Consider the following 115,343-nt stretch of genomic DNA (forward strand, 5'->3'; position numbering starts at 1 on the left):
GCGATCAGGCCGGGACCGTGGTCCGGTCCCGGCCTGCCGCGCGCGTGAGGGTCCACCCCAGCACGACGACGACCGGGACGGCCGCTGCCAGGCCGAGGCCCGCGTAGCCCAGCAGGACGAGCGCCGGCCCGGCGAGGGCGCCGCCCAGGGCGCCTGCGAGGTTCATGACGAGATCCGACGAGCCCTGCACCGGCGCGCGCTCCGTGATGTCGACGGCACCTGCGAGGAGCGCCGACGCAGAGACGACACAGGCGGACCAGCCGAGGCCGAGCAGCACCAGGCTCGCGGTCACCCACGCCTCGGAACCGGAGCCCTGCCACGCGGTCAGCAGCGCTGCGAGCAGCAGGACCTGGCCGCAGAGGATGCCGCGGGTGTGCCCGGCCCGGTCGGCGATCCAGCCGAAGACCGGCGAGAGGGCGTACATCCCGGCCACGTGGAGGCTGATGGTCAGTCCCACGACCGTCAGCCCGGCACCGTGGTCGTGCAGGTGCACCGGCGTCATGGACATGAGGGAGACCATGGCAGCGTGGCTCACGGCGATGCTGACCACCGCATACCGCGCGGAGGGATTCCGGGCGAGGACGCCGAGCCCCCGCCGTCGCCCCGGGGGTGCGCTCCCCGCCGGGCGGTCGGCGGCCTGGCGGCGCAGCGCGGTCAGGAGTGGATCCGGACGCAGCCCCAGCGAGTAGACGGCGGCTGCGGCGCCCTGCGCCGCGGCGGAGAAGACGAAGCCCCCACTGAGCGGGGGTATGCCCAGGACGCCCGCCACGGCCTCCCCGGGTTCGAAGAGGTTCGGCCCGAGGACGGCTCCGATGGTCGTGGACCACACCACGACGGCGAGGCTGCGGCCGCGCGTCGCGTCGGTCGCGAGGTCGGTGGCGGCGAAGCGGGCCTGCAGTCCCGTGGCCGACCCGGAACCGAGGAGCACGAGTGCCACGAGCAGCAGCGGGAACAGGGAGAGCGACGCCGCCGTGATGGCGAGCAGCGCACCGGCACCGGCGACGACGGCGCCCGTCGAGAGGGACACACGGCGCCCCCTGCGCTGGGCGAGGGATGCGAGGGGCACGGCTGCGGCCGCCGCACCGAGCGTTGCCATGGTGGACGCCATCCCGGACCAGGCGCTGGACCCCGAGGTCTCCGCGGCGAGCAGCGCACCGAGGGACAGCGTCGCCCCGGCGCCCACGCCGCCCAGGACCTGCGCGACGACGAGGACGCGGATGACGCGACGCTGCTCGTCGTGCTGCTGCTCCCGTTCCTGATCCATCCGGCCCGTCCCTCCTGGTCGCTGACCGGAGCAGTCTACTGGCGGGGAGCCGTCCCGTCGGGCTCTAGGCGTTCGCGGCCTCCGCCTCCTTCACGGGCACTCCCGTTCCGGCGACCGGGAAGCCGTCCGATTCGGCGTCGGGCACCTGGGCCGTCGCCTCGGCGTCGTGTTTCGACGGCGCCGTGTGCGTGCTCGGCTCGAACCGGACGATGATCTGCTTCGACGTGGGGGTGTTGCTGCCCTGTGCCACCTCCTCGAGGGGCACCAGCACGTTCGCCTCGGGATAGTACGACGCCGCGCAACCGCGGGCGGTCGGGTACGAGACGACGCGGTAGGCGCGGAGCACGCGCTGCACGCCGTCGTCGTACACGCCGTGGATGTCCACGTTCTGGCCGTCCTTGAGGCCGAGTTCGGCGATGTCCTCGGGATTGATGAACACCACGTGCCGGCCCTTCTTGACGCCGCGGTAGCGGTCGTTGTTGCCGTAGATGGTGGTGTTCCACTGGTCGTGTGCGCGCAGGGACTGCAGGATCAGCGTCCCCTCGGGTCGCTCGAGATACTCGAGGTCGTTGACGGTGAGGACGGCCTTGCCCGTGGGGGTGTTGAACGTGCGCGAGTCGCGCGGACCGTTCGCCAGGATGAAGCCGCCGTCCTGCCGGATCTTCCGGTTGTAGTCCTCGCAGCCCTCGACCACGTGCGCGATGTGCTCGCGGATGAGGTCGTAGTCCTTCTCGAAGCCCTCCCAGTCGGCGTCGATCTTCCCGTCGATCGTCGCGCGGGCGAGACGGCTGATGATGGCGGGCTCGGAGAGCAGGTTCTCCGAGACGGGCTCCACGCTGCCCCAGGAGGGGTGCACCGCGCACACGGTGTCCTCGACCGAGACGAACTGGACGCCCGTGGCCTGGCGGTCGATCTCGGTGCGGCCCCTGCACGGCAGGATCAGCGCCTCCTTGCCCGTGACGAGGTGCGAGCGGTTGAGTTTGATCGAGATCTGCACGGTCATGTCGGTGTTCTCGAACGCCTTCTCGGCCACCTGCGTGTCCGAGATGGCCGCGACGAGGTTCCCGCCGAGCGCCACGAGCACCTTGACCTTGCCGTCGCGCATGCGCCGGATCGACTCCACGGCGTCGGCGCCGTGTTCCCGGGGCGGCTCGAAGCCGAACTCCTTGCCGAGCGCGTCCATGAACACCGGCGGCATCTGCTCCCAGATGCCCATGGTGCGGTCGCCCTGCACGTTGCTGTGGCCGCGGATGGGGGAGGCGCCCGCACCCGGCTTGCCCATGTTGCCGCGCAGCAGCAGGAGGTTGATCATCTCCTTGATGGTGGCGACGCCCTTCTTCTGCTGGGTGATGCCCATGGCCCAGGTGATGATGACCTTGTCGGCGGCGATGTACCGGGCGGCGAGCTCGTCGATCTCCTCCGTGCGCAGGCCCGTGGCTTCGAGGACGGTGGCCTCGTCGAGGGTCAGCAGGTACTCGCGCAGCTCGTCCAGGCCCTCGCAGTGCTCCTCGAGGAAGGCGTGGTCCAGGACCGAGCCGGGGTTCTTCGCCTCGGCCTCGAAGACGCGCTTGGACACGGCCTGCAGGAGTGCCATGTCGCCGCCGAGGCGGATCTGGAGGAACTGGTCCGCGATCTCGGTGCCCTTGCCGATGACGCCCCGGACCAGCTGCGGGTTCTTGTAGCGCTTGAGCGATGCCTCGGGAAGGGGGTTGACGGCGACGATCTGCCCGCCGCTGCGCTTGCAGGCCTCCAGTTCGGTCAGCATGCGCGGGTGGTTGGTGCCCGGGTTCTGCCCCATGACGATGATGAGGTCCGCGTCCGCGTAGTCGTCGAACGTGACGGTCGCCTTGCCGATGCCGATGGTCTGGCCCATGGCCCAGCCGGAGGACTCGTGGCACATGTTGGAGCAGTCGGGGAGGTTGTTGGTGCCGTAGGCGCGGGCGAACAGCTGGTACAGGAACGCCGCCTCGTTCGAGGTGCGGCCACTGGTGTAGAAGGCCGCCTCGTCGGGGGAGTCGAGGCTCTTCAGCTTGTTCCCGACGATCTCGAAGGCCTCGTCCCAGCTGACCGGGCGGTAGCGGTCCTCGCCGGCAGGCTTGTAGACGGGCTCGACGAGGCGTCCCTGCATGCCCAGCCAGTAGTCGGAATGCGAACGCAGGTCGCTGAGGGAGTGCTCGGACCAGAAGTCGGAGGAGATGACGACGGGCGTCGCTTCCCAGGTGACGGCCTTGGCGCCGTTCTCGCAGAATTCGAAGGTCTTGCGCTTGTGCGGATCCGGCCAGGCGCAGCTCGGGCAGTCGAACCCGTCCTTGTGGTTCATTTTGAGGACGGTCTTCAGGGTGCGCTCCACGCCCATGTGCTCCAGAGCGGGCTTCATGGAGTGGTAGACGCCGGGAATACCGGCCGCCCACTCCTTCGGCCGCTTCTCGACCCGCAGCTCGCTCTCGTCGACTTCTTCTACACGGGGTTCCTTGCGCGTCATGGCGAACGTCCTCTTCCGTGGCCCGGGGGCGGGCACTCCTCGACAGGTGGTCCGGCCTGCCCTTGTGTATCAGGCCTAACAGGGCGTGAGCCGGGACCGCAAGTATCCGGCGCATTCGGCCGGCCTCCTTGACGCGGCGTCGTCCGCAGATCCGGCCGGCTGCGGGACGGGCAGACCCACCGCTGCACAGTATGCGACGACGGTGGACGCGCGGTCCACCGGTTCCAGGGACGGAAAGGAGGTTGAAGGCGACGGACCGGGAGGTGTTTATTTAGTTGACCTAACGAAACGGCAGGCGTACAGTTACTTAGAGCAACGAAGTATATGAGGCCAGGAGTTCCACATGTCGGTAGCGCAGCACACGGCCGCAGAGCTGGTGCACAACATCTTCGACCTGCAGCGCGCGCTGCGGGGAGTGACGGCTGCCGCCATGAAGTACTCCGAGCTGGGGCCGGCCCACACCGGCGTCCTGTTCTTCATCGGGGAGGGTGGCCCGATGCGCGCCTCGGCGCTCGCGGGCAGGCTCGGTATCGGGCCATCCGCGCTGAGCAGGCAGCTCGCGGACCTCGAGCAGTTCGGCTTCGTGATCCGGACCCCGGACCCGCTGGACGGGCGGGCCTGCCTGCTCTCGCTGTCGGGCGAGGGCCGGACGTACCTCGCCGAGACCTACGAGCACAGGGCCGAGGCACTGCGGGAGATCCTCTCCGACTGGACCGAGAGTGAAGCCGAGGCGGCGTCGTCGTCCGTGCGGCACCTCACGGCCGCCCTCCGCTCCGCAGCCTCGCACCCTGGCGGGCCGGCACACCCCGTCCCTCAGGATCCACTCCGCACCACCGCACACCGCACGGGCAACGACGGCCGTCACCACCTGGACCCCTCGTCCGAGACTCCGAAGGAAGAACTCTGATGGCCACCCATCCCACCGAGGCGAAGGTCGCCGAAGCCGCTGCACGGCAGCCGGCCGACGCCGCCCACCACCGCAGCAGCGAGCCCATGAGCCACAAGCAGATCCTGCAGGCCCTCACGGGCCTGCTCGCCGGCCTGTTCACGGCGATCCTGAGCAGCACCATCGTCGCGAACGCGCTGCCCACGATCATGAGCGACCTCAACGGCTCCCAGACGGACTTCGCCTGGGTCATCACCGCCGCGCTGCTCGCCAACGCAGCGACCACCCCGATCTGGGGCAAGTTCTCGGACCTGTTCGACAAGAAGGTCCTGGTGCAGGTCAGCATCGTCATCTTCGTCGCAGGCTCGGTGCTCGCGGGATTCGCCCACACCATCCCGCTGCTCCTCACCGCCCGCGTCATCCAGGGCATCGCCATGGGTGGCCTCACCGCCCTCGCGCAGGCCATCATCGGCACCATCATCGCGCCGCGTGAGCGCGGCCGGTACTCCGGCTACATGGGTGGCGTCATGGCCGTCGCGACCGCCGGCGGACCGCTGCTCGGCGGCTTCATCGTGGACTCGCCGCTCGGCTGGCGCTGGACGTTCTTCGTCTGCGTCCCGCTCGCGATCATCGCCCTGGTGCTGCTGCAGGTCACCCTGAAGCTCCCCGACACGCGCCGCAAGGCACGGATCGACTGGCTCGGTTCCATCCTGCTGACCGCCGGTGTGAGCCTGCTCCTCATCTGGGTCTCCTTCGCCGGCAAGGAGGGCTACTACGAGTGGTTCTCCCGCGAGAGCGCCCTGATGGTGGGTGGCAGCGTGATCCTGCTGGCCCTCCTGCTCGTCGTCGAGGCGAAGGTGGCCGAGCCCATCATCCCGCTCACGATCATCTCTGAGCGCACCACGGCCCTGGCGATCATCGCCTCGATCGCGGTCGGCATCGCCCTGTTCGCCAGCTCGAGCTACCTGGGCCAGTACTACCAGGTGGCCCGCGGCGCCACGCCCACCGAGGCCGGCCTGCTCACGCTCCCGATGATCGCCGGAAACCTGATCGGTTCCATCGGTGCGGGACAGCTCGTCACCAAGTACGGCAAGTGGAAGAGGTACCTCATCGCGGGCGCCCTGTTCCTCATCGCGGGCCTGGGCCTCGCCGGCACCATCGACCACCTGACGGAACTGTGGCTCGTCGGCATCTACACCTTCGTGTTCGGCCTCGGCCTGGGGCTCATGCTGCAGAACCTCGTCCTCGCGGTCCAGAACACCGTGGCGGTCAAGGACATCGGCTCCGCGAGCGCCTCCGTGGCCTTCTTCCGCTCGATGGGCGGAGCGGCGGGCGTCGCGGTACTGGGCGCGATCCTCGGCACCCAGGTGGAGGACAAGACCACCGAGGGCCTCGCCGCGGCCGGCATCCCCGTCACCGGCGGAGCCGCAGGCGGATCACTCGACCTCGTCGACCTCCCTGCCCCTATCGCCGACATCGTGCGGGCCGCCTACGGGGACAGCACGGCCATGATCTTCCTGATCACGGCGGTCATCGCGGTCCTCGGGCTCGTCTGCGTACTCTTCATCAGGGAGACGCCGCTGCGCCGCACGGTCGACTTCGCCCAGGCCGCTCCCGCCGGTCCTGCCGCGTCGATGTCACCTGCGGCAACAGGCACCACGCCGGCCGTCGCCGGTGCGCCGGCAGAAGGAGACGCGGCTGGAGCGCAGGCCGGAGCCGGCTCCGGGGTCGCTTCCCGTCGGGGCGGGGATCCCGTACGGCAGGGCGCGGCGGGGGAGTCCGAGGTCGTCGCGGTGCAGCCGTCCCACGGGCGGCACAGTGCCGGGCCGGTCGAGATCCTCAAGGTCGACCTCGACCGCGTGGCCCGGGAGCTGTCCGAACTGGACATCGAACTGCCGGACGCCGCCGGAGCGCGCCGCTGATCCGGCACACACCCGACAGCATCGACGGAACAGGCCATCGGGATTCCCCGGTGGCCTGTTCCCGTTTCGCGCCGGACACCTTTGTTCCCTTCTTCGACAAACCCCTTGTCGGGAGCAGGAATGTGACGTAGCGTACTGGCAACCGGTCGTCGAAACGTTTAGACGACCGGCAGCCGGAGGATCTGCTCCGGCCCGCGCACCAGCAGACATCGGAGTCGGCATGGCCAATATCCACGACGTCGCCCGCGTCGCCGGTGTGTCCATCAGTACCGTCTCCTACGCGCTGAGCGGCAAGCGGCCCATCGGCGAGAAGACCCGCCGGCGCATCGACGAGGCGGTGCGGGAACTCGACTACATGCCCAATGCCGCCGGTCGGATGCTGGCCGGGACGAGGACGCGCATCTTCGCCCTCACGGCACCCCTGAGGAGCGACACCTACGCGCCGGCGCACATGGCATTCGTGCTGGCAGTGGCGACGGCGGCGAGGAAGTACGACTACGACGTCCTCCTCCTGACCGAGGACGAAGCGACCGACGGCCTCCACCGGGTCTCCTCGAGCAGGCTCGTGGACGGGATCATCGTCCTGGACGTCTCCCTCCATGACGAGCGTGCGGACCTCGTGCGTTCACTCGGTGTCCCGGCAGCCCTCATCGGCGTGCCGGCGGACACGCAGGGGCTCGTCTGCGTGGACCTCGACTTCGAGGCCGCCGCAGCACTGGCGGTGGACCGGCTGGTCGACGCCGGGCACAGGTCGCTGGCCCTGCTCGGCCATCCCCCGATGGTCTACGAACGTGGGTCCAACTTCCCGATGCGGTTCCGCGACGGCTTCCTGCGCAGGGCGGCGGAACGGGGCGTCCGTGCATCCTTCTCGATGGTGGAGAAGGATGCGCCCCACGTCCGGACCGCGCTGACCGGCGTCCTGGACGCTGATCCGGCACCCACCGGTGTCGTCGTGCACGCCGACGAGGGCGTCCACAAGGCGGTCCTCGAGGCCATCGCGGCGCGCGGGCTGTCCGTCCCGGACGATCTCTCGGTCATAGCGGGGGTGCCCACCTTCGATACGTCCGGCTTCACGCCACCGCTGGACGCCATCCCGCTGATCCCGGCGGATTCCTGTACCCGTGCGGTCGAGCTGGCGGTCCAGCAGCTCGACGGCACCGTCGAACCGCGCGTCGAACTCGTCGCGCCGAAATACCGCGACCACGGTTCGGTCGCGGCACCCCGCCCGGGCAGCTAGCGCCGGCGCCATCCACCTATCGGTTCCACCCGACGCGGCACTCCATGGCCGTTCGTCGAAACGTTTCGACAAGATCCGCCCGTCCCCGTGACGGACGACCACTACAAGGGAGTAGGCATGAACAAGAGCAGATTGATCCTGGGGGCCGCCTTCACGGCCGCCGCACTCACCCTGTCGGGATGCTCCGGCTCCGGCTCGGACACCGGATCCGGCGGGGAGGGCGACACCCTCAAGCTGTGGCATTTCGAGAGCGAGACCAGCGCCATGGGAATCGCCTGGACCGAGGCCATCAAGATCTTCGAGGAGGAGACCGGCGCGACGGTCGAGTTCGAGGAGCGCAGCTTCGAGCAGATCCGTTCGACGGCGAGCCAGGTGCTCAACTCGGACGAGGCCCCGGACCTCCTCGAGTACAACAAGGGCAACGCCACAGCAGGCCTGCTGTCCAGCCAGGGCCTGCTGAGCAACCTCGACGACGCCGTGGAGGAGTACGGCTGGGACGACAAGCTCGCCCCGTCCCTGCAGACCACGGCGAAGTACGACGAGCAGGGCATCATGGGTTCGGGCAGCTGGTTCGGCGTCCCGAACTACGGCGAGTTCGTCGAGGTCTACTACAACAAGGACATGTTCGCCGAGGCCGGTCTGGAGGTCCCCACCACGCTCGACGAGTTCGAGGACGTGATGCAGGCGTTCACCGACCAGGGCGTCACGCCCATGGCGGAGTCGGCGGCCGAGTACCCGCTCGGCCAGCTCTGGTACCAGCTCGCCCTCACGCAGGCCGACCGCGGCTGGGTCGAGGACTACCAGCTCTACACGAACCCGGTGGACTGGCAGGGCGAGGAGGTGTCCTTCGCCACGGAGACGGTCAAGGACTGGACGGACAAGGGCTACATCTCCACCAACGCCACGGGCTCGACGGCGGAGGACGCCGGAACGGCGTTCATCAACGGCACGAACCCGATCTTCTTCTCGGGCAGCTGGTGGCACAACCGGTTCACCACCGAGGCCACGGGCTTCGAGTGGGGCACGTTCCTCTTCCCCGAGGCGGAGCTCGCGCCGGGATCCGCGGGCAACATGTGGGCCGTGCCGGAGAACGCCGCGAACAAGGAGCTCGCCTACGAGTTCATCGACATCACCATGCGACCCGAGATCCAGAACCTCATCGGCAACAACGGCGGCGTCCCCGTCGCCGCCGACCCGGCCGACATCACGGACGAGAAGAGCTCGGAACTCATCGCGAACTTCAACCAGCTCACCGAGAAGGACGGCATCGCCTTCTATCCCGACTGGCCCACGCCCACCTTCTACGACGAGCTGAACGCAGGCCTCCAGGAGCTCCTGAACGGCACGATCTCGCCGGAGGAGTTCCAGGAGCAGGTCGGCGGGCAGTACCAGAGCGGCGTCGACGACATCGTCGGCTAGTTCCCCGCATCCGTCCGTGCCGCCGGTCCCCGTTCCCGGACCGGCGGCGCGGACGGCACCCCGCCTGTCCCCGCCCTCGGAAGGTGCAACCCCATGGCGATCGCAACCCGGTCGAAGGAGCGCGCCCAGCGCTCCACCGCCACCCCCAGCCTCATCCCCGGCTCCCGTAGCAGTTCCTTCTGGTTCTACCTGCTGCCCGGCCTCGCCCTGCTCACGCTCATCATCGTGGTCCCGCTGCTGTGGAACGTCTACCTGACCTTCACCTCGTACCGCGGTATCCGCCCGCCGGAGTTCATCGGCCTCGAGAACTGGGTGGAGCTCTTCGGCGACACCACGTTCTGGACCTCGTTCCGCAACTCCGTCGCCATGATCGTCGCGATGGTGGTGGTGCCCACGCTGCTGGGCCTCGTCCTCGCCGCGATGCTGTTCGACCTGATCGGCCGGAAGTTCGGCGGCCGCGTGGCGAGTTTCCTCCGCGCCACCTACTACCTGCCGCAGATCCTGCCCGGTGTCATCGCGGCCATCGTGATCGGCTGGATCCTCCGGCCCGAGAACGGCGCCCTCAACCAGGTGCTCGCCGCCGTCGGGCTGGGCGGCCTGCAGAGCAACTGGCTGGGCAGCCCCGAGACGGCACTCCCCAGCATCATGGTGATCATGGTCTGGGTGCAGCTGGGCTACCCGGTGGTGATCTTCATGGCGGCGCTGCAGCGCGTGGACCCGGAACTGTACGAGGCCGCGGAGCTCGACGGCGCGAACTGGTTCCAGCGCTTCCGGGCCATCACCGTCAGCATCATCCGGCCCGAGATCTTCGTGGTCACCCTCACGTGCGCCATCGCCGCACTGAAAGTGTTCGGTCCCATCTACGCGCTGACCGGCGGAGGACCCGGCAGCTCGACGATCGTCCCCGCCTACTACGCCTACAGCGAGTTCTTCCAGTCCCAGCAGGTGGGCTACGGCGCCACGATCGCCACCGCGCTGACGGTCGTCATCGCCGTCGTCAGCATTCTCTTCGTCCTCGTGCAGACGAGGCTCGAACGCAGCGAGGAGGCACGCTGATGGCCATCACCGAGACCACAGCAGAGAAGACCGCACGTGAAGCGGTCCAGGAACCGCCGCGGCAGCGACGACGCAGCGGGCGGGCACGCAAGACCGCCGGCGACTGGGTGATCCTCGCGGTGGCCGTGCTGATCGGGCTGCTCATCGCCGTCCCGTTCCTGCTCATCCTCGCCAATTCGTTCAAGTCACCCACGGACTACGCCTCCGGCGGGCCGCTCTCGCTCCCGTCGTCGCTCTACTTCGACGGCATCACCGCGTTCTGGGAGCGCGTCGACTTCCCGCGCAAGCTCTGGAACAGCTTCTTCATCAGTTCCGTGGTGGCGGTGCTCGCCGTCGGGATCTCCATGTTCAACGCCTTCGCCCTGGGCATCGGACGCGTGCGGGGCCGGACCTGGCTGGTGCTGCTGATCCTGCTCGCCAACATGCTGCCGCAGGAGGTGCTGCTGTACCCGCTGTACTTTCTGTTCCGGCAGGTGGGCCTCTACGACAGCCAGTGGGCCGTGATCATCATCTTCACCGTCATCCAGAGCGCGTTCGGCACCTATCTCCTGGCCTCGGTGTACGGCACCTTCCCGAAGGAGCTGCTGGAGGCGGCGTCACTCGACGGCGCGAGCCGCTGGCAGATCCTGTGGCGTGTGATCTTCCCGATCTCGCGGCCGACCCTGAGCGTGCTGCTGATCTTCTTCTTCATCTGGACCTGGAACGAGTTCCTGATCCCGCTGACGTTCCTCGTGGGCAACGACAACCAGACCGTCCCCGTGGCGATCACGGTCCTGCAGGGCGACCGCCTCATGGACGTCACCACCACCAGCGCCTCCGCCCTCCTCGGGCTCCTTCCCACCCTGATCTTCTTCCTCATCTTCCAGCGCACCCTCACCCGGGGCATCACGGCAGGAGCAGTCAAGTAACCATGAAATTCACCGACGGATTCTGGCATGTCCGCCCCGGCGTCGATGCACAGTACGCGCAGGAGGCCTACGACATCGAGGTGGTGGACGGCCGGCGCCTCGTGGTCTCGGCCCCCACCAAGGTCATCGAGCGGCGCGGCGACACGCTCAACCGGGCGCTGCTGACGGTCACGCTCAGCAGCCCGCTCGACGGGATCATCGGCGTGCGCATCGAGAACCACCGCGGCGACAGCCCGCACCGCGGCTTCGATCTCGTCGGTGCGCACGGGGGGACCACCACGGCCACGGCCGCGACGGACGACGGCGGCGGCACCCTGGTGGCGGGTCCGCTGACGGCACGGATCCCCCACGGAGCCCCGTGGGACCTGTCCTTTGAGGCCGACGGCCGGACGCTCACCTCGAGCGGGCACAAGTCCGTGGGACGCATGGGCCTCGCACCCGATGCACCCGTCACCACCGAACCGGTGGGCGTCGCGGGCGTCGCGCCCACGGGACGCGCGCCCTCGCCGTCGTACCTGCACGCGCAGCTCTCCCTCGGTGTGGGCGAGCTGGTCTACGGGCTGGGGGAGCGCTTCGGTCCCCTCGTGAAGAACGGGCAGACGGTGGACATCTGGAACGCCGACGGCGGCACCTCCAGCGAGCAGTCCTACAAGAACGTACCGTTCTACCTGACCAACCGCGGCTACGGCGTCCTCGTGAACCACCCCGAGCACGTCTCCTTCGAGGTGGGCTCCGAGTCCGTCGAGCGCGTGCAGTTCTCGGTCCCGGGGGAGGTGCTCGAGTACTTCGTGATCTACGGGCCGACGCCGGCGGACATCCTCGAGCGCTACACGCGCCTGACCGGTCGCCCCGCACTGGTGCCCGCCTGGTCCTACGGCCTGTGGCTGTCCACGAGCTTCACCACCGACTACGACGAGGCGACGGTGACGAGCTTCGTCGACGGCATGGCGGAGCGCGACCTCCCGCTGAGCGTCTTCCACTTCGACTGCTTCTGGATGCGGGAGTTCAACTGGACCGACTTCGAGTGGGATCCGCGGGTCTTCCCCGACCCGGTGGGCATGCTGAAGCGGCTGCACGACAAGGAGCTGCGGGTCAGCGCCTGGCTCAACCCGTACATCTCCCAGCGGTCGAAGCTGTTCGACGAGGCGGCCCAGGAGGGCTACCTCGTGCGGCGCGAGGACGGCACGGTGTGGCAGTGGGACATGTGGCAGGCGGGCATGGGCCTCGTGGACTTCACGAATCCCGGTGCGACGGCGTGGTTCCAGGACAAGGTGCGCACCCTGCTCGGCCAGGGCGTCGATGCGATCAAGACCGACTTCGGTGAGCGCATCCCGCTGGGGGTGCAGTGGCATGACGGCACCCCCGCGGAGACCATGCACAACCTCTATCCCCAGCTCTACAACCGCGCCGTCTTCGACGTTCTCGAGGAGGTCCGCGGGCAGGGCGAGGCGGTCCTGTTCGCCCGCTCCGCCACCGCCGGCGGGCAGCAGATGCCCGTGCACTGGGGAGGCGACAACTCGTCGTCGTTCGAGTCCATGGCGGAGACGCTGCGCGGCGGGCTCTCCCTCGCGCTCAGCGGCTTCGGGTACTGGAGCCACGACATCGGCGGGTTCGAGGGCTCACCCGATCCCGCGGTGTTCAAGCGGTGGGTCGCCTTCGGCCTGCTCTCGAGCCATTCACGCCTGCACGGCTCCACGAGCTACCGCGTCCCGTGGGCCTTCGACACCGGCGACGAGCCAGAGGGCCAGAGCGCCGTCGAGGTCACACGGGCCTTCGCGCGGCTGAAGCTGTCCCTCATGCCCTACCTCTACGCCGTCGGCGCCCAGGCCCATGCGACGGGCACGCCGTTCATGCGACCCATGCAGCTCGCCTTCCCGGAGGACCCCGCCGTCGCGCACCTGGACCGGCAGTACATGCTCGGCCCCGACCTGCTCGTGGCTCCCGTGTTCTCGGCGGACGGCGCGGTCGAGTACTACCTCCCCGCGGGGACCTGGACGCACCTGCTCACGGGCGAGGTGGTCGCGGGAGGAGGCTGGCGGCGTGAGACCCACGCATTCGACAGCCTGCCGCTCTGGGTGCGGGAGGGGGCGGTCCTCGTCACCGGCAGCACCGATCACCGACCCGACTACGACTACCTCGACGACCCGCTCGTCACCGTGTACCCCGGTGCCGCCGACGGCAGCACGGCGCGCGTGGTCACGCCCGCGGGGGTCGAGGGCGGGTTCCGTGTGTCCCGCTCCGCGTCCGGCTACCGCGTCACGGGCCCTGACGGTGTCCCCTTCCGGGCACGCCTGGCCGGAGGAGCACAAGCACGGTCCGACGGCGGAACCGTGGAGCTCGGGGCCAGTAGCATCGGAGGGTGAAACCGTTTCTCCTGCTGGCCACGCGTGCCGAGAACTACGCGGCCGACGCCGAATACGCGAGCTTCCTGCGCTACGGCGGCCTCGCCGGGAAGGACCTGAGGCGCATCCGCCTCGAAGCCGGGCCCCTGCCCGAGCTGGACCTCGCCGACTACTCCGGCATCTTCCTCGGGGGCAGTCCCTTCAACTCGTCGGATCCCGAGGAGTCGAAGAGTGCCGTGCAGCTGCGGGTGGAACGCGAGCTCGGGGGGCTGCTCGACCGCGTGGTCGCGGCGGACTTCCCCTTCTTCGGTGCGTGCTACGGCGTCGGCACCCTCGGCAGGCACCAGGGAGCCGTCATCGACTCCACCTACGCGGAGCCGATCGGTGCCATCGAGGTCACGCTGACCGCGGACGGCGCGGCCGACCCCCTGCTGGCAGGTCTGCCGACGTCGTTCGCCGCCTACGTGGGACACAAGGAGGCGTGCAGGACGCTGCCGGAATCGGCGGTGCTGCTGGCGTCGTCGGACACGTGCCCCGTGCAGATGTTCCGCGTGCGGGAGAACGTCTTCGCGACCCAGTTCCATCCGGAACTGGACGTCGAGGCGCTCGTGGGCCGCATCAGCACCTACCGCCACGCCGGATACTTCCCCCCGGACCAGGCGGACGAGTACATGGAGCGGGCGCGCGCCTCGGTGGTGGACCAGCCGGAGGCCATCCTCCGTGCCTTCGTGACGCGGTACGCGCGGGACTGAACCGCGGCGGGGAGTGCCCGTGCGTCGTCGGCCGCCGCCTCACGATGCCGGACGGCTCCGCGGGGCGGCCCGGCCACGACCGGGCAGCTCGATGCGAGCCGGCTGTGCGGCGATCCTGCCCCAATACTGAGGGTCGTCGCCCACCCTGCCGACCTACGATCGGAGGGTGGGGGATCAACGATGATGAAGGCGGCGGGTCGTGCGTGGGATGCGCAGGACGCGCGGCAGGACCGGGCGCAGCCGGCGGCGGAATCCGCCGAGCTGTTGCGCCAGGAGCTGAGGCGGGCGCGGATCGACCTCGAGCTCTTCGACCGCAACCGGTCCCGGAGCGAGGCGGCATCTCCTCCTCCGGTGAGTGTGCCGGCGCGCCGGCGGTTCCCCGGTGCCCCCGGTCCGACGCGTGGCGTCGGCGTCGGTCTCTGGCTCATCACGTTCTACCTGCTGCTCGTCGCGCTCGCCCACGGCAGCCCGGACGCGGCCCCCGGCCCCGACTCCTCGAGGGCATCCACCTCGGTGGTGCGCGCCTGGCAGCTGGACGGCTGACCCCGGACCGGTGCTCCCTGTCGTGCGTCGGTGCCGCGGAGTACTGTCGGAGGACATGCCGCGCACGGCGAACAGAAGAGGTAGCTGCCATCGGTTCCAGCACGAGCACCCGACCGGCACGATCCACGGTCCCGGTCGTCCCCGCTCCCGGCGAGAAACGCCACCACCAGGTGCTCATCATCGGTGGAGGCAACGCCGGCGTGTCCCTGGCCGGGCGCCTGAACCGCTACCGGGTGAAGGACATCGCGGTGGTCGAGCCGAGGAGCCGCCACCTCTACCAGCCGCTCTTCTCGCACATCGCCGGCGGCACGGCGGATGCCTTCGACGCCGTGCGGCTGCAGTCCGCCGTGATGCCCATGGGCGTCACCTGGATCCAGGACAAAGCCACCGACGTCAGCACGGGAACGAAGACCGTCCTGCTGGAATCCGGTTCGGCCGTCACCTACGACCACCTCGTCGTCTGCCCCGGGATCCAGAACGACTGGGCGGCCATCCCCGGGCTGAAGGACGCCATGGAGGGCCCGTACGGGGGATCGAACTACGAGTACGAGCTCGCTCCGAAGGCCTGGAAGCTCTTCCGGGAACTGACGAGCGGCACCGTGGTCTTCACCCAGCCGCCGGGACCCGCCTCCTGCGACGGTGCCGCCCAGAAGCCCATGTACCTCGCGTGCGACTACTGGCGGCGCACGGGCGTCCTGAAGGACATCCGGGTGGTCCTCGTGGTGTCCACGCCGACGATCTTCGGCATGGACATCATCGACGAGGAACTCACCCGGAAGATCGACGAGTACGGGATCGAGGTCCGGTACAGCACCGAACTCGCGTCCGTGGACCCGGAGGCCCGGACAGTGGTCCTCCGGCCTTCTCCCGACGGCTCGACCGGCGCTCCTGGCTCCACGGGCGGCTCCATCGGCACGCCCACGGGCACTCCCACCGGCAGTCCCATCGAGACGATCCGCTACGACGTCCTCCATGCCGTGCCGCCGCAGTCCGCGCCGGAGTGGCTCAAGACCACGGACCTGCCGGCGCCCGGCAGTCGCGGAGGCTTCGTCGAGGTGGACCCGGTGATCCTGCGGCATCCGCGCTTCCCCGACATCTGGTCCCTCGGGGACGCGGCGTCGACGCTCAACTCGAAGTCCGGAGCGGCCCTGCGGATGCAGACGAAGGTCCTTGCCAAGAACCTCAAGGCCGTGCTCAGGGGCCGCAAGCCCACCATGCAGTACAACCACTACTCGGCGTGCCCCTTCGTGGTCAGCCGCAACACCGTGGTGTTCTCCGAGTTCGACGACAAGTACTCGCCGATGCCCACGGTGCCCGGCTGGGACAACCTCGCCCGCGAGCGGCGGCTGACCTACATCCTCGAGCGGGTCGTGCTGCCGCAGGTCTACTGGAAGCTCATCCTGAAGGGGCGTGCCTGAGCCGAGGCCGGAGGGCATCATTGGACGGCGCCGGTGGACGGCGCCGGTGGACGGCGCCGGTGGACGGCGCCGCCGGTCCCGGCCGGGCAGGACGTTCCACCGTGCTCTGGACAGGGGTGCCCGCGTCGATGAGGATCGGTGCATGGACCTCACACCCCAGGAGACCGTGCGGCGGTTCGTCCGCGCATTCCAGGAGCAGGACCGGGCCGCGGCGGAGTCGCTGATGGCGGACGGCTTCGACTTCACCAGCCCGCAGGACGACCACCTCGACAAGGACGCCTGGCTGGAGCGGTGCTTCCCGTCGGCGGATCATTTCGACAGGCCGGCGGTGACCCTCCAGCTCACCGAGGTCGGCGGCGTCGTCCTGCACCGGTACGAGTACGACGTCGACGGCCGCACCTACCGCAACGTCGAGGCGAGCCGTGTGCGCGACGGCCTGGTGCACGAGGTGGAGGTGTACTTCGGGGGAGCCGTCCGGCGCTCCGACATCGCCCCGGGTTGAGCCCGCGCTTCGGCGCTCCGGCACCACCCCGGGCTGAGTCCGCGCTTCGGCGCTCCGGCACCACCCCGGGCTGAGTCCGCGCTTCGGCGATCGGGACCTCTCCGGCTGAGCCCGCGCTTCGGCGATCGGGGCCTTCCCCGGGGCGGGTGTCACAAAGCAGCGGTGGCCGGTGTCTTGTCGGTGTCAGCAATTCCTGAGGAAGCGAGGCATCATGTCCGGGACGGTACGTGCAGTGGTGGTCGGCGGCGGCTATGCGGGGGTGATGGCGGCGAACCGGCTGGCGGGGAGCAGGCGGGCACACACCCCCCTCGAGGTGACCCTGGTCGACCCCGCACCCGGGTTCACGGAGCGGATCCGGCTGCACCAGCTCGGTGCCGGCCGGCGGGCATCGGCGGACGTGCCCTGGACGGACGTGCTGAACCCCCGGGTACGCCACCTGCCGGCCCGGGCGCTCCGCATCGACGCCGACCGACGCAGCATCGGGCTGGCGGGCCGGGAGCCCCTGAGTTTCGACTGGCTGGTGTACGCGGTGGGCAGCGGCGAGACATCGACGTCCCTGTTGTCGGTGACCAATCCCGAGGCGGCACGCGCCACCCGCACGGCGATCGGCGAGCTCCGTCCGGGATCAGCCGTCACGGTGGCCGGGGCCGGTCCGACGGGCGTCGAGGTGGCCTGCGCGGTCGCACTGGCGAGGCCCGACCTGCACATCACCATCGTGTCGCCGTCGGGTCCGGTGCATCCGCTCGCGGGACATCCCGCCGTGGGTCGCCGCCTCCGGCGCCTGGGCATCGCCGTCGAGAGCGGGACGGTCGACCGGATGACGGGAGCGATCACCACGGGGGAGGGAAGCCGCCCGGCGGCCCCCGCCACGATCTGGACGGCCGGGTTCGCCGTACCGTCCCTCGCCGCCGACAGCCGGCTGCCCGTGGCCGGCGACGGACGACTGCTGGTCGACGGGACCCTCACGGTGCCCGGGCACGAGCGCATCCTGGGGGCCGGTGACGCCGTCTCCGTGGCAGGACCGGCCGCTGCGCACCTGCGGGCCTCGTGCGCGACGGCCCTCCCGCTCGGCGCCCATGCCGCGGACACCGTGCTCGCCCGCCTCGGCGGCCGCGAACCGTCGGCGATCGACCTGGGGTACGTCCTCCAATGCCTCGACCTCGGGTCGGGGCAGGGGCACGTGCGCTTCGTGCGTCCTGACGACTCGCCCCGCCCCTGGGCGCTGGCGGGACGGGCCGGCGGGTGGACCAAGGAGCAGATCTGCAGGATGACCGTGGCCTGGCTTGCGGGGGAGGCTTCGACACCGGGTTCCTACCGGTGGCAGGCGGGCCCGCGCCTGCCCGTAGGCTGAGGGACGTGGCCCCTTCGACGGAGCAGGACGAGCTGTTCACGACGCACCGGTCGATGGTCTTCGCCATCGCCTACGAGATCCTCGGCACGCGTGCCGATGCCGACGACGTCGTCCAGGAGACCTACCTGCGCTGGGCGGGGGTGGACCTGGACGGGATCCGGTCACCGAAGGCGTACCTCGCGACGATCGCCGGGAGGACCGCCCTCAATGCGCTGCGGACGGTGGCCCGGCGCCGGGAGGACTACCCCGGGCCCTGGCTGCCCGAGCCCCTGGTGACCGACGGCGAGGGTCCGGAGCAGCGACTCCTGATGAAGGAGCAGCTGACCTATGCGCTGTCCGTACTGCTCCAGCAGGCCACACCGGAGCAGCGGGCGGTCTTCCTGCTCCGGGACGTCTTCGGGCTGCCCTATGCTGCCATCGCCGAGGCGGTCGGCAAGACCCAGGCGGCGGTCCGGCAGATCGCCCTCCGGGCCCGGACGCGGCTCACGGCCGGCGACCGAACGCCGACCGTCGCCGAGGACACCGCCCTGGCGCTCACCGCCTTCCTCGACGCCGTCGCGACGGGCGACCTCCAGGCGTTGATGGACGTCCTGGCTCCGGACGCCGTGCTGCTGTCCGACGGCGGCGGGAAGGTCGTCGCGGCCCGCAAGCCGATCGTGGGAGCAGGGGCCATCGCGGCATTCCTGCTGAGGATCGCGCTCACGCCGACGCCGGACCTGACCGTGGTCATCGGTCCGCTCAACGGTGGCCCGGGGATCCTCATCCGTTCCGGTACCCGCCTGGAGCTGACCGTCGGCGTGGCGGTGGACGGCCGGGGCAGGATCACGGGTGTCTACCTCGTGCGCAATCCCGACAAGCTGCGCGAGCCGGCGATGCCCGAGCCGGTGGGACGTCCATCACCTCTCCCGCGCTAGTCTCGAGGTGGGCGGCGGCTGTCCGGCCGCGGCTCGTGCAGACGGTCGACGCCGGGCGGCGAGCGCCGGCGGCCGTCGGGACCGGAACCCGTGGCCGGGGCCGTCCGGCCGAAGGAATCCTCGGGGAAGGAACACGACCATGGCGGGACCGCTTCTCGACGCCAAGCTGCGCGTCCCCCTCCGACGTCGCGGCGTGACGGAGCGTCCGAGGGTAGACGGGCTCCTGGAGCGTGGCACGGAGTGCACGCTCACGCTCGTGTCGGCTCCGGCAGGGTTCGGCAAGACGACGCTGCTGGCCGGCTGGCTCGAGTCCCTCGCCGCCGCCGGCTGGTCGACGGCGTGGCTCTCGCTCGACCAGGGCGACAACGATCCCGCACGGTTCTGGACCTACCTCGTCACTGCGCTGGAGACGGCATCCAGCGGCGTCGGCGCCGTCGCGCTCTCGCTGCTCGGATCGGCGCAGCCACCCACCGACGTCGTGCTGGGCACCCTCCTCAACGACCTCCGCGCCGTCTCCGGTGACGTCGTCCTGGTCCTCGACGACTACCACGTCATCGAGGCCCGGGAGATCCAGGAGGGCATCGCCTTCCTGGTGGCCCACCTGCCTCCGCACGTGCACCTCGTCCTCGGCGGGCGGGCCGATCCGGTGCTGCCCCTGGCGAGGCTGCGGGCACGGGGCGAGCTGCTCGAGCTCCGCGCCGCCGACCTCCGCTTCACCGGGAGCGAGGCCGCGTCGTACCTCAACGGGTCCATGGGCCTCGGGTTGGGCGTCGAGGACGTGGCAGCCCTGGGAGCCCGTACCGAGGGGTGGGTCGCGGCACTCCAGCTCGCCGCACTGTCGATGCAGGGCCGGGAGGACCCCACCGCGTTCATCGCCGATTTCGCCGGGGACGACCGCTACATCGTCGATTTCCTGACCGAGGAGGTCCTGCAGAACCAACCCGACGACGTCCGGGACTTCCTGCTCCGGACCTCCGTCCTGGAACGGCTGAACGGACCTCTGTGCGACGCCGTCACGGGGCAGGACGACGGCAGGCTCCGCCTGGCCGCGCTGGAACGGGCGAACCTGTTCCTGGTGCCGCTGGACAACCACCGCCAGTCGTACCGCTATCACCAGCTCTTCGCGGATGTCCTGCAGGCGCGCCTTGTCGAGGAGCGCGGTGAGGAGCTCCCGGGCCTGCATCGGCGGGCGAGTACCTGGTACGAGCAGAACGGGGCGGCGGCCGACGCGATCCGCCATGCCCTGGCAGCCGGAGATGTCGAACGGGCCGCGGACCTGATCGAACGGGCGGTCCCCGCGATCCGGCAGGACCGGCAGGAGGCCCTGCTGCGCGCCTGGTCGACGGTGCTTCCCGACGACGTGGTCCGCTGCAGGCCGGTGCTCGGCGTGGGCCTGGCCGGTGCGCTGCTCGTCGGTGGTGAGATCGGGGGAGTTGAGGCCCGGCTGCAGGACGTCGAGCGCCGGCTGGATCCGTCGGCCACTGCCGCGGCCGACGGCGGGCCCGCGATGGTCGTCGTCGATCCCGAGCAGTTCCGCCGCCTCCCGGAGACGATCGCGGTGTACCGTGCGGCGCTGGCACTCGGTGTAGGCGACATCGCCGGGACGATCGGGCATGCCCGGCATGCGCTCGACCTCGCGCCGACGGACGACCACCTGAGCCGTGCCGCCGCACGCGGATTGCTGGGACTCGCCTACTGGGGGACCGGGCAGCTCGAGGCGGCCCACGGCGTGTACGCGGACAGCATGGCCGGCCTGTACCGCGCCGGCCATGTCGCGGACACCTTCGGATGCGCGATCGCGCTGGCGGACATCCGGCTCGCCCAGGGTCGCCTCGACGACGCGATGCGCACCTACGAACAGGCCCTGGCGAACGCTGCCACCGGGCGTGACCCGGTGCTCCGTGGAACCGCCGACATGCACGTGGGCCTGAGCGGGATCTGCCGGGAGCGCGGCGACCTGCAGGGAGCGGCCCGGCACCTGGCGCGCAGCCAGGAGCTGGGCGCCGGCAGCGAGCTGCCGCAGAACCTGTACCGCCGCCGCGTCGCGATGGCACGGATCCGGGAAGCGGAAGGAGACCTCGCCGGCGCGTTCGACCTGCTCGACACGGCGGAGCGGCTCTACGTTGGCGACTACTTCCCCGACGTGCGGCCGGTCGCGGCGCTCAAGGCGCGGATCCGGGTAGCGCAGGGACGGGTGGGCGATGCGCTCGGGTGGGCGCGGGACCGCGGTCTGTCGCCGGACGACGAGCTCAGCTACATCCGCGAGTTCGAGCACATCACCCTCGCCCGGGTACTGCTGGCCCGATCCACGGCGGAGGGCTCGGTACACCCCCTCGACGAGGCCACCCGACTGCTGGGGCGGCTCCTCGACGCGGCGGAGGATGGTGGGCGGACCGGCAGCATCATCGAGATCCTCGTGCTGCAGGCATCCGCGGAGCACCTGCGGGGTGACCTTGCCGCCGCGCTCGCACCACTGCAGCGGGCCCTGACGCTGGCCGGGCCGGAGGGTCACGTCCGGGTCTTCCTCGACGAGGGCGCCCCGATGGCCTCCCTGCTCAGGGCTGCCGCGAAGCAGCAGCCGTCGTTGGTCCAGCTCCGCCGCCTGCTCGCGAGCGGGGACGACGTCGACCAGGCCGCCCCCGGGAACCCGGGGTTGATCGAACCCCTGAGCGATCGGGAACTGGAGGTCCTCCGGCTGCTCGGAACGGACCTCGACGGTCCGGACATCGCCCGGGAACTCATGGTGTCCCTGAATACCCTGCGGACCCACACACGGCACATCTACACCAAGCTGGGCGTGACCAATCGCCGTGCAGCGGTCCGCCGGGCGAGAGAGCTCGACCTGATCGTGCACTCCACCGGCCGCTAGCCGGCCCCGCCCACGTTGGCGCGGCCCACGCGGGCGCTGCCCATGCGCCTCCGGCCCACGCGCCTCCGGCCTACGCGGGCGCTGCCACGCGCCTCCGGCCCACGCGGCGACGAGGAAATCATCACGGCTCTCACCACATGTGGTGACGCGCGCTCATCAGGTCTCCCCCTACCGTTCGAGAAGGACGACGGACCATGCCGAGGCCGGTCCGGTCACACGATGCGGAGGGAATGCCATGAGCGAGGAATCCACGGGACGGCACGACGGCTCCGGATGCTTCGAGATCCGGCTCGCCGGGCATCTGGCCCCCCGCTGGATCGCCTGGTTCGACGTCGTCGCGCTGACCAACGAGGACGACGGCACCGCCGTCCTCCGCAGTCCGCCGACCGACCAGGCCGGCCTGCACGGCCTGCTCCGGAAAGTACGCGACACCGGGTTGCCGCTGGTGTCCGTCGTCCGGATCCGGTCCGCGGGGTCGGCTTCCCAGGCCGACGCCTCCACCCCACCCGGACAACCGACTCAGGAGAACACGCCATGACCACCCACCAGCCCGGAACAACTGCGCGACGAGCGCCACTGAGCTCCCTGCGCAAGACCTCGCTCACCGCGGGGGTGCTCTATCTGATCACGTTCGTCTCGATCCCGACGCTCGCCCTCTACGGCCCGGTGCGATCGGACCCCGGCTACATCGCCGGCCCCGGCCCGGACACCTCCGTGATCGTCGGCGGCGTCCTCGAGATCATCGTCGCCCTCGCCTGCATCGGCACAGGCGTCGCCCTGTACCCGGTAATCAGGCGGCAGAACGAAGGGGTCGCGCTCGGGTTCGTCGCCGTGCGGGTACTGGAGGCCGCGACGATCTTCGCCGGCGTCGTCGCGCTCCTCGCCATCGTCAGCCTCCGGCAGGCCGGGGCGGGAGACGACGCGCTGGTCACAGGCCAGGCCTTGCTCGCCCTCCACACTTGGACCACAGCCCTCGGACAGGGTTTCCTGCCGGCCGTGAACGCCCTGCTGCTGGGGTCGCTGATGTACCGTTCGAGGCTCGTGCCCCGCATCCTCCCGGTACTCGGATTCCTCGGAGCACCGCTGCTGGTGGCGTCCGTGGCAGGGCTGCTGTTCGGGCTCTGGGGGCCGGTGTCCCTGCTGTCCGGGCTCGGCGCACTCCTGCTCGCGCTCTGGGAGTTCTCCCTGGGCCTGTGGCTGATCACCAGGGGCTTCCGCTCCACGCCGATCACGCAGGACCTGGCGCTCGCCGTTCCGGCGCCGGTCCGCAGGGGTGCCGCGACTGTCCCGCCGGCTCTGTAGGAGCTGCACCCGGCAGGCCGTCCGGGCGGGTGATGACGACGGCATCCTCCGGCAGCAGAAGCCTTGTGGACGGCAGGGCCCGGTCCTACACTGGTGTAATCAACTAGATGGTTGATCAACGAGGAGGTGGATCATGGAGGACGACACCCTCGATGCCGCCTTCTCGGCGCTCGCGGATCCGGCCCGAAGGGCCATCATCGCGCGACTGTCGCGCAGTTCCGCCACCGTCAACGAACTGGCGGAGCCGTTCGCGATCACCAAGCAGGCCGTCTCGAAGCACATCCAGGTGCTCGAGCAGGCCGGCCTCATCACCCGCACGCGGGACGGCCAACGCCGTCCCTGCCACCTCGATCCGGCCGCACTCGAAGCGCTGACGGGCTGGATCGACACCTATCGCCTGGAGGCCGAGCGGCAGTACCGACGGCTCGACGGCGTCCTCTCGACCCTGAAGGACCAGCACAGCAAGGAACGATCATGAGCAATCCAACCTCCATCGCCGCGCAACCGGACCAGCCGTTCGTCGACATCGTCCGCGAGTTCGACGCCCCGCGGGACCTCGTCTTCCGGGCGTTCACCGAGCCGGACCTCGTGCGGCAGTGGCTCGGCCCGCACCGCATCACCACGGAGATCGTGGACTTCGACGCCGTGACAGGCGGCATCTATGCCTACACACATCGCGACGGTGAAGGCAACGCCTACGGCTTCCGCGGCATCTTCCACACCGTGATCGCGCCGGAACGGATCATCCAGACGTTCGAGTTCGACGGCGCGCCGCACCATGTCAGCCTCGAGAGCATGACGTTCGAGGACCTCGGCGACGGGCGGACGAGATGCTCCGGGCGTTCCGTGTTCCTCGCTGTGGAGGCGCGTGACGCGATGATCAGCAGCGGCATGGAGACCGGCGTCAACGAAGGCTACGAGCGCCTCGACGACTTGCTCTCCTCCCTCTCCGTCGCGAGGTGACCCGGCCGGCCGTGGGGTGGTCCCGGCCCTTGTCCGGGCAGGGGCCGCCCCGTAGCATCCGGTCATGGAGATCATCGAGTACCACCCTCGGCGGGACCAGCTCGTGTATACGTTCGGTGGCAGCGCACCCGTGCTGACCGTCCGGCCCGGCACCGCACTCCGACTGTGGTCCGAGGACGCCTTCAACAATGCGCTGACCTCTGTCGACGACGTGTCCGGCGAGAAGGTGGACCTCAACTTCATCAATCCGCAGACCGGCCCGTTCCACGTGGAGGGCGCCGAACCCGGTGACACCCTCGCGCTGCACATCGTGGACCTCACGCCGGCCCGCTCGTACGGTGCCTCGGCCACCATCCCGTTCTTCGGAGGGCTGACCAGTACCGACCGCACCGCCACCCTGCAGGAGCCGTTGCCGGACATCACGTGGATCTACCAGGTGGACACCGAGCGCCGGACGGTCGGCTTCCAGTCGCGGCTCGGGGACTTCGAGGTGGCGCTCCCGCTCGAGCCGATGCTCGGCACCGTCGGCGTCGCGCCGCCCGGGGGTGAGGTGCGCTCCTCGCTCGTACCGGAGCGGTTCGGCGGCAACATGGACGTGCCGGACGTCAAGCCCGGCACCACGGTCTACCTCGGTGTAAATGTCGAGGGTGCGCTGTTCTCCATCGGCGACGGACACTATCGCCAGGGCGAGGGGGAGGCCTGCGGCACCGCCGTCGAGGGCGCCATGCACTCGACGATCATCGTGGAACTCATCAAGGGCGGTGCGCCGTCCTGGCCGCGGCTCGAAACCGACTACCACTGGATGGCCGTCGGGTCCTCCCGCCCCATGGAGGATTCGTGGCGTATCGGCCAACTCGAGATGGTGCGGTGGTTCGGCGACCTCTTCGGGCTGCACCACCTCGACGCCTACCAGCTCCTGACGCAGACCGCGCTCGCCCCGATCGCCAACGCGGTCGACGCCAACTACAGCGTCGTCGTGAAGGCACCCAAGGCGCTCTTCCCCGCCGTCGACGCATATGGCGGACTCCATGCCCACCTCCGGCGGCAGGCCGCCGAGCTCCGCTGACCCCGATTCGCCCGATCGACGGGGTCGCGCGGAACCGTTCCACAATCGGCGTCCGGAGACACTGCGGGCGCCGGTCCGAGGCCCGGCGCCCGCAGTGCCGTGGGGTTACTTGGCGAGGAAGCGGAGCAGGACCTCGTTGATCTCGGCGCCGTGGGTCCAGAGCATGCCGTGCGGTGCATCCTCGATCTCGACGTACTCGGCGGAGGGGAGGCGCTTGGTGAATTCGCGCCCCGTCGCGTCGATCGGCAGGATGCGGTCATCGGTGCCGTGCACGATCAGCGCAGGCACGGTGACCTTCTCGACGTCGGAGCGGAAGTCGGTGAGCCAGGAGTCGACGACGGCGAACGACGCGTACCAGGACGACCCCGAGGCGACGTTCCACGCGTTGCGCAGTGCTTCCTCGCTGAGGCGGTTGCCGAGGAAGTTGTCGGTGTTGAAGAAGTCGTCGTAGAAGTTCGTGAACCAGGCGTAGCGGTCCTCGATGGCCGCGCTGCGGATGCCGTCGAAGACGGTCGAAGGGACACCGGTCGGGTTGTCGTCGGTCTGGAGGAGGAACGGTTCGAGCGAGGCGAGGAAGACCGCCTTCGCGACCCTCGACTCCCCATAGGTGCCGATGTAGCGACCGACCTCCCCGGTCCCCATCGAGAAGCCGACGAGGACGGCGTCGTGCAGGTCGAGCGTCTCGAGCACGGTGTTGAGATCGGCTGCGAACGTGTCGTAGTCGTAGCCGGTGGTGGGCTTGCTCGACTTCCCGAAGCCGCGGCGGTCGTACGTGATGACGCGGTATCCGGCGGTCAGGAGGGCGGCGGTCTGCTTCTCCCACGAGCCGCCGTCGAGGGGATAGCCGTGGATCAGGACGACGGGCTGGCCCGTGCCGTGGTCCTCGTAGTAGAGCTCGATGTCCGTGGTGTTCTCGGTGCCGACCTTGATGAAGCCCATGTTCCTGGTCCTTGTCTCGAGCGGAGAGAACGTTCGTTCTCTCTCGGTGATCACATCGTATAGAACGATCGTTCTCCATTCAAGTAGAATGGCTTCATGAATATTTTCGAGGCCCGCACACGGATCGTGGCGAGCGCCGACGAGCTCTACAACGCGCGGGGGATCCAGGCCGTCGGCATGGACGAACTGCGTGCGGCGGCGGGTGTCTCGCTCAAGAAGCTCTACCAGGAGTTCCCCTCCAAGGGGAGCATCGTCATGGCCGTCCTCGAGCGCCGGCACCGGTCCTGGGCCGAAGGGCTGGACGCGAAGGTGCGGCAGGCTCCGACGCCGCGCGCCCGCCTGCTCGCGATCTTCGACTATCTCGCGCAGTGGTTCGGCGAGGACTCCTTCCGGGGCTGCGGCTTCGTGAACAGCTTCGCCGAACTCGGCGCCGTGAGTCCTGACGTCGCCGATTACGCACGGCAGCACAAGGAGTCGTTCCAGGAGTACGTGGGGAAGCTGGCCGAGGACGCGGGCGCACCGCCCTACCTCGGACCACAACTGTCGATCCTCGCCGAAGGCGCACAGACGACGGCGGCGATCGCCGGCACCGTCGACGCGGCGGTCCAGGCGCGGCAGGCGGCCGAGGTGCTGATCGATGTGGCGCTGGGCCATGAGGTCCGAGGTGCGGCCTAGTCCGGGAGAACCCGCCTGCGCACGCCGGGACGGACGGAAGCTCCGGGGGGTCAGCCGACGAGGTCCTGGTACTCGGGATGGTCGGCGATGAAGGCCGCGACGAACTCGCACCTCGGCACCACCGTGAGGTGCTGGATGCGGGCGTCGTCGAGCGCGTACCGGACCAGGGTGCTGCCCACTCCGTGGCCCTCGACGTCCTCGTCCACGACGGTGTGCGTGAAGACGATGGTGTCGCCGGAGCGTTCGTAGACGGCGACGCCCGCCGGTTCCCCGTCGAGGCTCGCCGTGTAGCGGCTCTCGTCCTCGTCGTTGCTGACCTGGATCTCGTTGTTTCCGGTACTCATGTTTGTCACTGTGGCACCCGGCCTGCAGGGCGGTCAACGCCCAGGGGTGCGTTGTGCCGCCCGGCGCAGCACGCGCGCGACACCGCTGTCCATGGCTGCCGTTCCGCGATGTGGGAAGGATGTCCTGCGACGGATCCGGACGCCGTCGTGCCGTGGATCCGGTGCGTCGTCGTGCCGTGGCGCTGCGCGCCCGTCGTGTCCTGGTCGCGTGGGGCCGGCGTGCCGTGGCGCTGCGCGCCCGTCGTGTCCTGGTCGCGTGGGGCCGGCGTGCCGTGGCGCTGCGCGCCCGACGTGTCCTAGTCGCGTGGGGCCGGCGTGAGACCCTGCCGGACGGAGCTCCCGTTGAGCAGCCAGGCCACCGCGTCCGCCTCGGAGGTGAAGAAGCGCGTGTCGGTGGGGGAGCGGTGGGAGAAGCCGGACATCACCTCGTCGACGGCGTCCTCACCCACGAGTGCCACTCTCGAGAAGCCGCGGTAGGCGGCCATGCCGACGCGTGCCTCGGGGGTGATGCCGGTGATGCCGTGCATGTGCACCAGGAGCGGCAGTGTTGCCGGGCCGTGGAACTCGGCCAGGGCGCGAGCGGCGGCGACAGCGTGAGGATGGGTGATCTCGACACCGCGCCTCCACCGCAGCCACAGGATCCCCTTGTCGAGGTGGGCGCTGAATGGGTCCATCGTGGTCCTTACCGGAGGAACAGGGGCAATGGTGTGTCAGCGTAGCAAGGTGCACCCCCGAAGTCGGCTGCGCGTCCACGGTATGGTTCTCGTTCCGGGCCCCTAGGCAGCGGGTAGCGTCTCGTTCATGACACTGAGCATTCTGGTGACGGGAGCAAGTCGCGGTATCGGTGCGGCGATCGCGCACGAGCTCGCCGGCAGGGGACATCGCGTATGCGTGCACGCCGGTCGCGATCTGCAGGCCGCCGAGGCCGTCCGGGAGGCGTTGCCGGGTACGGGACACGCCGTCGCGATCGGGGACGTCGCTGATCCCCAGGCATGCCGGCAGCTCGTCGATGCTGCCACCCGGGACCTCGGCGGAATCGATGTGCTCGTGAACAATGCGGGCATCTTCGAGGCACATCCTGTCGACACGGTGTCCTTCGAGGACTGGCAGCGAGCATGGCGCCGGACGCTCGACGTCAATCTGGTGGGGCCGGCGAACCTGGCCTGGCTGGTGGCGCGCCGGCTGCTGGACCGGCAGTCGGGGCCGAACGGCGGACGGCTCATCAGTGTCGGATCTCGAGGCGCCTACCGTGGTGAGCCCGCCACGCCGGCCTACGGTGCGAGCAAGGCGGCCCTGCACTCGATGACGCAGTCCCTCGCCGTCGCGCTCGCGCCGCACGGCATCCTCGCTGCAGCGGTGGCGCCCGGCTTCGTCGAGACGGACATGGGACGGACCGTGCTCGACGGCCCCGGGGGAGATGCCGTGCGTGCCCAGAGTCCGTTCGATCGCGTGGCGGCCGCGGAGGAGGTGGCGCAGGCCGTGGCCTGGCTCGCCACCGATGCGCCGCTGTGGGTCAGCGGCACCGTCGTGGATGCCAACGGGGCGTCCTACCTGCGCTGACATCGCGCTGCGTGGAATCGCGGGTTTCGAGCGTCGAGCCAGGGACCGCGATCCGGGACCGAGGACGGCTGTGCGAGGCCCACCCTGATGAAACGACGACGCACGGTTCCGGCGCCGGGTTCCACCGTGCGCCAGGGAAGGCATGCTGATCGTGACGCTCTGTGACAGGTGCGTCTGGACGGTGATGCAGGCGGGCCTCTACGCTCGTCAGCAGAATCAAGAGTTCCAACGCAAAACCCTGGTTTGTTGGACGGCAACCCTCTCGCTGTAGTGGGGTGCCCCAGGTGAGGATTCGGCCCGGGCTGCACCAGCCGGGCAAGTATGGCGCTTCCCCACGGCAGTGCCCCGACGTGAGGACCTCCATGCCCGCATCACCGCGCCGTATCCGCTTCAACGCCTTCGACATGAACTGCGTGGGCCACCAGTCACCCGGTCTCTGGCGCCATCCGGAGGACCAGTCGTGGCGCTACAAGGACCTGCGCTACTGGGCCGATCTGGCGAAGACGCTGGAGAAGGGCCTGTTCGACGGCATCTTCATCGCCGACGTCCTGGGCACCTACGACGTCTATGGCGGATCCAACGAAGCGACCCTGCGGCAGGGTACGCAGACCCCGGTCAACGATCCGTTCCTGCTCGTGTCCGCCATGGCACTCGTTACCGAACACCTCGGGTTCGGCGTCACCGCCGGCACCGCCTACGAGCACCCGTATCCGTTCGCGCGCAGGCTCTCCACACTGGACCACCTCACCAACGGCAGGGTCGGCTGGAACGTGGTGACCGGCTACCTGCCCTCCGCTGCGCGCAACATGGGCAACGAGGACCAGCTCGAGCACGACGAGCGCTACAACCACGCGGATGAATACCTCGAGGTCCTCTACAAGCTGCTCGAGGGATCCTGGGAGGACGACGCCGTCGTGCGTGACCGCGAAACCGGTGTCTTCACGGACCCGGCCAAGGTGCACGACATCAACCACGACGGCACCTACTTCACCGTCCCGGGCATCCACCTCAGCGAGCCCTCGCCGCAGCGCACCCCCGTCATCTTCCAGGCCGGAGCGTCCTCGCGAGGGATCGCCTTCGCGGCGGGCAACGCCGAGGCGGTCTTCGTGGGTGCACCGACCAAGGAGATCCTGAAGGACGTGGTGAAGAAGATCCGCGACGCCGTCGAGGCCGAGGGTCGCGACCGCTACTCGGTGCGGATCTACACGCTGCTCACCGTGATCACGGACGAGACGGAGGAGAAGGCCCAGGCGAAGCACGCCGAATACCAGAAGTACGTCAGCTACGAGGGAGCGCTCGTGCTCGTCTCCGGCTGGTTCGGTGTGGACCTGTCCGTCTACGGCCCCGACGAACCTCTTGGCGCCGTGAAGTCGAACGCCATCCACTCCGCTGTGGCCACCTTCCAGAAGGTGAACGACGACGGCGCACCGTGGACCGTGCGGGACATCGCCGAGTGGGCGGGAATCGGTGGACTGGGCCCGCGGATCGTGGGATCGGGCAAGCAGGTCGCCGACGAGCTCCAGGCGTGGGTGGAGGAGACCGACGTGGACGGATTCAACCTCGCATACGCGATCACACCCGGATCCTTCGAGGACGTCATCACGCATGTGGTCCCGGAGCTGCAGAAGCGCGGAGCGTATCCGACGGAATATGCCGAGGGGACGCTGCGCCAGAAGCTGTTCGGCAAGGGCGACCGGTTGCCTGAGGAGCACCGCGGCGCGAGCTTCCGCCTTCAGCCCGTCCGTCCCTGACGCACCGCGTAACCGCGCCGTCGGGGTTCGTTCTTCGACTGAGTACAAGCTGGGCCGGCATCTGCCCGGCATCTCAGGCGGCAGCCGGGAATAGGCGTGCGCTGGGGGCTGAACACCTTCGTATGGGTGGCCAGCCCCCACGACCGGGGACTAGCGTCGGAACCAAGACATCCGACGACCAGAAGGAGTTCCCATGTCACGCGTAGCCATCATCGGTGGGCACGGAAAAGTAGCGCTGCACCTCACGAAGATCCTCACGGGCCAGGGCCATCAGGTCAGTTCGATCTTCCGCACCCAGGACCATGCTTCCGACGTCGAGCAGGCGGGCGGCACGCCCGTGGTGGCCGACGTGTCCGAGCTGTCGGTGGCGCAGATGGCCGACGTCTTCCGCGGGCACGACGCCGTCGTGTGGTCTGCTGGTGCCGGTGGCAGCAGCCCCGAGGCCACGTACGCCGTGGACCGGGATGCAGCGATCCGCTCGATGGATGCAGCACAGGAAGCCTCGGTCGGACGGTACGTCATGGTGTCCTACCTCGGCGCGAGCAAGGATCACGGTGTGCCCGAGGACAACGGGTTCTTCCACTATGCGGAGGCGAAGGCTGCTGCGGACGAGCACCTGCGCAACTCCGAACTCGCCTGGACGATCCTCGGCCCCGGTGCCCTCACCACTGATCCTGGTACGGGGAAGATCGAGGTCTCGGACAAGCCACAACAGGACTCAGTGCCGCGTGAGGACGTTGCGCATGTTGCCGCAGTCGTCCTCGGCAACCTCGGCACGGTGGACAAGACCATCCAGTTCAACAGCGGCGAGACGCCGATCGCGGACGCCATCGAGGCTGCTCTCTAGGGCTGTGCCGGCACTATGCGGACGGCCCGCGGGGTAAGCGCGCCGTCCGCAGGGTATTCCTGTGCTGTTCAATACCGCTGCCCAGTACTGCTGGGTCAGTGCCGCCGTGTTGGGCCGGTGATTCAGCGCCGCGGGTCCGGGTCGGTGTGGGTTTAGCTGATTGTCTGGTCCGGTCGCTTGTCGTAAAGCATTCTTCCGGCTTGCCGGTAGGTGTTCTGTCGGGGCGTGCCCGCCCGGCCGGGGTTGCCAGGGGCGTGGAACCAGGGGATGCCGTTGCGCGGTTCGACGGTCCAGAGGCCCTGGTGGATGACGTGGTGGTGCCGGGTGCACAGCAGGACGCCGTTGTTGATATTGGTCTCTCCGCCACGGGACCACGGCGTGATGTGGTGTGCTTCGCACCAGCTGGCGGGTATGGTGCAGTCCGGGAAGGCGCAGCCCTTGTCCCGGGCGACCAGGGCCCGTCGAAGGTGGGGTGGAAAGAGCCGTTGAGCTCGTCCGATGTCGAGGACCTGGCCACTGCTCCCCAGGACGAGAGGGATGAGGTCGGCATCGCACGCCAATGTCCTGATGGTCCTGGCGCTGATTTGTTCGCTGAACACTCCATAACCGGCATGACCGATATGGCCCGCACGACCAACACGACCCGAATGACCTGCGTGACCGGCCTGACTGATCTGACCCGCATGACCTGCGTGACCGGCCTGACTTGAATCACCGGCCTGACTTGAATCACCGGCATGGCTTGAATCACCGGCATGGCTTGAATCACCGGCATGGCTTGAATCACCGGCATGGCCTGAATCACCGGCATGGCCTGGGCGATTTACGTGCTGGAGGTCGCCGATCAGGTCTTTGTAGTCGATGGTGACCATGACCTGAGCACGGTGTCCGCCGGTCGCGGGGAGTCCCGTGGTGGTGAGGGCGATCTTGCAGGCCGTGACGAGCCCATCGAGAAGTGCCTGGGCCCTCGTCGGTCCGCCGAGACGACCGTGCAAACCGGCACCAGGATCCGAGCCGTGATCCGAGCCGGAATCGGCACCAGGATCGGAGGCTGGACTGGCATTCGGGCCAGGTCTGCCTCCGGCACATGTGCCGTCCGCTGCACCGGTAGATCCGGTGACTCCTGCGTCACCGCTCTGGCCCTGGAGCACCCGCGGATTGGTGGTGGTGTTCATGACGGTGGAGAGGTGTTCGTATTGTTCGTCCGTGGCGCCGATCTCGAGCACGTGCAGTCCGTGGCGTCGGCCTTTGAGGAAGACGCCCTGGCGTGCGTGCAGTACTTTGTCCGAGGGTTCTGATCCGTCCTGGTCGAGCGTGTCCTCCCAGCGGCGTGCCAGGACGCGGAGGATGTCCTCGTCGGATTCGATGGCCTGCTGGGTGAGGTGGTGTTCCATCGCGTCGAGCTGGTGGGGTGCTGCGAACGATTCCACCCGCTGCAGTGCCTGGCAGACGATCGTGGCGGCCCCGGCGCTGACCAGGCACGCACCTGTGGCGGCGCCCACGGTCTCCCGACGGGGTGGCAGTGGCGCTCCGGTCGGGGAGATCCCGGGAAGCAGTACCTCGGCCAACCAGAGCCGGCGTCGGGCTTCGGCGCGGCTGATCCCGAGGGTCGCGCGCAGGAAGTCCGCGCAATTGCGGAACCCACCGTCCATGATCGCAGCCCACCCGGCACCCCTCGAGCCGACCGGCGCTGCACCGGAAAGCGACGCTGCACCGGAGGACGCGGTGGTGGGCAAAGCTTCACGGGCCGACTCGGCCACGGACGAAGCGTCACCCGGCGACGTCGTGTCGAAGGAGCGGGCATCCGAGGGGGGCGTATCGGCCCACGGGGGAGAGCCGGTATCCATCCGGACGGCCTGGTCCGCACGCGCCAGCAGGGACGCCGTCCCGGACGAGGGGTGGGACGAGGGGTGGGATTCGAACTCCGCGGCTGCGGCGTAGTGTTCACCTGCCAGGCGGGCGGCAAGGATCTGCAGATGGTCCACGACCCGTGAGGCGTGCTCGACGTCGATGATGACCTGCAGCGCTTCCGGCCCGGACAAGACCCGGTCGTGTAGGTCCAGGTCACGGGCCCAGTCGGTGAGCGCTGCGCAGGCCGAGTCCGCCGGACGGGGGGTCCGCGCAAAGTGCTCGATCGGGGCGATGGCCATACCCCAATTTTATCGAACGTGCGTACTATTCATGGTGGCTGGGAGCGATTGTGGAGGAATGGTCGACCCGCGTTATCCACATAGATCTTGTTGGTGCTCCGTCTCCTATGAGGAGATGCGGCACCCGACAAATCCGGCGGGGCCCGAGGAGCAATAGCCGGATTCGCGGAGCTTGGCCTCCCGTCCGAGCCCCCGCCGGAGCGAACACTCGTCGGATCCGGCGGAGCCTGAGCTCCTGTCCGGGCATTCGCCTGCCGCACCTAATGGAGCCTGAGCTCCCGCCCGAGCGAACAATCGCCGAATCCGGCGGAGCCTGAGCCCCGGCCGAGCCTGAGCTCCCGCCCGAGCGAACAATCGCCGGACCCGGCGGAGCCTGAGCTCCTGTCCGGGCATTCGCCTGCCGCACCTGATGGAGCCTGAGCGCCCGCCCGAGCGAACAATCGCCGAATCCAACGGAGCCCGAGCCCCGCCCGAGCCTCGCCCAAGCACCCACCCTCTAAATCTGGAGAGCCCGGGCGCCGCCGCTGCGTCCGGCCGGCCTAGCCGATGGGCTCGGGCATCGGCACGACGTCGTAGTCCACGCCGATGGTGAGGCCGGTGACCGGATCGGCCATCTCGACGCGCCAGGCCGCGGCGAACTGGTCGATCCCGTGGATCATGGGGACGGTGCCCGAGATGAGGACCGTCCCGGAGTCGCGCAAGCCCATGTCCGCCAGGACCTCGAGCCAGTAGTCGGGTGACAGCAGCGCACCGAGCGAGCTGTCCTGGATGAGCTCCTCGCCGGACTCGGTGCGTACCCAGGCACGCAGGGTGATGTCGTCGAGGTGGTCGCGGACGTCGTCGAGCCGCCACGCGGTACGTCCCAGTACGTCCGGGCTCGCGTTCTTGCTCCAGGCCACGCCGTGGACCTCGAGGGCTCGGTCGGTGTGGTCGCATGCGACGGTGAGGAGGACGCCGTCGTCGGTGATGACGAGGGCCCACTCCGCTTCACCGGAGGTCTTGCCGTGCTGCACGCTCACCTCCCGCGTCTGCTGCGCCAGGTAGGGGGAGACGGGGTAGAGCGCGGGCGTCGTCGTCGGACCCGGAACGCCGAGCTCGGCCAGTTCGGCGATGTGCGCCTGCACCTCGTCCTGCTCGCGTCCCGCATAGCCCGCATTGAGCAGCCGGGTCACCTCGACGTCCTGCAGGGTGCCGTCCGGCAGCTCGAAAGAGAGGGTGGTCATGGTGGTTCCTTCCGTCGGGGCGAACAAGCTTTTACATTCCGGAAACCGAAGTGGTCGCTAATCTACAACATGTATGCGTAATGTATACATTTATCGCCGGTGTGGCGGGCATCACCTCTAGTCTGGAGAATCTCGATGGCACACAGTCCTGGATCGGCAGGCGCAGGCGCGCCCGACGCCGGTACGCCCCCTCGTCCGCCCGGCCTCTACAAGGCCTTCGCCGCCAGCCTCACCGGCACCGCCCTGGAGTGGTACGACTTCGCCGTCTACTCGGCGGCGGCAGCAGTGGTCTTCCCGATCATCTTCTTCCCGGCCTCCGATCCGCTGACCGGGACCATCCTCGCGTTCTCCACCTACGCCGTCGGTTACATCTCGCGGCCGGTGGGCGGGATCGTCTTCGGACGGCTCGGCGACAGGATCGGACGCAAGAAGATCCTGGTCATCACCCTCATGATCATCGGCATAGCGACGGTCCTGATCGGCGTCCTGCCGGGCTACGCCAGCATCGGCATCGCAGCTCCGATCATCCTGGTGCTCCTCCGCTTCGCGCAGGGCGTCGGCGTCGGCGGCGAATGGGGCGGTGCCGTGCTGCTGTCCAGCGAGTACGGGGATCCGAAGAAGCGCGGCTTCTGGGCCTCCGCGGCCCAGGTCGGCCCGCCGGCCGGCAACCTGCTCGCCAACGGCGCCCTCGCACTCCTGACGGTGCTGCTCTCGGAGGAGCAGTTCCTCGACTTCGGCTGGCGCATCGCCTTCCTCGCGTCCGCGCTCCTCGTCGGGTTCGGCCTGTGGATCCGGTTGAGGCTGGAGGACACCCCGATCTTCAAGGCCATCGAGGCGCACGGGGAACGGCCTGCCGCACCCATCAAGGAGGTCTTCGCCAACGAACTCCGCCCACTGATCGCAGCGATCCTCTCCCGGGTGGGGCCGGACGTGCTCTACGCGCTGTTCACCGTGTTCACCCTCACCTACGGCATCCAGGTGCTCGGGTTCGAACGCAACGAGGTACTCACCGCGGTGCTCATCGGCTCGGGCTTCCAGCTCTTCCTGATCCCACTGGCCGGTGCGGTGTCCGACCGCGTCAACCGACGCCTGGTGTACGGGATCGCAGCCATCCTCGGGGCGCTGTGGACCTTCACGTTCTTCGCGCTGCTGGACGGCGACAACCAGCTGCTGCTCATCATCGGGATCGTCCTGGGTCTCGCCTGCCACTCGTTCATGTACGGGCCGCAGGCGGCATTCATCGTCGAGCAGTTCTCGCCCCGCCTCCGCGCGACGGGCAGCTCCCTCGCCTACACCTTCGCCGGCGTGATCGGCGGCGCCATCGCACCCCTGATGTTCACGGTCCTGCTGAGCAACTTCGACAGCTGGGTGCCGGTCGCCGTCTACGTCGCGGTCGCGGGGATCGTCACGCTGATCGGCCTGTCGCTCGGACGCAATCCGCACGCCACCGAGGACGACGAGTACCGCCTGCTGCTCGAGGGCTCGAAGGTCTGACGTGCGTGCCGCTCCGCGCCGGCGCGCGGAGCGGCGTACCCGGACAGTCCTAGGTGCGCAGCAGGATGTTGCGCGTCACGGCGAGGTGGTCGTGGATGGCGGCCTCGGCGTCGCCCTCCGCGAGGGCGTCGATGATGCGTTGGTGCTCGTCGCAGACCTGCCGGCGCCGGCCGTCCACCTTGATCAGCGCTTCGACGCCGACGAGGACCTGGCGGACTTGCAGCTTCCGGTAGGTCTGCGACATGAGCTCATTCCCCACGGCGTCCACGAGGTGCTGATGGAACAGGGCGTCGAGCCGGATGAACTCCTTCACCGATGCGCCGGTGAGCGGTTCGGGAAGGGCGGCCTGCTGGCCGAGGATGTCCTGCATACCTGCGACGGGTGGGGAACCGGTCCCGATCGTCACCCGCGCGGCGTGACTCTCGAGGACGCCGCGGAGGTCCATCAGGTCCGAGATCTGTCGGGCCGTCACAATGGGGATGTAGGCTCCGCGCTGCGGGATGAGCTCGACGAGGCCATCGGCGACCAGGAGGAGGAATGCCTCCCGGACGGGAGTGCGCGAGACACCGATCCGCTCCGCCAGCTCCTGCTCGTTCAGGAACCGGCCCTGCATCGATCCGTCCGTGAGGACGTTCTCCCGCAGGTACGAGTACGCCCTGTCGCGACCCGAGACCGCTGCGCCGACTGTTCTTCCCATACATTAGGTATACAACGAAAAGGAGCTCCCCATGCGCGTAGCCGTCGCACAGATGACCAGTGGATCCGATCCGGTGGCGAACCTCGCACTCGTCGAGCAACTCGCCGGCGAGGCAGCGGAGGGCGGAGCCGACCTCGTGGTCTTCCCCGAAGCGACAATGTGCGCCTTCGGCAACGACCTCTCCGCCGTCGTCGAGCCCCTGGACGGGCCGTGGGCGTCGCAGGTCCGGACGATCGCCGAGCGCCTGAAGATCGTGGTGGTCGCCGGGATGTTCACGCCCGGCAGCGAGGGACGTGTCCGCAACACGCTGCTCGCCGTCGGGCCCGGCGTCGACACCAGCTACGACAAGGTGCACCTGTTCGACGCCTTCGGGTACCGGGAATCGGAGAGCGTGGAGCCGGGCACCCGGCCCGTGGTCTTCACGCTCGACGACGTCACGGTGGGCCTCGCGACCTGCTACGACATCCGCTTCCCCGCTCTGTTCACCGCGACGGCAGCGGAAGGCGCCCGGGTGAACATCGTGTGCGCCTCCTGGGGCGCCGGGGAGGGCAAGATCGACCAGTGGTCGCTGCTGGCCCGGGCACGAGCCCTGGACAGCACCACCTTCGTGGTGGCGTGCGGCCAGGCCGACCCCGCCAGCAGCGGTGTGCCGCTGACCGGGACGGCCCCGACGGGAGTGGGGCACAGCGCCGTGGTCTCCCCGCTCGGCCGTGTCCTCGTGGAGTTCGGCCCCGAGCCGGCACTCGAGTTCGTCGACATCGACCCGGCGGAGGTCGACGACGCCCGCGGCAAGCTGCCCGTCCTCGCCAACGCGCGTCGCTTCTAGGTCCAGACCGCGCGTTGCGTCGCGGCGCCTGCCGAGGGGCAGGCGCCGTCGTGTGCCCTAGGCGCCCGCCGACGTCGTCCCCGGGGCGTCGCCCGCCGACGTCGTCCCCGGGGCGTCGCCCGCCCGCCACACGAACTCCGGCACCGTCCCGTTGATCTCCCAGTCGCCGACGATGCGCGACTTGTAGATCACGGGGTTGTGCGACGAGATGGTGCGGGCGTTGCGCCAGTGCCGGTCGAGCTGGAGGCCCTTGCGGGTCGACGATGCGCCGAGAGCATTGAAGATCGTCGACGCGGCACGCTGGACCTGCTCCGTCACCACGATCTGCGCCTGCGAGGACGCGAATTCCACCGCTACTGCGGCGGCGTCCGCCTCGTCGCGCGAAAGGTCGAGGTGGGCCTCGCAGGCTTCCTGCACCAGCTCGGCCACCCGGAGTGCAGCAGCCTCCGACGCGAAGGCGAGCGCCGACACCTCACCGACCACCTGCTGCACCTGGATGTCCTCGCTGGGTCTCGTGCCGTTCCCGTGGCTGAAGGTGCGGGTCCTCCCGCGCACCTCCGCAGCGACGTCCCGGACGGCTGCGCGGGCGATTCCCGCCAGCGTCGCGACATGGATGAGCTGGTAGACCCCCGTGTCGTACGGCGGGTGGTCCGCCTCGACGAGAACGTCCTCGGCCGGCACGAGGACGTTCCGGAACACGGATGTGCCGCTCGCGGTCAGGCGCTGGCCGAACCCGTCCCAGTCATCGACCACCTCGACGCCGGTCGCATCCCGCCGCACGAGGGCGATCACGTCCACGCCGTCGTCCGTGCGCGCACCCGTCTGGATCCAGTCGGCGTAGAGGCTGCCTGTCGTGTAGTACTTGGTGCCGTCGACGCGGTAGTCGTCGCCGTCGCGCGTGATGGTGGTGCTGACACCACCGACGGCGACGGGTCCCGTCTCGGTCCACGCGTTGCCCAGCACCGCTCCTTCGGCGACGCGACGCAGCCAGACGGAGTCGTTCGCGTAGAGCCGGTCCTCGACGAACGCGATGTGGGACCGGAGGGCCTGCGCGAGATTGGACTCCGCGGCGGCGAGCTCGATGAGCAGCCGGAAGAACTGCGGGGCGCTGATGCCGCCACCGCCGAGCTCGACGGGTACGCGCAGCGCGGTGAAGCCGGCATCGGCGAGCTGGCGCACCTGGCGGTGCAGCAGGATCCGCTCGTCCTCGCGCTCGGCGGCGCCGGCGGCAATCTCCTCGAACAGCGGACGGAAACGTTGTGCGAGCCCTCCGTAGGTGACGGGTGCGGTGACGGTCTCGGCGGTCATCGGTCGGCTCCTGCCGGGTTGTGTGCGGACGGGGTGGCACCGGGGACGACGGCGGGCCGGCGCTCGGGCATGTCCGGCACGGCGTCGAGCAGCGCCCGCGTGTAGCCCGTGGTCGGAGCGGTGAAGATCGCCTCGGCACTGCCCGACTCGATCACGCGGCCGTCCTTGAGGACCAGGACATCGTCGCTGACGTGGTGGATGACGCCGAGGTCGTGGCTGATGAACAGATAGCTCAGCCCGAGCTGCTCCTGGAGGTCCGCGAGGAGGTCGAGGACCTGCGCCTGGATCGAGACGTCGAGAGCTGAGACGGGCTCGTCGAGCAGCAGGACACGGGGCTGGAGCGCGAGGGCACGGGCGATCGCGACGCGCTGGCGCTGCCCGCCCGAGAGGGTGAGCGGCCGCCGCTCGAGAAGGTCGAGCGGCAGGCCCACCTGACCGAGGAGTTCCGCTGCACGGTCCCGCCGCTCGCCCGGCGCGCCGACGGAGCCGGCGTCCAGGGCGTCGGTGATGACCCGGCCGACGCTGAAACGGGGATCGAAGGAACTCAGCGGATCCTGGTTGACGAGCTGGATGTCGGGCCGGTGCGGACGGCGGAGATCCTCCGTGACGGCGGTCGGACCGCCGGTGCGGGTCGCGCCGCGTCGGCGGAAGCCGGAGCGGCCACGGTCGGAACCACCGTCCTCGGTGGAATCCGCCTCCGTGAGCGCGGCCCTCGAGGTGCCGGTCCCGGCCCCGTACCGCTCGCCCCCGGATCGCTCGCCCTCGGACCGCCCGGCGGCGGGCGCCGCACCTCCTACCCAGGGCAGCCCCCCGAGGGTGACCGTCCCGGCGTCGGGCTCGGTGAGGCCGAGTGCGATGCGCGCCGTCGTCGACTTCCCCGATCCCGATTCGCCGACGATGCCGAGCGTCTTTCCTGCCGCGAGCGTGAAGGAGACGTCGTCGACCACCGTGCGGCGCGTGCCGTCCGGGGAGGCGTAGGTCTTCACGAGGTTGCGGGCCGCCAGCGCCGGCGCGTCCTCGGAGAAGGCCGAGAGCCGCGTGGGCCGCGAGGTCACGGAGACCCGCGGGACAGCCGAGAGCCGGGTGCCCTTGCCCGCCGCGGAGGGCACGGCGTCGATCAGCTGGCGCGTGTACTCGTGGCGCGGGTTGCCCAGGACCTCGTCGGCCCGCCCTGATTCGACGATGCGCCCGTGCTGCATGACGGCGATCTCGTCGGCGAGGTGGCTGACGACGGCGAGGTCGTGCGAGATGAAGATGAGCCCGCGGCCCTGCTCCTTCAGGCCGGCCAGCAGCTCGAGGATCTGGGCCTGCACCGTGGCGTCGAGGGCCGTGGTGGGCTCGTCGGCGATCACGAGCTGCGGATCGAGCACCGTGGCCTGGGCGATCAGCGCACGCTGGCGGAGGCCGCCGGACAGTTCGCCGGAGCGCTGCCGCGCACGGACCTCGGGATCGGGGATCCCTGCGTCGCGCAGGGCGGCGTACACCCGCTCCTGCCGCTCCGCCCGGCCGCGGATACCGTGGGCGCGGAGGGCCTCGTCGATCTCCTGGCCGACGGTGCGCAGGGGATCGAGGGACACGAGCGCGTCCTGCAGCACGTAGCCGATGTCCTTGCCGCGCAGTCTCCTCCACTGCCGTTCCGACAGGCGGGTCGCGTCGTTGCCGAGGACGTCGAGGCGGCCGGCGGACACTCGGGCGTTGGAGGCGTTGAGGCCCACGAGCGTGCGGGCCGTGACGGTCTTGCCGGAGCCGGATTCACCCACCAGGGCGAGCGCCTTGCCGGGTGCGAGGGCCAGCGAGACGTCGCGGACGACGTCGACGACGCCGCGCGGGGTGCTGAAGGAGACGTTGAGGTTGTCGATGGCGAGCAGGGGCTGCTGCACGGGGTTGGTTCCGGTGGTGTTCGTCATGGTCAGACCTCTGCTTCGAGTCGGCGCTGCAGGTGGTGGCCCACCACGGTGGTGGTCAGTGCGGCGAGGGTGATGAAGATGCCGGGGAAGGCCGCGATCCACCAGGCGACCTGGAGGTAGTTGCGTCCGTCGGCGAGCATGGCGCCCCACTCGGCGGCGGGCGGCTGGGCGCCGAGGCCGAGGAAACTCAGCGACGAGGCCCAGACGATGGCCTGGCCGATCCCGAGCGTCACGAGGACGAAGAGGGGCCGTGCGACGTTGGGGACGATCGTGTGCCAGAGGATGTGCGACGTCGAGCGGCCGAGCGCGAGGGCTGTTTCCACATACGGGGCCGCGACCACCTGCAGGGTCTGGGTGCGGAGCATCCTTGCATAACCAGGGGCCGAACCGACCCCGACGGCGATGGCGGCGGTGACGACGCCGGTGCCGGACACCGCGATGACGATCAGGGCGAGGAGCAGGCCCGGGAAGGCGAACAGGATCTCCACGAAACGGCAGATCGCCGAGTCCAGCCACCTGCCGGATACACCGGCGGTGATGCCGAGGGCGCCGCCGAGGATCAGCCCGATGGCGGTGGCGGCGAGGCCGAGCAGCAGGGACTGGCCCGTGCCGGCGATCACGCGGGAGAAGACATCACGGCCGTTCTGGTCCGTGCCGAACAGATGGAGGCCATCGGGTGACTGGAAGGCGTTGGCGGGGTCGATCTCGAAGGGGTCCTGCCGCAGGAAGACCGACGGCGCGATGGCAGCGAGCACCAGGAAGGCGAGGAGCGCGGCGGCGATCCAGACGCCGATGGGCGTGTTGCGGACGAGGCGTCCGGCACGGGAGGGAGCAGGGGCCGGTGACGAGGGAGCTGCGCTGCCGCCCTCCGCCGTCGTGGTGGGGTCGAGGGTGAGGCTCATGCTGCGGATCCCTTCGGGTTCGTGCGGGGGTCGACCACGCGGTAGAGGACGTCCACCACGAGGTTCACGAGGATGTAGACCGCGGCGATGAGAAACACCACGGCGAGGGTGATGGGCAGGTCGCGGTTCACGATGGCGTCGACGAGGGACCGGCCGAGGCCGGGTCGGGCGAAGATGATCTCGGCGACGACGGCCGAGCTGACGAGCGAGCCGACGGCCCAGGCGGAGAGCGTCAGGCCGGGGAGGATCGCGTGGCGCAGGGCGTGGGTGATCCGGACGGCGGTGTCGCTGAGGCCGCGGGCACGGGCGCTCAGGACGAAGGGCTGGGCGAGGGCGTCCTCGAAGGAGGACCGCGTGACCTGGGCGATGAACCCGGCGAGCGGGACCGCCAGGGAGAGTGCCGGCAGGACGAGCGACCGGAAGCCGTCGTTGCCCGCGACCGGGAACCAGCCGAGGGTCACCGCGAAGACCACGGCCAGCATGATGCCCACCCAGAACTGGGGGAGGGAGGCGAAGAACACCTCGACAGCACGCCCGGCGCCGTCGAGCACACGCCCGCGGCCCACCGTCAGGAGGGTGAACGCCAGGGCGATCACCCAGGCGAACACGAGGGCGAGCCCGGCCAGCTGCAGCGTGGGCAGGATCTGTGGGCCGATGATCTCCAGGACGGGGACCTTGAAGATGTAGGACACCCCGAAGTCGCCGGTGAGGAGGTTGCCGAGGTAGGAGAGGTACTGGACGAGGACGGGCTGGTCGAGCCCGTACTCTGCCCGCACGGCGGCGACGGTCTCGGGTGACGGCGAGGATCCCGCCCCGCCGAGGATCGCGGTGATCGGGTCACCGGGCGTGAGGCGGAGGACGAAGAACGTGAGGGTCACGGCCGCCCAGAGGACGAAGAGGCTGCCGGCCGCACGCTTCGCGATGACCTTGCCGGCGGTACCGGCCGTCGCCGTCGTGCGGGGTGCTGCGCTGAGGGAATCGAGGGAAGAGGTGCTCATTCTGAATCCACCGCCGTGACGTCGTAGAGGTAGGGGAGGGACAGGCTCGGTTCGAGGGTGAGGTTGCCGTAGCGGTCGCTCCGCAGGGCCACCTGGCTGGCCTGGTTGTAGAGCGGCAGCTGCAGGGCGTTGTCGCTCACGATCTGCTGCGCCTCGTAGTAGAGGCGCTCACGCTCGGCGGGATCGTCCGTGGCCAGGGCGTCGTTGAGGATGCCGTCGAGCTCGGGGTTGCGGAAGCCCGAGCCGTTCGGGACGAAGCCCGCCGATTCGGTGTACTCCGAGGAGAAGACGATCCGCAGCACGTCCGCGGTGTTGGTGTTCCAGTAGTCGGCGCGAAGGTCGTACGCGAAGTTGTTGCCGAGCTCGCTGACGGTCGCGCCGTCGCCGTTCTCGATCAGCACCTCGAAGCCGGCCTTCTTCGCCGTCGCCTGGATCTGCGTGACGAGCGCCTGGTGCGCGGTGGGCCACGCGCCGGGCGTGTAGGGGAAGTGCACGGTCAGGCGCTCGCCGTCCTTCACGCGGTAGCCCTCGTCGTCGCGCTCGGTCCAGCCCGCCTCATCGAGCAGGCGGGCCGCCTCGTCGGGATCCGGGTCGTAAACGTGCTCGAAGTCGGGGGAGTAGAAGCCCGTGGTGGAACTCAAGGGGCCGCCGGCCCGGGTGACGGTGCCGAAGTACACGCTGTTGATGCCCGCATCGACGTAGGCGCTGTGCAGGAAGGCCTTGCGCACGTCCACGTCGTCGAACGGTGCCCGGGTGGTGTTGAGGATCAGGTTGGTCGGGTTGCCGGGCCGGTCCTGCAGGATCAGTTCGACGTTCGGGTCCGCCTCGGCCTCGCCGAAGTGCACCGACGGCATGAGGTCGAGGGCGTCCACCTGGCCCGCCCGCAGGAGGCCGTAGCGGGTGGAGTCCTCGGGGACGATGCGCCACTCGATCTTCTCGATGTGCGCCGGCCCCTCGTGCTGCGCATACGGCGGAGCGGAGTTGTAGTCCTCGTTGCGCACCAGGCTGACCTTGGACTGCGGAACGTAGTCGACGATCTTGTACGGCCCGGTACCCACGGGGGCGTTGCAGTTCTCGGCCTGCGGCCGTTTGAGCGCCTCGGGCGATTCGATGCCGAGGAACGGCTGGGCGAGCACCTCGAGGAACGCGGCGTAGGGGCGGTTGAGGGTGACGACGGCGGTGGTCTCGTCCACGACCTCGGTGCCCACGTAGGGCTTGAGGTAGCCGCCGGCCGTGCCGGACTGCGTGTCGGGGTCGATCATGTGGTCGAGGTTGGCCTTAACCGCCTCCGCGGTGAGCTTCGTCCCGTCGGTGAACCAGACGTCGTCGCGCACCGTGAAGGTGTAGCTGAGGCCGTCGTCGGACACGGACCAGTCCGTGGCGAGCCACGGGTGGATGGCCCCTTCGCTGTCCTGGGACACGAGGGAGTCGAGGTAGTTCGCCGCGATGGACGCCTGCGGCATGTCCCCGTTGACGTGGGGGTCGAGGCAGGAGATGTCCTTGCCGGTGGCGAAGACGAAGGTGTCGTCCTCGCTCGCGGCTGCTGATCCTCCGCAGCCGCTCGTGGTGAGCACCAGGCCCGCCGCGACGGCGAGCAGGGCGAGGGTGCGGGGTGGACGGGGAGTGCTGGGGCTTGCTGTTCTCACGCGTGGCTCCTGAATCATCGCCCGATGGAGGGTGATACAGGTCAGCCAGTAGTCGCCCCGGGCGTGCCGGAGCACGGAAGGGCAGACCAACGAAAGCGTGTAGCTTCTCCATCGGTCCTGGCAGTAGCACCGTTCCCCGTTGCTACACGGGGAGGGTTGCTGCGGCGTCGTCGATCCAGGTCTCTCGGCCGCTCGGGATGGTTATGGCTACAGCTAAGCGCACCGGAGGGCGGGGGCGCCAGTGGTGCCCGTCATATTCGGTCACGCGGCGATCCGGGACGGCTTCCCCCGACGCCCGACAGCTGCACCAGGAGTTCTACCTTGCGGCCGAGCGCGAAGCCGCTGAGGTCCGGCAGCCGCACCAGGTACTCGTCCTCGACCAGCAGGTTCAGGAGCCGGTAGGTGGTGGCCTTCGGCAGCCCGAGGTTGCGGCTCACCTCCAGCCCCGTGACCCCGGGTCCGCACCGCGCAACCTCCTCGAGCACCGCGAGGGCGCTCCGCACCGCTTTGGGCTGGCGGGCCCGCAGGCCGACGTCGTCGGGCCGGTCCGTGGTCATGGGGCATCGCCCGCGGCAGTGTTCCGACCACCTCCGAGCACGGCGTCCTGCGTGGGCACGTCGTAGAGCCCGAGAACGGGGTCCGCCGACCGGTGACGGCGGTGCCACAGGAACCAGAGCAGCGCGGTGGCCAGCAGGATGCAGAAGATCCAGCCGCTCGCGCTACGGCCCGCACCCGCGAGGGTGATCCGATAGGCGACGAGTGCACCCGCGAGGGCCACCGAGGTGAGCCCGGCCGCGAGCGCCGGCCGGAGGGTCAGCTCGCCGATGCGCCGCAGGAAGACCGGCGCTGCACAGCACGCCAGCAGATAAGCGGTGACGTAGGCGGTGGCTGCGGTGCCGAGGAGCTTGTTCATCGCCTCGCCCGTTCCGAGGCCGAGCAGGATCAGCATCGCCGGAACGACCGTCACCACGGGCATGGCAGCCAGGACGGCGTGGACGGGCGTCCGGAACCGGAGGTGGGCGTGCCCGAGCCAGGCGGGCAGGACATCCTCCCGGCCCATGGTCAGCAGCACCCGGGCCAGTGCGGTGGCGCACGCGAGCGTGCACGCGAAGAAGGACAGCGCGGCGCCGGCGTCGAGCAGGGGGATCAGCCACGGGAGGCCTGCAGCCCGCATCGCGGGACCGAAGACCTGCGACCCGTCGTCGTCCAGCGGGAGCACGGATTGCAGCAGGACCCGTTGGGCCAGGGCTGCCACGACGTACAGCACACCCCCGCCGGCGGCACTCCAGAGCAGCACTCGGGGAATGGTCCGCAGCGGCCTGCGCGTCTCGGCACCCAGGACGGTGGCGCTCTCGAAGCCCACGAAGGCCATCAGGGCCAGGACGGCGCCCGTCGCCAGGCCGCTGAAGCCCGGGTCCGGCACGGCGGCCCGGACGTCGACGTCGGGCAGGGCCTCGCGTGGGACCGCGAGGAACACGAGGACGATCGGCACCACGAGGACCACGAGCGCCGCTCCTTCGGCCATGAGCATGGCGAGGGAGGACAGGCGGAGACCCCGGATGAGCAGCCACGTGCAGGTCCCGCCGACCGCGAGGATGACGCCGGCCATCACCGGATCGGCGAACTGCGGCCGGCCGAACGACGCGATGAGGTCCGAGGCGTGCAGTGCGAAGCCGATCAGCGCGAACATCGCGATGCAGGCGTAACCGATGATCAGCGAGCAGCCCGTCGCGAGGGCTACCAGGGGTCGCCACGTGCCCGTGCTGCCCAGGGCCTGGGCCACGTAGCTGTACAGCGAGCCGGCAGCTCCCATGCGCCGCGCGTACTGGCCGAGCGTGTAGCCGATCAGCAGGACCAGGACCGTCGCGCAGAGGATCGACGTAACCGCGTGGCGGCCTGCGGCGGCGGTGACCATCGCGGGCATGGTCACGGCCGCGGCAACCGGTGCCATCGCTGAGACCGATTGCGCGAGGGCGTCCACGGGGCCGAGGCTCCGCCGGGCCAGGCCGTGGAGCGGAGAGATGTCCGCCAGCCCGGTCACGCGAGGAGGGCTGGCGACGGCGTCCTGCAGTGGCTTCATGATCTGCCTTTCCCCCGCGAACAGTAGGTGCGCCGTGTTGCCCTGATGTTTCACGACGCCTGTATGACGCAGCAGGCCCGACGACGTCGCAGGTGGGGCTCCGGGCACGCCGCACGGGAGTCTCATTTGGAACGACGGCAGCTTTTACCGGGCGATGATCGGGCGGAAACGGTCCGTTGGAAGCATCGCTGCATGGCTATCTCCCCCACAGGCACGGCGTCCGCATCCGCCGTCGGCTCCCAGCGCCTCACCGGCACCCTGGGCGCCGGATCCATCGTGTTCATGGTCGTCGCGGCGGCATCGCCGCTGACCGTCATCGGCGGCGCCGCGCCGCTCGGAATCCTGCTGGGCAACGGGCCGGGGTATCCCAGCATGTACGCCGTCGCAGGGCTCATCCTCCTCCTGTTCTCCGTGGGCCTGAGCGCGATGAGCCGGGTGGTACCGAGGCCCGGGGCGTTCTTCACCTACGTGGGCTACGGGCTCGGCAGGAAGCAGGGTCTGGGAGCGGCGTTCCTCGCCCTCCTCACCTACACGACCATCCAGGTCGCGGTGTACGGCTACCTCGGCTTCAGCCTGAACCTCGCACTGACCAACCTCGGACTGCCGGAGCTGCCGTGGTGGCTCTACGCGCTCGCCATGATCGCGTTCGTCGGCGTCCTCGGCTACCGGCACATCGAACTGAGCTCGAAGGTGCTCGGTGTCCTGCTGGTCGCCGAGATCGGCATCGTCCTGGTGCTCGCAGCGGTCGTCGTGGCCACCGGCGGCGCGGAGGGCCTCTCCGCGGCTCCCTTCACGCCGGTCAACATCTTCTCGGGCGCACCGGGCGTGGGCCTCATGATGGCGATCGCCGGATTCATCGGCTTCGAGGCCACCGCGATCTTCCGCGACGAGGCCAAGGACCCCGAGAAGACCATCCCGCGCGCCACCTATGCCGCCGTCCTCCTCATCGGCCTGTTCTACACGTTCGGTGGCTGGGCCCTGGTCATGGCCTGGGGTCCGTCCCAGGTGGTGCAGGCCGCAGCGGAGGATCCGGGAGCGATGATCGTGGTCACCGCCGCCAACTACCTCGGCAGCGCGGGCGCCATCGCCATCAACGTGCTGCTCCTGACGAGCCTGTTCGCCTGCGTGCTGTCCTTCCACAACGTCATCACCCGCTACCAGCACTCGATGGCCGCCGCCGGCACCATGCCCCAGCTCCTGGCCGACGTGCACCCCCGTCACCTCTCGCCCCACAAGTCGTCGCTCGCGCAGACGATCACCGCCACCGTCCTCATCGTGGCGTTCGCCCTGCTGCGCATGGATCCCGTGCTGCAGGTCTTCACCTGGCTCTCGGGCATCGCCACCCTCGCGATCGTGGTGCTCATGGCCCAGACATGCCTGGCGGTCGTGGCCTACTTCGGCCGCCACTCCGAGCTCACCGGGGGTCCCTGGCGGACACGGATCGCACCGGTCCTGGCCCTGGTTGGCCTCCTCGCCGCAGGCGCCGTGATCGTCGCGTACTTCCCGATGCTCGTGGGCGGCGGTTGGGGCCTGAGCCTGGCCCTGATGGCCACCATCCCGCTCACCATGGCGGCCGGCCTGCTGCGCGGCCGCTACCTCGAACGCCAGGACGGCGCCGCCTACGCACGCATCACGGACGCCATCGCCGGCTAGGACCGGATGACGGCGCGACCCGCCACGCCCACGGCGCAGCCCGCACACCCACCGACCCTCCTGTTATCCCACCGTTAGGACCCGAAGACATGACAGTTGTAGATGACACCACCGCACCGGCTCCCGTCGCGACGGACGCCCTCGGGCGCGTCGACGTCCTGGCCGGACTCGACGGCGCCGAGATCACGAGGGTCCAGGCCCTCGTCCACGCGGCGGGCGGTACCGACGCGGACACCCGCTTCGTCTACGTGGGACTCGTCGAACCCGCGAAGTCCGAGGTGCTCGCCTACGAGGACGGCGCCGGACCCCTGCCCGAGCGCATCGCCCGCGTGATGCTGCTGAACCTGGGCAGCGGAGAGGCACGTGACCTGCGTGTCTCCCTGACGTCCGACGTCGTCCTCCGGACCACGATCGTGGACGGATCGACCGGCCAGCTGCCGATCCTGGAAGCCGAGTTCGAGATCATCGACCCGATCCTGCAGGCCGACACAGCGTGGCGCGACGCCATCGAGGCCCGCGGACTCGACCCGATGAAGGTCATCTCGGCCCCGCTCTCACCCGGCTACTACGAGAACGAGGGGGAGAGCGGGCACCGGATCATCCGCTGCTTCGGCTTCTACCGCGAGAACGTGGAGGACAACATCTGGGCCCGCCCCATCGACGGCCTCTGCGCCTACGTCGACCCGATCGCCCGGACCGTGCTCGACGTCGTCGACTACAAGACGTTCGACCTGCCACCCGAGGTCGGGAACTTCCACCTGGCGGACTACCGCGGCCCCGAGCTCACCACCCTGAAGCCGATCGAGATCACGCAGCCCGAGGGCCCGTCCTTCAGCGTGGACGGCTCGAGGATCGAGTGGGCCAGCTGGAAGCTCGGCGTGAGCTTCGATGCCCGCGAAGGGCTCATCCTGCGCCAGCTGAGCTTCCAGGACCAGGACGTGGACCGCCCGGTGATGTACCGCGGGTCGATCGCGGAGATGGTGGTCCCCTACGCCGATCCGTCGCCCACGCGCTACTGGCAGAACTACTTCGACACCGGGGAGTACCTGTTCGGCCGTTTCGCGAACGAACTGCAGCTGGGCTGCGACTGCCTCGGCGAGATCCACTACTTCGACGCGACCATCGCCGACGAGTCGGGGAGCCCCAAGACCATCAAGAACGCGATCTGCATGCACGAGGAGGACTACGGCACCCTCTGGAAGCACAACGACCTGTTCACCGGATCCTCCGACGTCCGCCGCCAGCGCCGGCTCGTCATCAGCTTCTTCACCACCGTGGGCAACTACGACTACGGCTTCTACTGGTACCTCTACCTCGACGGCACCATCGAGTGCGAGGCCAAGCTGACCGGGATCCTCTTCCCGTCCGCCTACCCCGGCGGCGACTATCCCTACGCCTCCGAGGTGGCCCCCGGGGTCGGTGCGCCGTACCACCAGCACCTGTTCTCCGCGCGTCTGGACATGACGGTCGACGGCGTGAACAACACCGTGGTGGAGGTCGACGCGCAGCGCCTTCCGATGGGACCCGGAAACCCGTACGGTAACGCCCTCACCAACAAGGCCACGCCCATCACGTCCGAGGCCGACGGCGGCCGCATCGCCGATGCGAGTGTCGGCCGGACCTGGCACATCACCAATCCCGGGAAGAAGAACCGGCTGGGGAAGCCCACCGGGTACGTGCTCTACCCGGAGCAGACGCCCACGCTCCTCGCCGATCCTGCCGCAGGCATCACGTCCCGTGCCACGTACACCACCAAGCACCTCTGGGTCTCCGCCTACGACCAGGAGGAGCGCTATCCGGCGGGGGACCTCGTGAACCAGAACCCGGGCGGGGACGGCCTGCCCCGGTACATGGCCGCGGACCGGAACCTGGAGAACACCGACGTCGTGCTGTGGCACACCTTCGGGCTCACCCACTTCCCGCGACCGGAGGACTGGCCCGTCATGCCCGTGGACTACGCCAAATTCACCCTGAAGCCGCACGGCTTCTTCGGCGGCAACCCGGTGCTCAACGTCCCGGCCGGCACCAGTGGTCACTGCGCCATGGGCACGGATGACGGTGGCACCACCGGGTCCTGCCACTGACGCGGCTCGCCTGACCCGGTTCGCCTGGTCCGGTTCGCCTGGTCCGGTTCGCCTGATCCGGCTTGCTTGATTCGGCTCGCCTGGGGCATTCCGTCCACCGCGCCGGGCCGGTCGCGATCCCCATCCGCCGTCGTCCCCGTCCGCCGTCCCCATCCGGCCGCCCCTTCGTCCGCCGTCCCCACAGGAGCAGTCCGATGAACACCTCGCTCAGCGCGATCATGCTGCTGTCAGCAGCAGCGGGATTCGCCGTCTGCGCGAGGGGACTGGTTCCCCGGGGGCGGCGTCGGCTTGCCGGAGCCCTAGCTGGGCCGGTCGGCGGGGCGACCACGGGAATCCGCGACGGATGGTCGCCCGGGAAACCATCCGTCGTCGGGCGTACCCCAGCAAGCGCCGTCGTCGGCATGGCCGTCATGCTCGTCGCCATGGCGGATATGGCCTTCGACCCCGTGTACCTGCTGCCCGGCGTCGTCTGGGGTGTGGTGCTGCTGCTGGCCGGGCCCCTCCTGCTGGTGGGCGGCCGCAGTTCGGCCGGGCCGGCGCACTGCGGTTTCGGCATGCACCGCTCGCTGTCCATGATCGCGATGGCTGCCCTGACGATCACCGGAGGGCACGGGGACGGCGCAGGCCCCGGTGTTACCGCCGATCCCGGGCACGCGCACGGTGGCCCGACCCTCCTGCCGGTCCTGCTGGCCGCGGGCGTCGCAGCCCTCCTCGCCTACACCGTGGTGCTGGTCGTGGCACACCGTCGTACACATCGGGACGATGCACGAGGGGGCTCAAGGTTCCTGCCGAGAGCAGGCGTCGAATCCTGCCTGGCAGCCGTTAGCGTTGCTTCGATGGCGGCGTCGATGGTCGCGTGAGCGGGTAACCGGAATTTGGCGTCGCACGTGAGCGCGAAGCCGCTGAGGTCCGGCAGCCGCACGAGGTACCCGTCCTCGAGGAGCAGGTCCAGGAGCCGGTAGGTGCCGCGGTTACAAGCCGTCGGCGGCGTGGAAGGTGCGCAGCGCCTCGACCACGAGCTTGTGGTCCTCCAGCTGCGGCAGGCCGGACACCGTCACGGTGGCCACAGGACCCACACCCCTGATGTACAGCGGGAAGGAACCGCCGTGGGCGGCGTGGGTCGACGTGTCGAACATCGGGTTGTCCTCGGCGCGGCCGCCGTTGCGCCGGGCACGCAGGCCGACGAGCAGGGACGGCACGTGGTAGCGGGCTGCCGTGCGGCTCTTCGCATCGAGCCAGTAGTCGTTGTCGGGGGTGGCGCCGTCGAGCGCGGCCCGGAACAGGATGTGGTTCGGCTTGCAGATACTGACCGCGATCGGCAGGTTGCGACCCACGCCCAGCTGGACGAGCAGCTGCCCGAGCGCCACGGCGTCGTCGTTCGTGAAGCGCGTGAACTGGAGTTCGGCGACCTCGGTCTCGATCTTCGCGATGAGCGCCTCGAGCGCTTCGGCAGGCTGGTCGTTCCCGCTGTCGGGATCGAACGGGCGGAGGACTGTCGAGGCAGCATCATTGCTCATTGGATAAATCTACGTGTTCCATCCCGTAGGACGGAATGTAGCTCGGTGTGTAGCGAATGATTTCCGGACGTACCATCACCGGGCGTGGAGACCGTAGCTGGCGTCGCACCTCGGGTATCCGGCCGGTCTACGGCAGGGCCACGGTAGGGGCGCCGGGGCGAAGCGGCACCGCACTCGCCGAGGGGACCGCCGTCGGAGACGCCCCGAGCACCGCAGGGCGCGACGGCGGTCCGGGCACCACCGAGCACGACGACGACGGCGTCCGACCGTCGATCGGGGACGACGACATCCCCGCGGACCACGTCGACCTCGGCACACCGCCCGAGGGAGCGAAGCCTCACAGGGTCGGGGCGTTCGTCGCGTCGCTGCCGCTGCTCGTACCGCTGCTGCTCATCATCCTGAACATCGTCAGCGGTGCGATCGACCAGAGCAACCAGGGCGTCGTCGGTACCGGTGAGTACGAGCCGTCCGCATGGGCCGTGCCACTCGCGTTCGTGGGCAACCCTGTAGTGGCCCTGGTCATCGGTGTGATCCTCGCCGTCTACACCCTGTTGCCCCGGTGGACTCCGCGCACCAAGGTGCAGGGCTGGTTCGCGGACGCGGCGGCGTCGGCGGGCCTCATCCTGCTGATCACCGGAGCGGGCGGCGCACTCGGCCAGGTACTCCGAAGCTCGGGCGTCGGGGACGCGCTCGCGGAGGCCATCGCGGCAACGCCCCTGCCGGCGTTCCTCGTCCCGTTCCTGATCGCGACACTCGTACGCATCGCCCAGGGTTCGGGGACGGTCGCCATGATCACCGCGGCCTCCGTGACCGCGCCGCTGGTCGGCTCGCTCGGCATCGACCCGATCGTCGCGGCGATGGCCTGCACGGCCGGATCCATGGTGTTCAGCTACTTCAACGACTCCTACTTCTGGGTGGTCACGCGATTCGCCGGGCTGGAGGGGACCGCGGCGCTGCGTGGCTGGTCGGGTATCACGACGGCGGTGTGGGCCGGGTCCATCCCGCTGCTGTTCATCGCCAACGCAGTCCTGGGCTGAGGCCAACGTATGGCAGGGGGCCGTCGCTGCAGGTGCGGTGGCGGCCTCCCGTCGTCTGGTGCTGCGAGATGTCGCGGCGCCGGACGTCGGTGCCGGGGCGTGTCCTGCCCGGGCGCCACTCGGGGCTCGTCCTCGTCCCGGCGGTGCCGCCCATCCGCAGCACCTATTTCTTGGTGCGTCGGCTCCCGCCGTGCCAGTCCTCCTGCAGGCCGGCTTCGCCGTCGTCCACCCCGAAGCTGCGCAGCTGCGGACGTTCCCGCAGGCTCCGCTTGAGTTCGGCGAACCCGGGGAAGCGTGCCAGCCCCACGACGTGGTCCCACAGCTCCACGGCCTCGTCCGGTCCCGGCAGGCGGCTGATGACGGGGCCGAAGAACGCGACGCCGTCCGGCGGGTCGAAGTGGATGATCGGGGTGCCGACGTCCTTGCCCGTCAGCGACAGCGCTTCATCGGTCTCGGCCTGGAGGGCGGCGTCGCGCGAGCTGTCCTCCAGGGCGTCGGCGAGTGCCGCGGGCAGTCCGACCTCGGCGAGGATGGGCAGCAGGAACTCGGCGGTACCCCGGTGGCCGCCGTCGGAGTCGTCCTTGCGCGTGTCGAAGATGTGGGTGCCGAGCCGCTCGTACAGGCGGCCGACGGCGTCGGGCCCGTACTCCTCGCGGGTGCGCGCGGCGACGCGGAGCAGGCGGAGCCCCGCGCTGTGGCCGGCTTCGTAGCCGGCGGGGAAGTGGGTGTCGTAGTCGACCGAGCTGTTGAGCAGGCGCAGCGAGATGAAGCGCCACTCCACGGCGTAGGCGCGTTGCTGCGCCACCGCTCGCACCCACTTGCTGGTCATCCACGCGAACGGGCACACGGGGTCGAAGTAGAACCTGATGTCGGGGGAGGTCATGGTTTCACGCTAGGGACCGCACGGCGGAGGGGTCAAGGCTACAGTTCGGGCACGCAGGGTCCGGTGCCGAGGAGTGCGAGGCCGGCGCGGTCACCCTCACCGAACGAGATCGAGCCGACGTTCTTCTCGTACAGGAGCTCGTTGGGATCGTCGACGTGGTCAAGGCCGACGACGTGCGCGAGTTCGTGCATGATGATCGCCTTCAGGTAGGCGCGGCCGCCCGGGTAGAGGAGGGTGTCGGCGGCATCGGGGGCGTCGAGCTGCACCTGTCCGCCCACGTACACGAGCGGGTGCCCCGGCGTCTGCGCGTAGTCGCTGCCACCGAGTCCGGCGACATCGCCCGCGAGACCCGGCACCTCTGCAGCGCTCGACCACGTGACCAGCACCGGCACCCAGGTCTTCCCGTAAAGCTCCGGCTGGTACAGGTCGCGTTCGTCCGAGGGCGCCTCCGTGGTGATGCCGTCGTCGACGAACTGCAGTCCCGTCGCGGCGGAGACCTCGGCGACGGCCTCCTGGATCAGGCCCTCCGATCCCGCCGGCGCGTTGTCGGGCCGGACCACGTAGTGCACGGGCCGGCAGGGATCGTAGGCCACCCATTCCTGGTCCTCCACGGGCGACTCGAAGAGCTTGTACGCCGTCGACGCCGGGGCGGGCGGCGGCATGCCGAGCGGGACGTCGTTGGCCTCGACGCCGCGCGGCGGCACATCTGCGCCGGGCAGGTACGGGAGGGCGGCGGGCAGCACGAAGCGGTCGAACAACGACGGCGTCAGGTACAGGAACGCGACGAGTGCCAGCACACCGGCGGTCCCGAGCCGCAGCCGGACGGCTGATCTGCTCCGCCTGCGTCTCGTCCTCGCCGGCGCGGCACGCCAGGGCGGGGGAGCGGACGGGCGTCCGACGGCTTCGTCGAGCGCCCACTGCGGGACCCTTCCCGACGGCGACCGCCGCACGCCGTCTGCCGTGGTCCGCCGCTCGTGGTCCGCCGCTCGTGGTACCACTCGCGATCCATCGCCCCCATGCGCCCTGCTCTTCCCCCTGCGGATGTTCCTCATCCATCCTGCTGCACGAGCGGAGGCGGGTTGCCCGGTTCGGGTGGTCCTTGGGCAATGCTGCGCGAAGGCTGATGTCGGGTGGGATTCAGGCGCAGCTACGGGCGGGATCAGGCCGGGAACGACGACGGCCCCGCCCGGTGCCGGGGAGCGGCAGCAGGCGGGGCCGGAAGGAGGTCGAGGGCTACGAGGTCTCGATGTCCTTGGTGTCGTAGTCGAAGCGGAACGTCACGGTGGTGTCCGAGAGCAGGTGCAGCTCGTGGTTCTCGCCGTCGCGCACGCCGAACCGGCCGTAGTTCTCGTCCCACGAGCCGTTGACGAGGATCTTGAACTGGTAGTTGCCGGCAGGGAGCTGGAGGGACAGCTTCCAGGTGTTCTCCGTCGGCTCCCAGGCGAACTGCAGTTCACGGAGGTCCGTGCTCCAGTGGCCGGCCTCACCGAACAGCGGGTCGAAGTCGCCGGAGAGGGCGACCGACTGCGGCTGGTCCTGCCACGCCTCGTCGGCGGGGGTGTCGGTCGGCGCGTGCTCGGGCGCGGTGTCGGTCACCTCGAGGGTCACCGGAACCTCCGGGGGAGTGGGATCCTCGGCGGCAGGGGACTCGACCAGCTTCGCCATCGACTCGTCCGGGTCGGAATCGCCCGCCGGCGCGGCCTGCGCCTCCTCGCCGAGCTGTTCGGGCGCCTGCGGCGCGTGGGCGGGTGCTTCGGAAGCCCGCTCGGGCACGGGCGCGCCGCTGAGCATGGCGTTCGCGAACTGGTCAGCGTCGCTGAACACCTCGACGGCGCGGACGCCCTCGTCGGTCGCGGTCCAGCCGCTGCGGCCCTTGACGAGCCAGCCGGCCTTCACGAGCTTGGAGGTCGCGGTCGTCAACGCCTTGTAGCCGCGGGGTACGCCGCCGGCGAGGAGCTCGGCTTCCTTCTCGTCGAAGGGGACCTCGGCCACGGCCTGGGACATCAGCTCGCTGGGCGCGACGATCGTCCCTGACTTCTGGCGGTCGGCCAGCAGGGCGAGGGTGGTGCGGAGTCGGACGTTGGTGCTGTTCCGGGGGGCGATGGCGGTCTCCTTCGTGGACGTCGGACGGCGTTCGCCGTCCATCATGATCGAGCTATCAGGGACTTGGGAAGTATTCTCCGGGACACGGATTCCTACCCAGGCGGGGTTTCACAGTGCTAGGGCTGCGGACGACAGCACCCTGATTTTATCGGAGGGCACGCCGTTCCGGTGCCAGGCTTCGCCGCATGACGAAGCTGGAACCGGGGCGGATCAGCGGGCGGATCGGCGGTCACGACCGGAAGGGTGCTCGCGGTAGCAGCAGCTGCCGCGGCGGCACGCGCGGTGCACACGCAGCCGCGATCACAAACTTCTTCATGGCTGTCTCCCCATTTCACCGACGGCTGCCCGTCGTGGCCACCCCGCGAAGACGGTTCCCTGCAACAGTAGGAGAGGTGGAGGGAATCCATTCTGGAGCCGGATACCCGTTTCTCCTCACCCATTACCTGTTCGCGCATGATCCGGACGGGAACGTCCGGGGTGACGTCTCTCGCCGGACTTCTTCGGAACCACCTGCCGCGGTCCGACCCGGGTCCGTCACACGATCGGCGGGATGACGTTGTCGGCAGCCAGTTCGTCGAAGAGCTCGAGGAACCTGTCCTCGGTGTCGAGGCAGTCGGCGAACCCGTGCTGCCGGGCCTTGATGGTGGACGTGACGTTGTCGAACTCCGAGCGGAAGAGGAAGTCGCCGAAGGACCAGCCGGCCAGGTCCTCGTAGGGGGTCGGGACGAGGCCGTATTTCGTCACCATCCGCTGCCAGAGGTCCTGGTGCTGGGGCATCGCCTCGGCGAGCGGGACGGGCTGCGGCTCGGCATAGTCCATCCGGAAGTGGCGGGCGAACACCGGCCACAGGTGGCGCCACCGGATCTGGTCCCCGTTCGTGATGTTGTAGACCTCCCCGCCTGCGCGTGGTTCCGTGCCTGCCCAGACCGTGGCGCGGGCCAGCAGGGACGCGTCGGTCACCTGGTAGAGCGCGTCGTAGGCGGCGTGCGTACCCGGGAAGCGCAACGGCTGGCCCAGCTCGCGGCAGATGCTCGCGTAGACGGCGATGACCATGAGGATGTTCATCGGATTGCCGACCGCGTAGCCCACCACACCTTCCGGGCGCAGCATCGTGGCCTGGAAGCCGTGCCTCGCCGCGGCCGCGCGGAGGATGTCCTCCTGGTCGTAGTAGAAGTTGGGCTGGATCAGCCGCGGATCGCGTTCCTTCGCGGGGGTGTTGAAGTATCCGAGGTGCGCTCCGTATGCCTTACCGCCCTGATAGAGGGTGACATGGCGAAGAGGCGCACCGGCGTCCTCGAGGCCCTGCAGGGCATGGGTCAGCAGGGCGGAGTTGACCTCGATCTGTTCCTCGGTCGTGGGCCGCTCGATGTAGGCGCCGAACACCAGGTGGGTGGTGTCGCGGGCGCCGTCCAGCCCGGTGCGGGCCGCTTCCCGGTCGAGCAGGTCCACGGGCAGGTGCTCCCACCGCGCTCCGGTGACAGGCCGGCGGCTCAGCCCGCGAACCGGCGTCCCGCGACGAAGGTATTCGTCCGCCACATGCCGGCCGATGACCCCGCCGGCGCCGGCAACCAGGACGACCTGCGGCTCCTTGCCTGCCCCTGGAGGCGCTGCAGGGGTCGGTTCTCTGCCGTCATCGGTCACACTGGGCTCCTGGCGCGTCGGGGATCGGTGCCGAGGTCAGCGACTGGCTGAGCCCGGCCTTTGTGGTCGACGTCAACGATAGCCAGAGGCGGTCGTTCAGTGGAGCGTGCAGCGCCACCTGGAGGAGGAGTGTCGTCCGCGGGGATGGTGGTGTATCGGACTCGTCAGAACGGGCGGTGCTCCCGACGGTCCATGCGTCCGTGGCGAGGAAGGACAGAGTGCGACGGCGGCTACTGCGCTCCGGCGATCGGGTGGAGGTCCGTCGCGTCGAGCATCAGAGACTCGATGCTCGCCGTCAGGGCGCCGTCCGCCTCGGAGGCCGCCTTCGCATCGATCCACCGCTGGTCTGCGCCGAACGCCGCCCAGTTCGCCTTCGGATCGCCCTCGTGGCGCAGCAGGTAGACCAGGACATCCGGGACCCCGACCGGCGTCCAGTAGCCGAGGCTCGTCATGTTGTGTTCGACGAAGAGGTCGATGGTGCTGTCCCGGAAACGTGCCATCAGGGCGTCCAGCTTGCCGGGGGTTGCGGTGTAGGTGCGCAGTTCGTAGGTCATGGTTCTCCTTGTGCTGGCGACGGCGGTTGTCGGTTCCAGCCTAGGCGTGCGGGCCGCATCATCGTCCGCAGGTGTGCTGCTGTACCGGTCCGACCAGGCAGTCCCCGGGCGCCGACGCTCATCCTCTGACGGGGAGCCAGGCGGAGAGCTACGCGAAGAGCTCCGGACGCCGGCAGGTCATGTAGGTGTTGAGCTCCCGGGCGCGGAGCACCTCCGCGTGGTCGACCTCGGCGACCAGCAGTTCCTCCCCGTCGGCCGCGAGCCCGAGGAACGTCCCGTACGGGCTCGCGATGCTGCTCAGCCCGGTGAAGTCGGGCGCGGTGTGGTTGGCATAGGCGATGTAGACGCCGTTCTCGAGGGCGCGGGCGGGCACCAGCAGGGTCGAGATGCGCTCCGCGTTGTAGGTGTGCTCCGGTGCGCGGTTCCCGACGTCGCCCGTCGCCGGCACCGCCGTCGGGATGAGGAGCAGGTCCGCGCCCCGCTGCGCCGCACTGCGCGCGAACTCCGGGAACTCGATGTCGTAGCAGATGCCGAGTGCCACGGTCAGGCCCAGGAGGGGAACCAGCTCCGGAAGGTCGTTCCCCGGCAGGAAGACCGATTGCTCCTCCGGTCCGAACAGGTGCGACTTCCGGTACCGGGTCAGCTCCGTGCCCCGGCTGTCGAACAGTGAGGCGCTGATGTGCCGCCCGGTGGGCGTGGCCTCGACGGTGGATGCGACGAGCACGATGCCGTGGCGCCGGGCGATGCCCGCGAGTTCGGCACGGATGCCCTGCCCGTCCGAGTCGGCCACGCGTGCGGGCGCGTAGCCCGTGGCGAACAGCTCCGGGCTCACCAGGATGTCGGCGCCCAGCTCGGCGACGCGAGCCGCATACGTGTCGAGCCGGCGGAGGTTCTCGTCGACCGCGCCGACCACCCCCGCCGCCTGGAGTACCGCCAATCCGGCCATGCCTATCCCTCCCCGAACGGCTCTGCCACCGTCTTCCCGTGCTGACAGGGCCAACGTAAACCCGTTGACAGAGCCCATGCTAGGCCCAATCATTGACCCAAACCGAATGACATTCGATTAGCGGAGGCGGAAACCATGGATGCAGCAGACAGCGCGACAGCAGAAGCGTTGCAACGGAGATTGACGGAGATCTCGGCGCACGAGCAGGGCGATTCCTCGCGTGCCGCCCTCTCGGGTCGGGACCTCGGCCTGTTCACCCTGGTGACCCTCGGGATCACCGTGCTGGGTTTCCTGGTGCTGGCGCTGTGAGCGGGAACAAGCAGGGCAACGCCACCCCCGCCGTCGGCGAGACCAGCGGATCGCTCGGTTCACTGCCGCTGCTCCGCACCGAACGGATCTGGAACGGCGCCGACTTCACCGGCGTCAACATCAGCCTCGCCATCGCCACCTGGGCGTTCCTCGTCGGGGGCTCGACGGCGCTGCTCGTCGGCTTCCAGCAGGGCATCGCCGCCATGGTGATCGGCAACGCCATCGGACTCGGGTTCATGATCCTCGCCAGCGTCGTCGCCAGCCAGCGCTACGGCGTCGAGCAGTACACCATCCTCCGGCCCGTCTTCGGACTGGTCGGCGTGGGCATCCTCGTCTTCACCGTCATCCTGATCACCGAGATGGGCTGGTCGTCACTGCTGGCGATCATGGTCGGCAGGGCGGTCACGCAGGTGTCCAATTCGACGTTCGGCACCGACTTCGGGCCGGAAAGCCTCATGGTGACGTTCTTCGCGCTCGTCGCGATCGCCGTCTCCTGGTGGATCCTTTCCCGCGGACCCGTCACCATCGGGCGGTTCAACAAGTTCATCGCCCCGGGCCTGATCATCGTGACCGTCTTCCTGATGGTCTTCCTCGTGATCAACACCTCCTGGGACACGCTGCTCAGCGCCGCGCCGCTCGCCCCGTTCGAGGACGACCGCCTCAACTTCGCGCTCGCCGTCGAGTTCAATGCCGGTGTGGGCGTCTCCTGGTACCCGGTCATGGGGTCACTCGCCCGGCTGACGAAGACACCGCGGGCCGCCCTCTGGCCCTCGTACGGCGGGCTGCTCGGCGCCACCCTGATCGCGCAGATCGTCGGCATGGCCGCCGCCCTGACCCTCGGGGACTCGGACCCGACCGTCTGGATGCTGCCCTTCGGCGGCCCGATCCTCGGCGCCTTCATCCTGCTGTTCATCGCCTTCGCCAACATCACCAGCACGTCCTCCATCGTCTACTCGACGGTGCTGGCGATCCGGCAGGCCAGCGGCAACCTGCTCTCGCGGGTCCGGTGGGCCTGGCTCTGCGCGGGGTTCTTCGTGCTGCCGGCCATCCTCGCGTTCTTCCCGGGCTTCATGTACCTGCGGTTCATGACGTTCGTGACCCTCAGCGGCGCCTTCCTCGCTCCGATGTGCGGAGCGATCATCGCCGACTACTTCCTGCTGCGCCGCCAGCGCGTGGCACTCGAGGAGCTGTACCGGCACCGGGGGGAGAGCGCCTACCACTTCTCCGGGGGGATCAACTGGGCCGGACTCGGCGCCGTCGCTGCCGGGGCCGTCTTCTACCTCGTGATCTACAACCCGGTCACGCTCACCACCCAGCCCGTCTTCAGCTACATCACGGCATCCTTCCCCTCCGCCGTCGTCGGGGCGATCGTGTACTACGTGCTCGCCCGGGTGCTCTACGTCCGCCGCGGCGTCGGCGGCTATGCCCCGGCGGAGAAGGCCGGGAGGAACGCATGAGCCGCCCCGCACAGGCCGCGGTCCACCGCAGCGGTTCCCGGGACCTCGAACTGACCACGGTCGACGTCGCCGATCCCGGCCCGGGCACCGTCCTCGTCCGGATGGGCGCCTCGGGTGTCTGCGGATCCGACCGCCACGTGCTCGACGGCGACTGGACGCTGCCCTCACCCACGGTCATGGGCCATGAGGGCGCCGGTACCGTCGAGGCGATCGGCGACGGCGTCACCGACGTCGCGGTGGGGGACCACGTCATCCTGTCCTGGTTCTACCCCTGCCGGCGCTGCACCGCCTGCCTCTCCGGCAAGTCGTACGTATGCACGGGCAGCCGGTCCGAGGAATGCCTGCTGCCCGACGGCAGCACCCCGCTCTCGCTCGACGGCGACCGCGTCTTCCCGTACCTGACCGTCGGGTCGATGAGCCAGTACGCCGTCGTGCCCGAGGCCGGTGCCATCCGCATCTCCCGTGAGGTCCCGTTCGACGTCGCGAGCCTCATCGGCTGCTCGGTCGCGACGGGGTTCGGAGCCGTCGTGAATGACGCCGGCGTCGAGGCGGGCACGTCCGCCGTCGTCGTCGGCACCGGCGGTGTGGGGCTCTCGATCATCATGGCCCTGCGACTCGTCGGCGCGAACCCGATCATCGCGGTGGACCTGAGCGAGGAGAAGCTCGCCGCGGCAAGGGACTTCGGCGCCACTCATACCCTCACGCCGTCCGCGGGGCTCGCTGAGGAGATCCAGGGCCTGACCGGGGGAGGCGCGGCCTATGCCTTCGAGGCGATCGGGCGGGTCCAGACCATCGAGTCCCTTCCCTCCCTCATCGCGCCCGGCGGCAAGGCCGTCATCGTGGGTCTGCCGCCCGAGGACAGCCCGGTCTCCATCGACGCGTTGCTGCTCGCCGAGAGCGGCAAGTCGCTCATCGGCTCCAACTACGGGTCCACCGTGCCGGGTCGGGACTTCCCGCGGCTCGCGGAGCTGTACCTCGCCGGTCGATTGCCCGTCGACCGGCTCATCTCGCACCGGATCGGCCTCCAGGAGGTCAACGAGGCCTTCGACGCGATGCGCAGGGGGGAGCGAGCCCGTAGCGTGATCGTGTTCTAGTCACTTGATGGCGACGGCCGGAGCGTTACGCGGGCACAGTCGTCAGCGGGCCGGAGCCTTCAGCAGGCACAGTCGTCAGCGGGCCGGAGCCGTCGGCGGGCACAGTCGTCGGCGGGCCGGAGCCGTCGGCGGGCACAGCCGTCGGTGGATACAGCAGTGCGGCGACGCCGCCGAGTCAGGGGGAACATGGGGCGGCCACGCCAGGCGATCCTGTCGCCGGAGAAGATCTATCGGGCGGCTCTTGAGCTGGTCGACGAGTTCGGGGACTTCACGCTGCCGGGACTCGCGAAGCGGCTCTCGGTCAGTCCGTCGTCGATCTACCACCATGTGCAGGGACGGCCGGAGATCATCAACGGGATCCGGTCCGTCATCGGAGCCGACGCCCTGGCAGCCGGGGACTTCTTCACGGCCGGCCCCGCGTGGCAGGACCGGGCCGCGGCATGGGCCCGCAGTTACCGCAGCGCGCTGGGCCAGCACGCGAAGTGCATCCCGCTGCTCGTGGGTGAGGCGGTGACGGACCGGGCGACGCTCGAGATCTACGAGCACCTCGCCGCACTGTTCGTCGAGCAGGGCTTCGCACCCGACGACGTGGTGGTGGCGGTGACCGTGCTCGACAGTTTCATGCTGGGCTCTGCCCTCGACGTGGCGGCGCCCGAGTCGGCCTGGCTCGCGGATGCCGAGGCCCAGCCCGCGCTCCACGGAGCGTTTGCGCGGGCATCCCTTGCAGGACCGCGCGCCGACATCAGCTTCGAGGTAGGGGTGACGGCGATCGTCGCGTACCTGCAGACGCTGGCCCGGGACTGAGGGCGCCGGCGATGCTCGCGCCGGCGGCTCGGAGATCCTGCCCAGCTGACAAGAACTTCTAGCGGGTCAGTGCAGCCTGGAACGTCGTAGTGTTCGCCTACTCTCTGGGTATGACGACGATCTCGAAGGGGTCCAGCCGGACGACGTCGTGTCCTCGATGCGGCCACGAGGCTTGGCCGATCGCCTACGGCATGGTCCCGCCCTCCGTGCAGGAGGAGAACCCCCGCGTGGTGTACGCGGGCTGCGTGATGAGCGAGGAATGGCGTCCCGATCCCGCTACCGGTGAGCCCCGGTACGGGACGCCCGAGTGGGAGTGCCAGAAGTCCGGGTGCCGTCACCGCTGGTGGTGAGGGAGCCTGCGGCGTAGATCGAGCGACGCCGGATCAGCGGCGCGTCTCGAGCGACGCGGGTCGCGTTACGCCCGGTCAGCGACCCGGGTCGCGTTACGGCGTGCCGTCCTCGCCGGCCCAGGCCCGGGCGTAGAACTCCGGGGACAAGGCGTCCAGCAGCTCAGCGTAGGCGCCGGCCTCCATCGCCTGCGCCGAGGTCTCCGGGACGGACGGCGCGAAGGCGGACACGCCCAGCCCGGCCTCGCGGCCCTGCAGTGTCAGGCCGGCCGCCTCGAGGATCGTGGGGTACAGGTTCAGCTGGTCCACGCGGGGGCGCAACGTGCTGTCGCCGTCCGCGCCCGGTATCCAGATCCGGTTGAAGATGGTGCGGTTGCTGTGGTTGTCGAGCTGCTCGTGGAAAGCGTCGCCTGCACTCATGTGCTTGAGGTGGTCGCCCATGATCACCACGGCGGTGTCGTCGAGGTAGCCCTTCTCCTCCATGTAGTCCACGAAGCCGGCCATGAGGGTCATCGAGCAGGAGAACACGGAGGTGACCTCGCTGTCCGTGTCCACGTCGCAGTAGTCGTAGACGTGCACCGGCTCGTGGGTGTCCAGCGTCAGCAGGGAGAGGTTGAAGGGCTGACCGGTCCGCTCCGCGTCCGCGTGCAGTTGATCGATCTCGTCCTTCGCGTGCTCCAGGAGTCGTTCGTCGCTCAGTCCCCAGTCGCTGCGGAAGTTCTTCACCGGTTCACCCGCGGCCCGCCAGTCGGCAAGGCCCTTCACCTCGGAGTAGCCGTGGCTGCCCAGGAACGTGTCCTTCGCGGCGAACGAGGAGTTGGCGCCGCCCAGGAAGACGTTGGTGTAGCCGTGGTCGCCCAGGACATCGCCGAGGCAGGTGATGCCGCCCAGGTAGGTGTCGACGTCGTCGCCGTCGGTCGAGGAGGAGCTGCTGTCTCCTGCGATGCCCAGGCCCTTCAACGGGACGCCGCACTGCGTCGAGGTGATGCCCGCCATGGTCCAGCCCCCACCCCGATACTGCTGGAGGTAGTCCACGCTCTGCCAACCGTCGGACGCCCTGGTTGCAGCCTTGAGGGAAGCGAAGGCGTCCTTCTCGAAGAGCTGGTCGTCCGCGAGGGTGGCTTCACCGGACTCGAGGTAAATCAGCACCAGGTTGCGCTTATCCTCGTCGCCGGTGACGGTCGGTTCCACGTAGTAGTCGCCGAGGTCGTACTCGGAGTTCGCAGCTGCGATGTAGTCCTTCACCCCGACCGAGCTCGCGAAGGCCGTGGTGCCTCCGACGACGACGGCTGCCACCAGGGCGGTGGAGAGGGAGCGCATGACCCACCGGCGGCGAGGGCGCACGATGTCGCCCAGGTTGCGGTGCTTGCGGCGACGGCGGGACTGCCAGAGGGCGATCCCGAGCGTGAGCAGCAGGGGTACGACGCCGATGCCGAAGACACCGATCCAGACGAGGCCGCCACCGCCGTCGGTCTCCACGGAGACGAGGTTCAGGAGCATCTGCCCCACCGAGATCTCGCCCCAGTAGTAACGGATACCTGCGGCGGCGATGAGCAGCGCGAGCCCAGCCCAGATCAGGACGTAGACCAGGACGCGTCCAAGGACGACGCCGACCCGTCGGGTCACGTGCAGAATCCGGCCGAGCATGGCAACACCTCGCGTTCGGGATGCCCGCGTGGTCGCCGCACACCCTTGACATTCGCCCCGTTCTCGGGCGGAAAGATTTTAGTACCGTCAGGCTACCTGTTCAACCTGAGTTCACCCGTACTTCACCCGCTGCATCGTGCGGCATGCGACTATTCCCGTGGTCGATCCGGTGCCGGAACCTTCTCAGCAGTGAGTGCTCCCACCGGCCGCTCGTGCGGGACGAGGAGGGCTGCGGGTTCTCCTGGTCGGCCCCAGCGCCATCGATGACTGCTCCGCGCCATGCCCGAGGAGCGGGCTGCCCTTGCGTCGCGCTACTGCCCGACGTCCTCGCCGGCCCAGGCTCTCTCGTAGAACAGTGGGGACAGTGAGTCCAGCAGTTCGCCATAGGCAACCGTCTCCATCGTCTGCGCCGACCCCTCCGGGACGGATGGCGCGAAGGCGGACACCCCCACCCCCGCCTCGCCATCCTGCAGCGTCAGGCCGGCCGCCTCCAGGATCGTGGGGTACATGTTCATCTGGTCCACGCGGGGGCGCAACGTGGTGGTGCTGTAGTCGTCGCCCGGTATCCAGAACCGATTGAAGATGGTGCGGTCGGCGTCGTCCAGCTGCTCGTGGAACGGGTCATCCGCGCCCATGCGCTTGAGGTGGTCACCCATGATCACCACAGCGGTGTCGTCCAGATAACCCTTCTCTGCCAGGTAGTCCACGAATTGCGCCACCAGGGTCATGGAGCAGGAGTACACGGAGGTGACCTCGTTCTCCGTGTCCACATCGCAGTAGTCGAAGAGGTGTGCGGGCTCGTGGGTGTCCAGCGTCAGCAGCGTGAGATTGAAGGGTCGACCGGTCTTCTCCGCCTCGGCATGCAGTTCGTCGACCTCGTCCCGGGCGTAGGCCAGAAGGCGTTGGTCGCTCAGGCCCCAGTCGCTGCGGAAGTTCTCCTCCGGCTCACCGGCGGCCCGCCAGTCGAAAAGGCCCTTCTGCTCCGAGTAGCCGTGGGTGCGCAAGAAGGTGTCCTTTGCGCCGAAGGCGGCATTGGCGCCGCCCAGGAAGACGTTGGTGTACCCGTGCTCGTCCAGGACGTCGCCCAGGCACGTCACCCCGCCCAGATAGGTACTCGCATCGCCACCGAGAGCATTGGTCTGAGGGCCTCCGCCAGGGGAGGCCATGCCCTTCAACGGGATGCCGCACTGCGTCGCGGTGAGGCCGCCCATGGTCCAGCCTCCGCTCTTGTACTGCTGGAGATCCTCCACGCTCTGCCAATCGTCGACCGCCTTGGTGGCCTCCTTCAAGGCAGCGAAAGCGTCCTTCTCGAAGAGCTGGTCGTCTGCGAGGGTGGCTTCGCCGGATTCGAGGTAGATCAGCACCAGGTTGCGTTTGTTCGCGTCGCCGGTGACGGTCGGTTCCACGTAGTAGTCGCCGAGGTCGTACTGGGAGCTGGCCGCCGCGATGTAGTCCCTCATGCCGACGGTGGTGTCGAAGGCCGTGGTGCCGCCCAGGACCACCGCGGCCACCAAGGTCGTGGAGATAGTGCGCGATTTCCACTGCGAGCGACGAGGGTGCTTGCGGCGTTGGACGTACTGCCAGAGCGCGATCCCGACGGTGATGAGCAGGGGAGCGACGCCGATTCCCAGGATGGCCACCCAGACGATGGCTCCGCCCCCGCCGTCGGTCTCCACAGAGACCAGATTCATGAGCATCTGGCTCACGGTGATCTTGCCCCAGTAGTAGCGGATGCCGGCGGCGGCGATGAGCAGCGCGAGCCCGGCCCAGATCAGGACGTAGACCAGGGTGCGTCCCGCGACGACGCCGACCCGTCGAGCCACCTGCAGTGCTTCGTCAGCCAAGGCAACACCTCGCGTTCGCAGATGCCCGCGTAGTCGCCGTAGACCCTTGACATCCGGCCCGTCCTCGGGCAAAAGAATTTTAATACCGTCAGGCTACCTGTTCAACCAGAGTTCACTCGTTGTTCACGATTGGTACCCTGCTGCACGTCGTGAGCTGTACCCTGCGGCGCTCCGCCAGCGGTGCCCCGCGAACCCTCAAGCAGAGTTGCTACGGGCAGTAGATTGCGCGGGCTTCGGCGTCGAGTAGTTGCTCGTGGACCGCCTCCTCCACCTGCCAGTACCTGTTTCTTCGCGGAGTCCGACCCGGATCGACGTACGTCGGCGGAGTGAACCAGGGGATGCCGTGCTTCGATTCGACCGTCCACTTCCCTTCGTGCACCACGTGATGATGACGTGAGCACAGGAGGACTCCCTGGCTGATACTCGTCGTTCCTCCTGTGGCCCAGGGCGCAATGTGGTGGGCTTCGCACCAAGTCGCCGGGATCGAGCAGTCGGGGAAGGCGCAACCCTTGTCCCTCGCAACGAGGCCGCGGCGCAGATGTGGAGGGAAGAGCCGCTGTGCCCGACCGATGTCGAGGATCTGGCCCTTGCCGCCGAGGACCAGCGGGATGATGTCGGCATCACAGGCCAGCTTCCGGATGCTTCGTGCGCTGATCTGCTGCCCGAACACAGCGTGACCGGCCCGCTCCATCTCGCCTACGAGGTCCGAATAGCTGATGGTCACCATGACCTGGGGGCGGTGTCCGCCTGATGCGGACAGCCCGTCCGTCGACAGGGCGATCCTGCACGCGGACACCAATCCGTCGAGGAGGCTCTGGGAGCGCGTCGGCCGGGCGTCGTCGCCGGCGTCACGTGAACCTGAGTCGTCCCCTCCTGTGGAGCCTCCGCCGGCGTCGCTCCAGCCTGCGTCGGTTCCACCGGCGCCACCCCAGCCTGCATTGGTTCCGCCAGAACCGCTCCAGCCTGAGTTCTTCTCGCCGGAGCCTCCCTCGCCTGTGCCGCCCCAGCCTGAGTTCCTCCCGCCGGCGCCACCCTCGCCTATGCCACCCCAGGCAGTGCCGCCCCCGCCGGTACCGCTCCATCCGCTTTCACCGGCAACCCCGACGGTTCTGATCCCACCCGCCGGGTCTCCGATGGCCTCAAGGGCGCTGGACTTTCCCCTCGGATTCGTCGCAGTGTTCATGGCGGTCACCAGATGCTCGAACTGCTCATCGGTTGCGCCGATCTCCAGAAAATGCAAGCCGTTCCGTCTGCCCTTGAGGAAGACACCCTGTCGTGCCCGCAGTACCTTCTCCGTAGGCTCCTGCCCGTCCTGGTCGAGTACACCTTCCCAGCGTCGCGCCAGAACGCGCAGGAGGTCCTCGTCCGACTCCATCGCCTGCAGCGTGAGGTGGCGCTCCATCGATTCGAGCTGCCGTGGAGTTGCGACGGCACGTACCCGCTGAACCGCATCATGGACGATCGAGACCGCGCGTCCACTGACCTCGCCCGCGTTCGCTGCGGTGCCGAGGATGGGCATCGGAGCGAGAGTGGAACAGCCGCTCGCAGTGACGCCGGGCAGGACGCCTGCTGCAAGCCTCAACCGGCGGTTCGCCTCGAATCGGCTGATGCCGAGTCGGGCTCGCAGGAAATCGGCACTGGTCCTGAATTCGGGATGTCGGGCCTTCTTGTCCCGCTGATCGGCATCTGCTGAAGGAGTTCCGGCGATGTCCTCTGAGCCTTCGCCGTCGACCTTCGACAGGGTGAGCTCCGCCCGCACGATGAGCGATCCGGAAGCGTCCTGCTCGCCGGTGCCCACTACGTCGTGGTCCTGAGCGGCTCGAGCGGCAATGATTTGCAGATAATCGACGATCTTCGAGATCTCCTCGATGGTGACGAGCGCTTCCACGACGTCACTCTTGGGGAGGAGGAGGTGGTGCTCTGCCAGGTCCTGACCGAAAGCGAGCAGCTCGGACCGAATGAACTCCAGTGGAGTATCGGGATGCTCGAGCGGTGCAACGGCCATGACTCATTTTATCGAACGTACGTACTAATCCCGCTTCCTCTGACCCATTGTGGAGGAGAAGTCAGGCACCTCTCCTCCACAGCCTTCGAGGACGCCCGTCGTCGGCCGCTGGTGCCGCAGCAACGCCGAGGTCGCGTCGAGTGCCACAGCAACCCCGAGGTGGCGGGCAACGCCACAGGAACGCCGAGGTGGCGAGCAACGCCACCGCAGTGCCGAGGCCGCGCTCAAGAACGCAGCCACGCCAAGGCCGCGGGCATCGACGCCGCAGTCGGGATAAACGGCACAGTCGAGGTTCGGTCCTTCACGCCTCGGGGCGAGCCCGTCGGTGGAAGGGGTCACCCCTGAGCGCAGCAAGTCCGCGCGGACGTCAGGCCGGGACGCTGAGTCCCTGCAGCCAGGCCTGCCACGCCGGCTCCTCGCGCTGCACGTAGTCCGCCGCGTCGGCGGAGAACAGATACGCCCGTACGCCCACGGTCGCTGTGCTCTCGCCCTCGCCGTGAGCGAAGACGCTGAGCATCCCGGGAACCGGTGCGGTGATACGGATCAGTACCTGTCGCTCACCGACACGCTCCACCGTGCCGGTGGTGCCACGGACCTCGACCGCTGCGCCCTCATCGCCCAGGCCGAGCGCGCCGTGCAGCGTGGCCCAGAGCGTCTGCGCGTCTCCGGGGTGGGAGGCGGAAGCTTCGAGCTGAGTGACCTCCTGGCCGGGGAAGTGCGTCAGGTACAGGCGCAGGTTGTCGAAGAACGGCATCCAGCTGGTGCCCATGTCATCCCAGAACTCCGACTCCCAGGCATCGCCGGTCCCGAAGCCGCTGCTGGTGACGTGCACGATGCAGGTGCCGCCCGAGCGCGCCTCGACGAGGAATTCCGACGTCAGCGGGCTGAGCGCCTCCGGGTCCTTGCCCATGAGGGCGGCCCAGTCCTCCTCGTACTCGATGCGGCGCGGCGGGTCCCAACGGGTGACCTGACCGTCCGAGCCCATCTCGGGACCCATGGCGAAATGAAGGGAACCGCCTTCGCGCTCCTCCATCTCGGTCGGCAGGAACCAGGCACTCATGCCCTTGGCGGTGGCGATGGCCTGCCAGACCTGTTCCGGGGTCCCCGGGACCTCGACGCTGAATTCCAGGCGGTACGGGACGTTCGGGGTCGTGCTCATGACTTCTCCTCGGGAAGGGGGTGGGCGGCGACGACGAGCCGGTGGGGGAGCCCGTCGTCGTGGTGGTAGCGAGCGGCCAGGTCGAGCACCGCGGCGGTCAGATCATCCGCGAAGGCAGCCCGGTCAGCGGCAGACCGGAAACCGATCTGCGTGTCGATGGTCAGCGTCGGCAGGCGCTGACCGGACGCGCCTGCCCGGCGCGCCAGGGCGCCGACCTCGCGCATCAGCCGGCCGGCCAGCGCGACGAGGTAACCCGCCGACAGGTGATCATCGTTGGCGTCCGGATCGGCCGCGGACCCGCTGACCGCCGCAGGTGACACGACGTAGGACGCAGCCGACGCCTGCAGCACCCGCTCGGTGATACCCCCGTGCCGGCGCTCCTCGAACAGTTCCACGAGGCCGTGCGTCTCGAGCGTCCTGAGGTGGTAGTTGATCTTCTGGCGTGCGATACCGACCCGGGCGGCGAGCCCGGCGGCGGAGGCCGGAACGGCGAGCTCGCCGAGCAGCCTGGCTCGGACCGGATCCAGCACAGCGGCGGCTGCCTCAGCGCATTCGATGACTTCGACGTCGTACATGCCATCATCGTGCGCTCGACAAGAAAAGTTGTCAATAGGTCTACTCCGCCGTAAGGAAGACAGAAGGTGCCGAGAAGCAGCTTCGGGACCAGCCGAGGAACAGGCGAAACCCCGATGACCGGCAGCTCACCCGAGGAGAGCGCGCAGAGGCCTATGTGCTCACGCCGTATCGACCCGATCGGGTCAGATCAAGGAAGGAACTGGCCACCGAGGAACGATGCCGCGGGTCGCCGGGAGCGCGGAGCGGACGGCGGGTACCACCGTCATCAGGAACTGTTGCGCGACAGATCGTCGGCGAGGCGGAGCAGATCGGCTCCCAGACGGCGGGCGCGATCGGCGACCGCGTCGGCAGTGTCACCAGCCGACGACGGCGAGAGGCCGCCTGTCACGGCCGGCGCCGGAGGCTCATTCTGGATGTCGATGTCGAACACCACATGATCGGGGTGGTGCCAGGTCGAGAAGACCTCCACGGGCCGGCCGTCCTGGTCGAAGCTCGTCCCCTCCAGGAGAAGGACGGGCGACGACGCCTCCAGCATCAGCAGTCGCAGCAGGTCTCCGTCGCCCGGTACCGCCCGGATCTGCCGCTTGCCGGACGTGATCCGCACGCCGAACTTCTCGCCGAGTACCGCATGGAGCGAGGCGTCCCGCAGCGACTCGGCGTCCAGTGCGGAGAAGACAGGTGCCGGCAGCCATGTATGGATGACGGCGATGGGTACGCCGTCGGCCGTCCGCAGCCGCTCGAGCGCGAGAACCTGCGGAGTCCCGAGGACCGCCGTCGATGCATCGGCGTCCTGCACGGTCAGCGACAGCACCTCCGTTCCGACGCTCGCCCCGGTGCTGCCCAGCTGCGCCGAGAGCCCGGACGTGCGGTGCACCAGCCGGTGGTGCTCGCGGCGTGGAGCAACGGTGCTGCCGCGCCCGCGGCCCCGCTCGATCAACCCTTCATCGGTGAGCGCGCCGAGGGCCTGACGCACCACGGACCGGGACACCCCGTACCGCACCTGCAGCTGTGCCTCACTGGGTAGCGACGTGCCCGGCGGTAGCGAGTGGTTCAGGATCTGCGCGCGCAGATGCCCGCGGAGCTGCAGGTGCAGTGGCTCGCTGCTCCCCGCATCCAGTGGACGCTCCTGTGGATCGTCTGGTCCGGTCATGAGAGGCTCCGGTTCACGATGGTGGTCAAAGACCTACGCGTCAGCGCTGTCGGAGGACGACGAGGCGCTGTCGGAGGACGACGAGGCGCCGTTCGGCGACGACGAGGCGTCGCCGTCCTCCTCGAGGATCTTGCCGTCGTGGACCCGCTTGAGCTCGATCCCCTCGAGGTAGCTGGGGACGGGTGGGTCGAGGTCTTCGTCGCTCGTCATGATTCCGATCCTAGGCGCCGGGAGAGGACAAGCGGCGACGGCGTCGGCAGCGTGCCCCCTCCCGGTCATCAGACTGTACGAACCCCTACTTCTTCTGCGCGGTCCGCCAGACGACATCCCAGCCCGGTGCCAGCGCAGCTGCGCGGCGCATCGACAGCACGAGACTGGCTTCGCGGGCGATGCCCTGACCGGCGATGTCGAACGCCGTACCGTGGTCCACCGAGACGCGGACGACGGGCAGTCCGACGGTGATGTTCACGCCGTCGTCGCCATAGACGGCCTTGAAGGGTGCGTGGCCCTGGTCGTGGTAGCAGGCGATGACCATGTTCCACTTGCCCTTGACCGCGGCGGGGATGAGCGCGTCCGCAGGGATGGGCCCGTGCACGTTGATGCCGTTTTCGCGGGCGGCGGCGACGGCGGGGGCGAGGATGTCGGCGTCCTCGTCGCCGAACAGGCGGTTCTCGCCGGCGTGCGGGTTGAGACCGGCGAGGCCGATCGGCTCGTCAGGGTTGCCGAGCGCCTTGGTGAAGGCGCTGACGAGCTCGATGACGTTGCCGGTGCGTTCCGGCGTGACGTCCTCGATGGCCTGCCGCAGGGAGACGTGGGTGGTGAGGTGGAAGAAGTAGAGGTCGCCCGCGGACAGGACGAGGCTGAAGTTCTCCACGCCGAACTCGTGCGCGAGCAGTTCCGTGTGGCCGGGCCACTTGTGACCGCCGGCATGCATCGCGGCCTTGTTGAGCGGCGCCGTGACGATGCCCTGGACCTTGCCTTCGCGGGCGAGGCGGCAAGCCTCGACGACGAAGCGGTAGGAGCCGTCGCCCGCGGCGGGGCTGAGCTCGCCGAGCTTGACGTCGGCCAGCGACGGGCCGGTCTGCAGGAGTTCGATGATGCCGGGCTCATTTGTGGCGTCCTCGATCGAGGACAGCACACGGACCTTGTCCGGGTCGCCGCCCACGTTGGAGACGCCCTGGCGCATGGCGGCCTCGTCGCCGATGACGACGGGCACACATTCCCGCCGGACGTCGTCGTGCCCGAGGAGGGACTTCGCGGTGATCTCCGGCCCGATGCCGGCGACGTCGCCGAGGGTGACGGCGAGGGTGGGGATGCTCATGAGGATGCCTCCGTTGAGTGGGCGAGGGTGGTGGTCAGTGTCTGGGTGAGTTCGGTGACGGTGTCGAGCAGGGCGGTGACCGGCCCGAAACCGCCGGCCTTCGTGACGACAATCTTTCCAGCCGCGGTGCCGCCTTCGACGACGCCGACCGGGATGCCCTCCTGGATGGCGCCGGTGACGCGCAGCGCCTGGGCCCGCGTGGCGTCGAGGACGGCGCGGGCCCCGTCGCCGCCGACGAGCACGAGGGCACCGACGGAAGCGCGGGCCAGGGTCTGCTGCACCACCGACGCGAGACTGTTCGCGATGGCGGCTCCGCTGAGGGTTTCTGAGCCGCCGATCGCCTCGGGGGAGGTGATGACGACGACCCGCGGCAGGGATTCCGGGACCTCGAGCTCTCCGGCGGCCCACTGGGCGAGCCGGTTCGGCTGGTCGAGCAGGGACTCGTCGGGCTGCAGGATGCGGAGGTCGGCGGAGTCCAGCTGGGATTGCAGGTGGTCGGTCTGGGCGCGGGCGACGTCGTGCAGCGAACTGACGACGACGACGATCCGTTGCCCCTGAGCGGCCGGGGCCGGTTCCGGGGAAGCGCACACGGCTCCCGACTCCGCCCAGGCTGTTGCCAGCGCAGCGGCGAGGCCGGCCGACCCGGCCGGGATCGCTGTCGGTCCGGCGACGACGAGTGCTGCCGCAAGGGCGCGGAGGTCGTCGTCGGACGTCGCATTGACGACCACGACGCCGTCGCCCGCCGCGTTCCGGAGCGCCTGCGCATCACGCTCGGCGGAGCCGCTGAGGCTGATCGTCATCGTGCCCAGGAGGAGTTGCGAGAACTCGCTCGTCGGAACCGGCGTGACCGGATCGCGGCCGGCGGGGGAGTCCTCGACGGGTCCGCCGTGCACGCGCAGCAGTCCGTCCTCGACGGTGCGCCCCATCGCCGGGTAGGCCGGGCACACGACCGCGAAGCAGCCGGGGTGCCGCTCCTGCCAGGCGTCGAGCGCTCCGGCCACCTGCGCCGGGACACTGCCGCGCATGGTGGAATCGATCTTCAGGTAGAGGCGATCGGCGCCCGCGGTGACGAGGTTCCTGATGGCGTTCGCCGTTGCCTGACGGGCGGTGGTGGTGTCCATCGCGCGGGCGTCGGTGTTGACCGCCAATGCGCTGCCAGGCTCCACCGAGTCCGGGAGCAGTTCGCCCAGCAGCAGCCGGGAGGACCAGCCGGTGCGGGAGAACTGGACCACGGAGTCGGTGGCGCCGGTGACGTCGTCGGCTGCGATGCCGACAATGGGTGCGGTGGGTGCCGTCACTCGTCGTCTCCGGTCCGGCGGCGCCGCGTCGTGGGTGCGGACGGATCGCCCGCGGGCGGGAGTTCGGAGGCGGACGTCGGGGTGACCGCGGCGGCGTCGTCCGTGTCCAGGCCGCCCTGGCGCTTGAGCACCCAGGTGGCGAGAAGCGGGGCGAAGATCGCGGTGACCAGGACGGCCGAGGCGACCTGCGCCGTCGCGACCTCGACGAACGGCGAGAAGGTCGGGTCCGCCGCGGCGACGATCGCAGGCGTCGCGATCGAGTTGCCGGCCGTCGTCGCCGACGCGATGCCGATGCCGGACTTGATGCCGCGTCGGAGGATGAACCGGTAGCCGATGTAGACGAGGGTGCCGGTGATGAGGGTGGCGGCGATGCCGACGAAGATACCGCTGAGACCGCCGGTGATGACGTTCCGGAGGTCGATGCCGGTGCCGAGGGCGAAGGCGAAGAACGGGATGACGATGTTCGGGACGGGCCGCATGACCTCGGTCCACTTGGCGTCGAGGTTGCCCACGATGAAGCCGAGAATCAGGGGGATGACGGCGGCAAGCAGCGTCAGGAACGGGATGTTGCCGAGGCCCGAGATGCCGAGGAAGAGGAGCGTGAAGAAGGGGCCGTCGTTGATGGCGGACGCCATGTAGGCGCCGCGGTCCCGATAGTCGCCGTAGCGGCCGGTGAAGGCGAGCCAAAGGCCGCCGTTGCTGTTGTCGAAGCTGGCCAGGAGGGCGAGGATCGAGATCCCCAGGATGCCGTCGATGCCGACCAAGAGGCCCAGGCCCGCGACGAGGGCGGCGGGGATGATCGTCTTGAAGAGCAGGACGACACCGGTGGTCGCGAGCACGGGGCCGGAGGCCTTGGCGGTGATCTGCATGCCGGTCGCGAAGATCAGGACGGCGATCAGCGGCAGGGCGGAGTCGGCGAACAGGGCGGTGGTGAAGCTGCCCAGTTCCAGGAAGCCGGGGGCGAAGGTCCCGACGATCGAACCGAGGATCAGGGGGATGAGCATGAGACCGCCGGGGATGCGGTTCATGCCGTCGAACAGGGGGACGCGGGATTTCGGAAGCGATTCGGCTGCCATGGCGAATCTTCTCTCTGTACGGGAGGTGTCTATGCGGACGGAGGGGTACGTACAACTAGTACGGACACGATGTACCTACTGTAGGCCGCGTGGGGCACGTCACACAAGAAGTGGCTGGGATGGGCAATCCTTCCGCTGGGTCAGGCAGAAGACTGTGTGTACTTCGCTGCCGTGGCGCACGTCCACCTGACCCGACGGGAACCGATGTTGATCATCACCTTGAACGGCAACCGCGGGGGCCGCGCCGCCCGCGCCGAGCAGTGACCCCCGCGACGACCGCCGCCTCGGCACTCGTGGTCATCCCCGCGTTCGGTTCGCCGGAACTGACCGATGCGGTGGTGCATGATTTGGTCCGCGACGGGAGCGACCTCGACCCGGCCCTGCGGATCGTGGTGGTCGACAACGCCGGTGACTACGTGCTCCCCGAGGGGAACATCGAGGTCCACCGCCCGGGGCGCAACCTGCGATGGATCGGCGCCGCCAACTGGGCTCTGCAGACGGCATCGCGCGACGGACATGCGGTCTGCGTGGTGCTGAACAACGACATCCGGCTGTCGCCCGGGTTCCTCGACGGATTGCTCGCGCCCTTCTCCACAGCGGACGACATCGCGCTCGCGGCGGCCTGCTACGACGATTTCTGGCTCCACCAGCGGGCCTCGGCGATCCCGGGTACCGCCGCGGAGTACATCCCGCGCGACGTGCTGCGCGACGTCGACTTCTGTGACGGCACCGCCATAGCGTTCGCCGTGCCCTCCGTCGTCGAACTGGGGGGTCTGGACGAGGTCACCTTCCCCCGGCACGGCTACGGCGCGGACATCGACCTGGCGATCCGCGTGCGGGCGGCCGGCCTGCGGTGCGTGGTCACGGAAGGCGCCTACGTCTCGCACCTGCGGCGGCAGACGATGAACCGGACCGGCCAGAGCTCCGAGGGCAACCGGGCGGAGATCCTCCACGGACTGGACGCCAAGTGGGGCGACGGATGGCGGGCCGACGTCGGGCTCGGCCCGGACTCGTTCCCCGCCCACAACACCGGGAGCGGCGCGTCCTGGTACCTGACGGCTCCGGCATGGTGAGCACTCCCGGGAAGATCGTCTACGCGGGGTTCGCCACGCGCCACCACAGCGGCGGCGTGCACGTGATGACCCAGCACGTGCGGCTGCTGCGGGAGCGCGGCCACGAGGCCTGGTTGTGGCTGCCCGATTCGGACGACCGCACAGACTGGATCGCCGACGATGTGCCGATGCTGTTCGGTGCCACCACTGCGATCGGCGCCGATGACCTCCTGGTGCTGCCGGAGACACCGACCGTCCAGGGCCGAGATCCGGCACCCGGAGCGCGCAAGGTCATCTTCAACCAGAACCACTTCTACACCTTCGCGGCCGGCGCCCCGGGCGACGATTTCCCCGGGTGGTCGCCGGCACCCGCGGTCTGGGTGGTGTCCGAGGAGAGCCGCGACGTGCTGTCCGCCGCGCTGCCCGGCCTGCCGGTGCGCGTGGTGCCCAACCCGGTGGACGGCGAGCTGTTCACCCCCGGCGCCGCCGGGCAGCTCCGGGTGAGCTGGTTCCCCAAGAAGCGGCCGCGGGAGGCCTCGCTGCTGAAGCGGCTGCTGGCCGACGAGCCACGGCTCTCGGGCGTGGAGCTGGTGGAACTGGTCCAGGCCCCGCGGGCGGAGGTGGCCGCCACCCTGGCGGGCTCGGCGGTCTTCGTCGCCCTCGGGCACACCGAGAGCTACGGCCTGCCGGTCGCCGAGGCGCTGGCGTCAGGCTGTCTCGTGGTCGGGTACGACGGCGGCGGCGGGCACGAGCTGTTCGAGGCGCCCGGCGCGTGGCGGGTCCCGGACCAGCGACCGCTGCTGATCCGCGACCGGGTGGCGGACCTGATCCAGGACCTCGACGCCCTGGCGCCGGTCCGTGAGGCAAACCGCCGCTGGGTGCTCGACCGCTACCCGTTCGCCCGGACCGGCACGGCGCTGCAGGAGGCGGTCACGGCCGCGTGGGGCCGGCCCGGCGCCGACGCCGTGGCCGTGCATCCGGCCGCCTGGCTCGACACCCTCGGCCCGAACTTCACAGCGTATGCGTAAGGACTCAGTGGGCTCCCTTCACCACGTTGACGAGGTCCTCGCCGGCCACGTAGCGGCGCACCTGCGCGTTGACCAGCGCGAAGGCCCGTGGGCCGGACTGCGCAATGGAGCCGGCGGCGTGCGGCGTGATGATCAGGTTCGGCGCGTTCCACAGCGGGTGGTCGGCCGGCAGGGGCTCCGGCTCCATCACGTCCAGGGCGGCGCGCAGCCGCCCGGACGTCAGTTCTGCGAGCAGTGCCGAGGTGTCCACGACCTTGCCGCGCGCCACGTTGACCAGCAGGGCGCCGTCGGGCATCCGGGACAGGAACTCCGCGTCGACGAGACCTGTGGTGTCGTCCGTGAGCGGAACGGTCAGCACCACCACGTCGGCCTCGAGCAGCAGGTCCGGCAACTCCGAGGTGGCGTGGATGCCGTCGCGTGCCATGTGCGCCACGAGCACGGGAACGGCGTCGAAGCTCCGCAGCCGGCGCGCGGTCTGCTCTCCGAGGTCACCGGCGCCGATGATCAGCACGCGCCTGTCGCGCAGGTCGTCGGCCTCCATCGGGTCCCACCGGCCCTGTCGCTGCGCTTCACCGAAGTGGGGCAGCCGACGCAGCGTGGCCAGGACGACGGCAAGGACCAGTTCGGCGACAGCCGGGCCGTGCACGCCACGCGCGCTGCACAGGGTCACACCGTCCGGGACGTGCTCGAGGATGTCCTCGACGCCGGCACTCGTCAGCTGGGTGACCTCGAGCTTCGGCATGGCGGCGAACTTCCCGGCGAGGTTGGTGGAGTCCTCGACCTGCGGCACCCAGAAGACGGTCTCCGCCAGCCGTTCGGGCTTCTCGTCCTCACCGTTCCAGACGATCACCTCGACCCCGTCGGGAAGGGCTCCGAGGAGATTCCGGGCGTTCGGATCGGGTACGCATACGACAGTCATTTTGTCAGTGTAAACATTCCCTTGACGAGGCAGGGCTATGGTGTCAGCAGGACTTCTACAGAACTGAGAAATTCATCCACGGTGGCCGGAAACACCCGTGCCCGATGGATCGGCTGCGCCCGTCGGTGCGGCTTCGAAGGCAGAACCGAACTTCTACAGGAGACGCGTCATGGCCATCACACAGCTCACCTACCCCCACCAGGAGCCGGAGCTCACCGGCGAGGACATCCGGCTGCGCAACTGGGCCAGGAACTCCCGGCTGGGCCTGCCCGGCTCGGTCGTCGCGCCGGCCACCGAGGCGGAGCTGTGCGACTTCCTGGCCACCAGCGACGGCCGGGTCCGGATGATCGGGAGCCGGATGTCGCCCGGCAGGATGATCGAGGTCGCGGACGGAGCCGGCACGCTCCTGGACCTGAGCAGGCTCAGCGGCCTGATCTCCAGCACTGAGGACACTGCGACTTTCGCCGGTTCGACCTCCCTGGCCGAGGTGTACGCGTTCCTCACCGCGCGGGGGCAGATGCTGGACGCCTCACCAGGGGTGATCGCCGAGCAGACGCTGGCCGGCGCCCTGTCCACCGGAACCCACGGCCAGGGCCTGCAGCAGAGCTCGATCGCCGGCGCCGCGCTGGCCATCCGGATGGTGCTGGCCGACGGCACGGTCGCGGAGTTCGACCGTGACCACCCGGACTTCCCCGCCGTCCAGCTCGGCCTCGGCTCACTGGGCGTGATCACCGCCGTGACGCTGCGTACGCGGGAGTCGGTGATCTACACCTGCGTGAAGAAGGCCGTCGACGCCGGCACCCTCGAGACGGACCTGGAGACCTGGAACCGGGAGAACATCCTGGTCAAGGCGTGGTGGTTCCCGCAGGAGAACCAGGTCCAGGTGTGGACCGCCAACGAGGCGTCCGAGGGCGAGGTGGCGCGGTACCGGGCCGGCGGCAGTCAGCTCGTGGAGTACGCGACGACCGATACGTCCATGAACAGCACGATCGAGGCAACGCTTCAGCACCTCCGCGACGACAGCAAGGGCGTCGCCGACAACGGCAAGTCGCTCCGCACGGTGTCGCGCTTCCGGGACTTCACCGACGTCACGGGTGACATCTACCAGGTGTTCTGCAAGGGCATCGCGACCCCCCAGATCAACGTGGAGATCGGCATCCCGCTCGCCCGGGCCGGAGCGGTGATCAGGAAGATCAAGGACTGGCATGCGGAGACCCGTCCCCGCATGCACTACCCGGTGATCCTCCGCTGCACCGGCGCGTCCGAGGGATGGCTGAGCCCGTCCAACGGCCAGGACACCTGCTACTTCGGCTTCGTGGTCTACTACGCGGCCGACGGTTCGCTGTCCGAGGAGGGGAACAGCTTCCTCCGGGCCGTGGAGCGGGCCCTGGCCGAGGAGGGCGGCCGTCCCCACTGGGGCAAGTACTTCGACGAGTCCCTCTACGACTGGCCGACGCTCTACCCGCAGTGGGAAGCCTTCCGCCGGGTGCGCGAGACGCTGGACCCGGAGCACAGATTCGCGAATGCATTCACCGATGCGCTCCTCGACTGACCCGACCCGCCCACTAGGACAGGAACACCACCGATGAATGCCTGGGTGACTTTGCTGACTCAACCCGACTACCTGATCGGGGTCCGGACGCTGCATGCCTCGCTAGAGCGCTCCGGCAGTACCGCTTCCCTCGTGGTCATGGTGACCGAGGGGATCGATGACCAGGCCCGGCGCCTCCTAGAGGACGACGGGTGCCTCCTGCGCGACGTGGCACCGCTGCGTCCGGCCGGAGGGTCGGCGGACAGTTACGCCAACTCCCGGTTCGCGGAAGTGTGGACCAAGCTGGCCGTCTGGGGCCTCACCGAGTTCGAGCGCGTCGTCTTCCTGGACGCCGACATGCTGGTGACCCGGAACATGGACGAGCTGTTCTCGCTGGACCTGGCCGACGGCGCCATCGCCGCCTGCCACGCCTGCCGGTGCAACCCCAACCGGATCGCGAGCTATCCGCCGAGCTGGACACCCGAGACCTGCTTCTACACGCACTGCCGGGGCGGGGACCACGTCACCGAACCGGATGCTACGGACAACTACCTGAACGGCGGCTTCCTCGTGCTGTCGCCCGACGAGGCCGTCTTCGCCGACATGGTGGGGCGGCTGGCAGCTGTGGACGATCTGTCGCACTACCCGTTCGCCGAACAGGACTTCCTCAACGAGTTCTACCGCGACCGCTGGCGTCCGCTGCCCTACGTGTACAACGCGCTGAAGACCCTGCAGCACCAGCACCCGTCGGTCTGGGATCCGGCGTCGGTGAAGAACATCCACTACATCATCGACAAGCCGTGGGCGAAGCCGCTGGACCCCACCGACCGGTACGTCGACGTGAACCGGCTCTGGTGGGAGATGGCAGACACCCTGGGCGCACCGGTCGGCTCCTGACCCCGCAGGCGAAGGTGCTTGGTTCCGACCCCGCTGAGAGGTACGGGATCGTGAGAAGCACGGCGCACTGTTCGAGCCGGCCCGCACGTCGCACAGGCTGACGATGCCCGAGGGGAGAAGCAGACGACCTGCGCGCCCTTGTTGCGGCTGAGGTTCACGAGCCCATCATTGGTGAGCCGGTTGAGTGCCTCGCGGATCCTGGCTCATTCTCGCGCGATACGCGATACGCGATACGCGATACGCGATACGCGATACGCGATACGCGAGGCGAGCGTCGTCCCGCGTAGCCACGACCCAGCGGGCAGCTCGCCTGACGCGATCAGGGCGCAAGAGGTGCACCTCATCGCCTTTATAAGTGAGGTCAACATGTGACCACCGCATTTGGCGAACTCTCCAGAGTCGCGCGGAGTTCGGCGTGCCCGATCATCCTGCGTGCGATGTGGCTCCTTTGTGTCGAGGCCTCGGGTGCCCCTCTCAACAGGCGTGGACAGGTAGCATCGACAAATCGCTACTGACGAGTGCGTCACCGAAGGAGCCCCACTGTGAGGTTGTCCACCGTTCTAGACCAGATCGACAGCCAGGACGTTGCTTTGCCCGAGTTCCAGCGGGGCTACGTATGGAATAGGCAGCAGGTGCGCGGGCTCTTCACCTCGTTGTATAAGGGTTATCCCATCGGGGGCTTCATGACTTGGAATACTTCGGTACTGACTGCCTCAGCCCGCGGAGAGAAGATTGAACGTGATGGCAGCGTGAAACTTCTCCTAGACGGTCAGCAACGTGCTACCACCTTATACGGAGTCATCCGTGGTGTTCCCCCAAAGTTTTTTGAAGGGAATGCCCAAGCATTCACCGACCTGTTTTTCAACGTTCAGGATGAAATCTTTGAGTTCTATGCCCCTGTAAAGATGAAAGACAACCCGGCGTGGATTGATGTATCCGCCCTCATGGTTGAAGGCGTCGAAAAGTACCTGGACGCGCATCCCGAGATTTCACAGCTTGGTTCAGGCGCACTAGTGAAATTCATGGCCCGAATGACCAGGCTGGTGGAAATCCAGAACCGGGAAGTTCACATCGAAGAAGTCAGCGGCGCTGACAAGACCATTGACGTCGTAGTAGACATTTTCAACCGTGTTAATTCAGGAGGAACTAAACTTTCAAAAGGCGACCTGGCATTAGCCAAAATCTGCGCTGCGTGGCCCGAAGCGCGCGCAGAAATGAATGCTCATCGCAGCAAGTGGGAATCGGCTGGATACAAGTTCACCCTGGATTGGTTGCTCCGCAACGTCAATGCGCTACTTACCGGGGAGGCCCTATTCACCGCCCTGACAGACGTGGAAACAGACAGAATCCGCACAGGGCTAAAGGAAGCCGCCGACCTTGTCTCGATCGCGCTCGACGTAATTGCTGCACGTTTGGGACTCGATTACGACCGTGTCTTCCCCGCCCGTTTTGCCGTCCCTGTCATTGTAAAGTACCTGGCAAACAACGGCGGACGGTTCCCAAACGCAATCGAGCGAGACCGGATTCTAACCTGGTATGTCCATGCAGCGATGTGGGGCCGGTTCGCCGGATCCACCGAATCCTTCCTCAACGTTGATCTTAAGGCCGTTGATGAGGCCGGCATCGACGGGCTTATGGAACAAATGCTCCGAACCCGCGGAGACCTTATAGTCAGGGAAGCAGACTTCGGTGGAAACACCATCGGTGCCCGCTTTTATCCCATGCTATACATGCTGACCCGCACTCAGGGCGCTAAAGACTTCACAACGGGAATTCCCCTGTCGGCACATATGCTAGGCCGCAATTCGTCTCTACAGGTCCATCACATCTTCCCCAAAGCCCGGCTTTACAAAGCTGGGTACTCCAAAGAAGAAGTCAATGCAGTAGCCAATTACTGCTTCCTCACTCAGGACGCTAACCTCGATATCACTGACCGCGACCCCGCAGAATACTTTCGGACCTTAGAACGCGATTTTCCCGGTGCAATTACAAGCCAGTGGATTCCAATGGATCAAGAGCTCTGGTCCATAGACAAGTACCGCGATTTTCTTGCTGCTCGTCGCCAACTTCTAGCCGATGCCATGAATGGAGTTTTGGATGATCTCTGGCACGGAAAGAGAACTTTCGACCTGGAACGCACTACCCCGGCTCCTTCAGAAGTCACCACAAATTCGAACGTCATCGACGAACTTGTCGAAGATCTTGCCGAGCTCGGACTGGCCCGGGCGGAAACGCACGTCGAGGTCCGCAACCAGGAATCAGGGGATCTTATCTGCATTGCTGATGCGTATTGGGCTGATGGCCTGCAACCCGGTGCAAGCTCTCCCGCTGTTCTGGAGCTCGACGGTAACGCCGATGAACTGAACCAATTAGCAACCTTGGGATACCTTGTCTTCACCGATGTAGAAGCGGTACGCAAACACGCTGAAGACCTGACTCTCCAAGCCGCGAATTAGGATCACTACCGTCAAATGGTTCGATTTGCCGGTAGCAGCGCATACGACGCGAGCAGTCAGGGAAGTGTAATGGCACTACGGGAGCTAGTCGGGGTCGCCTGTCCCGTGATCGTGCTGTCATCAACAGCGCCTCGACCGTGCCGGCAAATGGGCTGGAACCTACCTATCGACTGATCCGCCCGAACGGTCGCTCGTGCTTGAGCTCGTGAACCTCGCTGCTGCAGCTGGGACAGGGCTAGCTTCGGCGTGTTGGTCTTTTTACTTGCCGGCCAGGTGTATTTTCCGCGATGCCGATCCTATCCTAAAGGAATTGCTCTCCTACTACCTAGATATGGTATTTTCTTGCCGGCCTTGCCGGCCTTGCCGGCAAGGCCGGCCTTGCCGGACAACGTGTCCGGGTCAGCGGCGATTACGAGGTCCGTGGGCTGGTTGTTCTCGAGGTCGAGTTCGGCGGCGGTGAGCATGTTGAGCTCCTCGCATATCACCAGCTCCTCGATTCGGGCATCCATCAGCCGCGCGTAATGCGGGGTGTACCTTCAATTCTGGCCGATGTCCTGGCCTCCGCCCCACCACGTGCTATCCCTGCGTTCAAATCCCACAATAGAACAAGTATTCTATTAACCGTGGGCTGGCTGTCGGCGTGGGGGAGTTGTGGGGGGGGGGGGGTGGGGTCATCCACCTGTGGTCGGGTGGAGCCCGTGAGGATTGAGCTCAAAGCCGTCCACCTGTGGATGAACTACCCAAACTCCGGTGTTCTGTGGCTAGTCTCATCACCATGGACCCGATACACCCCCTGAACTCTCTCGGTCCTCCAGATCCTGCAGATCCCGCAGGTCCGGGGGATCTGTTCGATCGGTGGGAGTACCGGGATGCTCTGGGGCCGGTGGTTGAGCGTGCCGCGGTCATCCGGCCCGCGTCTTGGCCCGTGTCGAGGAGGACGACGTGCTTCTGACCGGTGGGGACACGATGATGCCTGCGAGGACCGTGGTGGCTCTGCAGGCTAGGGAACGACTGCCGGCCGAATGCGCGCCGACGCGGCACCTGGTCCCTCACGGGTCGCTCACGGGCAGGGCGTCGACGGGAACTTATGAGCCGGCCGGGGACCAGGACGACAGGCAGGCGATCCTCGGGCAGCTCGCCCCGCCCTGGGCCGCCCACCCGGCTTCCAACGCCCACTGGGTCGGCTGGACCGGTGCAGCGCGCTGAGGTTTCACGAGGTCTCCATGCGGTCCGGTGGGCTTCTCTTCCGATGGGCTTCTCTTCCCATGAGGTGGTGAGGTTCTGTGAGGTTTGATGACCTGATCCTGCCGGTGGGGGAGTACCCGGTGGGTGCTTGTGAGAACAGGCAGGAATGGTTGCTTATGTACTCCCGGGGTGTGCCGGTAGCGGTGATCGCCGTGTGGTGCAGGGTCGATGTCCGCCGCGTACACCGCGCCGTCGACAAGCAGATCAGCCGGCATCCGGAGTGGTTCGACCGGTGCTGGCGGATCCACCACCAACCCGCACCCGCCAGGAACACGCAGCGTTATGTGAGGAGCCGGGAGCAGGCGTGGTGGGAGCACTACGGCGACGTCGCCGCGTACATGCGCGATCGCGGTGGTGCCCTGCCGGCGCAGAACGACAGTCCGGGAGCGCGTGTGCTGTACCGGTGGACTGAGGCGCAGCGCCGGCAGTACGACGCCGGCACACTCGCCCAGGACAGAGTTGATGCCCTGGACAGGTTGGGGGAGTGGATCGGCACCAGAAAGGGGGACCCGGAGGAGTTGTGGGCGCAGCGCCTGGAGGAGGTGCGGCAGTTCCGCGCCAATGTTGACCGATACCCGTACTACGACCCGCACCGCCACCCCGACGAAAAAGTCCTCGCCGTATGGCTCGGACGGCAACGCACCTGGCTGCGCAAGAGCCAGCTACGGTCTGACCGGCAAAAACGCCTCGACCGTGTCCTGCCCGGTTGGGATGTCTCCACTGCGTCCAGAGCAGCGTATTGCTGAGTGGCTAGGCTCCGATTTGAATGTCGTACACGCAGACCACCTCTGCAGGCGGGCGCGGGCCGAGTGGCAGAGGGTGCTTGAGCACTCTGTGGCGTGTTCGCCGGGCGGAGAGAATACGGCAGACCTGGAGGACGGGGCGGGTGAGTTTGATTGATCCTCTGCTTGCATCAGTGGGTTACCTCAGTAGAACTAGGAGGTTCTTCACCAATTAAGTGGCCGTGTACGCCTGCTGGCGAAACCGTAATGACCCCAGGGCTACCGAGGGAGGCGCCTTTGGTTGCATTCCAGCGTACCCAGATGGGGTAAGCGCCGCGGTCTCGTGCGTACTGAAGTTTCCCGAGGCTGGAGGCTTTATTTGTCGAGTCCAGCTCGATGACGATGCTCGGAATCACACCATACATTGCCGTCAGGTCTAGTCGTCCTGGTCTGACGTCCCCACTATTGGATGGGACGGGTAGCCGGAGCTCTCTGGCCACGGTGACCCTCAGGTTTTCCATGAACGGAGTGGTGTAGAGAATTGTTTTGATCTCTTGAGTGAGGAATCGTGTCGCGTCGGCGGTGCTCATGGCGGGCAGTACAGGCAGTAGTTCCTGGATCATGGTTGCGATCACACGGGCGAACGGTAAACCCACCCCATAATTGTCTGCGACACCTGTTGGAAGACCGAAACCTTCGCCCCAGAACTGCGCCCCGAACATCTCGACGGGCTGCGCATGAGCGATACTCCGGCCGATCTCAGCCGCGGATGGCCGGCGGAGCAGACGGACAGCTTTTGGCATCTCGGCAAGAGTTGGCGGCTGCTCTCCCCGGATGACGGCGACCGCGGTGTCATACGCGATGACGTGAGTAAGCTTCCCCTCAACCATGCTCCGAAACAACTCCGGAACCTGTTGCTCGTCCAACACCTGACCAGCTAACGCTCGAGCATCTGGAAGTAGGGCGTCGCGTGTAGGAAGAAACAGTGCCTTGTTCTGCTGAAACATGGCATCATTGCAGTTCCAGCAGAGCTCGCGATCCTCATTACCGGGCCGTACGAGAACCGTGTGTCCGCAAGCCAGTCGGACTCGGTCCTCCCTTCCATCCTCATAGCAGTGCTTGCACGCTCGTGAACCACCTGCTTCTGCACGCCACCCTGAAACTGCCCCGCACTGCACGATTGCGGACTCGACGAAACGATGACCGAGTGCGCATACCCACTTCACCTTCACAGGTGAAGAAGAAGAGATGTCGGAGGGGCCGAAGGGATTGGCATCGTCCCACATGTCCAACACTTCAGGATGCCGAGCTGTGACCGTCGTATCAGACTTCGGTATGCGCTTGGAAAGCCCCAGCTTAATCCGATCTGCCGGTAACAGCGGCGGCCATTCCCGCATCATTTCCATATTCCCCCAATTCTCAAACGCCTCAATGCAGAAGCCCTACCCTCGCTAATACCGGAGCGGAGTTCTGAAACTGCAATAAGCAACCTTTTACGTGTCAGCCGGGTGCACCTGCGGGATACCGATCCTCTCGTAGAGGAATTGTTCTCCTACTACTGGGATGCCGTATTTCCTCGCCTTACCGGCCTTGCCGGACAGTGTGTCTGGGTCGGCGGCGATAACTAGATCGGTCTTCTTCGTGGCGTTCTCAGCCACGGTGTAGCCCATCTGCGTCAGGATTTCCGCGAGTTCGCCGCGGGACCGAGCCATCTGTCCTGTCAGTACCAGCACTGCACCGGGCTTGATCGTTCGTGGGTCTACCGTCCTAGGTGTCCGTGTTGCTTGTTCTGGCGCGGCTCGAAGTGCCCTGTCCACGAGAGAAGCGTCGACGCCGAGGATGTCGGCTGCTTTGTACAGGTCATCCTGCTCCTCGTCGGTGATGACACCGTCGGCCCAAGCCGCCAAGACGAGCTGCTCGAGGTAGTAGACGTGGAGGTCGTGGCACCGCTGCTGACTGATGCCAAGTTCATCAGCGAGGGCAAGGAGGTCGCGTTCTTCATGAACGGACAGGTGTAAATCGAGCATGGCTTGGGTGAGAAGGTCCAGGTACTGGTCATGCTCTGCTGGCCCGGTGTACTCAGGCATGTATGCGGTGATGCGGGACAAGAAATGCTTCTCCACCCGATCCGTGGAGGACCGCAGTACAGGTGAAAAGGACGTGACCGCACTTGAGCCCGACGCTGGCCAGGAGATGGTTGTTGCTCGCTCGAGAGCCATGGCCCAGTCGACGCGGTCGGGATCCATGTCGATGTACCGGCCCAACAGACCAGCTGCCGCAAAGGCGTCGTCTCCGGCGCAGTGTGCCTTATAGTCAGTGACACTCAGGAATTCGCAGCAGTGCGCGAGGGATCGGCCGTTGCCGTACACATAGTCATGGGCGAGTTGCATCGTGCAGAGTCCGGTAAGGAACCGCTCGGGCAGGTGCAAACTGGCGAGCTTGTACTCGTGAGCGAGGAACCCTGCGTCGAAGGCGATATTGTGGGCGACCATAATGGAACCCTGAAGGATCTCAGTCAAAGTGGGCGCGACTTGGGCGAACGTGGGTGCGTCGAGGATCTCAGCTGCCCGGATACCGTGCACGCGCTGAGGCCCAAGGTCACGGTCAGGGTTAATGAGTGTCTCCCACCGATCGACGACCTGACCGGAGGCATCGACGCGCACGACGCCGATCTCCGCTATCCGGTGATTACCTCCGGGCCGGAATCCGGTTGTTTCGACGTCGACTACCGCGAAGAGTGGTTCAGCCACGATCGCTCACCCACTCCGAAGCCGGCGTTGGCCAGGAACGGACTGTTGGGCCTCCGACTCCGTTGAAGTACTTCCGGGATTTCCGGAGGCGATCGTTCTCAATGTCGATCCAGAAGTTCAGTAGCTTGATGCAGCCATTCGCGACACGGAGCGCGTCAGCGTTCACCGGGTCTGTGCAGTCCTTCGACGTTCTCCAAACGTCCGGACGAGGACTTGCGGGCCAATCAATGTCCAGCAGTGGTGCTTGCCGTTGGTAATCGGGCGGTGTTTGGCCAGCTGCGCGTGCTGCCTTGCGTTCAGCGACCTTCGTCCGGTTATAGGCGGCTCGGCGATCGTTTTCCTGCCAGAACATCTCCTGCAGTATGTCTACCCAGGAGGCGCAGTGGGCGAGGAACGTGTCCGGGTCAAACAGGGGAGCATCGTAGACCTGCGGCTCATCGCATGCTTGCTCAGCCCGCGCGGTCAGCAGGATCGGACGTTTGTAGGTCAGGCTTCGAAAGGCCCGCTCATCGAAGCCATCTGAGACAACGGCGTTCGTCGCAGTGGCCCGCAGCGGGCCGGTCAGGGCTACCGCCGATACCTGCCAGAGCCCCCAGCGACCTTCATGAATATCAAGCACGGTGATCCCATGCGAGACGGCATCGATAGTGGACATAATTTCCCCCTAGGCCAGTTACTGTTCGTGATCCTAGGGGCATGTCCGTTAGGAAGCCCTGTCCCTCGCCGATGCGTAGGTTAACCACAGCAGTTCCTGACGATTTGCTGAGTTTCAGGGACAGTATCCTTTTCGGAGTCGCTCTACACCCCGCGCGGAAAGAGTCTCATACGGGTAGCTGCACCAACAGCTAGGGGTTAAGTTTCCGCGTCAGCGCTATCTGATGAGAACAGTGAGATCCACTTCATGTCCGGCGCCTCGAATCTCGCCGGCAAGTTTACCCTTCCAGGTACCGAAAGTGTCGTACGGGATGCAGAGCATTCCCCCGGTATCTCCTGACTCCTCCACCCCTCGCCCAATAGCACGGGGGACTGACGAAGCTTTGCTTGACGCCTGTATCTGCGTTGGTGAAACACCGGTAATAGCGTATATGACACGATCAGTCGGCGAACGTGCAGTCAGATCCAGAACGAAAGGATTCGTTCATTGCCTGGCCGGTTGACCTTGTTCGTTCCTACCTACATTCTCAACAGGTGAACCCTGAAGAGAAACGCATTGCCTTGCTCATCGATGCTGACAACGCGCCGGCGTCCAAGGTCGACGTCGTCCTTGCCGAAGTCGCCAAGCACGGCGTCGCGAACGTGCGGCGCGCTTACGGCGACTGGAAAAGCCCTCATCTTCAGCAGTGGGAAGCCGCACTTCACCCCTACGCGATACGGCCCATGCAGCAGTTCGCCTATAGTACCGGCAAAAATGCCTCCGACATGGCCATGGTGATCGACGCGATGGACCTACTCCAGGCAGGCTCAGTCGACGCGTTCGCCCTGGTATCCAGCGACGCGGACTTCACCCCACTGGTAATGCGGATCCTGGCCGATGGGTTGAAGGTGTACGGGTTCGGGGAGAGGAAAACGCCGGAACCATTCGTCAATGCTTGTTCGCTGTTCACCTACGTCGAGGGACTGGGGCAAACGCCGGTAAGCCCCGATGCCTCCGCGGGAGGCGGGGTTGACCCGAAGAAGCTCCGAAGTGATACCCGTCTTGTGCTCCTGATACGCAACGCTGTCGAGGCGGCCAGTGGAGACGATGGATGGGCACACCTGTCCACAGTGGGAGGACACATCAGCAATCAGGCATCCTTGGACCCCCGGAACTACGGATACCGGAAGCTCAGCGACCTCATCGACGGGATCGGTCTGTTCGACCTGAAACGAGAGAGCCTACGAGTGCTGGTACGGGACAAGCGCACCGCGGTTCGCAGCAGCACCACCACATGAAGCCTGAATTGCCACTGCCTGCTGCCAGCTAGTCTTTCTAGTCTCTCTCGGGGTTGCCGTGCCAGGCGCGTAGCCCTGGAGATCGGGTCTCCCATCGGCTCTCTGCGACGATTCTGACTCGCTGCAGCATCGCTCTCGAGCTTTCCTTGTAGGCGGTGATTAGACTTTGGACGTAAGAGGAGCCGTAGCGTGCGAACGAGATGCGATGCCGGACCTCCAGACGGGTTCCCGCGGCTGTATCTATAAGGACGTAACCGGTCGTGGGCGGGTACTGGCCACCGTCGATTGGCCGGGTGATTGAGCACTCTTCAGCGACCTCATCAACGATCTCTACGGCTACGACCTGTTCCTTGCCGCCGAGTGTGTGGGGAGTGGTGATGGAACAGGCGTGGAACCAGGTGCGCGACGGTGCGAAGCTTCAGGGGTGGACTGAAGCAACCGCCAACGGGTGGGGTGCGCTCATCCTCTGGGTGGCAGGACCAGCCAACACCTGCCGTGTGCCGGCAGCCGCGCGGGACCGGCATACCGAAGTGCTCGTCATGACCGGCGGGGCTGTCGTGGAACAGCCGAGCATGCTCAGCGACGCCGACCTGGCCTCCATCGACGACGACATCGACACATACCTGGCCGCTGCAGGTGTCCCGCCGCTGCCGCAGCTACACCTGGTTCATCCGTCGGCCGGCCCGGTGCGACACGGACGCGGCATTCTGGGCAGCCATCAACCAAGGCGTGCAGGAAGCCGCACCGGATGCCATCGAGCCGCTCGAGCTACGACTCGTCCTCGACGGCGTACTCCGCACCCTCTATTACTAAGGCATACCGGTTTCGACCCCTCGAGGCGGCGACTAGACGCACCTTAAGCGGCTCTCCGTAATTGAGAGTGTGGGCGGGGTGTAGCCGGGGTGGGCGCGTCGGTGACGGCATAGAGGTCGAGGCCTTCCAAAGATGGTGGTTCCTACACGCACCATTTGAAAGACCTCCACGTGCCTAACGCTACTTTCGTCCGTTCTGACCTCACCACGTTCTGCCGCCTAGACGAGCTCGGTCTCGAAGCCGTTGGCCAGCACCTCAGCCCGGGTCGGGCCGTGACTGAGTGCCGTGTCCTTCCACCCGATCGATGGTGTCGGTCCTGTGGCGTTGAGGGTATGGTGCGAGACACCGTTGTCCGCCGGCTCGCCCCTGAGCCGTTTGGCCGCCGCCCCACCATGTTGCTGATACGAGTCCGCCGCTACCGGTGCGAGCACTGCGGGCGGACCTGGCGGCAAGACACCTCGAAGGCAGCTGATCGGAGGGCGAAGATCTCACGCCGTGGACTGTCATGGGCGTTGTTCGCGATCGTGGTCGACCACCTGACCGTGTCCCGGGTCGCAGCCGGTTTGTGCGTGTCCTGGCATACCGCGAACACCGCGGTTCTGGCCGAGGGAAAGCACCTGCTGATCGATAATCCGCAGCGGTTCGAGGGTGTAACCGCGATCGGTGTCGATGAGCACGTCTGGCGGCATACCCGCAAGGGTGACAGGTTCGTCACCCTCGTCATCGATCTGACGCCGATCCGCGAGAAGACGAGCCCGGCATGCTTGCTGGACATGATCGAGGGCCGCTCCAAGCAGGTGTTCGAGACCTGGCTTGCGAACCGTCCGCAACCATGGTTGGACGGGGTGGACGTCGTGGCGATGGATGGGTTCACCGGGTTCAAGACCGCGACCATGGAAGAGCTCCCCGACGCGGTGCCGGTGATGGATCCGTTCCATGTTGTCCGCCTGGCAGGGGATGGGTTGGATCGGTGCCGCCAACGCATCCAACAGGAAACCCTCGGGCACCGTGGACGCTCTGGTGACCCGCTCTACCGGGCCCGACGAACACTACATATCGGTGCCGGTCTGCTCACTGAGAAGCAACAGACCCGGCTGCACGCGGTCTTTGCAGAAGATCAACATCTCGAGGTGGAGGCGACGTGGGGGATCTATCAGCGAATCGTCGCCGCGTACCGGGAACCCGACAAAAAGAAGGGTAAGCAGATGATGAAAGCCGTCATCGCCTCCGTTACTACCGGTGTCCCGGCAGCTCTGGTCGAGATCCGAAGGCTCGGCCGGACCCTTAAACAACGGGCGTCCGACGTGCTCGCGTTCTTCGACCGCTCCGGCACCAGCAACGGCCCGACCGAAGCTATAAACGGGCGCTTGAGCACCTTCGAGGCTCAGCCCTCGGCTTCCAAAACCTCACCCACTACATCGTCCGATCACTGCTCGAATCAGGCGGCTTCAGACCCTACCTACACTCTTATTTACGATGAGCCGTTGAACCGCTCTGGGTTTTCAAGGTCAGGAGTCTCCATCAAACCAAAGCGGTTCAGTCCATTGGTGAGTCGTCGTCAGAGCGGTGGTGGGCTCAAGTCAGGTTGCGGAGGTGGTCTCCGCTCAAGCTCGCATAATCAGGGGTTCTCAGTCCGCAGCCCAGGTCGCAGAGCGCATCGGTGTAAGCCGCACGACTGCATACCGGGCGCTCACGATGAAGAAGTGAACCGCTCCGTGCGCCACCCAGAGCGAGTCGACCCCCTGACCGGGGAGAGTTGCACTTGCGCTACGCGAAAGGATTGACTCGCTGAGTCCCTGGTCTGTCTCCAGTCGGCTTGTACGCACACGCGTACGCGTGCTCTAGCTTCGGAAGTAAATCCTCGTACCCGAACTCCCTCGCAAGAACGAGATCGATGCGGTCAGTGATGTCTCTCATCTCCGAAAGCACTACCGTTCCCATGAGCTTCTTGGCGTAGTTCGTGTACATTTCGTGATTTGGGAAATCCTCCACCAAATCACGAGCGGCAGCGATGATCGCGGCTCGGCTCGGCTCAGATAGCCGCTGCGGATCGATCGGTGTGCTCTTCAGCCCCTCGACAGTCACATCGAAATCGTCCCCCGTGCTGTACCACCACACGAAAGCGAGCTTCGACGCCAAGACGCCGAGGGTCAAAAACGCAGCGTCGTCATTATCGACCTTGAGTCGACCGATCTTCGTCTGAGGAGTCGGGGTGCCGTCCTGCTCGTAAGCGGGCGGGTCTTGCAGGAAAACAGACAGCCAGTAGAGCGCAGTCTGCTTGAACCCCACCGACGCCTTGCCGTGCTGGCGAGTCACGCTACCCACCGTCCCCGGCACTGCCGACAGCTTCGTAAGTATGGACAAGAACTCATCGTTCGCCGGGCGTATCCAGCCGAAACTCGACTTCATCATCGACTCAAGCTCTATGTACTGAAGGTTCTCGAACAAGCTCGGGCGGTATGCGTCATACCAGCGGTGCGTCTTGGTTGCGAAGAGCGTGAACCCAGTGGAGGTCTTAGCACCGATCAAGATGGTGCTGCGAACGCCCAAACCGGCGGAAAAGAGCGCAGCGGGATTTCGGGAGAAGCTGCTCGCCCAGACAGTCGCAAAGCGCTTCTCCAAGAACTTCCGAAGAAGCGCGTAGTCCGCGCCGAAGACGGACGAGATCGGGACGATTAGCGCGAATCGACCACTCGAATTTGTGATCTGGGCTGCTCGCTCGGAACACGGCGCATAGATGTCCGGGAGGTCATTTGTCTGGAACCCTCTGTACCGATAGTCGGTGATCTTGCCCTTGGCGATATAGGGCGGGTTTCCGATCACTACGTCGAAGCCACCCCGGTCGAATACCTCGGGAAACTCGATGAACCAGTGGAAGGGGGTGTGAGACTCGACCCATCCGTCGAAGTCCTTGTCTCGACTCGGAAGCGCGAGGAAATACTGCTGGTTCACCTCAAGGCGCACTTCATCGAGTAGCGCCGTGAGCTCGCTGCGAAGCGAGCGAGCCTCTTCATCAAGACCCGCTTCTTGAGCCGTGCGGAAGAGCGCGAAGGCAGACGAGATTCGGCTTGCGGACGCGGCGACCTTGGAAGCCTCCAACCCACTGAAGAGGTCGGCGCTGAAGTCCTCAATCTCGGCTGCATTCAGAGCACCAACGAGGATGTTCCCCGGCTTGATGTTGAACTCAAGGTCTGGCAGCGGCTCGAGCTTTTCCTTATCGTCGATGGTAGCCACGAGCTTCAGGAACAGTCGCAATCGAGCGACCTCGACTGCCTCCTTCATGATGTCGACCCCGTAGAGGTTGTGAAGGCTTGCGTGCTTCAAAAGGAAATACTCCGCGTTGGGGTGCTTCTCGATGTCCGCAATGAGTTCGTTGAGCGCCGGGTGAGAACCGTTGTTCACCGCGTGCGCAGCATCGATCACAGCCGAGTAGAGCGGCGAGAGAACCTTCAGCGCAGCGAATAGGAATGCCCCTGAACCGCATGTAGGGTCGACGACGCGGATTTCACTGAGAACCTTCCATGCAGCAACTACCTGAGCCGGTGACTGGATCAAATCGAGGTAGTCGATCGTGAGCGTTTCGAGGTCAACGTTTGCCGTTACGGCTTCGTCCACTGAACTCACCATTCCCGCCGCGAGACCGGAGAGAACAGCGCGATGCGCCTCGCGGCGTGCGTCAACCTCCCACCAGGATTCACCGGGCAGACCGAACTTTTCGGGTGCAATTGCGCCCCAGTTTGGACGCGACTTGTCGGAGCGCTCTTCCTCGATGTCAGCGGGAAAATCGAGGTCAGCACCGAGACCGAGACTGTTCCAGACGTATCGGTCGGGATCAGCAGCCAGCAAGTCCCAAGGTGAACCATCGGCGACAGCTTGCAACCGTTCGAGCACGACGGGCAGCAGCGTCGCAGTCGTCATGTAGTGGGTGACATCTTCCTTCGTGTAGTAGGCACCCTGCTGCTTCTGGTTGATGAACTGCTCAAAAATGTAGCCGAGAACGTCCGGGTTGATTTCATTTTGGTTGGCAGACTCTCGGTCGTCAAGATGCCACTGGTAGCTGTCGAAGAGCACGAAAATCTCTTCGAACACGTCGTCAGAGATTTTAATCTCGTTGGCGCATTCAAGTTCGTGGTGAGCAAAGATTCCGCCGTTGATGTAACGGACATCTCCGACGAGCTTCGCAATCGCTGGGTCTTCAAACTTGTGATCGGGGTCGCCGAGTCCGGAGTGAAACAGAGGGATGAGGAAGTCGCGATAGAACTCGTAGAATGAGCCCTCGCCGTTGAGGGCGCGAATGTCGTGAAGTCGGTTGCGAAGGTAGTTTGGGTCGCTGTCCATGAACAGCTTGCGCTGCATGAAGTAGATGAACATAAGTCGGTTCATCATGAGTGCGGAGTACCAGTCACGATCTTTCTGGTCGAAGATGCCATTGATGGCAAGAGCGAGGGCGCGTTGCTTATCAATGAACTGGTTGTAGAACTTCCGAGTCACCTGCTCCGCGTCGAACGCGGATCGCATCTTTCGAAGGACATCGATGAGATTGACGTTTTCGTCGAACCCAATGGAGATCATCTGAAGTCGTTGGTCGAGCGCAGCGTTGTCGCTGCCGACGAAGTGCTGATGTCGAACGAGACGCGGCTGCCCAGCACCCTCAGCATCAGGTGACTGCAACCACGACCAATCTTGGCGGTGGTTGCCCGCAAAGATTAGGAGCCGTTCGCTGGAAGCCTTCCGCACCTCTTTGTCGATCAGCCTTTGGGTTCGTCGGTCGGGAAGCTCAGCGCAGAGCCAAACTCGGAGACCGGAGAACCCGGCGACTTGACTGAGCGTGTAGTGGTTCCGTTCGACCTCGATTTTGAGGGGCTGCAAGTCAGGTTGGTTCCAGAGCAGTTCTTCGATGAAGAGCGTCCTGAAGTCTCCCGCGTTGACAAGGTCGATCCGCCTACTACTCATGCCGTGATTCCCATCGAGCAAACAATATGGATCGGATCGGCTCCCGAAGAGTCCACCACGAGTCGCTTGTCGCGGTGAAGGAGGATGAGCAGTTCCGCCAGGTCTTCTACGTCAGAACGAACCCTGAGAGCGGTGATGAAACGCTGCTCTGCATCGCGCGTCAGGGGGCGACGGAAGAGCGTTTCGAGTGCTTCAGCAACATCACCCTGGTTGGTGACGAACGAGCCGTTCAGCTTCGCCCATACCCTTTTCCGAACACCGCGCAGTCTGCCCTCTGTGTTGCCATTCTGCGTGAGCTTGCCCTGCGCCATCGCCATGAGCGTTGGAAAATGGTCGGCTCTTGCCTGCAGCGCTGGCGTGTCCGGCTCGCACGCGAAACGGGCTAGGGCTTCTTGTCCCGTAAGCAAGCTGATACCGGCAGCGCTCCCAAAACCGAACCCGTCATTGCCCGCCTCAGTGCGGACGTAGCATACGACGCCGTCCGCATCCCGCTCGGATGCGATCGCACGTGTCGCGTAGATCATGTCAGGTCGGGTAATGACCTTTTCGGTGATCTCGGGGTGTTCCTGCTCGGCGTTGTTCCAGACTTCGTAAGCGAGGCTCGACGCATCGACTTCGGTCTCAAGCTGCGTGTCGTCGAGGTGACCCTTGTAAAGGTCTTCAATGATCTTGGTCTCCTCCGGCGACCCGAAGAACTGCTCGTCCGACCCGAACACTTCAGCGTTCGCGTGCAGGCGGTCGGAGATGCGCGAACGAAGGTTCAGGACGTTCTCGACCCCAGCGTGGAAGAACGAATAAATGCGAACGGTGTCCGATTTCTGACCAACACGATCAACACGACCCGCCCGCTGAATCAGTCGGATGATCGCCCACGGCAGGTCGTAGTTGACGACAATGTGAGCGTCCTGAAGGTTCTGCCCCTCTGAGAGGACATCAGTCGAGACGAGCACCCGAAGCTCGTTCTCCCGATCAACGAGTTTCTCAAGTTCGATGTCGCTGAGCGTCGCCGAGTTCAGCGTGTTCGAAACCGGAGAGAAGCGGCGAGCGACATCCGTTGGATTCCCGGTATGCCCGGTTGCCAGTCCGACCTTTGTCACTCCGGCATCAGTCAACGCTTGGGCAACGTAGTCCGCCGTATCGCGATACTCCGTGAAGATGAGCACCTTCTCGTCGGGGTGGTCCTCTGTGACGAGCTTCACGAGCCGCGAGAGCTTTGAGTCAACGTCGCTCGACCACTCGCCGAAGCCAGTCATCATGTCGCGCAGAGCATCCGTATCCGCCTTGAGGTCATCCAGCACGCGATCTTCAAAGACGTTCGCGCGAATCCATCGAACCTTCTTCGCACTAAGTTTGGTGATTGCCTCGTAGTCAGCCTTGCCCGCATCAAGCACTTCAAACTCGGAGTCGCCAAAATCGTCCTCGGCGTCATCATCGCTTTCCGACGTAGAGAGCATCGGGTCGAGCAAAGTCCCAAGCGGGAGGTCGAGCTTGTTCTCCAGCGCGTAGATGTACAGCTCGTTGCGCGCGACGTGACGACGGAGGGAGAGCATGAACGAGTGCCCGCAGCTTGACAAGCGCTTGTACAGCCCGCTCCGAACGAACCCAAGCAGGTGCCCGCTCCCACGTTCGAGTCGTTCAACAAGCGCTTTTTCCGATGCCGACAGCACCAGCCTGGGCTTCAGATAATGGGCAAGGTTGTAGCGGGGTAGGAGCAATGAATCGATGGTGTTGAGCGTGGAGTTGTCCGACATAAGCGCTGCGGGGTCGTCATCGTCAAACGGAAGGTCGAGCGGTTGGGGCTTGCGATCAGGGAACGTGAACCGCGCACCGTTGGCGAATTCGAGGTAATCGATCCCGTCCTCGTCCTTCTTCGAGTAATTGTTCTTGATGAAGGATCGCGTGCGTCGAATGAGGTGGTCGCTCATCAGACGCTTCCAGTCTTCTGGCTCCTCCGAACGCTTGAAGGCGTCGAGGGTGCTGGTCTTCCCGTCGACCCGATCGGCGAACCTATCGTCTTTCGCCATCGCAGCGAGGGGCTGAAGCCCCAGGTCGTCATCTGGCTCGACGTAGAGTCCAAGCTGATTCCCGACATCCTTGAACCGGATGTTGTAGGGGGTTGCAGTGAGCAGGAGCACCTTGCTGTCGAAGGCTCGGATGTACTCATGGAGCGCTTGGTAGTCCTGTCGCTTTTCGTTACGCATCGTGTGCGATTCGTCAACGATGACGAACTGGTGGCGACCTAAGTTCGGAAGCTCCTTAGCCGCCATCGAGTACGAGACGACCCGTCCGTTGATCTCGTACTTTTCGCGGTACTCGTCCCACATCTTGACGAGGTTAGGAGGGCAAATGATCAGAGTCCGATACCCCTCGGCTTCGTTGAGCATCACGGCTGTGGCGGTAGCCGTGATCGTCTTCCCAAGTCCGACGACATCTCCGAGCATTGCACCGCCTCGAGTCATGATTCGACGACTAAGGGTCTTTACTGCGCTCTCCTGGAACTCAAGAAGCTGGGAACGCATCGACGCTGGGAGGGTGTATTCGATAAGACCTTCACGAACATCGCGCGATAGGTGCCAGCACACCTTCAAGTAGACCTCGTACGGCGAAAGTAGCTCTTCGCTCGCCCACGACTCATCAATTACCTCGATGATGTCGTCAGTGATGTCGATGCTGAAGACATCGTTCCAGCGCTCGGTGAACCACTTGTCGAGCTTCTCCGCCCCATCGGAATCCATCACGTCTACGTTTAGCTCGTAGTTGTGCTTCAGCCCCGCGACCGTGAGGTTGGAGGAGCCAACGAAACCGATGATGGGGTTGTTCACATCTTGACGGTGACAGAGGTAAGTTTTGCCGTGCATGGGACGCCTGGTGAACAGCTTGATCTGGACGCGACCATCTGCGAGTTGCTTACGAAGAGTTCGGAGGGCTTCTTCGTCGGAGAGATTGGGGACGCCGCGCATGAGTTGCGTGCGGAACTTCAGCTTCGCTTGCTGCTGACGGGCAAGAGCCGTCTCCCTGTCGATCCCATCGGCGGAATCATCTGCACCTTCCAGCGTTCGCTGGAGATGTTCGATTACCTGCTTTTCCGGATCGGCATGGGTCATCCCCACCAAAACGCGGGCGATGGCGGCATTGGTCGGGTCGCGCCCTTCGATGGCGTCGCCAAAGAGCTTCCAACCACGCAAGTTGAAGTAACCGACTGCTGAATCAATTCGTTCGGAGGTCTTAAACGTCTCAACCAGATGGGAGCCGAGTTCCTTCTCGATGTTGTCAAAAATGCGGGTCATTGCTGCGCTCCGAATCGGTGGTGCGTAGGGCCTAGTCGCCCCAAGCTCAGGCTACCGTTTCGTCAGCAATCTCGCGTGGCATCCAGCAGTGTCACCATCCCCCATTCGCGCGCTAGCTGCGAGGGTGACCCGATCAGCATCAGATGTTCGACCGACTCCGTCTCAGGACGGGAAACGCATCAGCGCAGAGTACGCCGCAACCTCGTCGGCGATCAGTCGCCAAACGACCGTCTTACCTATCCCGACTGGTTAGGTCCCCGTATAGGAGTCCAGTTAGCATGGGCGGAACTGCTCAGCATCAAGTTGGAATTGACGTAAGCCCGGGACGTCGTCGGCAAGCTCTTTTCTTAGATTCCAGCGACGACGTACTACCGTGTGCCTCATGACCGTATGGATAGTCGCCTCAAAGCACGCCACCTACAGGAGCGAGGATGCCTTCCGAGAACTCGAGGAGGTGAACTGGAGTGAGACGCAGTCGGCACACATCGCCCTCGGCGACGTCGTCTACCTTTACATCACGAGGCCGGTTTCGGCGATCGGCATCAAGTGTTCCGTGACGGCGGTCGGCCTTTTGGAGCTGGATATTGACGACCGGGACTATTGGGTAGACGAAAAGGAGATGATCGAGCTCAGGCAGCGCCGCACCTGGATGCGACTCAAGCGAATAACGGTGTTCAGCGACGAACAACGTGCTCAGCTGAGGGGCGCGGTGCTTGAACGGTACGGATTGGGCGGTGGGCGCGTGCAAGGCCGACAGCGCGCAACGAATGAAATCCTCGCCTACATTGAGTCGGTCGAGCAGGGAGGAACAATCACGGGCGACGACGCAATCGCCGAGGCGGGCGAGTTCGAGCCGAACGAGGTCGCACGCTTTGCGGACCAGATCGCGCGAGGCGATTATGCTGTGCACGACCAAATCGTCCCCGCGAAGACTCGCGGCAGTGCGCAACGAGCATTCGCCGAAGCGGTCAAAAGCAATTACAACAGGCGCTGCGCAATCACAGGTATCTCGACGCAAGAGTTCCTAGTCGCATCGCACATCGTGCCGTGGAGTAAGGCACCAGGGATCAGGCTCGACCCGAGCAACGGGATCTGCCTGTCAACCTTTGTGGACCGGGCGTTCGACGTGGGATTTCTCCAGATCGGAACTGATTACATTGTTCGGATTGACTGGGTGAAGGTTGGGGATGACCAAGCGCTAAAGGATGCGCTGGAGCCCTTCGATAGCCAGCGCGTGGTGATGCCCACGCGCGACGTGCCACAGCCGGACTACCTTCGGCAACGCCTTACGAGCGAGTTCACCACTGCTCGATAGCCGGTCCCTCGAAGCTCATCCTCCAGTTGGAGGCGTAGTGTGCGCCAGTATTACAGCGAACAATGGGCGTTTGACCCGGCGGTAAAGATGTACGGAAAGGTGCCGTATGCGTACACCCTGGGGGGTCTACCGCCTGCCCGCCGTCCAATCAAAGGATCCTTCCCTGGGAGGGACTAGATGCCTCGGCGAGGACCACGCTGGGTCACCATCTGCAGGGGCTACGGCCTCTGACCGTGGTCTCAGCAATGTGTCTCACCTCGGTTCCTCTCGACAGAGCAAGATACAGCCTTTAGTGAGATCGACGGAACCTGGTGGTTAAGAGTGTCAAGTAGGCGAGAGTTCGCGCTCCGACGGGACACGGCGCGGCGCGGCAGGTAGGGCTCCTATCGTCCATCGGGCGGAGCGCGGTGTCTTTCCGAGCCGCTGCAGCGCCAGCTCAAGCCATCGCAGGTTCAGGCTGGGTTGGGTGGGTTGGGTGGGAGAGTGACCGATTTCGGGTGTAGCGTGCCGGCTGGCAATAGGTGGTAGGTCAGACAGCGCGAATGCCGGGTGTCAATCATCTCGCCGCAACCTACGCCGATGGGTTGGCTGTGACGATCGTTGGATCATGAAGCGCGCGGTTTGCCCTGATGGGACCGCCGCGTGTGCTTCGGCATAGCTAGCTGCCAGTATTTTGTCGCAACACCGGCCTACTCTGTGACGGTGGAGAAAATCGATGGGGGAGTAGCGCGGCAGGAATTAGCCGAAGGGCTCTACGAGACGCTCGTTACTCGCTCACTCTCAGAGCGCCTAGTTGGTCTGCCTGAACTCGAAGCAACAGTTGAGCCGCTTAGCGAAAGCGATGCGCTTGTAGCTGTATCTCGGTACGTAACCAGGGAGTTGAGTGTTGCGATGTCGAGAGCAAAGCCCGATGCCCGACTTGCGCTAGCCAATCAACTTCTAGAGGTACTTTCATCCAGCGATGCATTTGATCAGGGCCCGTCGCAGCTTTTGTCGCTACACAAGCCCGAGTCAGTGAAGCGACGCGACCTGCGGCGACCCGCGACGGCGCTCTCCGACTCAGCGCTCTTGACGAACGGCAGAGTTGAACCGAACTTGGCCGCGGAGCTGCGCGCTGAGATGGAGTCTGCCAATACCGTCGACCTTCTCTGTGCCTTTGTTCGGTGGACCGGGCTCAGGCTTCTCCACCCGGCTCTCGAGCGTTTGGCCGAGCGTGGGGTGAAGCTTCGCGTCATAACGACCACCTATATGGGCGCTACTGAACGCCGAGCGATTGACGAGTTGGTGAATCGATACGGCGCCGAGGTCAAGATCAGCTACGAATCGCAAGCGACACGGTTGCATGCAAAGGCGTGGTTGTTCCGTCGCAACACCGGTTTTGACACCGCCTACGTGGGCAGCTCGAATTTGAGCAAGGCAGCTTTGGTCGACGGGCTGGAGTGGAACGTGCGCCTCAGCTCCGTCGCCACGCCAGATCTCCTCAAGAAGTTCGAGGTGACCTTCGATAGCTACTGGGCACAGCGCGCCTTCCAGTCCTACGACCCTGAGCGGGACGGCGACAAACTTGATGCGGCGCTCGAACGCAACGGTGGTCGCCGCACCGGTGCACCGAAGGCCGAAACCGGGCTTGAGGTAGAGCCGTACCTGCACCAGATCGAGATGCTCGAGGATCTCGAGTCTGAACGACTCAAGGGCCACTCGCGGAACCTCATGGTCGCGGCAACTGGCACCGGCAAGACCGTCATCGCCGCCCTCGATTATCAGCGTCTCTGCGAAGCAGCGGGTCGACGTCTCAAGCTGCTCTTCGTGGCCCACCGGCAGGAGATTCTGAAGCAAGCGCTGAGTACCTATCGCACCGTGATGCAGGACGGTGCGTTTGGCGAGCTCTACGTGGGAGACAACAAGCCTACGCAGTGGAACCACGTCTTCGCATCGGTGCAATCGCTCGCCTCGCGCGGAGTTGAAGCGCTGGAACCAGATTCCTTCGAGGTTGTCGTTATCGACGAGTTCCACCACGCGATGGCGCCGAGCTATCGCCGCATCATCGACCATCTCCGCCCTCAGCAGTTACTCGGGTTGACGGCCACTCCTGAGCGGGGTGACGGGGTGGACGTGGCGCAACAGTTCTTCGATGGTCGGACTGCGAGCGAACTTCGCCTTTGGGATGCTTTGGATGCTGACCTCCTGGTGCCGTTTCATTACTTCGGTGTGTCAGACGACGTCGACCTCAGCCAGTTGGAATGGAAGCGCGGCAACTACGACGTTGCGCAACTCAACCGCCTCTACACGGGTAACGACACCCGCGCAGCGAAAGTAATCCGAGAACTGCTCGACAAGGTCACCAATACCGATGACATGCGCGCGCTCGGGTTCTGCGTATCAATTCAGCACGCGCACTACATGGCGGAAGTATTCAATCGGGCGGGGATTCGCTCGCTTGCTGTCGATGGTGGTACCGACGAGGCCGCGCGAGCGCTCGCCCTCGCGCAGTTGCGAGACTCCGCGATCAACTGTCTGTTCACCGTTGATCTTTTCAACGAGGGCCTCGACCTTCCGCAGGTGGACACGGTGCTCCTCCTGCGTCCAACACAGAGCTCCACGGTCTTCCTCCAACAACTTGGCCGTGGACTTAGAAGAGCTGAAGGGAAGTCTGTACTCACCGTATTGGACTTCATCGGCCAACAACGTCGTGAGTTCCGGTTCGACCTCCGGTACCGAGCCCTCACCGGTTACGGACGGAAGCAACTCGAGAAAGCGGTGGAGGACGAGTTCCCATACCTTCCGTCGGGATCGCAGATCATCCTCGATCGTGTTGCTCAGAAGGTCGTCCTCGACAACATCAGGTCCCAACTGCGGTTCAATCGATCACAACTCGTTCGGGACATCGCTTCCTACGGCGAGACGAACTTGGCTTTGTACCTCGAGAAGTCCGGCAATGATCTTAAGCAGCTGTATCGGAACACGAAGGATTCCTGGACCGGATATCTCCGTCAGGCCGGCTTGATCGGCTCTCTCGCGGAAGCCGGCACAGAGCAGCAGATCCCCGAACTTTCCGGTCTAAACGAGCGAAAGCTCCTTGATCGGATGGTGCGCTTCCTGCACGTCGATGATCCCGAACGCGGAGAGGCGTACGTGAGGCTGGTCGATCTATCGTGCCCGCCCTATGCTGACCTCGGTCCCCGTGAGCAGACTTTCGCACGAATGCTGTTCTACACGCTCTGGAGCGACGGCGGCGGATTCAGCACGTACGACGCAGCCCTTAGCCACCTTCGCCAATTTCGCTTCGTGTGCAGCGAGATTCAGCAGTTGATTGAGCTTGGGGTGGCGACGTCGCGGTACGCGGGTAAAGGACTCGGCTTAGGGTTGCAGCACATTCCACTTTTGTCACATGCGACCTACCGTCGAGAGGAAATACTCGCCGCGCTGAGCTACGGTTCCCTCGAAGCGGGGAAGAAGGTGCAGCACCGCGAGGGCGTTGCCTGGTGTCCTCAAACCTCGACGGACGCCTTTTTCGTCACGCTCAATAAGGACGACAAGAATCATTCAGCGTCGACGATGTACAAGGACTACGCAATTAGCTCTGAGCTATTCCACTGGGAATCGCAGAATGCGACGTCGCCCTTAAGCCCGACTGGGCGACGGTACCTCGACCGGAAAGGGCCGGGGTCTCATGTTCTGATCTTCACGCGTCCGACCGCAGAGAATGAGACCGGGCTTGCTGTGCCGTACACCTGCCTCGGCGCGGTGGACTATGTTCAGCACTCGGGTGAAAAGCCGATCGCGATCACCTGGAAGCTGCACCGACCCATGCCGGCAGATGTGTTTGCAGAGGCAGCAGCGGTGGCGCAATAAATCCCGCCCTGACTGGTGACGCACACCGGATCTTGTGCGAACCAGCATCACACCAATGTCACTAGCCAGAACTTATGCTTCGAGCTTAGTGCGGCGAACGACTACCTAGGAGAAAAATGCGAGGAAAGGCAACGTTCAGTGGGGTTGACGAACGGATTCAAGGTGGTTGGACCGTTTATTCTATCTCGGATCCCAATGCTCTAACCCAAGTAGTGGGATGGTTAAAGTTCACGTGCGAGGCAGGTGTTGTTCTCTATCGCGGGCAGTCGCAGCTTTACGATGATATGACGGCAACGGGCTTTCGCTCACTGACTGAAAACAGTCATGCAGACTACGCAGAAAAATTGAAGGATTACATATCCTCGATATACGGGCAGGACTGCGCCTGCCGTCATAATAAGAATTTCTCGAGTTTGCATTTATGCAATGAGCAGTCTCAGTTTGTCAAGGACAACCCGAATGCGCTGGTGAGTGGGACTTATCGGGCTGTTGTTGAGCCTCTACTTCAGCATTACGGGCTGAAAACGCGTTGGCTGGACGTTGTGGATAATATTTGGATTGCCCTTTGGTTCGCATGTCATCAGCAAATTACGGAGGGAAGATACGCGCATCATCGAAGGCGGTCCATCGCCCAGGAAGGGCCAGACGCGAAAGCATATATCGCAGTATTCGAAACTGGGTCTATCGACCCCACTTCCGTGCCTGGCTATCGAGTCGGGCCTTCAACGAGATTTGTTGACCTTCGCTATGCGGTTCCATCAGTGTACCTACGACCTCACGCGCAGCATGGGGCACTCATAGCACCTTCTCGACTAGATAGTGGCGGAGTGCCGTTTGGATCTATGAAGGAACAGGTTGTTGGTGTGGTTGAGATTAAACTAGGTGACGCGCTCGAATGGTTAGGCACCGGGGCGATGACGTCAGGCCATGTGCTCTTTCCTCCTGCCACTCGCGATCACGGGTATCGCCGCTTGCTTGATTGGAACTCACCGCCGCACGAAAAGCTTGGTCACGTAACCCAGTTTGGGCCTGGGAACTAGGGACAAAAGGTCGTGCGGTTGCAAGGTTGCTTGCGGTAAGTCGTATCCTCAGGTTCTGGGAAACTACGGAACCTGAGGTTCACGGCGGCCCGCTATCCTGCAGCTTCGAAGTGGGGAAAGTCTCGTACCGCGAGTTTTGTTATTCGCACGAGCCTAAAGTAATTTGCTCGCTGACGATTCGATAAGCAAATCACCCGCTCGCAGTACTCGGATAGAGTGGTTGGGGACCCGCCGGATCAACTCTTTGATGATGCTCTCCGCCCACGACCGGGTCATGTTCGTGGCGACGAAGATTGGTCCGTGCTGGGTCCTAATAGTCCTCGCCTTAGTGGAAGGATTTAGATGGTTTCGTTCGGTGGAGATTGCTCCTTCGATGGAAACCAAATCAACACCACCGAGGTTCGCGACTAATTTCGCAGTTTCACGAACTGCACTTGCCGCGGTCAGAAGCCGCGACGGTCGCTTAGCGACTTCGACAGTGTAGATCGCAAACTTTCCGCGGACTCTGCGCAAGCGGAGGCGGAGAAACTGCTTTCGATCCTCCCCCAATGCAGTCTCTACATATGTGTCCGTGAAGGTTGCCAGCAATTCATCATCCAACCTTCTAACTCCGCTTGTGTCGCTTGGGTAGTCCATGAGTCGGGCAACTTGGCCCTGTTCGAGGTTCACGAGCGCAGCCTCGAGCTCGCCAACTGTTGAGACCCGCAATTGTTCAAGATGGGTCAGTAGCTCTTCTACAGCTCCCGTCTGCCCGGTGTCGTAACCTGGAAAGCGGGCTGTTATGACATCCCGAAGCGCTTCCTCATCAAGAGGGCGAGGATCATCGTATTCAGCAAGATCGTCATCGATGTCGTCCCCCTCTTGCTGCGCCAAAGGAGGTTCACGGTCGACCGGTTGCGGTAGTTCCTGCTCTCCAATGAAAACTCTCGCCTCGATACGTTCGAAAATCTCGTCCATATATCTCCGCATGCCACCCGCTTCAATAAACCATTGATTTATCTGGCCTTTACCGTCGTCGGAGAGCTCTTGGTAAGCCCCGGATTTGTAGCGAAGATCGTGTTCGTACTCGGCCCAAGCGTGACCGGCTACGCTCCTAATCTGGATTTCAAGCCCGCGGTATTTCTCGAAATATTTACCAAGGGCACCATAGCGAGCGCGTTCATCTTGCTTCTTAAGACTCTTAATGACTAAGTGTTCGCTGTCATATCCGTTGTGTTTCAGATCGCCGGGGTTGACGCGCTCGATTACTTCTGCGTGGTTCTCAATGAGATCGGCAAGATCGTTCCTGGTTCGAGTCGTGAATACTATGACCCGTGCGGCAACGCAGTCATGAATCTGAGTAGCAGGGTCAGAATATTTACGCGAGCCATCTTCAAGTTCCTTCTCAGACTTATTCTGGTAAGAAGAAAGGCTTTTGGCGCGAGACTCGATCGTGTGCAGATTTATGCTCCCTCTTCGGGCAAGTTCCTCGAGGTACCGGCGGATGTCCTGTGCGGCCTCGGTAAGAACAGACTGATCCTGCGCGTAATCCCAGAGGTGACTGGGTATGACTGTGTGATCACGATCGGAACCGGCCGCTTTGGACTCGTCGCTTGTGGTATCACTCATGGGGCTATGGTTGCACAGCAGATTACTGATGTGATCTCGCAACGAGGAACCTGTCTACGCCGCAGCATCCTCTTGGCGGATAAGCGCGGCGATTGCAGCGCTCGTCCGCTAGGAGAATTGGTAGGCACTGTGCCGCACTTTGCACTCGGCCCGCTATCCTGAAGGCCCGTGCGCAGCGTCGCGCCGGGTTGCAGGAGACAGGTGCCGTACATGCCGCAGCTTCCCACGCCGAACCAGAGCCAGAATCGCCCGAGTGAGACCCCGCTCTCGGAGCTCGACCGCATCACCGAACGTGCCGGCGACCTCGCCGGTCAGTTCGAACTGGTCCCGCTCCTCGAACGGGTCCTCGGGCACGCCGTCGCACTCCTCGACTGTGAGAGCGGCTCCATCTCGATAGTCCATGAAGCCGAGGGGTACTACCGCAAGGAAGTGGATCAGGGCGTCGGGTGCCACCAGGGCCAGACTTTTCCACTGACCGAGGGTCTGACCGGCCGAATCGTCGCCACGCGCGGAACGGTCATTCTCGACCGCTATGCGTCCGTGCCCAACGGCCACATTGACCCCGCTGACCCACGCTGGGGGAGCGCCGTCATCGGAGTGCCTATCGCGTGGGACGGGGCCATCATCGGCACGTTCGCGATCTTCAGCGGTGGCCCGGACCGCAACTTCACCGCAGCAGACGCCTCCCTCGTGGAACTCTTCGCCAACCACGCCGCCATCGCCATCATGAACTCCCGGCTCCACCAGGCCGCCGCAGCAAAGGCGCGCGAGGCGGCGGTCGCGGGTGAACGCGAACGGGTCGTTCAAAGCGTCCACGAGACCATCGGCCGGTCGCTCGGCTCACTCCTGCTGCACCTCGACCGGGCCGACAGGGCGACGCCGGGCGGATCGCACTCCATCCAGCACATCGACTCCGCCCGCGTGCTCGCGCACGAGGCGCTTTTCGAGACCCGACGTTCCGTGCTGGGCCTCGCACCGTCCAGCCTTGCCGGCAGTACTCTCGAAGAGGCAGTACGTCGAGAACTCGATCGTGTAGGCAGCAGTTACCCCATCGACCTGACGCTCCTCGTGACCGGCGAACCGCACGAACTAGCGCCCGTCGTCGCCCACCAGCTCTTCATGATTATCCAGGAAGCTGTGGCCAACGTCGTCGCCCATGCCCGAGCCACCACGTGCCGAGTAGGCATCTTCTACGACACCACCGGCATGACCGTGGTGGTCGAGGACAACGGGCGCGGCTTCGAGCGCCCGGACATCGCGAGTGATGCAGTAAGCGTGCAGTGCAGCCGGCTTGGCCTCCATGGCATGGTGGCCCGCGCCCACTACCTCCGGGGTGAACTTCATGTCGATTCGACGCCGGGCTGGGGGACCAGCATTCGCGCGCAGGTGCCCTACTCCTCCAACGGCGATGCCTCCCGGGAGCGCTGGAAGGTCCTCGTCGCCTGCGCCCAACCGCTCGTCCGGGCCGGGCTCGTGCGCCTGCTCGAAACTTCCGAGCCGTCCGTCCATGTGCTCGGGGAACTCGCCACCCTCGAGGACCTCACCGAAGCGGTGTCCCTACTGCAACCGGACATGATCGTCCTCGACGAGCACCTGCTCGGCCAGTACGCCGAGGCCAAAGTAACCAGTGGGGACACCGTGGAGCGGCCCGTGGTCGCCGTCGTCGACCATCCAACCGACGAGCAGTTGGCGGCAGCGGCGTCGTCGGGGGTGCGGGGGTTCCTCTCGCTGTCCTCGACACCCGCCGAGGTGGCGCGCGTCGTCGTCGCCGCTGCCCGCGGCGACGCCCTGCTGGACGGGGCGATGTTCACCCGACTCGCCGAGACCCGGCAGACAGCCGAGCCCGTGTCGACCGTCGCTCACCTCACGGTCCGCGAACTGGAGGTGCGCGACCTGCTCGCCGAGGGGCTGGCAGACAAGCAGATTGCCACGCGCCTCGGGATCTCCGTCAAGACGGTGGAGAAGCACGTGGGCGCGATGCTCCGGAAGACCGGCGCCCGCAACCGCACCATGCTCGTGACCCTGCAGCAGGACACGTCTCAGGCGACCGCGAACCCCACGTAGGCGCCCGCGCCCGTCCTCAGCCTGTGAACTGAGGCGTCACCAGCACGCTCGCCAGGTGTGCAGCTCGGAGGATGGTTACGACGACCTGGCGGCGGTGGCGTCGAGGATGAACCGGGCTGTCTCCTGCGGCTGGTCCCAGTGCGGGAAGTGCCCGCAGTCCTCGAAGACGTGCAGGGTGGCGTCCGGGTAGAGAGACATGGCGACGGCGGCCTCACTGAGCGGGGTAACCCTGTCCGACCGGCCCCAGCCGAATGCCAGCGTGCCCTTGATCGTCCCCCGGGGCGCGCCTGCCTGGCGCGGCCCGTGCGCGAGTGACTTGCGCGCTTCGTCAAGACTGGGCGAGGTGGCGAATCCGCGGAGCTCCGTCAGGACGAGGTCCGGGTCGAGCTTCCAGGGGGCCGCGGAGAACTGGGCGAGCAGCGCCGTCCGGCCCGCAGCCTGCTGGACGAGTGACGGCAGGACGGGCTGGAGGCGCCGTACCAGTGCAATGGACGCGGTGATGCTGGCGTTGAAGATGCGCACCTGGGTGTCGTTCCAGAATCCTCCGGGATCGAGGGCGACGACGTTGCCGGCGTGACCCCGCCGCGCCAGCTCGACCACGATCCGCGCACCCATCGAGCTTCCGACGATATCCGCATCGCGCAGGTTCTCCTGCTCGAGGAATTGCTCGACGGCGTCCGTGAGGGTCGCGATGGTCACCTCGCCCGCGAGCGGCTCGCTGCCGCCGAACCCGGGGAGGTCGACAGCGATGACCTCGCGCTGTTTCCGCAGCAGGGGGAGGACGGGGTCCCAGGTGCGGACGCTCGAGCCGAGCCCGTGCACGAGGACGAGTGGCTTGCCGGTGCCGGTTCGTTCGGTCTTCAACATGTAAAAGCCTTCCGTAGCCAGCGCGAGGACCCAGTCTATGCGGGCACACATCGCTGCAGCCGATCCCCGCGGTGGCGAGGGGATTCTTCTGTGAGAATGGGCGCATGAGCCAGGCAGAGATCCGCCACCACCAGGAGTCCGTCACCATCCAGGCATCGGTGGAAAACATCTACGATCTGGTCTCCGACATCACCCGCACCGGCGAGTGGAGTCCGGTATGTACCCAGTGCTGGTGGGAGGACGACAACAACGCAGGCGAGATCGGTGCCTGGTTCACGGGGCGCAATGAGCTTCCGCACCGTACCTGGGAGACCCGGTCGCAGGTCGTGGCCGCGGAGCGCGGCCGTGAGTTCGCCTGGGTGGTCGGCGGCGATCGGGTTCGCTGGGGCTACACGCTGACGCCGGCCGGCACCGGGACCACCGTGACTGAATCCTGGGATTTCCTGCCGGGTGGCATCGCCATGTTCGAGGAGAAGTTCGGGGACGATGCGCCCGCGCAGATCATCGATCGGACCCAGCAGGCGCTCGACGGCATCCCGCAGACGCTCGCCGCCATCAAGCGGATCGCCGAGTTCAGCACGAAGCCCCCGCCTCTGCGCCAGGCTCAGTAGGCGGCCGCGCCCGCTGTGGCTACTTCCTGGTCCTGCTCGATGGTGCCAGTGGAGACGCCGATGGCGCCCATGATGCTGCCGTCCCGCACCAGCGGGATGCCGCCGGGGAACACCGCGAGCCGGCCGCCGTGGGCGTCGCTCAACCCGTAGATGGGACCGTCCTGCCGGGTGACACCCTGCAGGTCACCTGTCTCGCACTGGAACGCGATGGACGTGTAGGCCTTGTTGATCGAGATGGTGATGCTGCCGATGTTCGCTCCGTCCATCCGCACGTGCGCCTTCAGGTTGCCGCCGGCGTCCACGATGGCGATGTCCATCGGCTGGCCGATCTCCGTGGCCTTCGCCGCGGCGGCGTCGATGACACGGCGGGCTTCCTCGGCGGTGATGGTCTCGAGCACTGATCCCTGGGGCATGGGGTGTCCTTCGTCGTCGAAGTCAAAGAAGAGGTGGCCGGAGCGGCCGCGCTCCACTCAACCACCGAAGCCCGCGCTTGACGAGGTGGTGATTACCCCCAGGGGGAGGGGAGGGGAGGGATACCACCCATTCCGGTGTGCCCGATGCCCGCCTAGCGTGGGCAGGAGCCTATCCAGGAGGAATTGTTGTGGGTGTTGTACCCCTGAAGGACATCGTTGATCCGGCATTCCAGGCGCGCTACGGGGTGCCCGCGATCAACATCTTCAATGACCTGACCATGGAGGCCGTGCTTGCCGGGGCCGTCGAGGCCAACTCGCCGGTGATCCTGCAGACCTCGGTCAAGACCGTGCGCAGCATCGGCTCCCGCGTGCTGTTCGACATGTGGCAATCGATGACGCGCGGTATCGAGGTGCCCGTCACCCTGCACCTGGACCACTGCCCGGACCGGGACGTCGTCACCGAATGCCTGAAGGCCGGCTGGAACTCCGTGCTCTTCGACGCCTCCAACCTCCCGGTCGAGGAGAACCAGCGCCAGACCGTCGAGGTCGTCGCCGAGGCCCGCAGCTACGGTGCCCAGGTGGAGGGAGAGATCGAGGCCATCACCGGCGTCGAGGACGACCATGGGTCCGACGAGGTCTCCAAGCAGCAGAGCCTCGACGTGGCGCTCGCGTTCATCGACGCCACCGGGATCGACGTCTTCGCCCCCTCGATCGGAAACGCCCACGGCAGCTACAAAGCCGCACCCGTGCTCGACGTCGAACGCGTCACGCAGATCGTGGAGGCACGCAACGTGCCCATTGCCCTGCACGGCGGCAGCGGCCTGAGCCCCGAGCAGTTCGCCGACCTCATCGCCCGCGGCTGTGCGAAGGTCAACATCTCCACGGCCCTCAAGGAGACGTACATGCAGTCCAGCCTTACGTTCCTCAAGCAAGCCGAGCAGAACAACAAGTGGGACCCGCCGTCGCTGTTCAAGCACACCCGGGCCGACATCGTCGCGATGGTCACCGACCTCTGCGGACAGTTCGGCAGCGCGGGCAAGGGCGGCCGCTGACCATGCCGGCCCTGATCTTCGACTGCGACGGCGTGCTCGCCGACACCGAACAGTACGGCCACCTCCCCGCCTTCAACCAGACCTTTTCCGACTTCGGCGTCCCCGTGCAGTGGAGCGTCGAGGAGTACGCCGAGAAGGTGAAGATCGGCGGCGGCAAGGAGCGCATGCGCAGCATCCTCACACCGGCGCTCGCGCTGGAGCTGGGCCTGAATGACGGCGCCGCCATCGACGCCGCGATCCTCTCCTGGCACAAGCGCAAGACTGAGGTCTACAAGGGACTCGTCGAGAGCGGCCTCATGCCCGCGCGGCCCGGCATCGCGCGCATCGTGCAGGAAGCGCACGACGCCGGGTGGACGCTCGCCGTCGCCTCCACCTCTGCGGAACCCGCGGTGCGCGCCGTCCTGACGCACGCCGTCGGGGATGATCTGGCCGCGCACTTCTCCGTCTTCGCCGGCGACGTGGTGCCCGCCAAGAAACCGGCACCGGACATCTACCTGCTGGCCCTGTCGGAACTCGGGGTGTCGGCCGATGACGCGATCGTCGTCGAGGACAGCGGCAACGGGCTGCGCGCCGCCGTCGGAGCCGGGCTCAGGACCGTGGTGACCGTCAGCGGCTTCACCCGCGAGGAGGACTTCACCGGCGCGTCGCTCGTGGTCAGCTCCCTCGGGGACCCCGACGGTGAGCAAGCCGAAGTCCTCGCCGACCCGTACGATGCCGGCCCGTCCGGCGTCGTCACCCTCGCGACCCTGCATTCGCTGCTGTCCGCCCCTGCCCCTTCGAGCACAACCCAAGAGACGGAGACCCCATGAGCGCCACCGACCTCGCCGACGTCGAATACGTCGTCCACTCCCTGGCACAGACCGCCGTCCTCAAGGAGAAGGAGTTCGGTGACCTCGATGCCGTGGTGGGCGACGGCGACCTCGGTTACTCCCTCGCCCGTGGCTTCGAGAAGGTCCTCGCAGATTGGGACTCGTTCAAGCGCGACGACGTCGCCACCTTCCTGCAGCAGATCGCGCTCGCCATCTCCAGCAGGATCGGCGGGACCTCCGGGCCGTTGTGGGGGACGGCATTCCTGCGGGCCTCTGCGGCAGCGAAGGCGGTGGACACGATCGACGGCGCCGCCGTCGTCGCCATGCTGCGCGGAGCCACCGACGGCATCAAGGCCCGCGGCAACGCGGACCTCGGCGACAAGACCCTGCTCGACGCGCTGATCCCGGCGACCGATGAGCTCGAGCGGCAACTGGCGGCGGGTGCTTCCCCGGAGGAGTGCCGTGCGGCCTTCGCGGCGAAGGTCCGCGAGTGCGCGGATGCGACGTCGACCCTCGAGGCTCGACGCGGCCGCGCCAGCTACAGCGGGGAACGCAGCATCGGTTCCCCGGACGCCGGGGCGGTGGCGGTCGCGATCATCGCGGAGCGCATCGTCGCCGACTGGCCCTGAACGTACTGCTAGCTCAACTCATCCCTACTCACAACGACGTGGAGCCCTCATGAAGAAGTTCGTCAATGATCCGCAGCAGTTCGTCCCGGAGATGCTCGAAGGCCTGGCGCTCGCGAACCCGGACACGCTGAAGTACGTGCCCGAGTACAACCTGATCATGCGTGCCGACGGTCCGGACCAGAACAAGGTGTCGATCGTGCAGGGCTCCGGGTCGGGGCACGAGCCGGCGCACGTGATGATCGTGGGCAGAGGCATGCTGGACGCCGCCTGCCCGGGTGACGTCTTCGCCGCACCCCCGTTCGACTACGTGTACGAGACGACCAAGCTCATGGCGTCGCCCAAGGGTGTCCTGCTGCTCGTGAACAACTACACGGGCGACAAGATGGTGTTCGAGATGGCGCAGGAGATGTCCTCAGCCGAGGGCATCGAGGTGAAGACGCTGTTCATCAACGACGACGTCTCCGTGGAGGATTCGACCTACACGATCGGCCGCCGCGGTGTGGCCGGCAACTTCTTCGTCATCAAGGCCGTGGCCGCAGCGGCGGAGCGCGGAGCGGACCTGGACGAGGTCATCCGCATCGGCGAGAAGGTGAACTCCGTGACCCGGACGATGGGTGTCGCGCTGACCGCGTGCACCCCGCCGGCGAAGGGCAGCCCGCTGTTCGAGCTGGGCGAGGACGAGATCGAGATGGGCGTGGGCATCCACGGCGAGCCGGGACGGCGCCGAGCGAAGATGATGCCCGCCAACGAGATCGTCGAGGAGCTCCTCGGCCCGGTGGTGAAGGACCTGCCGTTCGGCGACGGCGACCGCGTGGCCCTCATGGTCAACGGCCTGGGCGGCACGCCGATCAGCGAGCTGTACCTGCTGTACGGGCAGGCGCACAAGCGCCTCGCGGAGCAGGGCATCAGTGTGGGTCGCAGCTATGTGGGGGAGTACTGCACCTCCCTGGACATGGCCGGGGCGTCCATCACCCTGGTGAGGCTCGACGACGAGATCGAGTCGCTACTCATGGATCCGGCGGAGATCCCCATCCGCGTGTTCTAGATTCACAGCGTACGACGGCTGGTCGCTCACCTCGGTGGGCGGCCCGCCGTTTTTCGGCAGGCATCCAAGGTGTCGTTGACCATCACGACCGATGAAAAGATGTAGCCTGACGGCGAGCTCCCAGGGTCTGACGGTTGGAGCGAACATCGAATCATCTCTATGGGGGCACTCCTTGGATCCACTCGGCGGCATGAGCCTCGGCGCCCTGCACATCTTCACCTGGATTGCACCTGCCGTCGTCGTGCTGGTGGCGGGTGTCCTGCTTCGGCGCAGCTTCCATTGGATCGCGGTCGGTGCCGTTCTGCTCTTCGCCGCACTCAACGCGGCTGCTGGGATCTACGTGCTGAACCACTTCAGTGAGCCGAGGTGGTCGCCGGAAGGAAATGCACCCTTGGATGCTCCGTCGCTCTCCGAGACGCCGATGGTGGGGGAGTTCCTGGTGCCACTGGACTCCGCATTGGAAGGAGTAGTCGGCGGGGTGAACGACTTCCGGGCGTTCCAGCAGGCCCTCCCCATAGCGCTGGACTTCCTTGCCGCGTCCGGGTGGGCCTTGCTGGTGTCAGTCCCGCTGGTCATTCTTGCCGCGTTCGTCAATTTCGCCAGAGCTCGACGACGGAAGGCTGAATTCACGAAGTATCGTGCCACTGTCGAGTCGCTCAAGGACGAGCTCGAGCAGGTCAAGCGTCAGATCGCGGCCGGGTACCCCACCCATCCAGCACGTTCCGTGGACGCAGAGGCTCACCGTCTGACGAGCCCGGAGGCCTGGACCTGATTGTGTGTTCGGGCCGGCCCGGTTGCCGGTGGCTTCGGCCTGCTACTGCCCCTCCCGGGGATCGGGACAGCCACCGACGGGACCACTCCGTGGGCGGGCCGCGGCGTTGAGCAGCGTGACCACTTCGTCGTCGTCGGTTGCTGAGAAGTCGTTGTAGTAGCAGCCCACTGCCTCGAATCTCCGCGGTGAAACCAGGCTCACGATTTCGTCCGCCTCCGTGAAGGAGGCCACAGTCGATGCCGGCGCGACTGGTACCGCCAGGATCACCCATGCCGCGCCGAGTTGCTTGGCCACCTGGCACGCCACCCGCCCCGTGGAGCCGGTGGCCATGCCGTCGTCCACGACGACGACGATTCGCCCGTGGACATCTGTCCGGATTCGTCCCTGCCGGTACCGGGTCCGGCGCTCCTCGAGGAGCTGGCGTTCTTTCGTCTCGATCGTTTGCAGGTCCTCCTCCGTGACATCAGCCTGGGAGAGGATGTGCGCATCGAGGACCCGGGTGCCGCCCTCCCCAATGGCCCCCATGGCAAGCTCTGGCCGGAACGGAACCCCCAGCTTCCGCACCACGACCACATCCAGTGGCGCACCAAGGGCTTTCGCCACCTCGAAGGCAACCGGAACACCGCCACGGGG

At 66.6% G+C, this 115,343-nt stretch carries 96 protein-coding genes, 2 pseudogenes and 2 riboswitches (1 of these 100 only partly in view); of the genes and pseudogenes, 55 read left to right on the forward strand and 43 right to left on the reverse strand.

Annotated elements, in window-relative coordinates:
* Positions 1-4: 4 nt before the first annotated feature.
* The gene (locus ACX80U_RS03375; RefSeq protein ID WP_459267410.1) at positions 5-1,264 is read right to left on the reverse strand and encodes an MFS transporter; all 1,260 of its coding nucleotides are present in this window, start codon (positions 1,262-1,264) and stop codon (positions 5-7) included.
* Positions 1,265-1,328: 64 nt separating this feature from the next.
* Positions 1,329-3,746: an FdhF/YdeP family oxidoreductase gene (locus tag ACX80U_RS03380; RefSeq protein WP_459267411.1), complete on the reverse strand. Its 2,418-nt coding sequence runs from the start codon at positions 3,744-3,746 to the stop codon at positions 1,329-1,331.
* A 343-nt stretch (positions 3,747-4,089) separates the two neighbouring features.
* Here ACX80U_RS03380 and ACX80U_RS03385 point away from each other — a divergent pair, with 343 nt between their 5' ends.
* The 19 genes from ACX80U_RS03385 (at position 4,090) to ACX80U_RS03475 (ending at position 25,196) form a co-directional block, all read left to right on the forward strand.
* On the forward strand, positions 4,090-4,653 hold the full coding sequence (locus tag ACX80U_RS03385; RefSeq protein ID WP_459267412.1) for a MarR family winged helix-turn-helix transcriptional regulator: 564 nt from the start codon (positions 4,090-4,092) through the stop codon (positions 4,651-4,653).
* An 86-nt stretch (positions 4,654-4,739) separates the two neighbouring features.
* Positions 4,740-6,554 carry an MFS transporter gene (locus ACX80U_RS03390; protein ID WP_459267628.1) on the forward strand — a complete coding sequence of 605 codons (1,815 nt, stop codon included), beginning with the start codon at positions 4,740-4,742 and terminating at the stop codon, positions 6,552-6,554.
* 220 nt (positions 6,555-6,774) lie between these two features.
* The gene (locus tag ACX80U_RS03395; RefSeq protein WP_459267413.1) at positions 6,775-7,791 is read left to right on the forward strand and encodes a LacI family DNA-binding transcriptional regulator; all 1,017 of its coding nucleotides are present in this window, start codon (positions 6,775-6,777) and stop codon (positions 7,789-7,791) included.
* 117 nt (positions 7,792-7,908) lie between these two features.
* Positions 7,909-9,210: an extracellular solute-binding protein gene (locus tag ACX80U_RS03400; RefSeq protein WP_133082863.1), complete on the forward strand. Its 1,302-nt coding sequence runs from the start codon at positions 7,909-7,911 to the stop codon at positions 9,208-9,210.
* 93 nt (positions 9,211-9,303) lie between these two features.
* Positions 9,304-10,266 (forward strand): ABC transporter permease subunit, encoded by a 963-nt coding sequence (locus ACX80U_RS03405; RefSeq protein WP_133082862.1) that lies wholly within the window; start codon positions 9,304-9,306, stop codon positions 10,264-10,266.
* Complete coding sequence (locus tag ACX80U_RS03410; protein ID WP_459267414.1) at positions 10,266-11,174, forward strand: carbohydrate ABC transporter permease; 909 nt, start codon at positions 10,266-10,268, stop codon at positions 11,172-11,174. Before ACX80U_RS03405 ends, ACX80U_RS03410 begins: the two co-directional genes overlap by 1 nt.
* Before the next feature lie 2 nt (positions 11,175-11,176).
* The gene (yicI, locus tag ACX80U_RS03415) at positions 11,177-13,537 is read left to right on the forward strand and encodes an alpha-xylosidase (protein WP_459267415.1); all 2,361 of its coding nucleotides are present in this window, start codon (positions 11,177-11,179) and stop codon (positions 13,535-13,537) included.
* Complete coding sequence (locus tag ACX80U_RS03420; protein WP_133082856.1) at positions 13,534-14,268, forward strand: glutamine amidotransferase; 735 nt, start codon at positions 13,534-13,536, stop codon at positions 14,266-14,268. Before yicI ends, ACX80U_RS03420 begins: the two co-directional genes overlap by 4 nt.
* Before the next feature lie 180 nt (positions 14,269-14,448).
* Positions 14,449-14,811, forward strand: coding sequence for a hypothetical protein (locus ACX80U_RS03425; protein ID WP_459267416.1), 363 nt, complete (start codon positions 14,449-14,451; stop codon positions 14,809-14,811).
* 170 nt (positions 14,812-14,981) lie between these two features.
* Positions 14,982-16,229 (forward strand): NAD(P)/FAD-dependent oxidoreductase, encoded by a 1,248-nt coding sequence (locus ACX80U_RS03430; RefSeq protein ID WP_459267417.1) that lies wholly within the window; start codon positions 14,982-14,984, stop codon positions 16,227-16,229.
* Positions 16,230-16,371: 142 nt separating this feature from the next.
* Complete coding sequence (locus tag ACX80U_RS03435; protein ID WP_459267418.1) at positions 16,372-16,731, forward strand: nuclear transport factor 2 family protein; 360 nt, start codon at positions 16,372-16,374, stop codon at positions 16,729-16,731.
* Positions 16,732-16,942: 211 nt separating this feature from the next.
* The gene (locus tag ACX80U_RS03440) at positions 16,943-18,082 is read left to right on the forward strand and encodes an NAD(P)/FAD-dependent oxidoreductase (protein WP_459267419.1); all 1,140 of its coding nucleotides are present in this window, start codon (positions 16,943-16,945) and stop codon (positions 18,080-18,082) included.
* A gap of 5 nt (positions 18,083-18,087) precedes the next feature.
* The gene (gene sigJ / locus ACX80U_RS03445; protein WP_244185985.1) at positions 18,088-18,996 is read left to right on the forward strand and encodes an RNA polymerase sigma factor SigJ; all 909 of its coding nucleotides are present in this window, start codon (positions 18,088-18,090) and stop codon (positions 18,994-18,996) included.
* 139 nt (positions 18,997-19,135) lie between these two features.
* Positions 19,136-21,865 (forward strand): LuxR C-terminal-related transcriptional regulator, encoded by a 2,730-nt coding sequence (locus ACX80U_RS03450; RefSeq protein ID WP_459267420.1) that lies wholly within the window; start codon positions 19,136-19,138, stop codon positions 21,863-21,865.
* Between the two features lie 235 nt (positions 21,866-22,100).
* Positions 22,101-22,403 (forward strand): hypothetical protein, encoded by a 303-nt coding sequence (locus tag ACX80U_RS03455; protein WP_459267421.1) that lies wholly within the window; start codon positions 22,101-22,103, stop codon positions 22,401-22,403.
* Positions 22,400-23,167, forward strand: coding sequence for a DUF4386 domain-containing protein (locus ACX80U_RS03460; RefSeq protein WP_459267422.1), 768 nt, complete (start codon positions 22,400-22,402; stop codon positions 23,165-23,167). Before ACX80U_RS03455 ends, ACX80U_RS03460 begins: the two co-directional genes overlap by 4 nt.
* A gap of 133 nt (positions 23,168-23,300) precedes the next feature.
* Positions 23,301-23,645: an ArsR/SmtB family transcription factor gene (locus tag ACX80U_RS03465; RefSeq protein ID WP_208739661.1), complete on the forward strand. Its 345-nt coding sequence runs from the start codon at positions 23,301-23,303 to the stop codon at positions 23,643-23,645.
* Positions 23,642-24,130, forward strand: a complete 489-nt coding sequence (locus ACX80U_RS03470; RefSeq protein ID WP_459267423.1) for an SRPBCC family protein — start codon at positions 23,642-23,644, stop codon at positions 24,128-24,130. Before ACX80U_RS03465 ends, ACX80U_RS03470 begins: the two co-directional genes overlap by 4 nt.
* A 64-nt stretch (positions 24,131-24,194) precedes the next feature.
* The gene (locus tag ACX80U_RS03475) at positions 24,195-25,196 is read left to right on the forward strand and encodes an acetamidase/formamidase family protein (RefSeq protein ID WP_459267424.1); all 1,002 of its coding nucleotides are present in this window, start codon (positions 24,195-24,197) and stop codon (positions 25,194-25,196) included.
* 105 nt (positions 25,197-25,301) lie between these two features.
* Here ACX80U_RS03475 and ACX80U_RS03480 read toward each other — a convergent pair whose 3' ends face one another.
* Entirely contained in the window at positions 25,302-26,135 is an 834-nt protein-coding gene (locus ACX80U_RS03480) for an alpha/beta fold hydrolase (protein ID WP_459267425.1), read from the reverse strand.
* 96 nt (positions 26,136-26,231) lie between these two features.
* On the opposite strand from ACX80U_RS03480, the gene ACX80U_RS03485 reads away from it, so the two are divergent.
* On the forward strand, positions 26,232-26,810 hold the full coding sequence (locus ACX80U_RS03485; protein ID WP_459267426.1) for a TetR/AcrR family transcriptional regulator: 579 nt from the start codon (positions 26,232-26,234) through the stop codon (positions 26,808-26,810).
* A 50-nt stretch (positions 26,811-26,860) separates the two neighbouring features.
* Here ACX80U_RS03485 and ACX80U_RS03490 read toward each other — a convergent pair whose 3' ends face one another.
* Together ACX80U_RS03490 and ACX80U_RS03495 are read right to left on the reverse strand one after the other, a co-directional pair.
* Positions 26,861-27,154, reverse strand: coding sequence for a GNAT family N-acetyltransferase (locus ACX80U_RS03490; protein ID WP_459267427.1), 294 nt, complete (start codon positions 27,152-27,154; stop codon positions 26,861-26,863).
* 296 nt (positions 27,155-27,450) lie between these two features.
* The gene (locus ACX80U_RS03495) at positions 27,451-27,828 is read right to left on the reverse strand and encodes a SpoIIAA family protein (RefSeq protein WP_459267428.1); all 378 of its coding nucleotides are present in this window, start codon (positions 27,826-27,828) and stop codon (positions 27,451-27,453) included.
* A gap of 127 nt (positions 27,829-27,955) precedes the next feature.
* On the opposite strand from ACX80U_RS03495, the gene ACX80U_RS03500 reads away from it, so the two are divergent.
* The 3 genes from ACX80U_RS03500 to ACX80U_RS03510 all read left to right on the forward strand — a co-directional run bounded on the left by ACX80U_RS03500 (position 27,956) and on the right by ACX80U_RS03510 (position 31,312).
* Complete coding sequence (locus ACX80U_RS03500) at positions 27,956-28,714, forward strand: SDR family NAD(P)-dependent oxidoreductase (RefSeq protein WP_459267429.1); 759 nt, start codon at positions 27,956-27,958, stop codon at positions 28,712-28,714.
* 214 nt (positions 28,715-28,928) lie between these two features.
* Positions 28,929-29,042, forward strand: a riboswitch (SAM riboswitch).
* A 34-nt stretch (positions 29,043-29,076) separates the two neighbouring features.
* Entirely contained in the window at positions 29,077-30,465 is a 1,389-nt protein-coding gene (locus ACX80U_RS03505; protein WP_208739223.1) for an LLM class flavin-dependent oxidoreductase, read from the forward strand.
* Positions 30,466-30,658: 193 nt separating this feature from the next.
* The gene (locus ACX80U_RS03510) at positions 30,659-31,312 is read left to right on the forward strand and encodes an SDR family oxidoreductase (protein ID WP_459267430.1); all 654 of its coding nucleotides are present in this window, start codon (positions 30,659-30,661) and stop codon (positions 31,310-31,312) included.
* 152 nt (positions 31,313-31,464) lie between these two features.
* On the opposite strand, the gene ACX80U_RS03515 is transcribed toward ACX80U_RS03510, so the two are convergent.
* The gene (locus ACX80U_RS03515; RefSeq protein ID WP_459267431.1) at positions 31,465-33,462 is read right to left on the reverse strand and encodes an HNH endonuclease; all 1,998 of its coding nucleotides are present in this window, start codon (positions 33,460-33,462) and stop codon (positions 31,465-31,467) included.
* Between the two features lie 539 nt (positions 33,463-34,001).
* Positions 34,002-34,685 carry a DUF2848 domain-containing protein gene (locus tag ACX80U_RS03520; RefSeq protein WP_459267432.1) on the reverse strand — a complete coding sequence of 228 codons (684 nt, stop codon included), beginning with the start codon at positions 34,683-34,685 and terminating at the stop codon, positions 34,002-34,004.
* A 135-nt stretch (positions 34,686-34,820) separates the two neighbouring features.
* Between ACX80U_RS03520 and ACX80U_RS03525 the strand changes: the two genes are divergently transcribed.
* Positions 34,821-36,179: an MFS transporter gene (locus tag ACX80U_RS03525; RefSeq protein ID WP_133082829.1), complete on the forward strand. Its 1,359-nt coding sequence runs from the start codon at positions 34,821-34,823 to the stop codon at positions 36,177-36,179.
* A gap of 49 nt (positions 36,180-36,228) precedes the next feature.
* Here the strand turns inward: ACX80U_RS03525 and ACX80U_RS03530 are convergent, their stop codons facing one another.
* Positions 36,229-36,876 (reverse strand): GntR family transcriptional regulator, encoded by a 648-nt coding sequence (locus ACX80U_RS03530; protein WP_133082827.1) that lies wholly within the window; start codon positions 36,874-36,876, stop codon positions 36,229-36,231.
* Positions 36,877-36,907: 31 nt separating this feature from the next.
* Between ACX80U_RS03530 and ACX80U_RS03535 the strand changes: the two genes are divergently transcribed.
* The gene (locus ACX80U_RS03535) at positions 36,908-37,702 is read left to right on the forward strand and encodes a carbon-nitrogen hydrolase family protein (protein WP_208739226.1); all 795 of its coding nucleotides are present in this window, start codon (positions 36,908-36,910) and stop codon (positions 37,700-37,702) included.
* A 57-nt stretch (positions 37,703-37,759) separates the two neighbouring features.
* Here ACX80U_RS03535 and ACX80U_RS03540 read toward each other — a convergent pair whose 3' ends face one another.
* From ACX80U_RS03540 to ACX80U_RS03570, 7 genes are all read right to left on the reverse strand, one after another.
* Positions 37,760-39,010 carry an acyl-CoA dehydrogenase family protein gene (locus ACX80U_RS03540; protein ID WP_459267433.1) on the reverse strand — a complete coding sequence of 417 codons (1,251 nt, stop codon included), beginning with the start codon at positions 39,008-39,010 and terminating at the stop codon, positions 37,760-37,762.
* A complete protein-coding gene (locus ACX80U_RS03545) occupies positions 39,007-40,917 on the reverse strand; it encodes a dipeptide ABC transporter ATP-binding protein (protein ID WP_208739548.1) in 1,911 nt (636 codons plus the stop codon). Before ACX80U_RS03545 ends, ACX80U_RS03540 begins: the two co-directional genes overlap by 4 nt.
* A 2-nt stretch (positions 40,918-40,919) precedes the next feature.
* Positions 40,920-41,819, reverse strand: coding sequence for an ABC transporter permease (locus tag ACX80U_RS03550; RefSeq protein WP_459267434.1), 900 nt, complete (start codon positions 41,817-41,819; stop codon positions 40,920-40,922).
* Positions 41,816-42,817 (reverse strand): ABC transporter permease subunit, encoded by a 1,002-nt coding sequence (locus tag ACX80U_RS03555; protein WP_133082819.1) that lies wholly within the window; start codon positions 42,815-42,817, stop codon positions 41,816-41,818. The genes ACX80U_RS03550 and ACX80U_RS03555 overlap by 4 nt, the downstream gene beginning before the upstream one ends.
* Entirely contained in the window at positions 42,814-44,463 is a 1,650-nt protein-coding gene (locus ACX80U_RS03560; RefSeq protein ID WP_244185963.1) for an ABC transporter substrate-binding protein, read from the reverse strand. The genes ACX80U_RS03555 and ACX80U_RS03560 overlap by 4 nt, the downstream gene beginning before the upstream one ends.
* A 105-nt stretch (positions 44,464-44,568) precedes the next feature.
* A riboswitch (SAM riboswitch) is annotated at positions 44,569-44,667 on the reverse strand.
* A gap of 47 nt (positions 44,668-44,714) precedes the next feature.
* Positions 44,715-45,020, reverse strand: a complete 306-nt coding sequence (locus ACX80U_RS03565) for a helix-turn-helix domain-containing protein (RefSeq protein WP_208739544.1) — start codon at positions 45,018-45,020, stop codon at positions 44,715-44,717.
* Positions 45,017-46,543: an APC family permease gene (locus ACX80U_RS03570; protein WP_459267435.1), complete on the reverse strand. Its 1,527-nt coding sequence runs from the start codon at positions 46,541-46,543 to the stop codon at positions 45,017-45,019. The genes ACX80U_RS03565 and ACX80U_RS03570 overlap by 4 nt, the downstream gene beginning before the upstream one ends.
* A 192-nt stretch (positions 46,544-46,735) precedes the next feature.
* Here ACX80U_RS03570 and ACX80U_RS03575 point away from each other — a divergent pair, with 192 nt between their 5' ends.
* The 3 genes from ACX80U_RS03575 (at position 46,736) to ACX80U_RS03585 (ending at position 51,140) form a co-directional block, all read left to right on the forward strand.
* Positions 46,736-48,196 (forward strand): APC family permease, encoded by a 1,461-nt coding sequence (locus ACX80U_RS03575; protein WP_459267436.1) that lies wholly within the window; start codon positions 46,736-46,738, stop codon positions 48,194-48,196.
* An 89-nt stretch (positions 48,197-48,285) separates the two neighbouring features.
* Positions 48,286-50,280, forward strand: coding sequence for a primary-amine oxidase (locus ACX80U_RS03580; RefSeq protein ID WP_459267437.1), 1,995 nt, complete (start codon positions 48,286-48,288; stop codon positions 50,278-50,280).
* A gap of 194 nt (positions 50,281-50,474) precedes the next feature.
* On the forward strand, positions 50,475-51,140 hold the full coding sequence (locus ACX80U_RS03585) for a DUF5134 domain-containing protein (protein WP_459267438.1): 666 nt from the start codon (positions 50,475-50,477) through the stop codon (positions 51,138-51,140).
* A gap of 111 nt (positions 51,141-51,251) precedes the next feature.
* On the opposite strand, the gene ACX80U_RS03590 is transcribed toward ACX80U_RS03585, so the two are convergent.
* Positions 51,252-51,797, reverse strand: a complete 546-nt coding sequence (locus tag ACX80U_RS03590; protein ID WP_459267439.1) for a heme-degrading domain-containing protein — start codon at positions 51,795-51,797, stop codon at positions 51,252-51,254.
* 56 nt (positions 51,798-51,853) lie between these two features.
* Here ACX80U_RS03590 and ACX80U_RS03595 point away from each other — a divergent pair, with 56 nt between their 5' ends.
* On the forward strand, positions 51,854-52,834 hold the full coding sequence (locus ACX80U_RS03595; RefSeq protein WP_459267440.1) for a GntP family permease: 981 nt from the start codon (positions 51,854-51,856) through the stop codon (positions 52,832-52,834).
* 163 nt (positions 52,835-52,997) lie between these two features.
* On the opposite strand, the gene ACX80U_RS03600 is transcribed toward ACX80U_RS03595, so the two are convergent.
* The 6 genes from ACX80U_RS03600 to ACX80U_RS03625 form a co-directional block, all read right to left on the reverse strand.
* On the reverse strand, positions 52,998-53,717 hold the full coding sequence (locus ACX80U_RS03600) for a mycothiol-dependent nitroreductase Rv2466c family protein (protein WP_459267441.1): 720 nt from the start codon (positions 53,715-53,717) through the stop codon (positions 52,998-53,000).
* A gap of 38 nt (positions 53,718-53,755) precedes the next feature.
* Positions 53,756-54,715: a zinc metalloprotease gene (locus tag ACX80U_RS03605; RefSeq protein ID WP_459267442.1), complete on the reverse strand. Its 960-nt coding sequence runs from the start codon at positions 54,713-54,715 to the stop codon at positions 53,756-53,758.
* A gap of 235 nt (positions 54,716-54,950) precedes the next feature.
* Positions 54,951-55,865 (reverse strand): pullulanase X25 domain-containing protein, encoded by a 915-nt coding sequence (locus ACX80U_RS03610; RefSeq protein ID WP_459267443.1) that lies wholly within the window; start codon positions 55,863-55,865, stop codon positions 54,951-54,953.
* Positions 55,866-56,354: 489 nt separating this feature from the next.
* Positions 56,355-57,461: an SDR family oxidoreductase gene (locus tag ACX80U_RS03615; RefSeq protein ID WP_459267444.1), complete on the reverse strand. Its 1,107-nt coding sequence runs from the start codon at positions 57,459-57,461 to the stop codon at positions 56,355-56,357.
* 230 nt (positions 57,462-57,691) lie between these two features.
* Positions 57,692-58,015 (reverse strand): NIPSNAP family protein, encoded by a 324-nt coding sequence (locus ACX80U_RS03620; protein ID WP_208740033.1) that lies wholly within the window; start codon positions 58,013-58,015, stop codon positions 57,692-57,694.
* 148 nt (positions 58,016-58,163) lie between these two features.
* Positions 58,164-58,961 carry a nitrilase-related carbon-nitrogen hydrolase gene (locus ACX80U_RS03625; protein ID WP_459267445.1) on the reverse strand — a complete coding sequence of 266 codons (798 nt, stop codon included), beginning with the start codon at positions 58,959-58,961 and terminating at the stop codon, positions 58,164-58,166.
* 135 nt (positions 58,962-59,096) lie between these two features.
* On the opposite strand from ACX80U_RS03625, the gene ACX80U_RS03630 reads away from it, so the two are divergent.
* The 5 genes from ACX80U_RS03630 (at position 59,097) to ACX80U_RS03650 (ending at position 62,975) form a co-directional block, all read left to right on the forward strand.
* On the forward strand, positions 59,097-59,270 hold the full coding sequence (locus ACX80U_RS03630; RefSeq protein WP_208740031.1) for a hypothetical protein: 174 nt from the start codon (positions 59,097-59,099) through the stop codon (positions 59,268-59,270).
* A complete protein-coding gene (locus tag ACX80U_RS03635; RefSeq protein WP_459267446.1) occupies positions 59,267-60,727 on the forward strand; it encodes a purine-cytosine permease family protein in 1,461 nt (486 codons plus the stop codon). The genes ACX80U_RS03630 and ACX80U_RS03635 overlap by 4 nt, the downstream gene beginning before the upstream one ends.
* Positions 60,724-61,821 (forward strand): zinc-binding dehydrogenase, encoded by a 1,098-nt coding sequence (locus tag ACX80U_RS03640; RefSeq protein ID WP_459267447.1) that lies wholly within the window; start codon positions 60,724-60,726, stop codon positions 61,819-61,821. The genes ACX80U_RS03635 and ACX80U_RS03640 overlap by 4 nt, the downstream gene beginning before the upstream one ends.
* A 186-nt stretch (positions 61,822-62,007) precedes the next feature.
* Positions 62,008-62,625: a TetR/AcrR family transcriptional regulator gene (locus ACX80U_RS03645; protein ID WP_459267448.1), complete on the forward strand. Its 618-nt coding sequence runs from the start codon at positions 62,008-62,010 to the stop codon at positions 62,623-62,625.
* Positions 62,626-62,735: 110 nt separating this feature from the next.
* On the forward strand, positions 62,736-62,975 hold the full coding sequence (locus tag ACX80U_RS03650) for a hypothetical protein (protein WP_459267449.1): 240 nt from the start codon (positions 62,736-62,738) through the stop codon (positions 62,973-62,975).
* A gap of 93 nt (positions 62,976-63,068) precedes the next feature.
* On the opposite strand, the gene ACX80U_RS03655 is transcribed toward ACX80U_RS03650, so the two are convergent.
* The 10 genes from ACX80U_RS03655 to ACX80U_RS03700 all read right to left on the reverse strand — a co-directional run bounded on the left by ACX80U_RS03655 (position 63,069) and on the right by ACX80U_RS03700 (position 75,048).
* Entirely contained in the window at positions 63,069-64,619 is a 1,551-nt protein-coding gene (locus tag ACX80U_RS03655) for an LTA synthase family protein (RefSeq protein WP_459267450.1), read from the reverse strand.
* A gap of 311 nt (positions 64,620-64,930) precedes the next feature.
* Positions 64,931-66,463, reverse strand: coding sequence for a sulfatase-like hydrolase/transferase (locus tag ACX80U_RS03660; RefSeq protein WP_459267451.1), 1,533 nt, complete (start codon positions 66,461-66,463; stop codon positions 64,931-64,933).
* A 208-nt stretch (positions 66,464-66,671) separates the two neighbouring features.
* Positions 66,672-68,468, reverse strand: coding sequence for an HNH endonuclease signature motif containing protein (locus tag ACX80U_RS03665; protein WP_459267452.1), 1,797 nt, complete (start codon positions 68,466-68,468; stop codon positions 66,672-66,674).
* 367 nt (positions 68,469-68,835) lie between these two features.
* Positions 68,836-69,627, reverse strand: coding sequence for an SRPBCC family protein (locus ACX80U_RS03670; RefSeq protein WP_459267453.1), 792 nt, complete (start codon positions 69,625-69,627; stop codon positions 68,836-68,838).
* Complete coding sequence (locus tag ACX80U_RS03675; RefSeq protein ID WP_459267454.1) at positions 69,624-70,202, reverse strand: ArsR/SmtB family transcription factor; 579 nt, start codon at positions 70,200-70,202, stop codon at positions 69,624-69,626. The genes ACX80U_RS03670 and ACX80U_RS03675 overlap by 4 nt, the downstream gene beginning before the upstream one ends.
* A 266-nt stretch (positions 70,203-70,468) precedes the next feature.
* On the reverse strand, positions 70,469-71,353 hold the full coding sequence (locus ACX80U_RS03680) for a GntR family transcriptional regulator (protein ID WP_459267455.1): 885 nt from the start codon (positions 71,351-71,353) through the stop codon (positions 70,469-70,471).
* Positions 71,354-71,386: 33 nt separating this feature from the next.
* Positions 71,387-71,563, reverse strand: coding sequence for a hypothetical protein (locus ACX80U_RS03685; protein WP_459267456.1), 177 nt, complete (start codon positions 71,561-71,563; stop codon positions 71,387-71,389).
* Positions 71,564-71,648: 85 nt separating this feature from the next.
* A complete protein-coding gene (pdxA, locus tag ACX80U_RS03690; RefSeq protein WP_459267457.1) occupies positions 71,649-72,674 on the reverse strand; it encodes a 4-hydroxythreonine-4-phosphate dehydrogenase PdxA in 1,026 nt (341 codons plus the stop codon).
* Positions 72,671-73,972, reverse strand: coding sequence for a four-carbon acid sugar kinase family protein (locus ACX80U_RS03695; protein ID WP_459267458.1), 1,302 nt, complete (start codon positions 73,970-73,972; stop codon positions 72,671-72,673). Before ACX80U_RS03695 ends, pdxA begins: the two co-directional genes overlap by 4 nt.
* Positions 73,969-75,048: a 2-keto-3-deoxygluconate permease gene (locus ACX80U_RS03700; RefSeq protein ID WP_459267459.1), complete on the reverse strand. Its 1,080-nt coding sequence runs from the start codon at positions 75,046-75,048 to the stop codon at positions 73,969-73,971. Before ACX80U_RS03700 ends, ACX80U_RS03695 begins: the two co-directional genes overlap by 4 nt.
* Before the next feature lie 260 nt (positions 75,049-75,308).
* On the opposite strand from ACX80U_RS03700, the gene ACX80U_RS03705 reads away from it, so the two are divergent.
* On the forward strand, positions 75,309-76,121 hold the full coding sequence (locus ACX80U_RS03705) for a glycosyltransferase (RefSeq protein WP_459267460.1): 813 nt from the start codon (positions 75,309-75,311) through the stop codon (positions 76,119-76,121).
* Entirely contained in the window at positions 76,115-77,128 is a 1,014-nt protein-coding gene (locus ACX80U_RS03710; RefSeq protein WP_459267461.1) for a glycosyltransferase, read from the forward strand. The genes ACX80U_RS03705 and ACX80U_RS03710 overlap by 7 nt, the downstream gene beginning before the upstream one ends.
* Before the next feature lie 4 nt (positions 77,129-77,132).
* Here the strand turns inward: ACX80U_RS03710 and ACX80U_RS03715 are convergent, their stop codons facing one another.
* Positions 77,133-78,047, reverse strand: a complete 915-nt coding sequence (locus ACX80U_RS03715) for a 2-hydroxyacid dehydrogenase (RefSeq protein ID WP_459267462.1) — start codon at positions 78,045-78,047, stop codon at positions 77,133-77,135.
* A 169-nt stretch (positions 78,048-78,216) separates the two neighbouring features.
* Between ACX80U_RS03715 and ACX80U_RS03720 the strand changes: the two genes are divergently transcribed.
* From ACX80U_RS03720 to ACX80U_RS03730, 3 genes are all read left to right on the forward strand, one after another.
* Positions 78,217-79,599 carry a D-arabinono-1,4-lactone oxidase gene (locus ACX80U_RS03720; RefSeq protein ID WP_459267463.1) on the forward strand — a complete coding sequence of 461 codons (1,383 nt, stop codon included), beginning with the start codon at positions 78,217-78,219 and terminating at the stop codon, positions 79,597-79,599.
* 45 nt (positions 79,600-79,644) lie between these two features.
* Positions 79,645-80,475, forward strand: coding sequence for a glycosyltransferase family 8 protein (locus ACX80U_RS03725; RefSeq protein WP_459267464.1), 831 nt, complete (start codon positions 79,645-79,647; stop codon positions 80,473-80,475).
* A 542-nt stretch (positions 80,476-81,017) separates the two neighbouring features.
* Positions 81,018-82,931, forward strand: coding sequence for a GmrSD restriction endonuclease domain-containing protein (locus ACX80U_RS03730; protein WP_459267465.1), 1,914 nt, complete (start codon positions 81,018-81,020; stop codon positions 82,929-82,931).
* Positions 82,932-83,227: 296 nt separating this feature from the next.
* On the opposite strand, the gene ACX80U_RS03735 is transcribed toward ACX80U_RS03730, so the two are convergent.
* Complete coding sequence (locus ACX80U_RS03735; RefSeq protein WP_459267466.1) at positions 83,228-83,440, reverse strand: hypothetical protein; 213 nt, start codon at positions 83,438-83,440, stop codon at positions 83,228-83,230.
* A 433-nt stretch (positions 83,441-83,873) separates the two neighbouring features.
* Between ACX80U_RS03735 and ACX80U_RS03740 the strand changes: the two genes are divergently transcribed.
* Complete coding sequence (locus tag ACX80U_RS03740; protein ID WP_459267467.1) at positions 83,874-84,137, forward strand: hypothetical protein; 264 nt, start codon at positions 83,874-83,876, stop codon at positions 84,135-84,137.
* 77 nt (positions 84,138-84,214) lie between these two features.
* Positions 84,215-84,922: a helicase associated domain-containing protein gene (locus ACX80U_RS03745; RefSeq protein WP_459267468.1), complete on the forward strand. Its 708-nt coding sequence runs from the start codon at positions 84,215-84,217 to the stop codon at positions 84,920-84,922.
* 167 nt (positions 84,923-85,089) lie between these two features.
* On the opposite strand, the gene ACX80U_RS03750 is transcribed toward ACX80U_RS03745, so the two are convergent.
* The 3 genes from ACX80U_RS03750 to ACX80U_RS03760 form a co-directional block, all read right to left on the reverse strand.
* Positions 85,090-86,304, reverse strand: a complete 1,215-nt coding sequence (locus tag ACX80U_RS03750; RefSeq protein ID WP_459267469.1) for a hypothetical protein — start codon at positions 86,302-86,304, stop codon at positions 85,090-85,092.
* Between the two features lie 87 nt (positions 86,305-86,391).
* A complete protein-coding gene (locus ACX80U_RS03755; RefSeq protein ID WP_459267470.1) occupies positions 86,392-87,648 on the reverse strand; it encodes an exonuclease domain-containing protein in 1,257 nt (418 codons plus the stop codon).
* Complete coding sequence (locus ACX80U_RS03760; protein WP_459267471.1) at positions 87,641-88,303, reverse strand: hypothetical protein; 663 nt, start codon at positions 88,301-88,303, stop codon at positions 87,641-87,643. Before ACX80U_RS03760 ends, ACX80U_RS03755 begins: the two co-directional genes overlap by 8 nt.
* 533 nt (positions 88,304-88,836) lie before the next feature.
* Here ACX80U_RS03760 and ACX80U_RS03765 point away from each other — a divergent pair.
* The 4 genes and pseudogenes from ACX80U_RS03765 (at position 88,837) to ACX80U_RS03780 (ending at position 91,873) form a co-directional block, all read left to right on the forward strand.
* Entirely contained in the window at positions 88,837-89,580 is a 744-nt protein-coding gene (locus tag ACX80U_RS03765) for an NYN domain-containing protein (protein ID WP_459267472.1), read from the forward strand.
* A gap of 377 nt (positions 89,581-89,957) precedes the next feature.
* Positions 89,958-90,176, forward strand: a pseudogene (locus ACX80U_RS03770) (DUF5956 family protein); the annotation flags it as partial.
* A gap of 40 nt (positions 90,177-90,216) precedes the next feature.
* A complete protein-coding gene (locus ACX80U_RS03775; protein WP_459267641.1) occupies positions 90,217-90,393 on the forward strand; it encodes a hypothetical protein in 177 nt (58 codons plus the stop codon).
* Between the two features lie 170 nt (positions 90,394-90,563).
* Positions 90,564-91,873 (forward strand): annotated as a pseudogene (locus ACX80U_RS03780) (ISL3 family transposase).
* Between the two features lie 287 nt (positions 91,874-92,160).
* Here the strand turns inward: ACX80U_RS03780 and ACX80U_RS03785 are convergent.
* Positions 92,161-95,346 (reverse strand): Eco57I restriction-modification methylase domain-containing protein, encoded by a 3,186-nt coding sequence (locus ACX80U_RS03785; RefSeq protein WP_459267473.1) that lies wholly within the window; start codon positions 95,344-95,346, stop codon positions 92,161-92,163.
* Positions 95,343-98,633, reverse strand: a complete 3,291-nt coding sequence (locus ACX80U_RS03790) for a helicase-related protein (RefSeq protein ID WP_459267474.1) — start codon at positions 98,631-98,633, stop codon at positions 95,343-95,345. Before ACX80U_RS03790 ends, ACX80U_RS03785 begins: the two co-directional genes overlap by 4 nt.
* 382 nt (positions 98,634-99,015) lie before the next feature.
* Between ACX80U_RS03790 and ACX80U_RS03795 the strand changes: the two genes are divergently transcribed.
* The 3 genes from ACX80U_RS03795 (at position 99,016) to ACX80U_RS03805 (ending at position 104,840) form a co-directional block, all read left to right on the forward strand.
* Complete coding sequence (locus ACX80U_RS03795) at positions 99,016-99,948, forward strand: HNH endonuclease (protein ID WP_459267475.1); 933 nt, start codon at positions 99,016-99,018, stop codon at positions 99,946-99,948.
* A gap of 891 nt (positions 99,949-100,839) precedes the next feature.
* Complete coding sequence (locus ACX80U_RS03800) at positions 100,840-103,800, forward strand: DUF3427 domain-containing protein (protein WP_459267629.1); 2,961 nt, start codon at positions 100,840-100,842, stop codon at positions 103,798-103,800.
* 116 nt (positions 103,801-103,916) lie between these two features.
* Positions 103,917-104,840: an FRG domain-containing protein gene (locus ACX80U_RS03805; protein WP_459267476.1), complete on the forward strand. Its 924-nt coding sequence runs from the start codon at positions 103,917-103,919 to the stop codon at positions 104,838-104,840.
* A 153-nt stretch (positions 104,841-104,993) separates the two neighbouring features.
* Here ACX80U_RS03805 and ACX80U_RS03810 read toward each other — a convergent pair whose 3' ends face one another.
* Positions 104,994-106,448: a hypothetical protein gene (locus ACX80U_RS03810; protein ID WP_459267477.1), complete on the reverse strand. Its 1,455-nt coding sequence runs from the start codon at positions 106,446-106,448 to the stop codon at positions 104,994-104,996.
* Between the two features lie 210 nt (positions 106,449-106,658).
* Here ACX80U_RS03810 and ACX80U_RS03815 point away from each other — a divergent pair, with 210 nt between their 5' ends.
* Complete coding sequence (locus ACX80U_RS03815) at positions 106,659-108,512, forward strand: hybrid sensor histidine kinase/response regulator (RefSeq protein ID WP_459267478.1); 1,854 nt, start codon at positions 106,659-106,661, stop codon at positions 108,510-108,512.
* 75 nt (positions 108,513-108,587) lie between these two features.
* On the opposite strand, the gene ACX80U_RS03820 is transcribed toward ACX80U_RS03815, so the two are convergent.
* Positions 108,588-109,379, reverse strand: coding sequence for an alpha/beta fold hydrolase (locus ACX80U_RS03820; protein WP_459267479.1), 792 nt, complete (start codon positions 109,377-109,379; stop codon positions 108,588-108,590).
* A gap of 104 nt (positions 109,380-109,483) precedes the next feature.
* Between ACX80U_RS03820 and ACX80U_RS03825 the strand changes: the two genes are divergently transcribed.
* Positions 109,484-109,990, forward strand: a complete 507-nt coding sequence (locus ACX80U_RS03825; RefSeq protein WP_459267480.1) for an SRPBCC family protein — start codon at positions 109,484-109,486, stop codon at positions 109,988-109,990.
* Here ACX80U_RS03825 and ACX80U_RS03830 read toward each other — a convergent pair.
* Entirely contained in the window at positions 109,984-110,403 is a 420-nt protein-coding gene (locus ACX80U_RS03830; RefSeq protein ID WP_459267481.1) for a GlcG/HbpS family heme-binding protein, read from the reverse strand. The genes ACX80U_RS03825 and ACX80U_RS03830 overlap by 7 nt on opposite strands.
* 188 nt (positions 110,404-110,591) lie before the next feature.
* Between ACX80U_RS03830 and ACX80U_RS03835 the strand changes: the two genes are divergently transcribed.
* From ACX80U_RS03835 to ACX80U_RS03855, 5 genes are all read left to right on the forward strand, one after another.
* A complete protein-coding gene (locus ACX80U_RS03835; RefSeq protein WP_459267482.1) occupies positions 110,592-111,455 on the forward strand; it encodes a class II fructose-bisphosphate aldolase in 864 nt (287 codons plus the stop codon).
* Between the two features lie 2 nt (positions 111,456-111,457).
* Entirely contained in the window at positions 111,458-112,264 is an 807-nt protein-coding gene (locus tag ACX80U_RS03840; RefSeq protein ID WP_459267483.1) for an HAD-IA family hydrolase, read from the forward strand.
* A complete protein-coding gene (gene dhaL, locus ACX80U_RS03845; protein ID WP_459267484.1) occupies positions 112,261-112,893 on the forward strand; it encodes a dihydroxyacetone kinase subunit DhaL in 633 nt (210 codons plus the stop codon). Before ACX80U_RS03840 ends, dhaL begins: the two co-directional genes overlap by 4 nt.
* 49 nt (positions 112,894-112,942) lie before the next feature.
* Positions 112,943-113,938, forward strand: coding sequence for a dihydroxyacetone kinase subunit DhaK (gene dhaK / locus ACX80U_RS03850; protein ID WP_459267485.1), 996 nt, complete (start codon positions 112,943-112,945; stop codon positions 113,936-113,938).
* Positions 113,939-114,128: 190 nt separating this feature from the next.
* The gene (locus ACX80U_RS03855; protein WP_459267486.1) at positions 114,129-114,710 is read left to right on the forward strand and encodes a hypothetical protein; all 582 of its coding nucleotides are present in this window, start codon (positions 114,129-114,131) and stop codon (positions 114,708-114,710) included.
* Positions 114,711-114,752: 42 nt separating this feature from the next.
* Here ACX80U_RS03855 and ACX80U_RS03860 read toward each other — a convergent pair whose 3' ends face one another.
* On the reverse strand, positions 114,753-115,343 hold the 3' portion of the coding sequence (locus tag ACX80U_RS03860; protein WP_459267487.1) for a phosphoribosyltransferase. The gene runs 108 nt beyond the window's last position; 591 of the gene's 699 nt are visible here — the last part of the coding sequence; its start codon lies off the right edge, out of view — the gene reads right to left on this strand; the stop codon is at positions 114,753-114,755.

It is taken from the genome of Arthrobacter sp. TmT3-37 (assembly GCF_054510835.1).

Bases quoted from the DNA above. Each gene is read 5' to 3' on its own strand.
- ACX80U_RS03505 (WP_208739223.1), top strand. From the start codon at position 29,077: ATGCCCGCATCACCGCGCCGTATCCGCTTCAACGCCTTCGACATGAAC.
- ACX80U_RS03385 (WP_459267412.1), top strand. From the start codon at position 4,090: ATGTCGGTAGCGCAGCACACGGCCGCAGAGCTGGTGCACAACATCTTC.
- ACX80U_RS03800 (WP_459267629.1), top strand. From the start codon at position 100,840: ATGTCGAGAGCAAAGCCCGATGCCCGACTTGCGCTAGCCAATCAACTT.
- ACX80U_RS03640 (WP_459267447.1), top strand. From the start codon at position 60,724: ATGAGCCGCCCCGCACAGGCCGCGGTCCACCGCAGCGGTTCCCGGGAC.
- dhaL (WP_459267484.1), top strand. From the start codon at position 112,261: ATGAGCGCCACCGACCTCGCCGACGTCGAATACGTCGTCCACTCCCTG.
- ACX80U_RS03735 (WP_459267466.1), bottom strand. From the start codon at position 83,440: ATGGATGCCCGAATCGAGGAGCTGGTGATATGCGAGGAGCTCAACATG.
- ACX80U_RS03805 (WP_459267476.1), top strand. From the start codon at position 103,917: ATGCGAGGAAAGGCAACGTTCAGTGGGGTTGACGAACGGATTCAAGGT.
- ACX80U_RS03500 (WP_459267429.1), top strand. From the start codon at position 27,956: ATGACACTGAGCATTCTGGTGACGGGAGCAAGTCGCGGTATCGGTGCG.
- ACX80U_RS03425 (WP_459267416.1), top strand. From the start codon at position 14,449: ATGATGAAGGCGGCGGGTCGTGCGTGGGATGCGCAGGACGCGCGGCAG.
- ACX80U_RS03545 (WP_208739548.1), bottom strand. From the start codon at position 40,917: ATGACGAACACCACCGGAACCAACCCCGTGCAGCAGCCCCTGCTCGCC.
- ACX80U_RS03795 (WP_459267475.1), top strand. From the start codon at position 99,016: ATGACCGTATGGATAGTCGCCTCAAAGCACGCCACCTACAGGAGCGAG.
- ACX80U_RS03470 (WP_459267423.1), top strand. From the start codon at position 23,642: ATGAGCAATCCAACCTCCATCGCCGCGCAACCGGACCAGCCGTTCGTC.
- ACX80U_RS03655 (WP_459267450.1), bottom strand. From the start codon at position 64,619: ATGCTCGGCCGGATTCTGCACGTGACCCGACGGGTCGGCGTCGTCCTT.
- ACX80U_RS03460 (WP_459267422.1), top strand. From the start codon at position 22,400: ATGACCACCCACCAGCCCGGAACAACTGCGCGACGAGCGCCACTGAGC.
- ACX80U_RS03400 (WP_133082863.1), top strand. From the start codon at position 7,909: ATGAACAAGAGCAGATTGATCCTGGGGGCCGCCTTCACGGCCGCCGCA.
- ACX80U_RS03825 (WP_459267480.1), top strand. From the start codon at position 109,484: ATGAGCCAGGCAGAGATCCGCCACCACCAGGAGTCCGTCACCATCCAG.
- ACX80U_RS03815 (WP_459267478.1), top strand. From the start codon at position 106,659: ATGCCGCAGCTTCCCACGCCGAACCAGAGCCAGAATCGCCCGAGTGAG.
- ACX80U_RS03405 (WP_133082862.1), top strand. From the start codon at position 9,304: ATGGCGATCGCAACCCGGTCGAAGGAGCGCGCCCAGCGCTCCACCGCC.
- ACX80U_RS03790 (WP_459267474.1), bottom strand. From the start codon at position 98,633: ATGACCCGCATTTTTGACAACATCGAGAAGGAACTCGGCTCCCATCTG.
- ACX80U_RS03645 (WP_459267448.1), top strand. From the start codon at position 62,008: ATGGGGCGGCCACGCCAGGCGATCCTGTCGCCGGAGAAGATCTATCGG.
- ACX80U_RS03840 (WP_459267483.1), top strand. From the start codon at position 111,458: ATGCCGGCCCTGATCTTCGACTGCGACGGCGTGCTCGCCGACACCGAA.
- ACX80U_RS03575 (WP_459267436.1), top strand. From the start codon at position 46,736: ATGGCTATCTCCCCCACAGGCACGGCGTCCGCATCCGCCGTCGGCTCC.
- ACX80U_RS03710 (WP_459267461.1), top strand. From the start codon at position 76,115: ATGGTGAGCACTCCCGGGAAGATCGTCTACGCGGGGTTCGCCACGCGC.
- ACX80U_RS03525 (WP_133082829.1), top strand. From the start codon at position 34,821: ATGGCACACAGTCCTGGATCGGCAGGCGCAGGCGCGCCCGACGCCGGT.
- ACX80U_RS03700 (WP_459267459.1), bottom strand. From the start codon at position 75,048: ATGGCAGCCGAATCGCTTCCGAAATCCCGCGTCCCCCTGTTCGACGGC.
- ACX80U_RS03535 (WP_208739226.1), top strand. From the start codon at position 36,908: ATGCGCGTAGCCGTCGCACAGATGACCAGTGGATCCGATCCGGTGGCG.
- pdxA (WP_459267457.1), bottom strand. From the start codon at position 72,674: ATGAGCATCCCCACCCTCGCCGTCACCCTCGGCGACGTCGCCGGCATC.
- ACX80U_RS03380 (WP_459267411.1), bottom strand. From the start codon at position 3,746: ATGACGCGCAAGGAACCCCGTGTAGAAGAAGTCGACGAGAGCGAGCTG.
- ACX80U_RS03465 (WP_208739661.1), top strand. From the start codon at position 23,301: ATGGAGGACGACACCCTCGATGCCGCCTTCTCGGCGCTCGCGGATCCG.
- ACX80U_RS03855 (WP_459267486.1), top strand. From the start codon at position 114,129: ATGAGCCTCGGCGCCCTGCACATCTTCACCTGGATTGCACCTGCCGTC.
- ACX80U_RS03480 (WP_459267425.1), bottom strand. From the start codon at position 26,135: ATGGGCTTCATCAAGGTCGGCACCGAGAACACCACGGACATCGAGCTC.
- ACX80U_RS03490 (WP_459267427.1), bottom strand. From the start codon at position 27,154: ATGAGTACCGGAAACAACGAGATCCAGGTCAGCAACGACGAGGACGAG.
- ACX80U_RS03675 (WP_459267454.1), bottom strand. From the start codon at position 70,202: ATGTACGACGTCGAAGTCATCGAATGCGCTGAGGCAGCCGCCGCTGTG.
- ACX80U_RS03650 (WP_459267449.1), top strand. From the start codon at position 62,736: ATGACGACGATCTCGAAGGGGTCCAGCCGGACGACGTCGTGTCCTCGA.
- ACX80U_RS03485 (WP_459267426.1), top strand. From the start codon at position 26,232: ATGAATATTTTCGAGGCCCGCACACGGATCGTGGCGAGCGCCGACGAG.
- ACX80U_RS03830 (WP_459267481.1), bottom strand. From the start codon at position 110,403: ATGCCCCAGGGATCAGTGCTCGAGACCATCACCGCCGAGGAAGCCCGC.
- ACX80U_RS03435 (WP_459267418.1), top strand. From the start codon at position 16,372: ATGGACCTCACACCCCAGGAGACCGTGCGGCGGTTCGTCCGCGCATTC.
- ACX80U_RS03760 (WP_459267471.1), bottom strand. From the start codon at position 88,303: ATGTCCACTATCGATGCCGTCTCGCATGGGATCACCGTGCTTGATATT.
- ACX80U_RS03685 (WP_459267456.1), bottom strand. From the start codon at position 71,563: ATGACGAGCGACGAAGACCTCGACCCACCCGTCCCCAGCTACCTCGAG.
- ACX80U_RS03680 (WP_459267455.1), bottom strand. From the start codon at position 71,353: ATGACCGGACCAGACGATCCACAGGAGCGTCCACTGGATGCGGGGAGC.
- ACX80U_RS03595 (WP_459267440.1), top strand. From the start codon at position 51,854: ATGATTTCCGGACGTACCATCACCGGGCGTGGAGACCGTAGCTGGCGT.
- ACX80U_RS03455 (WP_459267421.1), top strand. From the start codon at position 22,101: ATGAGCGAGGAATCCACGGGACGGCACGACGGCTCCGGATGCTTCGAG.
- ACX80U_RS03540 (WP_459267433.1), bottom strand. From the start codon at position 39,010: ATGACCGCCGAGACCGTCACCGCACCCGTCACCTACGGAGGGCTCGCA.
- ACX80U_RS03630 (WP_208740031.1), top strand. From the start codon at position 59,097: ATGGATGCAGCAGACAGCGCGACAGCAGAAGCGTTGCAACGGAGATTG.
- ACX80U_RS03590 (WP_459267439.1), bottom strand. From the start codon at position 51,797: ATGAGCAATGATGCTGCCTCGACAGTCCTCCGCCCGTTCGATCCCGAC.
- ACX80U_RS03785 (WP_459267473.1), bottom strand. From the start codon at position 95,346: ATGAGTAGTAGGCGGATCGACCTTGTCAACGCGGGAGACTTCAGGACG.
- ACX80U_RS03625 (WP_459267445.1), bottom strand. From the start codon at position 58,961: ATGGCCGGATTGGCGGTACTCCAGGCGGCGGGGGTGGTCGGCGCGGTC.
- ACX80U_RS03475 (WP_459267424.1), top strand. From the start codon at position 24,195: ATGGAGATCATCGAGTACCACCCTCGGCGGGACCAGCTCGTGTATACG.
- ACX80U_RS03395 (WP_459267413.1), top strand. From the start codon at position 6,775: ATGGCCAATATCCACGACGTCGCCCGCGTCGCCGGTGTGTCCATCAGT.
- yicI (WP_459267415.1), top strand. From the start codon at position 11,177: ATGAAATTCACCGACGGATTCTGGCATGTCCGCCCCGGCGTCGATGCA.
- ACX80U_RS03570 (WP_459267435.1), bottom strand. From the start codon at position 46,543: ATGAAGCCACTGCAGGACGCCGTCGCCAGCCCTCCTCGCGTGACCGGG.
- ACX80U_RS03510 (WP_459267430.1), top strand. From the start codon at position 30,659: ATGTCACGCGTAGCCATCATCGGTGGGCACGGAAAAGTAGCGCTGCAC.
- ACX80U_RS03750 (WP_459267469.1), bottom strand. From the start codon at position 86,304: ATGGAAATGATGCGGGAATGGCCGCCGCTGTTACCGGCAGATCGGATT.
- ACX80U_RS03610 (WP_459267443.1), bottom strand. From the start codon at position 55,865: ATGATGGACGGCGAACGCCGTCCGACGTCCACGAAGGAGACCGCCATC.
- ACX80U_RS03495 (WP_459267428.1), bottom strand. From the start codon at position 27,828: ATGGACCCATTCAGCGCCCACCTCGACAAGGGGATCCTGTGGCTGCGG.
- ACX80U_RS03810 (WP_459267477.1), bottom strand. From the start codon at position 106,448: ATGAGTGATACCACAAGCGACGAGTCCAAAGCGGCCGGTTCCGATCGT.
- ACX80U_RS03555 (WP_133082819.1), bottom strand. From the start codon at position 42,817: ATGAGCACCTCTTCCCTCGATTCCCTCAGCGCAGCACCCCGCACGACG.
- ACX80U_RS03515 (WP_459267431.1), bottom strand. From the start codon at position 33,462: ATGGCCATCGCCCCGATCGAGCACTTTGCGCGGACCCCCCGTCCGGCG.
- ACX80U_RS03530 (WP_133082827.1), bottom strand. From the start codon at position 36,876: ATGGGAAGAACAGTCGGCGCAGCGGTCTCGGGTCGCGACAGGGCGTAC.
- ACX80U_RS03670 (WP_459267453.1), bottom strand. From the start codon at position 69,627: ATGAGCACGACCCCGAACGTCCCGTACCGCCTGGAATTCAGCGTCGAG.
- ACX80U_RS03600 (WP_459267441.1), bottom strand. From the start codon at position 53,717: ATGACCTCCCCCGACATCAGGTTCTACTTCGACCCCGTGTGCCCGTTC.
- ACX80U_RS03520 (WP_459267432.1), bottom strand. From the start codon at position 34,685: ATGACCACCCTCTCTTTCGAGCTGCCGGACGGCACCCTGCAGGACGTC.
- ACX80U_RS03440 (WP_459267419.1), top strand. From the start codon at position 16,943: ATGTCCGGGACGGTACGTGCAGTGGTGGTCGGCGGCGGCTATGCGGGG.
- ACX80U_RS03410 (WP_459267414.1), top strand. From the start codon at position 10,266: ATGGCCATCACCGAGACCACAGCAGAGAAGACCGCACGTGAAGCGGTC.
- ACX80U_RS03565 (WP_208739544.1), bottom strand. From the start codon at position 45,020: ATGACCACGGACCGGCCCGACGACGTCGGCCTGCGGGCCCGCCAGCCC.
- dhaK (WP_459267485.1), top strand. From the start codon at position 112,943: ATGAAGAAGTTCGTCAATGATCCGCAGCAGTTCGTCCCGGAGATGCTC.
- ACX80U_RS03620 (WP_208740033.1), bottom strand. From the start codon at position 58,015: ATGACCTACGAACTGCGCACCTACACCGCAACCCCCGGCAAGCTGGAC.
- ACX80U_RS03375 (WP_459267410.1), bottom strand. From the start codon at position 1,264: ATGGATCAGGAACGGGAGCAGCAGCACGACGAGCAGCGTCGCGTCATC.
- ACX80U_RS03390 (WP_459267628.1), top strand. From the start codon at position 4,740: ATGAGCCACAAGCAGATCCTGCAGGCCCTCACGGGCCTGCTCGCCGGC.
- ACX80U_RS03720 (WP_459267463.1), top strand. From the start codon at position 78,217: ATGGCCATCACACAGCTCACCTACCCCCACCAGGAGCCGGAGCTCACC.
- ACX80U_RS03580 (WP_459267437.1), top strand. From the start codon at position 48,286: ATGACAGTTGTAGATGACACCACCGCACCGGCTCCCGTCGCGACGGAC.
- ACX80U_RS03450 (WP_459267420.1), top strand. From the start codon at position 19,136: ATGGCGGGACCGCTTCTCGACGCCAAGCTGCGCGTCCCCCTCCGACGT.
- ACX80U_RS03585 (WP_459267438.1), top strand. From the start codon at position 50,475: ATGAACACCTCGCTCAGCGCGATCATGCTGCTGTCAGCAGCAGCGGGA.
- ACX80U_RS03715 (WP_459267462.1), bottom strand. From the start codon at position 78,047: ATGACTGTCGTATGCGTACCCGATCCGAACGCCCGGAATCTCCTCGGA.
- ACX80U_RS03665 (WP_459267452.1), bottom strand. From the start codon at position 68,468: ATGGCCGTTGCACCGCTCGAGCATCCCGATACTCCACTGGAGTTCATT.
- ACX80U_RS03550 (WP_459267434.1), bottom strand. From the start codon at position 41,819: ATGAGCCTCACCCTCGACCCCACCACGACGGCGGAGGGCGGCAGCGCA.
- ACX80U_RS03820 (WP_459267479.1), bottom strand. From the start codon at position 109,379: ATGTTGAAGACCGAACGAACCGGCACCGGCAAGCCACTCGTCCTCGTG.